General features: G+C 39.7%; 109 protein-coding genes, 7 tRNA genes and 1 pseudogene (1 of these 117 running past the window's edge). 80 read left to right on the top strand and 37 right to left on the bottom strand.

Features of this window, described 5'->3' with window-relative positions:
* The 9 genes from nuoN to CYP05_RS08205 form a co-directional block, all read left to right on the top strand.
* Window positions 1–1,204: the 3' portion of an NADH-quinone oxidoreductase subunit NuoN gene (nuoN, locus tag CYP05_RS08245; RefSeq protein ID WP_004317979.1), read on the top strand. 287 nt of this gene lie to the left of the window's left edge; only the last 1,204 of its 1,491 coding nucleotides appear in the window; its start codon lies off the left edge, out of view; it ends in the stop codon at window positions 1,202–1,204.
* A gap of 22 nt (window positions 1,205–1,226) precedes the next feature.
* On the top strand, window positions 1,227–3,596 hold the full coding sequence (locus CYP05_RS08240; protein WP_103642606.1) for a tetratricopeptide repeat protein: 2,370 nt from the start codon (window positions 1,227–1,229) through the stop codon (window positions 3,594–3,596).
* A gap of 6 nt (window positions 3,597–3,602) precedes the next feature.
* Window positions 3,603–4,331, top strand: a complete 729-nt coding sequence (locus CYP05_RS08235) for a HEAT repeat domain-containing protein (protein ID WP_103642582.1) — start codon at window positions 3,603–3,605, stop codon at window positions 4,329–4,331.
* 237 nt (window positions 4,332–4,568) lie between these two features.
* Window positions 4,569–4,644: transfer RNA gene (locus CYP05_RS08230), tRNA-Lys, on the top strand.
* 14 nt (window positions 4,645–4,658) lie between these two features.
* Window positions 4,659–4,734, top strand: a tRNA-Glu gene (locus tag CYP05_RS08225).
* 16 nt (window positions 4,735–4,750) lie between these two features.
* Window positions 4,751–4,826 (top strand) — tRNA-Val (locus CYP05_RS08220).
* A 12-nt stretch (window positions 4,827–4,838) separates the two neighbouring features.
* Window positions 4,839–4,915 (top strand) — tRNA-Asp (locus CYP05_RS08215).
* Window positions 4,916–5,036: 121 nt separating this feature from the next.
* Window positions 5,037–5,112 (top strand) — tRNA-Lys (locus CYP05_RS08210).
* 5 nt (window positions 5,113–5,117) lie between these two features.
* Window positions 5,118–5,192: transfer RNA gene (locus CYP05_RS08205), tRNA-Glu, on the top strand.
* 955 nt (window positions 5,193–6,147) lie between these two features.
* Here CYP05_RS08205 and CYP05_RS08200 read toward each other — a convergent pair.
* The gene (locus tag CYP05_RS08200; protein ID WP_103642581.1) at window positions 6,148–6,687 is read right to left on the bottom strand and encodes a hypothetical protein; all 540 of its coding nucleotides are present in this window, start codon (window positions 6,685–6,687) and stop codon (window positions 6,148–6,150) included.
* A 65-nt stretch (window positions 6,688–6,752) separates the two neighbouring features.
* Between CYP05_RS08200 and CYP05_RS08195 the strand changes: the two genes are divergently transcribed.
* Entirely contained in the window at window positions 6,753–9,122 is a 2,370-nt protein-coding gene (locus CYP05_RS08195; RefSeq protein ID WP_103642580.1) for a putative bifunctional diguanylate cyclase/phosphodiesterase, read from the top strand.
* Here CYP05_RS08195 and CYP05_RS08190 read toward each other — a convergent pair.
* Window positions 9,119–9,307: a hypothetical protein gene (locus CYP05_RS08190; protein WP_002940779.1), complete on the bottom strand. Its 189-nt coding sequence runs from the start codon at window positions 9,305–9,307 to the stop codon at window positions 9,119–9,121. The genes CYP05_RS08195 and CYP05_RS08190 overlap by 4 nt on opposite strands.
* Before the next feature lie 129 nt (window positions 9,308–9,436).
* On the opposite strand from CYP05_RS08190, the gene dut reads away from it, so the two are divergent.
* On the top strand, window positions 9,437–10,132 hold the full coding sequence (gene dut / locus CYP05_RS08185; RefSeq protein WP_002940827.1) for a dUTPase: 696 nt from the start codon (window positions 9,437–9,439) through the stop codon (window positions 10,130–10,132).
* The gene (locus tag CYP05_RS08180) at window positions 10,129–10,869 is read left to right on the top strand and encodes an EI24 domain-containing protein (protein WP_021092048.1); all 741 of its coding nucleotides are present in this window, start codon (window positions 10,129–10,131) and stop codon (window positions 10,867–10,869) included. Before dut ends, CYP05_RS08180 begins: the two co-directional genes overlap by 4 nt.
* A gap of 17 nt (window positions 10,870–10,886) precedes the next feature.
* Here CYP05_RS08180 and CYP05_RS08175 read toward each other — a convergent pair whose 3' ends face one another.
* Complete coding sequence (locus tag CYP05_RS08175; RefSeq protein WP_021092115.1) at window positions 10,887–11,408, bottom strand: hypothetical protein; 522 nt, start codon at window positions 11,406–11,408, stop codon at window positions 10,887–10,889.
* A gap of 83 nt (window positions 11,409–11,491) precedes the next feature.
* Here CYP05_RS08175 and CYP05_RS08170 point away from each other — a divergent pair, with 83 nt between their 5' ends.
* The 5 genes from CYP05_RS08170 to CYP05_RS10375 all read left to right on the top strand — a co-directional run bounded on the left by CYP05_RS08170 (window position 11,492) and on the right by CYP05_RS10375 (window position 18,336).
* A complete protein-coding gene (locus CYP05_RS08170) occupies window positions 11,492–11,860 on the top strand; it encodes an L-arabinose ABC transporter (RefSeq protein WP_258031545.1) in 369 nt (122 codons plus the stop codon).
* The gene (locus CYP05_RS08165; RefSeq protein ID WP_103642579.1) at window positions 11,861–12,268 is read left to right on the top strand and encodes a pyridoxamine 5'-phosphate oxidase family protein; all 408 of its coding nucleotides are present in this window, start codon (window positions 11,861–11,863) and stop codon (window positions 12,266–12,268) included.
* Window positions 12,269–12,416: 148 nt separating this feature from the next.
* Window positions 12,417–17,324, top strand: a complete 4,908-nt coding sequence (locus CYP05_RS08160; protein ID WP_103642578.1) for a retention module-containing protein — start codon at window positions 12,417–12,419, stop codon at window positions 17,322–17,324.
* Between the two features lie 95 nt (window positions 17,325–17,419).
* Complete coding sequence (locus CYP05_RS08155) at window positions 17,420–18,010, top strand: LemA family protein (RefSeq protein WP_103642577.1); 591 nt, start codon at window positions 17,420–17,422, stop codon at window positions 18,008–18,010.
* Between the two features lie 248 nt (window positions 18,011–18,258).
* On the top strand, window positions 18,259–18,336 hold the full coding sequence (locus CYP05_RS10375; RefSeq protein ID WP_430747665.1) for a hypothetical protein: 78 nt from the start codon (window positions 18,259–18,261) through the stop codon (window positions 18,334–18,336).
* 624 nt (window positions 18,337–18,960) lie between these two features.
* Here CYP05_RS10375 and CYP05_RS08145 read toward each other — a convergent pair.
* From CYP05_RS08145 to CYP05_RS08100, 10 genes are all read right to left on the bottom strand, one after another.
* Window positions 18,961–19,824, bottom strand: coding sequence for an AMIN domain-containing protein (locus tag CYP05_RS08145; protein WP_103642576.1), 864 nt, complete (start codon window positions 19,822–19,824; stop codon window positions 18,961–18,963).
* A 5-nt stretch (window positions 19,825–19,829) separates the two neighbouring features.
* Complete coding sequence (locus CYP05_RS10290; RefSeq protein ID WP_178140078.1) at window positions 19,830–20,012, bottom strand: hypothetical protein; 183 nt, start codon at window positions 20,010–20,012, stop codon at window positions 19,830–19,832.
* A gap of 104 nt (window positions 20,013–20,116) precedes the next feature.
* On the bottom strand, window positions 20,117–21,367 hold the full coding sequence (eno, locus tag CYP05_RS08135) for a phosphopyruvate hydratase (RefSeq protein ID WP_103588313.1): 1,251 nt from the start codon (window positions 21,365–21,367) through the stop codon (window positions 20,117–20,119).
* Window positions 21,367–22,464: a recombinase RecA gene (gene recA, locus CYP05_RS08130; protein ID WP_002940852.1), complete on the bottom strand. Its 1,098-nt coding sequence runs from the start codon at window positions 22,462–22,464 to the stop codon at window positions 21,367–21,369. Before recA ends, eno begins: the two co-directional genes overlap by 1 nt.
* Before the next feature lie 62 nt (window positions 22,465–22,526).
* Complete coding sequence (locus CYP05_RS08125) at window positions 22,527–23,015, bottom strand: addiction module antitoxin (protein ID WP_103642575.1); 489 nt, start codon at window positions 23,013–23,015, stop codon at window positions 22,527–22,529.
* 8 nt (window positions 23,016–23,023) lie between these two features.
* Window positions 23,024–23,821 (bottom strand): UDP-N-acetylmuramate dehydrogenase, encoded by a 798-nt coding sequence (locus tag CYP05_RS08120; RefSeq protein WP_103642574.1) that lies wholly within the window; start codon window positions 23,819–23,821, stop codon window positions 23,024–23,026.
* The gene (fliQ, locus tag CYP05_RS08115) at window positions 23,818–24,087 is read right to left on the bottom strand and encodes a flagellar biosynthesis protein FliQ (RefSeq protein WP_223154231.1); all 270 of its coding nucleotides are present in this window, start codon (window positions 24,085–24,087) and stop codon (window positions 23,818–23,820) included. The genes CYP05_RS08120 and fliQ overlap by 4 nt, the downstream gene beginning before the upstream one ends.
* Window positions 24,084–24,899, bottom strand: coding sequence for a menaquinone biosynthesis family protein (locus CYP05_RS08110; RefSeq protein WP_430747664.1), 816 nt, complete (start codon window positions 24,897–24,899; stop codon window positions 24,084–24,086). The genes fliQ and CYP05_RS08110 overlap by 4 nt, the downstream gene beginning before the upstream one ends.
* A 112-nt stretch (window positions 24,900–25,011) precedes the next feature.
* Entirely contained in the window at window positions 25,012–25,509 is a 498-nt protein-coding gene (locus CYP05_RS08105) for a hypothetical protein (RefSeq protein WP_021084669.1), read from the bottom strand.
* 8 nt (window positions 25,510–25,517) lie between these two features.
* Window positions 25,518–26,606, bottom strand: coding sequence for a nicotinate phosphoribosyltransferase (locus CYP05_RS08100; protein WP_103642572.1), 1,089 nt, complete (start codon window positions 26,604–26,606; stop codon window positions 25,518–25,520).
* 127 nt (window positions 26,607–26,733) lie between these two features.
* Here CYP05_RS08100 and modA (CYP05_RS08095) point away from each other — a divergent pair, with 127 nt between their 5' ends.
* The gene (gene modA / locus CYP05_RS08095) at window positions 26,734–27,432 is read left to right on the top strand and encodes a molybdate ABC transporter substrate-binding protein (protein ID WP_103642571.1); all 699 of its coding nucleotides are present in this window, start codon (window positions 26,734–26,736) and stop codon (window positions 27,430–27,432) included.
* A gap of 8 nt (window positions 27,433–27,440) precedes the next feature.
* Window positions 27,441–28,100, top strand: coding sequence for a molybdate ABC transporter permease subunit (locus CYP05_RS08090; RefSeq protein WP_103642570.1), 660 nt, complete (start codon window positions 27,441–27,443; stop codon window positions 28,098–28,100).
* Window positions 28,101–28,111: 11 nt separating this feature from the next.
* On the opposite strand, the gene CYP05_RS10005 is transcribed toward CYP05_RS08090, so the two are convergent.
* Window positions 28,112–28,209: transfer RNA gene (locus CYP05_RS10005), tRNA-Sec, on the bottom strand.
* A gap of 75 nt (window positions 28,210–28,284) precedes the next feature.
* Here CYP05_RS10005 and CYP05_RS08085 point away from each other — a divergent pair.
* Window positions 28,285–28,860 (top strand): BON domain-containing protein, encoded by a 576-nt coding sequence (locus CYP05_RS08085; RefSeq protein ID WP_103642569.1) that lies wholly within the window; start codon window positions 28,285–28,287, stop codon window positions 28,858–28,860.
* Between the two features lie 2 nt (window positions 28,861–28,862).
* On the opposite strand, the gene CYP05_RS08080 is transcribed toward CYP05_RS08085, so the two are convergent.
* Genes CYP05_RS08080 through CYP05_RS08070 form a run of 3 tightly spaced genes read right to left on the bottom strand, consistent with a single transcriptional unit; the run spans window position 28,863 to window position 32,628 of the window.
* Window positions 28,863–31,313: an efflux RND transporter permease subunit gene (locus CYP05_RS08080; protein WP_103642568.1), complete on the bottom strand. Its 2,451-nt coding sequence runs from the start codon at window positions 31,311–31,313 to the stop codon at window positions 28,863–28,865.
* Complete coding sequence (locus CYP05_RS08075) at window positions 31,313–31,915, bottom strand: ABC transporter substrate-binding protein (RefSeq protein ID WP_103642567.1); 603 nt, start codon at window positions 31,913–31,915, stop codon at window positions 31,313–31,315. Before CYP05_RS08075 ends, CYP05_RS08080 begins: the two co-directional genes overlap by 1 nt.
* A gap of 2 nt (window positions 31,916–31,917) precedes the next feature.
* A complete protein-coding gene (locus CYP05_RS08070; protein ID WP_103642566.1) occupies window positions 31,918–32,628 on the bottom strand; it encodes an MlaA family lipoprotein in 711 nt (236 codons plus the stop codon).
* Window positions 32,629–32,782: 154 nt separating this feature from the next.
* Between CYP05_RS08070 and CYP05_RS08065 the strand changes: the two genes are divergently transcribed.
* Genes CYP05_RS08065 through CYP05_RS08030 form a run of 8 tightly spaced genes read left to right on the top strand, consistent with a single transcriptional unit; the run spans window position 32,783 to window position 38,807 of the window.
* Window positions 32,783–33,565: a TOBE domain-containing protein gene (locus CYP05_RS08065; RefSeq protein ID WP_103642565.1), complete on the top strand. Its 783-nt coding sequence runs from the start codon at window positions 32,783–32,785 to the stop codon at window positions 33,563–33,565.
* On the top strand, window positions 33,566–34,321 hold the full coding sequence (modA, locus tag CYP05_RS08060; RefSeq protein WP_103642564.1) for a molybdate ABC transporter substrate-binding protein: 756 nt from the start codon (window positions 33,566–33,568) through the stop codon (window positions 34,319–34,321). It begins immediately after the preceding gene.
* Entirely contained in the window at window positions 34,318–34,707 is a 390-nt protein-coding gene (locus CYP05_RS08055) for a TOBE domain-containing protein (protein ID WP_103642563.1), read from the top strand. Before modA (CYP05_RS08060) ends, CYP05_RS08055 begins: the two co-directional genes overlap by 4 nt.
* 2 nt (window positions 34,708–34,709) lie before the next feature.
* Complete coding sequence (locus tag CYP05_RS08050; protein WP_103642562.1) at window positions 34,710–35,567, top strand: sulfate/molybdate ABC transporter ATP-binding protein; 858 nt, start codon at window positions 34,710–34,712, stop codon at window positions 35,565–35,567.
* Window positions 35,564–36,241, top strand: coding sequence for a molybdate ABC transporter permease subunit (gene modB / locus CYP05_RS08045; RefSeq protein WP_103642561.1), 678 nt, complete (start codon window positions 35,564–35,566; stop codon window positions 36,239–36,241). The genes CYP05_RS08050 and modB overlap by 4 nt, the downstream gene beginning before the upstream one ends.
* Before the next feature lie 36 nt (window positions 36,242–36,277).
* Entirely contained in the window at window positions 36,278–36,775 is a 498-nt protein-coding gene (locus tag CYP05_RS08040; RefSeq protein ID WP_103642560.1) for a redoxin family protein, read from the top strand.
* A 9-nt stretch (window positions 36,776–36,784) separates the two neighbouring features.
* Window positions 36,785–38,341, top strand: a complete 1,557-nt coding sequence (locus tag CYP05_RS08035) for a class I SAM-dependent methyltransferase (RefSeq protein WP_103642559.1) — start codon at window positions 36,785–36,787, stop codon at window positions 38,339–38,341.
* A 1-nt stretch (window position 38,342) separates the two neighbouring features.
* The gene (locus tag CYP05_RS08030; protein ID WP_103642558.1) at window positions 38,343–38,807 is read left to right on the top strand and encodes a damage-inducible protein; all 465 of its coding nucleotides are present in this window, start codon (window positions 38,343–38,345) and stop codon (window positions 38,805–38,807) included.
* A gap of 2 nt (window positions 38,808–38,809) precedes the next feature.
* Here the strand turns inward: CYP05_RS08030 and CYP05_RS08025 are convergent, their stop codons facing one another.
* The 3 genes from CYP05_RS08025 to CYP05_RS08015 are packed head-to-tail and all read right to left on the bottom strand — an operon-like array spanning window position 38,810 to window position 42,053.
* A complete protein-coding gene (locus CYP05_RS08025) occupies window positions 38,810–39,613 on the bottom strand; it encodes a 3'(2'),5'-bisphosphate nucleotidase CysQ family protein (RefSeq protein ID WP_103642557.1) in 804 nt (267 codons plus the stop codon).
* A complete protein-coding gene (locus tag CYP05_RS08020; protein WP_103575363.1) occupies window positions 39,610–40,887 on the bottom strand; it encodes a citrate synthase in 1,278 nt (425 codons plus the stop codon). The genes CYP05_RS08025 and CYP05_RS08020 overlap by 4 nt, the downstream gene beginning before the upstream one ends.
* Window positions 40,888–40,889: 2 nt before the next feature.
* Complete coding sequence (locus CYP05_RS08015; protein WP_021085423.1) at window positions 40,890–42,053, bottom strand: cation:proton antiporter; 1,164 nt, start codon at window positions 42,051–42,053, stop codon at window positions 40,890–40,892.
* A 115-nt stretch (window positions 42,054–42,168) separates the two neighbouring features.
* Between CYP05_RS08015 and CYP05_RS08010 the strand changes: the two genes are divergently transcribed.
* Window positions 42,169–42,651, top strand: a complete 483-nt coding sequence (locus tag CYP05_RS08010; RefSeq protein WP_103642556.1) for a hypothetical protein — start codon at window positions 42,169–42,171, stop codon at window positions 42,649–42,651.
* Window positions 42,652–43,154: 503 nt separating this feature from the next.
* On the opposite strand, the gene crcB is transcribed toward CYP05_RS08010, so the two are convergent.
* From crcB to topA, 4 genes are all read right to left on the bottom strand, one after another.
* Window positions 43,155–43,508 (bottom strand): fluoride efflux transporter CrcB, encoded by a 354-nt coding sequence (gene crcB, locus CYP05_RS08005; protein ID WP_103569308.1) that lies wholly within the window; start codon window positions 43,506–43,508, stop codon window positions 43,155–43,157.
* On the bottom strand, window positions 43,508–44,347 hold the full coding sequence (locus tag CYP05_RS08000) for a biotin synthase (RefSeq protein WP_103642555.1): 840 nt from the start codon (window positions 44,345–44,347) through the stop codon (window positions 43,508–43,510). Before CYP05_RS08000 ends, crcB begins: the two co-directional genes overlap by 1 nt.
* 412 nt (window positions 44,348–44,759) lie before the next feature.
* Window positions 44,760–45,479, bottom strand: coding sequence for a hypothetical protein (locus CYP05_RS07990; protein WP_103642553.1), 720 nt, complete (start codon window positions 45,477–45,479; stop codon window positions 44,760–44,762).
* A gap of 59 nt (window positions 45,480–45,538) precedes the next feature.
* Window positions 45,539–47,653, bottom strand: coding sequence for a type I DNA topoisomerase (gene topA, locus CYP05_RS07985; RefSeq protein WP_103642552.1), 2,115 nt, complete (start codon window positions 47,651–47,653; stop codon window positions 45,539–45,541).
* Window positions 47,654–47,835: 182 nt separating this feature from the next.
* Here topA and CYP05_RS07980 point away from each other — a divergent pair, with 182 nt between their 5' ends.
* Window positions 47,836–48,519: an ABC transporter substrate-binding protein gene (locus CYP05_RS07980; protein WP_103642551.1), complete on the top strand. Its 684-nt coding sequence runs from the start codon at window positions 47,836–47,838 to the stop codon at window positions 48,517–48,519.
* A gap of 76 nt (window positions 48,520–48,595) precedes the next feature.
* Here the strand turns inward: CYP05_RS07980 and CYP05_RS07975 are convergent, their stop codons facing one another.
* Together CYP05_RS07975 and CYP05_RS07970 are read right to left on the bottom strand one after the other, a co-directional pair.
* A complete protein-coding gene (locus CYP05_RS07975) occupies window positions 48,596–49,846 on the bottom strand; it encodes a pectate lyase family protein (protein WP_103642550.1) in 1,251 nt (416 codons plus the stop codon).
* Window positions 49,847–49,936: 90 nt separating this feature from the next.
* Window positions 49,937–51,034 (bottom strand): CinA family protein, encoded by a 1,098-nt coding sequence (locus CYP05_RS07970; RefSeq protein WP_103601394.1) that lies wholly within the window; start codon window positions 51,032–51,034, stop codon window positions 49,937–49,939.
* 95 nt (window positions 51,035–51,129) lie between these two features.
* Between CYP05_RS07970 and ileS the strand changes: the two genes are divergently transcribed.
* The 16 genes from ileS (at window position 51,130) to CYP05_RS10225 (ending at window position 68,031) form a co-directional block, all read left to right on the top strand.
* A complete protein-coding gene (gene ileS / locus CYP05_RS07965) occupies window positions 51,130–53,886 on the top strand; it encodes an isoleucine--tRNA ligase (protein WP_103642549.1) in 2,757 nt (918 codons plus the stop codon).
* 99 nt (window positions 53,887–53,985) lie between these two features.
* Window positions 53,986–55,344: an Asp-tRNA(Asn)/Glu-tRNA(Gln) amidotransferase subunit GatA gene (gatA, locus tag CYP05_RS07960; protein ID WP_103642548.1), complete on the top strand. Its 1,359-nt coding sequence runs from the start codon at window positions 53,986–53,988 to the stop codon at window positions 55,342–55,344.
* Window positions 55,345–55,348: 4 nt separating this feature from the next.
* On the top strand, window positions 55,349–56,797 hold the full coding sequence (gene guaB / locus CYP05_RS07955) for an IMP dehydrogenase (RefSeq protein ID WP_103642547.1): 1,449 nt from the start codon (window positions 55,349–55,351) through the stop codon (window positions 56,795–56,797).
* Window positions 56,797–57,903, top strand: coding sequence for a homoserine O-acetyltransferase MetX (gene metX, locus CYP05_RS07950; protein ID WP_103642546.1), 1,107 nt, complete (start codon window positions 56,797–56,799; stop codon window positions 57,901–57,903). Before guaB ends, metX begins: the two co-directional genes overlap by 1 nt.
* 3 nt (window positions 57,904–57,906) lie before the next feature.
* Window positions 57,907–58,098 (top strand): exodeoxyribonuclease VII small subunit, encoded by a 192-nt coding sequence (xseB, locus tag CYP05_RS07945; RefSeq protein ID WP_103642545.1) that lies wholly within the window; start codon window positions 57,907–57,909, stop codon window positions 58,096–58,098.
* Window positions 58,091–58,885: a carbon-nitrogen hydrolase family protein gene (locus tag CYP05_RS07940; protein ID WP_021092110.1), complete on the top strand. Its 795-nt coding sequence runs from the start codon at window positions 58,091–58,093 to the stop codon at window positions 58,883–58,885. Before xseB ends, CYP05_RS07940 begins: the two co-directional genes overlap by 8 nt.
* Window positions 58,882–59,442 (top strand): DNA-3-methyladenine glycosylase I, encoded by a 561-nt coding sequence (locus CYP05_RS07935; RefSeq protein WP_103642544.1) that lies wholly within the window; start codon window positions 58,882–58,884, stop codon window positions 59,440–59,442. The genes CYP05_RS07940 and CYP05_RS07935 overlap by 4 nt, the downstream gene beginning before the upstream one ends.
* 3 nt (window positions 59,443–59,445) lie before the next feature.
* Window positions 59,446–59,799, top strand: a complete 354-nt coding sequence (locus CYP05_RS07930) for an MmcQ/YjbR family DNA-binding protein (RefSeq protein WP_103642543.1) — start codon at window positions 59,446–59,448, stop codon at window positions 59,797–59,799.
* An 86-nt stretch (window positions 59,800–59,885) separates the two neighbouring features.
* Window positions 59,886–61,193, top strand: coding sequence for a UDP-N-acetylmuramate--L-alanine ligase (murC, locus tag CYP05_RS07925; RefSeq protein ID WP_103612873.1), 1,308 nt, complete (start codon window positions 59,886–59,888; stop codon window positions 61,191–61,193).
* On the top strand, window positions 61,193–61,510 hold the full coding sequence (locus tag CYP05_RS07920; RefSeq protein WP_103611667.1) for a hypothetical protein: 318 nt from the start codon (window positions 61,193–61,195) through the stop codon (window positions 61,508–61,510). Before murC ends, CYP05_RS07920 begins: the two co-directional genes overlap by 1 nt.
* Window positions 61,504–61,848: a hypothetical protein gene (locus CYP05_RS07915; protein WP_103642542.1), complete on the top strand. Its 345-nt coding sequence runs from the start codon at window positions 61,504–61,506 to the stop codon at window positions 61,846–61,848. The genes CYP05_RS07920 and CYP05_RS07915 overlap by 7 nt, the downstream gene beginning before the upstream one ends.
* Window positions 61,845–64,046 carry an endonuclease MutS2 gene (locus CYP05_RS07910; RefSeq protein WP_181001195.1) on the top strand — a complete coding sequence of 734 codons (2,202 nt, stop codon included), beginning with the start codon at window positions 61,845–61,847 and terminating at the stop codon, window positions 64,044–64,046. The genes CYP05_RS07915 and CYP05_RS07910 overlap by 4 nt, the downstream gene beginning before the upstream one ends.
* A gap of 381 nt (window positions 64,047–64,427) precedes the next feature.
* The gene (locus CYP05_RS07905; protein WP_258031544.1) at window positions 64,428–66,032 is read left to right on the top strand and encodes a GGDEF domain-containing phosphodiesterase; all 1,605 of its coding nucleotides are present in this window, start codon (window positions 64,428–64,430) and stop codon (window positions 66,030–66,032) included.
* Entirely contained in the window at window positions 66,032–67,123 is a 1,092-nt protein-coding gene (dapE, locus tag CYP05_RS07900) for a succinyl-diaminopimelate desuccinylase (RefSeq protein WP_103642539.1), read from the top strand. The genes CYP05_RS07905 and dapE overlap by 1 nt, the downstream gene beginning before the upstream one ends.
* Before the next feature lie 475 nt (window positions 67,124–67,598).
* Window positions 67,599–67,838 (top strand): hypothetical protein, encoded by a 240-nt coding sequence (locus tag CYP05_RS10230; protein WP_021084545.1) that lies wholly within the window; start codon window positions 67,599–67,601, stop codon window positions 67,836–67,838.
* Entirely contained in the window at window positions 67,816–68,031 is a 216-nt protein-coding gene (locus tag CYP05_RS10225) for a hypothetical protein (protein WP_021084557.1), read from the top strand. The genes CYP05_RS10230 and CYP05_RS10225 overlap by 23 nt, the downstream gene beginning before the upstream one ends.
* 34 nt (window positions 68,032–68,065) lie before the next feature.
* Here the strand turns inward: CYP05_RS10225 and CYP05_RS07885 are convergent, their stop codons facing one another.
* Complete coding sequence (locus CYP05_RS07885; RefSeq protein ID WP_004317652.1) at window positions 68,066–68,896, bottom strand: peptidylprolyl isomerase; 831 nt, start codon at window positions 68,894–68,896, stop codon at window positions 68,066–68,068.
* A 70-nt stretch (window positions 68,897–68,966) separates the two neighbouring features.
* Between CYP05_RS07885 and gltX the strand changes: the two genes are divergently transcribed.
* The 6 genes from gltX to CYP05_RS07855 all read left to right on the top strand — a co-directional run bounded on the left by gltX (window position 68,967) and on the right by CYP05_RS07855 (window position 73,811).
* A complete protein-coding gene (gene gltX / locus CYP05_RS07880; RefSeq protein WP_103642538.1) occupies window positions 68,967–70,346 on the top strand; it encodes a glutamate--tRNA ligase in 1,380 nt (459 codons plus the stop codon).
* Window positions 70,343–71,596, top strand: a complete 1,254-nt coding sequence (locus CYP05_RS07875; RefSeq protein WP_004317644.1) for a malic enzyme-like NAD(P)-binding protein — start codon at window positions 70,343–70,345, stop codon at window positions 71,594–71,596. Before gltX ends, CYP05_RS07875 begins: the two co-directional genes overlap by 4 nt.
* A gap of 90 nt (window positions 71,597–71,686) precedes the next feature.
* Window positions 71,687–72,313, top strand: a complete 627-nt coding sequence (upp, locus tag CYP05_RS07870; RefSeq protein ID WP_004317747.1) for a uracil phosphoribosyltransferase — start codon at window positions 71,687–71,689, stop codon at window positions 72,311–72,313.
* A gap of 9 nt (window positions 72,314–72,322) precedes the next feature.
* On the top strand, window positions 72,323–72,829 hold the full coding sequence (locus tag CYP05_RS07865; protein WP_103639120.1) for a ribonuclease domain-containing protein: 507 nt from the start codon (window positions 72,323–72,325) through the stop codon (window positions 72,827–72,829).
* The gene (locus CYP05_RS07860) at window positions 72,826–73,098 is read left to right on the top strand and encodes a barstar family protein (RefSeq protein WP_103642537.1); all 273 of its coding nucleotides are present in this window, start codon (window positions 72,826–72,828) and stop codon (window positions 73,096–73,098) included. The genes CYP05_RS07865 and CYP05_RS07860 overlap by 4 nt, the downstream gene beginning before the upstream one ends.
* The gene (locus CYP05_RS07855; RefSeq protein WP_103642536.1) at window positions 73,095–73,811 is read left to right on the top strand and encodes an MqnA/MqnD/SBP family protein; all 717 of its coding nucleotides are present in this window, start codon (window positions 73,095–73,097) and stop codon (window positions 73,809–73,811) included. The genes CYP05_RS07860 and CYP05_RS07855 overlap by 4 nt, the downstream gene beginning before the upstream one ends.
* Before the next feature lie 4 nt (window positions 73,812–73,815).
* Here CYP05_RS07855 and CYP05_RS07850 read toward each other — a convergent pair whose 3' ends face one another.
* The 3 genes from CYP05_RS07850 to CYP05_RS07840 all read right to left on the bottom strand — a co-directional run bounded on the left by CYP05_RS07850 (window position 73,816) and on the right by CYP05_RS07840 (window position 76,926).
* On the bottom strand, window positions 73,816–74,415 hold the full coding sequence (locus tag CYP05_RS07850; protein ID WP_103642535.1) for a DUF6803 family protein: 600 nt from the start codon (window positions 74,413–74,415) through the stop codon (window positions 73,816–73,818).
* 131 nt (window positions 74,416–74,546) lie between these two features.
* On the bottom strand, window positions 74,547–75,260 hold the full coding sequence (locus tag CYP05_RS07845; protein WP_103642534.1) for a TorD/DmsD family molecular chaperone: 714 nt from the start codon (window positions 75,258–75,260) through the stop codon (window positions 74,547–74,549).
* Entirely contained in the window at window positions 75,253–76,926 is a 1,674-nt protein-coding gene (locus CYP05_RS07840) for a 4Fe-4S dicluster domain-containing protein (RefSeq protein ID WP_103642533.1), read from the bottom strand. The genes CYP05_RS07845 and CYP05_RS07840 overlap by 8 nt, the downstream gene beginning before the upstream one ends.
* A 154-nt stretch (window positions 76,927–77,080) precedes the next feature.
* Between CYP05_RS07840 and selA the strand changes: the two genes are divergently transcribed.
* The 16 genes and pseudogenes from selA to CYP05_RS07760 all read left to right on the top strand — a co-directional run bounded on the left by selA (window position 77,081) and on the right by CYP05_RS07760 (window position 94,726).
* The gene (selA, locus tag CYP05_RS07835) at window positions 77,081–78,406 is read left to right on the top strand and encodes an L-seryl-tRNA(Sec) selenium transferase (RefSeq protein ID WP_103642532.1); all 1,326 of its coding nucleotides are present in this window, start codon (window positions 77,081–77,083) and stop codon (window positions 78,404–78,406) included.
* Window positions 78,403–80,223: a selenocysteine-specific translation elongation factor gene (selB, locus tag CYP05_RS07830; RefSeq protein WP_103642531.1), complete on the top strand. Its 1,821-nt coding sequence runs from the start codon at window positions 78,403–78,405 to the stop codon at window positions 80,221–80,223. Before selA ends, selB begins: the two co-directional genes overlap by 4 nt.
* Before the next feature lie 53 nt (window positions 80,224–80,276).
* Window positions 80,277–80,984, top strand: coding sequence for a thioredoxin domain-containing protein (locus tag CYP05_RS07825; RefSeq protein WP_004317675.1), 708 nt, complete (start codon window positions 80,277–80,279; stop codon window positions 80,982–80,984).
* A 279-nt stretch (window positions 80,985–81,263) separates the two neighbouring features.
* Window positions 81,264–81,470 carry a twin-arginine translocation signal domain-containing protein gene (locus CYP05_RS07820; RefSeq protein WP_004317725.1) on the top strand — a complete coding sequence of 69 codons (207 nt, stop codon included), beginning with the start codon at window positions 81,264–81,266 and terminating at the stop codon, window positions 81,468–81,470.
* A gap of 11 nt (window positions 81,471–81,481) precedes the next feature.
* Window positions 81,482–81,742 (top strand): annotated as a pseudogene (locus tag CYP05_RS10220) (hypothetical protein); the annotation flags it as partial.
* A gap of 60 nt (window positions 81,743–81,802) precedes the next feature.
* Window positions 81,803–84,457 carry a formate dehydrogenase subunit alpha gene (locus CYP05_RS07810; protein WP_430747663.1) on the top strand — a complete coding sequence of 885 codons (2,655 nt, stop codon included), beginning with the start codon at window positions 81,803–81,805 and terminating at the stop codon, window positions 84,455–84,457.
* 10 nt (window positions 84,458–84,467) lie between these two features.
* Window positions 84,468–85,028: a formate dehydrogenase FDH3 subunit beta gene (gene fdh3B / locus CYP05_RS07805; RefSeq protein ID WP_021092752.1), complete on the top strand. Its 561-nt coding sequence runs from the start codon at window positions 84,468–84,470 to the stop codon at window positions 85,026–85,028.
* A 315-nt stretch (window positions 85,029–85,343) separates the two neighbouring features.
* Window positions 85,344–87,287 (top strand): FTR1 family iron permease, encoded by a 1,944-nt coding sequence (locus tag CYP05_RS07800; RefSeq protein ID WP_103642529.1) that lies wholly within the window; start codon window positions 85,344–85,346, stop codon window positions 87,285–87,287.
* Between the two features lie 20 nt (window positions 87,288–87,307).
* Window positions 87,308–87,829, top strand: a complete 522-nt coding sequence (locus CYP05_RS07795) for an iron transporter (protein ID WP_009294901.1) — start codon at window positions 87,308–87,310, stop codon at window positions 87,827–87,829.
* A 51-nt stretch (window positions 87,830–87,880) separates the two neighbouring features.
* A complete protein-coding gene (locus CYP05_RS07790; protein ID WP_103642528.1) occupies window positions 87,881–89,260 on the top strand; it encodes a Fe-S-containing protein in 1,380 nt (459 codons plus the stop codon).
* Complete coding sequence (locus tag CYP05_RS07785; protein ID WP_009294899.1) at window positions 89,257–90,549, top strand: ABC transporter permease; 1,293 nt, start codon at window positions 89,257–89,259, stop codon at window positions 90,547–90,549. Before CYP05_RS07790 ends, CYP05_RS07785 begins: the two co-directional genes overlap by 4 nt.
* Window positions 90,536–91,678: an ABC transporter permease gene (locus CYP05_RS07780; protein ID WP_103642527.1), complete on the top strand. Its 1,143-nt coding sequence runs from the start codon at window positions 90,536–90,538 to the stop codon at window positions 91,676–91,678. The genes CYP05_RS07785 and CYP05_RS07780 overlap by 14 nt, the downstream gene beginning before the upstream one ends.
* 1 nt (window position 91,679) lies before the next feature.
* On the top strand, window positions 91,680–92,369 hold the full coding sequence (locus tag CYP05_RS07775; protein ID WP_004317741.1) for an ABC transporter ATP-binding protein: 690 nt from the start codon (window positions 91,680–91,682) through the stop codon (window positions 92,367–92,369).
* Window positions 92,359–92,853: a TlpA family protein disulfide reductase gene (locus CYP05_RS07770; protein WP_009294896.1), complete on the top strand. Its 495-nt coding sequence runs from the start codon at window positions 92,359–92,361 to the stop codon at window positions 92,851–92,853. Before CYP05_RS07775 ends, CYP05_RS07770 begins: the two co-directional genes overlap by 11 nt.
* An 8-nt stretch (window positions 92,854–92,861) precedes the next feature.
* Window positions 92,862–93,443: a hypothetical protein gene (locus tag CYP05_RS07765; RefSeq protein WP_103642526.1), complete on the top strand. Its 582-nt coding sequence runs from the start codon at window positions 92,862–92,864 to the stop codon at window positions 93,441–93,443.
* A 29-nt stretch (window positions 93,444–93,472) separates the two neighbouring features.
* Window positions 93,473–94,726: a DUF2920 family protein gene (locus CYP05_RS07760; RefSeq protein ID WP_103642525.1), complete on the top strand. Its 1,254-nt coding sequence runs from the start codon at window positions 93,473–93,475 to the stop codon at window positions 94,724–94,726.
* Between the two features lie 55 nt (window positions 94,727–94,781).
* On the opposite strand, the gene CYP05_RS07755 is transcribed toward CYP05_RS07760, so the two are convergent.
* Both CYP05_RS07755 and serS read right to left on the bottom strand, forming a co-directional pair.
* Window positions 94,782–97,148, bottom strand: coding sequence for a tetratricopeptide repeat protein (locus CYP05_RS07755; protein ID WP_103642524.1), 2,367 nt, complete (start codon window positions 97,146–97,148; stop codon window positions 94,782–94,784).
* Complete coding sequence (serS, locus tag CYP05_RS07750; RefSeq protein ID WP_103642523.1) at window positions 97,148–98,392, bottom strand: serine--tRNA ligase; 1,245 nt, start codon at window positions 98,390–98,392, stop codon at window positions 97,148–97,150. Before serS ends, CYP05_RS07755 begins: the two co-directional genes overlap by 1 nt.
* A 79-nt stretch (window positions 98,393–98,471) precedes the next feature.
* Between serS and CYP05_RS07745 the strand changes: the two genes are divergently transcribed.
* The 3 genes from CYP05_RS07745 to CYP05_RS07735 are packed head-to-tail and all read left to right on the top strand — an operon-like array spanning window position 98,472 to window position 103,105.
* Window positions 98,472–99,899 (top strand): site-specific DNA-methyltransferase, encoded by a 1,428-nt coding sequence (locus CYP05_RS07745; protein ID WP_103642522.1) that lies wholly within the window; start codon window positions 98,472–98,474, stop codon window positions 99,897–99,899.
* A gap of 25 nt (window positions 99,900–99,924) precedes the next feature.
* Window positions 99,925–100,347 carry a hypothetical protein gene (locus tag CYP05_RS10000; protein ID WP_181001196.1) on the top strand — a complete coding sequence of 141 codons (423 nt, stop codon included), beginning with the start codon at window positions 99,925–99,927 and terminating at the stop codon, window positions 100,345–100,347.
* A 1-nt stretch (window position 100,348) separates the two neighbouring features.
* On the top strand, window positions 100,349–103,105 hold the full coding sequence (locus CYP05_RS07735) for a type III restriction-modification system endonuclease (protein WP_103642521.1): 2,757 nt from the start codon (window positions 100,349–100,351) through the stop codon (window positions 103,103–103,105).
* Window positions 103,106–103,131: 26 nt separating this feature from the next.
* On the opposite strand, the gene CYP05_RS07730 is transcribed toward CYP05_RS07735, so the two are convergent.
* From CYP05_RS07730 to der, 4 genes are all read right to left on the bottom strand, one after another.
* Window positions 103,132–103,572, bottom strand: a complete 441-nt coding sequence (locus tag CYP05_RS07730; protein WP_103642520.1) for a copper resistance protein CopD — start codon at window positions 103,570–103,572, stop codon at window positions 103,132–103,134.
* Window positions 103,573–103,580: 8 nt separating this feature from the next.
* A complete protein-coding gene (trpS, locus tag CYP05_RS07725) occupies window positions 103,581–104,546 on the bottom strand; it encodes a tryptophan--tRNA ligase (protein ID WP_103642519.1) in 966 nt (321 codons plus the stop codon).
* A 544-nt stretch (window positions 104,547–105,090) separates the two neighbouring features.
* Window positions 105,091–105,612, bottom strand: a complete 522-nt coding sequence (locus CYP05_RS07720) for a shikimate kinase (protein WP_103642518.1) — start codon at window positions 105,610–105,612, stop codon at window positions 105,091–105,093.
* On the bottom strand, window positions 105,593–106,981 hold the full coding sequence (gene der / locus CYP05_RS07715; protein WP_103642517.1) for a ribosome biogenesis GTPase Der: 1,389 nt from the start codon (window positions 106,979–106,981) through the stop codon (window positions 105,593–105,595). The genes CYP05_RS07720 and der overlap by 20 nt, the downstream gene beginning before the upstream one ends.
* Before the next feature lie 152 nt (window positions 106,982–107,133).
* Here der and CYP05_RS07710 point away from each other — a divergent pair, with 152 nt between their 5' ends.
* The 9 genes from CYP05_RS07710 to CYP05_RS07670 all read left to right on the top strand — a co-directional run bounded on the left by CYP05_RS07710 (window position 107,134) and on the right by CYP05_RS07670 (window position 112,589).
* A complete protein-coding gene (locus tag CYP05_RS07710) occupies window positions 107,134–108,024 on the top strand; it encodes a DMT family transporter (protein WP_103642516.1) in 891 nt (296 codons plus the stop codon).
* A 9-nt stretch (window positions 108,025–108,033) separates the two neighbouring features.
* Window positions 108,034–109,077: a hypothetical protein gene (locus CYP05_RS07705; protein WP_103642515.1), complete on the top strand. Its 1,044-nt coding sequence runs from the start codon at window positions 108,034–108,036 to the stop codon at window positions 109,075–109,077.
* A gap of 16 nt (window positions 109,078–109,093) precedes the next feature.
* Complete coding sequence (gene kdsA / locus CYP05_RS07700; RefSeq protein WP_103642514.1) at window positions 109,094–109,900, top strand: 3-deoxy-8-phosphooctulonate synthase; 807 nt, start codon at window positions 109,094–109,096, stop codon at window positions 109,898–109,900.
* Complete coding sequence (locus tag CYP05_RS07695; RefSeq protein ID WP_103642513.1) at window positions 109,890–110,219, top strand: DMT family transporter; 330 nt, start codon at window positions 109,890–109,892, stop codon at window positions 110,217–110,219. Before kdsA ends, CYP05_RS07695 begins: the two co-directional genes overlap by 11 nt.
* Window positions 110,216–110,539 (top strand): DMT family transporter, encoded by a 324-nt coding sequence (locus CYP05_RS07690; protein WP_004317710.1) that lies wholly within the window; start codon window positions 110,216–110,218, stop codon window positions 110,537–110,539. Before CYP05_RS07695 ends, CYP05_RS07690 begins: the two co-directional genes overlap by 4 nt.
* A 60-nt stretch (window positions 110,540–110,599) precedes the next feature.
* On the top strand, window positions 110,600–111,070 hold the full coding sequence (gene ribH, locus CYP05_RS07685; RefSeq protein ID WP_021084559.1) for a 6,7-dimethyl-8-ribityllumazine synthase: 471 nt from the start codon (window positions 110,600–110,602) through the stop codon (window positions 111,068–111,070).
* A gap of 1 nt (window position 111,071) precedes the next feature.
* The gene (gene nusB / locus CYP05_RS07680; RefSeq protein WP_004317696.1) at window positions 111,072–111,467 is read left to right on the top strand and encodes a transcription antitermination factor NusB; all 396 of its coding nucleotides are present in this window, start codon (window positions 111,072–111,074) and stop codon (window positions 111,465–111,467) included.
* Complete coding sequence (gene pyrF, locus CYP05_RS07675; protein ID WP_103642512.1) at window positions 111,464–112,144, top strand: orotidine-5'-phosphate decarboxylase; 681 nt, start codon at window positions 111,464–111,466, stop codon at window positions 112,142–112,144. The genes nusB and pyrF overlap by 4 nt, the downstream gene beginning before the upstream one ends.
* 202 nt (window positions 112,145–112,346) lie before the next feature.
* Window positions 112,347–112,589, top strand: a complete 243-nt coding sequence (locus tag CYP05_RS07670) for a helix-hairpin-helix domain-containing protein (RefSeq protein WP_103642511.1) — start codon at window positions 112,347–112,349, stop codon at window positions 112,587–112,589.
* 441 nt (window positions 112,590–113,030) lie between these two features.
* Here CYP05_RS07670 and CYP05_RS10285 read toward each other — a convergent pair whose 3' ends face one another.
* Window positions 113,031–115,274 carry a molybdopterin oxidoreductase family protein gene (locus tag CYP05_RS10285; RefSeq protein ID WP_223230228.1) on the bottom strand — a complete coding sequence of 748 codons (2,244 nt, stop codon included), beginning with the start codon at window positions 115,272–115,274 and terminating at the stop codon, window positions 113,031–113,033.
* Window positions 115,275–115,343: the final 69 nt, after the last annotated feature.

The raw sequence follows: 115,343 nt of genomic DNA, 5'->3' as shown, positions 1-115,343 counted from the left end.
GCTTGCACTTAGCACAAAAGAGTATTTTGAGTATAAAATTTACGAGTATTACGCGCTATTTTTGTTTATGATCGCTGGATTTTTATTTATGGTGAGCTCAAACAACCTACTCATCATCTTTTTAGGCCTCGAGATCAGCTCGCTTTGCCTCTACACCCTAATCGCCCTTCACAACAAGGCAAAAAGCGTCGAGGCTGCTATCAAATACTTCGCGATGGGCTCACTCTCGGCTGGCTTTTTTGCGATGGCGATAGCGATGTTTTATCTAGCAACAAACTCAATAGACATCGCTCGTATAGGCGTTGTCATAAAAGATCTTAGCCTAAATCAAAATTTGATCATCTTGCTTGGCTGCGTTTTCATCGCATCAGCCATTGGCTTTAAGCTCTCGCTCATACCATTTCACACATGGATACCAGACGTTTATGAGGGCTCAAATGCCCCGCTTGCTGGCTATATGTCTATCGTGCCAAAGGTTGCGGGATTTATCGTCGCGTTAAGAATTTTTGCGATGCTTGAGGGCTCTGGAATTTCATGGATAAAAGATATGCTCTACATCATCGCCGTGCTTACGATGAGCCTTGCAAACATCATGGCGCTAGTGCAAAAAGACGTCAAAAGGATGCTCGCTTTTAGCTCGATAGCTCACGCTGGTGTCGTGCTTTGCGCGCTTGTGGCAAATTCTCACGAGGCAAATGTCGCCTTGTTTTTCTACTGGATCATGTTTTTGTTTGCAAATTTGGGCGCATTTTCTATGCTCTGGGTCGCAAGGTGCGACGACGTCGTCTGCTGGGACAAGCGTTTTAAACACCCGTATGAGAAATTTTCAGGGCTTATTAAAATTTTGCCAAGTTACGCCGTGATAATGGGAATTTTCATGATCGCCCTTGCTGGCATACCGCCTTTTAGCGTATTTTGGGGCAAGATGGTGCTTATCTCATCGCTCATAAAGTCTGATTACGTCGTGCTTAGCCTCATCATCATGATAAACTCTGCCATTGCTATTTATTACTACCTAAAGCTCATCGTCTTTATGTTTTTAAAAGAGCCTATCGTAAAAGATAAAAATATCTACATCTCAAACGTCTCGATGGCGCTAAAAGTGATCGTTGGAGTTGCCGTTGCTGGCACGGTCTTTGCCTTTTTATTTTCTGGAGCGATTTTGGAATTTATCGAGCATTTTGTCTTTGCTTCAGGATTTTAGAAAATTTAACTATAATGGCGGCATGAAAAAGCTCTTAACCATCTTATTTTTACCGCTTTATCTATCCGCCTTTAGCCTTAGCTTAAACAGCGGCGCAAACGCAAATAAGCCTTATAGCGTCCTTCAGCTAAGCGACGAGAAAGAATTTGAATGCGTGGAGCAAATTTTAGCCTATGACACGAAGCGCTACGTTTGTATGCTTGATGATGGAATTTTACCTAACATCGAGGACACGACGCTGCCGCTAATGGACATAAAATACAAAAAGCAAGACGGCAAACTCTTCATCGTCATCATGCCAAAGGCGCCTTCAAAACTTTTAAATGTTCAAACTGAGCTTTACAGCAGTCCAAGCGTGCAAGATACGCCAAAGACGACCATTTCAAAGCACTTTAGCATCATCATCGACACTTCGCTTAGCGAAAATAACAAAAGAGTATCTGGGCTAAATTTTTCGCCTGATTTTAGAGATATGCTAAGTCCAAGCATCGGAGCGCTAGATCTTAACAAAACGCCTATCGCTGGGCTTGATAGCAATGATATAGACATCTACATAAATATAAAAAGAGCTTACGAAAAGGGCGCTTATGAAAGCGTGGTAAAAGATACGCAAACAGCGATGAAAAGGCACCCAGCTAGTCTTTTCTCAAGTGAGTTTTTACTTTTTAGACTAAGAGCGCTTGATAAAATTTTTGAGACAAATAGCGAGTTTGAGGGGCTGGAGCCAAAAGATATCGTAAGCGAGGGCAGAGCCTGGATAAGAAAATTCCCTTCTGATGAGAACTACTCTGAGGTGCTATATCTCATCGCCAGAGCTTACCTCAAAGATAGCATCGCAAGTGATGCAAAATATATGCTTGACATACTAAGTGAAGAGCACGCGGAGTCTAAATTTACAAAGCTTGCCACGCTTGATTATGCTGACTACCTATATAAAATAGGCAGGCAAAAAGAGGCGCTAAGCGACTATGAAAAGGTGCTCTACTCTACAAACGACATCGACCTTGCAAGTAGAGCTGCACTAAGCCTAGCGGATGCAAATATCGATAAAGAGAAATTTGAAGAGGCAAAGAAATTTGTACTAAAGATCGCAAATGCAAATGAAAAATTTTTCATGAACGATCCGACAAAATCGATGAATTTAGCCTATACATTTGCTAGTAAAGATATGCCAGACGTGGCTGCTAAAATTTATGAAATTTTGGTAAATAATAGCGACAGGACAAAGGATTTTTACGAGGCAGCATTAAAAAATTTAGCGCTAAATTTAGCCAAAACCAAAGATGAAAAAAGGGCGTATGAGTATCTAAATAGATATGAAAAAGAGTTTAAATATGGCGATTATATCGATGAGGTCGCTAAAGCAAAGGATGGACTATTTTTTGAAGAGGACGACAAAAATGCCACCGCACTTCACGCAAGATATAAAGATCTCATCGAAAAATATGCCGGCACAAATATCAGCCAAAAGGCATTAATCAGCGAGCTTGAGCTCGATCTAAAAGAGCGTAAATTTGCCGATGCGCTAGCTTACAACAACCTCGCGAAAGATAAAAATTTAAGCCGGGCAATGGAGCTTGTAAATGAGGCTGCGCTTGAGCTAACAAAAGAATTTTTCATCAAAGATGACTGCACGGCAGTTGTAAATTTACTAGAAAACTACGATGTGAGCAAGGTCTATTTGCCACAGTTTAAGCTATTTAACTGCTACTTTAGAACGGCACGTTACAACGATGCGCTAGAGCTTGCCAAGGCGCATGTAAAGGATGAAAATTTAGAAGATAGAGTCGAGTGGCTGGTAAATTTGAGCAAAATTTTATATAAAAATAAAGACTACGAGCATGCGATCACTGCAGCAAACGACGCGCTCTCGCTTGGCTCAGCGGTCGAGTACTCGGATCCTACGCCATCGCTTTTTGATAGATTTTACTCGCTGCTTGCGCTAAAGCGCTTTACTGAGGCAGTCTCAACGATCAGCGCGATCGAGCAGCTAAGGGGGCAGGATTTTAAAATCATCGAGGCGTATGCGGCTATAAGCGACTATGCGATGAAGAGCAACGACTATGCTATCGCTGCAACCTACGCTAAAAAGGCGCTTGAGCTGCAAACTAGAGCCAAGATAAATACCTTTTCGCCAAAGCTAAATTTTGACTACTCGGAGGCTTCGCTAAAGACAGATAATCTTGACGAGGCGCTTGACGAGGCGAAATTTATACTAAATATGAAGCTTGAGCCAGAGGACCGTTTGCATGCTCTAAATTTAGCAAGTGAAATTTACATCAGACAAAAGCAGTATAAGCTGGCTAAGCCCTATCTAAACGAATGCGTTGGTTCAAATTTCACAAGTGCTTACAAAGATGCCTGCAAAGCCAAACTTGAGATGATAAAGTAAAATTTAGTGCTAAGTTTAAATGACCTTGAAAAAGAGTATCTGGGGCTTAAAAAAGAGAATTTTCCTGACAGCAAAAGGATCAAATTTATCGCAAATTTAGGCGCAAGTGACGAGATAGCATATCACTATGAGCTCATTTGCAAAGAGTGGCAAGAGGGCGGGCAGCTAAATTTAGAAAGCAGTTTTGATAGGCATGGAGGCGCTGGGCTGGAGTTTTTGTTTGAGCGCTTAGCCAAAAAGAGCGATCAAAAACTAAAAATAGAAACCATCTATCTTATAGCGCAAATCCTCACTAAGTCTAAGCATAGAGACTTTTATGCCGCATTTTGCGACCGCCTTATCCCTCAAATAACTTCTTTTTTGGAGACAAATGATGCCTTACGCCGCAAGCTTATAATAGCTCTTGGTTGGGTTGGCACGTTAGAGCAAATAGATATTTTGATAAGCGAGATGCTAGAAAACAAGGATAGCCTTTGCAGGGCATGGGCGGCAGCTAGCCTTATGCAAATGTCCTTTCACAGGGTCAGCCAAGCAATCTTGCGAGATAAAACAAAAGCTGCATTTTTGCAAGGCATCTCTAGCGAAAAAGAGCCATACACCTGCGCAGTTATGATAGAAGCGGCTCAAAATTTATTTGGTAAAAAGTGGATATCATCTAGCGCAGCTCAAAATCAAGAGGCTGAAAAGATAGAAAAAGCTAGAAAAATGGCGATAAGATTTTTAGACAAGAATTAAATTTACCACTAAGCGGATTAGGTGCTTGATTGTGTTTTGTTTGTTGGATTATAAAGTAAAAATGGTTTAAATTTATAAGAAATTTTGGCTTTAAATTGACAAGATTTAAAAATAAAATTTTATATTTTTCGCTTAGAAATAGCGGACAAAATAGCTTTAATTTGATTTAAAATTTAATTTTTTCTTGACATACAATAATGTTTTTTGTATAATCTCAATTCTTTTTTAAATAATCATGTCTTGCTAGCTCAGTCGGTAGAGCATCTCACTTTTAATGAGGGGGCCGTTGGTTCGAATCCAACGCAGGACACCATTTTTTGGGTTTATGACCCTTTCGTCTAGTGGCTCAGGACTCTACTTTCTCTGTGTAGAAACAGAGGTTCAAATCCTCTAAGGGTCGCCAGATATTTTAAAATTTAGGTCGCTTAGCTCAGTTGGTAGAGCGCCACCCTTACAAGGTGGATGTCATAAGTTCGAGTCTTATAGCGACCACCATTACTTTTAGGTGCAGCGGTAGTTCAGTTGGTTAGAATGCCGCCCTGTCACGGCGGAGGTCGCGGGTTCGAGCCCCGTCCGCTGCGCCATCTATTAAACCTTAGGTTAAGGTTGCGTCTCATAAAGCACCCATTATTGAGTGTCAAATTAAATTTTAAGATTATAAGTTCTAAGATAACACTTTACGATTTGTTATTGATACTTAATCTTGCCTCGTTAGCTCAGTTGGTAGAGCATATCACTCTTAATGATGGGGTCGTAGGTTCGAGACCTACACGGGGCACCATCTTTGGCCCATTCGTCTAGCGGTTAGGACACCAGCCTCTCACGTTGGTAACACGAGTTCGAGTCTCGTATGGGTCACCATTCTTAATACTTTGATATAATTTAAAGATTAATTCTTATTAGTAAAGATTTTATTTTCTTATATGTTTCAACTATTTGTATGTTGTTGTAAATCAGAGTTAAATACATCTATGATCAATTAATAAATAACTATTATAAATTTGAAAAGATTTTATTAAAGATTGAGTAATATCTATTTTTTATATAAATACACTATGCGATATAAAATTAAAGATGTTGTTAATTAGAGGTGCTGGTTAAGTGTTGAGTATAATGGCATAGTTGTGTATCATTGCATTTATTAGCCTCAATAGAATTAAGTATATCGTTTTTTGTGTTTTTTGCGACTATGACTAGACTCATTATTTAAAATGAAGCAAGATCTTTTTTAATATAGATAGTCTATGCTTATAATATATCTTCATCTACTTGTGGTAGTAAGATAAATCTGCAGCTAGAAAATTTTTATACTATTTTATGTGACCTTATGATTAGTAAATTTATTTTCAGAATATTTTACTTTTAAAATGGACTAAAGCTACATAATCTATTAATTTATCATAAGCGTTACATGTTTTTACACTCTTGCTTAGATTGCTAAGCTCAAGCAATATTAATGTTAATTCATTTGTATAGTGGTTTCAGCTATTTTGGGTATAAACTCATCATTATATTTTATATATAAAATACTTGGAATTTTATTTGCTACACATTTACCAGTTTTGCCTCATACTTATTTAGCCATAAAGTAACTTTTATCTGTTTTCGTATCATCTTAAAATTTAGATATTTTGGTAATCTGCATATCATGTGAAAATGTTATAAAATTTCTATAAAATTAGGAAACACATTATATGTTTATTTTGAGTTTTGCCGCGTTTATTACTCTTTTTAAGAATATAATTTTTATCGTATCTCAATACTGCTTATATTTGTATTGGCTTTTTGTTGAGTGTTGAAAGTTTATAGTAAATTACTATCTCACAATACTTTTATAGTCTAAATTTTTAAAAAGTAGTAGCTCTTTTTTGCTCTTTTTTATAAGTGCTTTTACTAGCTCTGAGGTTTCTTTGTTTTTTGGCAAGACAAGATGGATTTTTTCATTTATAAAGATGACAAAGATATTTTTAAGCTCGTAAATTTCACTTACATCTTTTATGTCAAAAATTTCATTTTCTTTTGGCTCATTTTCGTAAAATGCCAAATTTTTCTCATCTACTTCAAAGATCATCTCTTTTTTAAAGCCTGAAATTTCTAAACTTTTTAGCGCCGCTCTTCGTCTATTTTTTAAAAAAAATGGATAAAAAATGATCCAAAAAATAGCAAAAATGATGCCAATAATAGTAAAAATTTTGGTTTTTAAGAGCATATCAGCGACAAATCCAGCTATAATAGCCTCCGTAAAAATCATAAAAACATTTATAAAATACTGTTTTCTAGCCTTTTTTGAGAAAAATAGATTAAACGCTTGGTAGTCCATTAAATTTTCTCCAGATAAGACGATATTGCACTTCATATACTAACCTTAATGAAAAAATTGTAAAATTATAACTAAAAATAAGGTTTAAAATAGAATAAGCAATGAAACAAAACATTTTTTTTACGTTGGATTCATCTCTTGTCGTAAGACAAAAACAGATTTTCTATGCCGTTATAGCTCTTTTTATATTTTCTGAGTTTGCCGGCATCTTAAACTATAAAAATTTTGAAAATTTGTTGATATTTTTGGACTTTGGTCTTGTAGTTCTTGGTATCTACATATCTATGGATAAATCAAAGCTTAAAGTCATGCACTGGCTTGCTGCTTGTTTTAGTGTGTTTATTTGGGCTATTCTTGATGCCGTTAGAAACGTTAATGAGGATTTCCTTTTAAGAAATAAAGAACAAATTTCTTACCTTGATCTTTTTGCATTACTTCCTATGTTTTTATTTTTTATCGCTGTTAGTATACTTTTTATAAATAAGATTAAAAGACTTGATAAAAGTAGTAGAAATCAGGTTTTGTTTGATATTTTTAACGTTTTTTTGTTGGTTTGTGCATTTGTTTATTGCATTATTGATAATTTTGATAGTTTTAAATGTTTTATTTGTTCAAAAGATATAAATAAAACAACTTCTACTATTGCATTTTTTATAAATTTGCTAACTTTATTTGTGGCACTTAGTGAATTTTTTACTAGCAATACTCTTAAGCTTAAATATAGTGGTTTTTATTTTATCTGTGCGAGTGTTATTTTTGCATTACTAAATTTATATATTTTTTATAATAAATTTTTAAACAATAATTTTAAATTTATGTTTTACTCACTATATCTTATTATCTTTTTTATTTTAATGCTTGGGAGTTTTTATTTAAAAGGTAATAACAAATATTTAAATATACCATTTTTTAATGCACTGCCAAAATATGTACCAATTATTTCAATATGCATGTTTTTAATGAAGGATAATTCAGAACCAGTATTTGATTTGTTATTTTTATTTCTTATAGTAGCTTTTGCCATCTTGGGCTATTATTTTAGAGCTTCTAATCATATTAATGAAATTCGCCTTGCTGAAGAACGTTTACTTGAAATGAAAACAAAAGAAAAAAATAGCAAAATGGTTGAGTTGGAAATGATAAATTTAAGCTTAGAAACTATTTCTGCAAAGGACTATTTGACATCTTTAGACAACAGGGATTCTTTACTAAATAAACTAAAAGAGATGTGTGAAAAATTAGATGATCAAAAAGAAATTGCAGTCTATTATATAAACATAAGTCGTTTTAAAAATATTAATACATCTTATGGACATGAAATTGGAGATAAAATTTTAAAGTTTATTGCAAAACGTATGAGGTTAATTTGTAATAAAGAAGAAGTTGTATCAAGAGTTGGCTCTGATGAGTTTATTATATTAGCTAAAATGGATATAGGTAGCCATACAAAGAGAATGAAATTTGGTATGAGGCTAAAGGATGCAATAGAGGATTCTTTACAGATAGATAAATATCACTTTTCTCTTAGAAGCGTAATAGGAATCTATGTTGTAACTAATAAAAATATTACTGAACCTAGAGATATTATTAAAAAAGCCGATATGGCGATGTATTTTGCTAAGCAAAATCCAGCTTTAAATCCTGCAGTTTATAGTGAAAAAATGAATAGTGAAATACGCAAAAAATTAGTCATAGAAACAGCTCTTAAAAAAGCAAATTTTTATGAAGACTTTCAAGTATATTTTCAACCAATTATCGATTTTAAAAATAAAAAAATGATTTGTGCGGAAGCACTTTTGAGATGGCAATCAAAAGAATTCGGACTAAAAGAAGCTAATGAGTTTATGCCTATAGCAAGTCTAAATAGTGATATATTAGATGAAATTTGTGAATTTTCTGTTTTGAAAACGATAGAACAAATTGTTTTTTGGAAGAGTAAAAGATTAAAGATACCAAAAATAAGTATGAATATAGACTATATTCAAAGTACATCTGAAAAATTTATAAATAATTTTTTAATTACGTTAAACTCAAATCATATAAGTCCAAGTCAATTCGAGTTTGAATTTAGTGAAGATATTTGGCAAAACAAACAAGAAACTCTGGACAAAATTTTTGCCATTTTGGAAAAAAGCAATATTGATGTTTGCATAGATGACTTTGGGTCTGGATATACATCGCTAATTTATGTTAGGAAGTATAAAATAAAGCACATTAAGATTTCGAATGATTTTGTTTCTAATGCTATAAGTAATAAATTAGATATGCAAATAGTTACAGCCATCATAAGTTTAGCTAAATCAATGAAGCTAAGGGTGACAGCAAAAGGCGTTGAAAGCCACGAGATAAAAGAGCTTTTAAAAGAGCTTAATTGTGATGAAATGCAAGGATATTATCTTTGCCATCCTATGAGTGTATCGGATTTTGAGGATTTTATAAAACAAAATCCTCACATGGTGGCTGATATTTAAATTTCAGCCTTTATCTCTTCGTTTGATTTTACGACCATGCCTGAGCCATGTATCACGCTTGGGATACAGCTTGTGCAGATATCAACCTCTTCGCCGTTTTTGTGAGCGTGGATGAAAACCGCATTTTTATCATCGCTGCTTTTTAGTCCGCAAACGTTGCAAACTACTAGATCTTTCTCTCTCATCTTTTCTCCTTTGAAATTTTGGGTGATTTTACATCTTGTAAGCTTGCATTAAGATGATTTGGGTCAAGCTTGTCGCTTAAGCATTAATTGTTTTTTGTTATAATCATTTAAAATTTAAAAGGTTTAAAAATGGATGAAAGAACTATTGTTTTAGAGATGTTAAAGATGCAACAAAGCCTAAATGACGAGACAAACGGGCTTGGTTGGGAAAATGGCTATACAAATAAAAATAAACTCATAAGCTGGAGGCGCTGCATATATATGGAGTGTGCTGAGCTCATTGATAGCTTTGCTTGGAAGCACTGGAAGAGCATAGATGCTAAGACTGATGAGCAAAATTTACGCATAGAGGTTGTCGATATCTGGCACTTTATAATGAGCCTAGCGCTACAAATTTACAAGGCAAAACAGCTTGGTGATGTTGAGACTTTAGCTGATGATATCTGCCAGTCAAGTGGCTTTAGCGACTATTGCAAAGAGCCATTAAAAATCGAAGATGAGAGCATTTATGAGATCATGAACGACGTTGAGATGCTTATACATGAGTGCAGTGGCTTTGATTATGACATCTTTGATATCTTTAAAATTTATTTCTCGATGTCTTTAAAATGTGGCGTAAATTTATACTCGCTTTATGAGTGCTACATCGCTAAAAACGTGCTAAATCGCTTCCGTCAAAACAACGGCTATAAAGAGGGCAGCTATAAGAAAATTTGGAACGGACGCGAAGATAACGAAGTGATGAGTGAAATTTTATCAAACGGCGTTAGCACGATAGATGAAATTTACGCCGCACTTGAGCGTGAATACAAAAAGGTAAAATGATAAATCTTCTCCGTCTTGGCTTTAAAGACTTTTTTACAGCCAAATTTATAACGCTATCTATCTTGCCACTTTGCCTTAGCATACTTTGCCTAGCTTGGCTAAGCATCTGGGGAGGTGGCGAGATATTTGATCTTTTAAGTGACGGCGCTAAAAACGAAAATTTCGCCTTTCTAGAGTCAAACTCGACGCTATCTTTTATAGCTATTAAAATTTTAAGCTTTAGCGCTACAAAGTGGATAGTTAGCATACTTTTTTACGTTTTAAGCACCTTTTTAACGATCATCATTAGCATCGTGATCGCCCTAGTCGTAGCTGGCTTTTTAACGCCAGTCGTGGCCAAAGAGATAAACAAAAGGCACTACAACTACGTGCTTAAAAGTGAGGCTAGCACGGCTAGAGTGCTAAAGGTGATGATGGTTGAGATCATGAAATTTCTTGGGATATTGCTCGTTTGCTTGCCACTTTTGTTTGTGCCATTTGTAAATTTTTTCATCATCAACGTGCCGTTTTTTTACATCTACTATAAGCTTTTACTCATAGATGTTGGCTCAAACACGCTTGATAGCGATAAATTTGAGCTAGCACTGCTTGAAGGCGGCGGGGTTAAATTTATAGTTTTTACGCTTTTGTTTTATCTCATCTCGCTTGTGCCGCTTGTGGGATTATTTTTTCAGCTTTATTTTGTGATAGTCTTGTCGCACCTCTTTTATCAAAGAGAGGCGCTAGTTAAAATTTAGAGCCAAAAGCTCTAAATTTATGCGTAGTAAGATACTTTTTTGCTCTCATCAAGCAAGGTATCAAATAACCTTTTTGTCGCACTTAGTAGATTTTTATTTGCATCATTTTTAGCTAAAAGTTCGTCAAACATCTTTAGCATATTGTCATTTATGAAATTTTTGTGATCCAGATCTTTTGCGTCAGGCAACATCTGCTTGATCTTGTTTGAAAGCTCACTTATGCTTTGGCTGCTACCTGCGATCTTATCGCCCTCTTTGACATTTTTCATAAACTCATCAACCTGTGGGCGAATTTGCTTCATCGCCTCTTCGATCTCTTTCATGTCCTGCTCGTCTATGCCGTTTCCTTTATAGGCAAACTCGTAGCCGTATTCGTGCGTTAGAGTTAGGCTTCTTTGGCTTGAAGTGCCATTTTTCTGGCTTGAAAACTCTAAATTTTTGTTGTCATACATCGAAAAGCTTATCTCGTCGCCTGAGCTAGTCTTCATCGAAAAGCTCATGTTGTTGTAGCTTCCTTGAGAGTAAAAATTTGTTTGCATTTTAAATCCTTTTGAGGCTAAATCGGCAAAATTTTAATTTCATAAAGCAAAATTTTGTAAAATGCGTCAAAAAAGGATGGGCGATGTGTTGTTTTGGGACTAGGATCTTTTTGCTGATGCTTATCACTGTTTTAAGCTTCGTTTTTGCTAGGCTTTGGCCTGTTTTGCCAGTCGTTGGCTACTACTTGATACTTGCAAATTTGCTTGCCATTTTAATGTTTTCACTATTTTTTAAAGGGCTTTTGCCAAGCTTTGTAAAGGTAAATGCGATCCACTATTTTTCGCTAATTGGTGGCTTTTTTGGAGCATTTTTAACAATGCTTGCCTTCAAAAAGGTTGCAAAAGATAAATTTACTCTAATAGAGCTCATTATTTTTACGCTTTGGGTGCTGATAATCGCCATAGTCATCTTTAAATTTCAAACCATTCTTGACATTTTTAGGGGAATTTAGATGGATGAGAGGATAGTTAAATTTTTAAAAAAGATGCACCTTGCAAGCGTTTGCGCCATTGATGATGATGGGCAGCCTTACGCTTTTAGCGCGTTTTACGCCTTTGATGAGCTAAATTTTTGCCTTTTACTAGCTAGCTCTGATGAGAGCTCGCATGTTAAATTTTTAAAAAACTCAAAGCTCGTTGCTGGCACGGTTGCTCTTGATACAAAGATCGTTGGTAAGATAGAGGGCGTGCAGTTTCAAGGAGTGATGAGAGAAGCTAGCGCAAGTGAGCGAGAAATTTACTTTAAAAGATTTTTTTACGCAAAAGCGATGGATCCAAAAATTTGGTCTATAAGCCTTGAAAAGGTTAAATTTACGAGCAACACTCTAGGTTTTGGCAAGAAAATTTTTTGGCAAAAGTAGGGCTTTATATAAATTTTTGTCTCTAGTTGTATTATAATATTATTCTTTTATAACTAGTAAGTATTTTTTATCGTACCAAGGTACAATTTACAAAATTATTATAATCTAATATAATTCACAAAAAATTAAATTTTTAAAGGAGTAATTGATGGCAAGAGAAGCCGGAGTGGTAAAATCATTAACGGGCAAGGCAGTTGCAGTCGATCAAAATGGAAATGCGAGAGAACTAAAAGTTGGTGATATTGTCTATATAGGCGAAAGCATCAAAACTAGTGACGCAGCCGACAAAGTAACTATAGTTGCAAACAATGGCAAAGAGATTACAATACTAGGCGATGATACATTAGCGTTAAATCAAAATACAATAGGAAGTGATGGATTAGCTGATGTAAGTGCTTTGCAAAATGCTATTTTAAATGGTGGAGATCTAACAAAACTTGAAGAAACTGCTGCTGGTGGAAATGCTGCAGCTGCTGGTGGCGGAGATGGTGTTAGCTTAAGCGATGCTAGATTCGCCGAGGGTGGTCACTACTCAAATATCAATGAAAATTATAGAAATTTAACTGACGCAAATAGAGCTTTTGCTTCATACGATAGCCCAATAGGCGGATACAGTGATGGAAATGCTAATGGTGGCGACTTGATCCCTCCAAAACCAAGTGTAAGCGTTGAATTTAAAGAAGATAGAAATAACGATGGATTTTTAACATATACAGAAAACGAAAATGACAGCAAACAAAATGAGTCACCAGTAACTATAACTGCAACAAATGTTATCCCTGGCGATATTCTTCACATTAAACTAACAAAACCAGATGGCACAGTAGAATCTTTATCACCTATAACTATCAATGCTACTGATATAGTAAATAATACTTTTACTAAAATCATCTCTGATATGCCAGTTGCTGAGGGTAAAATTTCAAAAGTAGAAGCGCACATTACTGATAGTGCAAATACAATAAAAAGCAATAAAGCGTCTGATAGTGTTACTCCATATGAAAGACCAACTATAAGATTTACTGAAGATAAAGACGACAATGGCTTTCTAACAGATGCAGAAAATAAAGGAACAGATGAAAATTATGAAAATTTTAGAACTTCACCAGTAGAGATAACTCTTCCAAAAGGTGTAGTAGCTGGCGATAAGATCGTTATAACTTATACTGATCCTTTAAACCCTACAGGAACAAAAGAGTTGGCCCCAATCGAACTTACTGATAAAGATATTACAAATCACAAAGTAACTGGCATTGAGGTTCCGATATTCCCAGGTTTGGAGACTAAAGCTAGCGTTCATGTTGTTGATAAAGATGGCTCTCAAAAAACTGAAAAATCATCCCCAGATAGCGTAACACCTCAAACTATAAAGATGGATATGAGTCTACCAGAACAAAAAACTCTTCACGAAATTTCAAGGCAAGAGAGTGTTAGTAGCTATTTTAGTAACTATGAAAAACCATTTGATGGAGTAAAGATAAATCCAGGTGATCAAAGAGTAAATCACACAACCGCTAAGATCACATTGCCAAATAGAATTGATGACGGCGATAGACTGACACTCCATGTAACTAAACCTGATGGAAATACGTATGATAGAAATTTCAAGATAAACATGAATGAGAAAGGTGTCATAACAAGCGTAGATGAAATTGATAGTGCAGGTCATACTATTGGTAATCCTTATAATACTGCAAATAAGAATTTCTTTAAAGAAGACACCAATCAATGGGCTATTAAAGTAGATGGTTTTGAGCTAGAGAATGGAAAAGATACAAAGATAAAAGCTGAAGTTACGCACCCAACACATCCAACAAATCAGTATTTACCTACTGAAGAAAATAGCAAATCAGCTAGCTTAGAGTATGTAAAAAAACCAGAAGTTATCTTTGAAGAGGCTGGTGGTGCTAAAACTATGACTAGAGAGCAGGCTATCGGCGACGGTAATCTTAACAGCACGACAGTTACTATCAAGCTTCCTAAAAATGCAGTAAATGGGGATAAAATAAATGTAACTATAAAAAATCCAGACGGAACTACCGAATATAAACACTATACTGTTGAAAAAGATGCTACTGGCAAGCTAACTGGTATAACAAATAATGATAACGCTAGTGATCATGTAACTATAAAAAATGGCAATAGTTTTGAAATACCTGGCATTAAAACAGCAACTGGTGTAAAAACCGAGGTAACAGCTGAGATAGTAGATAACGATGGTAGCATCCAACACGCCGAAAATTCAAGTAGCGTTATGATAGCTGGTTTAAATGATATGGCTGTAAGATTTGTAGAAGATAGTGATCACAATGTATCTCTAACAAGAGCTGAGAGTAAAGACGGAGATAATAAGCTAGACGAAACTACAATCGCAGTAAAAGTGCCAAATAATGTTATAGCTGGCGATATGGTAAATGTAACAATAAATGGCGCTTCACCTAAAACCTATGAGGTTAAAGGTAGAGATGAACATGGTAAGATCATACTAAAAGATACTTCTGATGATACTCTTAAAACCGTAAATGATAAAAATGAGTTTGAGATTAAAGGCGTTCATATAGAAGCTGGTAAGCCTATCAACGTAACTGCAGAGACTACTGATGCAAGCGGTGGTAAAAAAGCTGAAGCTACAAATCACAACACTCTTGAAAAACTTCATGATGATATGAAAATCACTTTTGATAAAGATATCGATAATGATGGCATTTTGGGTAGCACAGAAGCAACCACCGGAACCACTACGATGACAACCATTAAGTTACCTTCAAATATTGTTGATGGCGATAAGCTTATAATAAATAGTAAAACTGGTGCCAATATTTCAGATGATGAAACTTATACAATACAAGTAAAACCTAATGGTGTCGTATATGTTAAAAAAGATGATGGTAGTAATACTTATTTGCCAGTAATAAATAACAACGAAGTTAACGAAGTTAAATATCCTTTAACAAATTTACAAAATGGTGAAAAGACTATCATTAATGCTAGAGTAACTGGTGCTGCTGGCGATGTATCAAAGACAAAGAGCGATATCATCCTTGATACAGGAAATGGCTCTGGAACAAGATTTAGACTACTTATCGATGAAGATAAAGATAGAAATGGTTGGCTAGATAGAGAAGAAGCTATGAAAGATGGACAACTAAAAACAACTTCTGCTACGCTTGAGATCCCAAATACTGTAAATAATGGTGATGTTATAACAATCACGGCAACTGGAAAAAAAGATCCTGAAATTTATACAGTTGAAAAAGATGTTAGCGGAAAAATATCTCTAAAAGGTGCAGGCGGTAATATTGTGCATCTTCCATCTGACAATAAGCTACAAATTTCTGATGTTCATCTAGTCAAAGATAATCCAGACAAAGATTATCTAGCTAAAGTAGATGTTACTATTAAGGATCATGTAACAGGTAAAGAAAAAACAGCAACTGCTGAAGCTAAGCTAGAAACATTTGACGCTACAAATTTAAAGGTTGAATTTAAAGAAGATAATGCAAGCAGAGATGGCAAGATAGATAGAGATGAAGCTGTATCTGATGGTGACGTAAAATCAACAACTATAAGCGTTCAAGTGCCATATAATGTTATAAATGATGACAAAATAACAGTTACAATCAACCAACCAGGTGATTCAACACCTAGAACTGAAATTTTCAAAGTTGTAAAAGATGCTAGTGGCAATATATCTCTAAAACATAATGGTGCTCCTTATCCATTTACAAACAATACTTTTGAAATTCACGATGTTAAAATGCTCCCAGGTCAAGAAACCACTGCAACTGCAAAAATAACAAACGCTGCTGGCGATATGTCTGAAACTTCTCCTGAAGCTAAAGCAAAACTTGCCCCACTAAGCGAAGCAGGACTAAGTGTAAGCATAGCTGCCGATAAAAATGGCGATGGCGTGATCTCAAGAGATGAGTTAGACGAATACAAAAAAGATAATCCAAGCAACAATACTTCAAAAGTAAAAGTTTCTATCCCTGGAAATGTGATAAAAGGCGATAAGATAGATGTTGAGATAACAAATCCTGATAACTCTCAAACAACTAAACATTATGAAGTTATAGGCAAAGATGTCAATGGCAACATAACATTAAAGGACGTGACAGATCCTAATAATTCTTTTATTATTGTTGATGAGAATAACGATCCAAAGAAATTTAATGCAAGCAATCCTCTCGAGCTTGATGCAGCTATCGCAGTTGGCAAAGATAAAGATACAGTGGCAAAAGTAACTCTAACTGATGCAGATGGTAATTTCCCGATAGATCAAGATGGTAATGAGATTAAATATATTAATGTTAAAGCACATGCCGAGATTGATGCTATAAGAGGTATTCGATTTGTAGAGGATACAAGTAGGGATAATACATTACAGGGTTATGAAAATTCTAAAGATCAGGACACAACGCCTATTCAAGTTTATCTTAATGAAGATGCAAGAGTAGGTGATACAGTTGAGATCAAATATACTGATCCAGACAATCACGCTCAAACAAAACCAGTAAATCATGTGCTAACAGCTGATGATATAAGTAAAGGTTCATTTGAGCAATCACTTGATATCAACGCAAGATCAGCTTATGATCTAAAAGTTGATGCAACATTTAAAACTTCAAAAGGATTAGAGACTAAACTTCCAACGCAAACACTTCATATAGAGACCGAAACCTATACGATCAAATATGATGCAAGCAAAACAATGAAAGGTGGCGATAGTGATAATGATACTTTAGTGGTTGATGGACAAACGATTGATTTTAGTAAAGTTGAAAAATTTGAAAATATCCAACTTAAAGGCAACTCTAAGATCACTATTAATGCGCAAGATGTGCTTGATATTACAGATAGTGATAAGGTGCTTAATATCCTTAATATCAAGGGTTCTATTGATAATCAAGGCAATAAAACTACATCAGTTAAACTTGATGGTAATTGGGAGGAAAATACTCCTACAGGTGTCACCGACTACAAAACTTATAAAAGTGATGACGTAATTGGACATACTATCCAAATCAAAATAGACGATACAGTTCACATTCTTTAGCTTCAAAAAAGTGAGTGCGCTCTAAGCACTCACTTCAATTTATATCCATAATTTTTAAGTTTTATTTATATTAAAAACCATTTTAAAGGAAGAGTATGAAAAATGTCATAACCATTGTAGTGGTTATAGTGGCACTATTTTTTAGTGTTTTTGAATATGCAAATTCGTTTATTGCGCTTGATGAAAATACAAATGAAAAGTTATCGCGGATGCTAAACCAATACAAAAAAAGAGCCGATATCGTGCCAAATTTAGTTGAAACTGTAAAAGGCTATGCAACTCATGAGCAAAAGGTATTTGAAGAGGTAGCAAATGCAAGAAGTAAGAGTATGCAAATAGATATAAATACAAGCAGCCTTAGTGATAATGAAGAGAAGATAGAAAAATTTATGGTGGCTCAAGGTCAGCTAAGCTCTGCACTTGGCAGACTGATGACAGTTAGTGAAAGCTATCCAGGGCTAAAAGTAAATCAAAATTTTCTCCTACTTCAAGGTCAGCTTGAGGACATAGAAAATCTCATAAGTGTAGCAAAACGCGACTATATAGAGGCCGTAAGAGAGTATAATATAGCTATAAAGGGCTTTCCTGGTAAATTTGTAGCTAGAATGTTTAATCCTGAGATGAAACTAAAACAAGACATAGAAGTCGGCAGCGAAGACGCGAAAAATCCACAGGTTTCGTTTTAGAAGTTATGAAAGAGCTTTTGCTTTTTACCTTTTGCTTTGCTATAAATTTTAACGAGTAGATCAATAATAAACTCCATATCTTTTCAAATAATCAAAGAGGTAAGCTCAAGAGCTTAGCGCAAAATTTAGAGCAAAATAGTATCACACAAATCGCCATAGTAACTTTAAATTTACTAGAAAGAGCATCCAAGAGCTATCGCTTGAGATAGCTAGAAATTAAAACTAAGTCAAAATAAGATAGTAACGGCGTGCTTTTAGTGGTCGTTCAAAATGAAAAAATCCGCATAGAGGTTGGATACGGGCTTGAAGGTGTAGATCATAAATAGTGTGATGATAGCTGAGTTTAATGGCAAGATAAGCGAAGACGTGAAAAAGGGCGTTTTTGCCTTTATATTTGCGGTATTTTTTCTCATTTTAAAAGACATTTTTATATAAAAATAGCCAGGGCGGCTCTTTGTCAATGGGCTTTAGACGAGGTGGTTAAGACTCAAATGGCGGAGGTGGTCGCTCAAGCGGCAGAGGAGGCTGTTTTAGTGGCGGCGGCGGAGCTAGCGGTGGATGGTAAAATTGACCCGATTTAGAAATAAAATTATTATTTTTTACAGATTTTAAAATTATACTCACCCATAAGAATTGACTACTAAAATTTGACTTCACTTACCTTTTTAGTTCAAATTTTAGAACTAAAATTAATCACTACAGCGTTTTTTAAAGTGGTTATTTATATGATTGTTATAGTAAGAGTTGAAGTATATTCATTTATGTATCTTAAAATTTACATAGAAGTCTTATCTTATGAATTAAATATTGGTGTGTAGAGTTGATCATTTGCCAGTTTATTATCTGATAATGAAGTTTTTATAAATGATTTAAAAATCATTAGCAATACTTTTTATTAATATAAAAGAGTTTAGAAATTAACTCTTTTATATTGTTTAAATGAAAACTAACTATAAAAGCTTAAGCACATATCCATTTTCGGCGGTTTCAAGCTTATATTTATGCATTTTATCAAGCTCTAAAACCACTCTGAAATACTTATCATGCCAGCCGATTATGACGTTTTTAAATGTCTCGTTTTCAAGCTTTAAATTTCTAGTTTTAAAGCTTCTTGGAGGTTTTGCAAAGTCAAGTACGATCTTGTTTTTTTCATAGGCAAAGTGTTTTAAATTTTTAGCTTTTGTGATGATATTTAGCTCTTTTTCATGCACTAAAAAGCTCACAAATCCTAAGAATTTAACCTCTTTTTTTTCACTACTTTTTGTCTCTTGAACAGGCTTTGTGGTTGGCTCGATCTTTACTTCGACTACCTTTTGCTCAGGTTTAGCTGGCTCTTTTGCTTTTTTTGTGCCAAGGTCGATCACTACGACGTTTGGAGTTGGTACGTCTGAGGTTTTATTTCTATCTTTATTTGAAATTTTAGTCTCATTTTTTTCTATTATCACTGGCGTGCTAACCTTTTGAGCTGGCACCTCCGCCATCGTGACTGAGACGTCTAGTTTTTTAGCTGCGACTGATTCTGGATTTTTCATCTTGCTTATGGCAAATTCATCGTTCCAGTCGATAGTTTTGTTTATATCAGTTAGTCTTTTTTCTTTTATGCTGCCGTCATTTGCTCTATATCTTATGGTGACATCAAGCAAAAGCATCGCATCGCTTGGAAATTTAAACGAGAGCGAGTTGAAGCTGTCATATTTCTCTACGACGTTTGTCGTCATAACGCTTGTGTTTAGCTCGCTAATAGGCATAAATGGGTTTTCTCTGGCGCATAAGCTCGCAGTCAAGATAGATAAAACTAACCAAATTTTCTTCATCGTTCCTACTTTTTATTAGAGTCTGGCTCAAGGCCTTGTAGTTCAAAATAGTCTTTTTGCAGACGTGCATTCATCTTTTTTAAAATTTCCACGTCTTCGCTAAGCCTCTCTTTTTTGCTTTGAAGGCTTAGCATCACGTCAAGTGAGCGTTTGCCAAACATCATGTTGCCCACGTAAAAGGCAAACATAGCCACGCAAATGGTGGCTATGACGTAGCGTAATGTCGGGCGAACAAATTTTATGATTTTATGAAATATGCCATCTTCTTTGCCATATTCATCTAAAATTTCGCTCAAATATTATCCCCTAAAAACTCACCCGCCTCAAGCTCGATCTCGAGCAAGCGGTTGTATTTCGCGTTGCGCTCGCTTCTTGAGGTAGCACCTGTCTTTATCTCGCCAGTGTTTAGTGCGACCGCAAAGTCAGCGATAAACGCATCTTCGCTCTCGCCGCTTCTGTGGCTCATTATGCAGCGGTAGCCGTTTCTTTGAGCAAGGCGGACAGTTTGCATAGTTTGCGTGACTGAGCCTATTTGATTTGGCTTGATTAAGATCGCATTTGCGATGTTTTTCTCGATGCCTTCGCGTAAAATTTTCTCATTTGTGACAAAAAGATCGTCGCCAACTAGCTGCACCTTGCTGCCAAGCCTTTTTGTAAGCTCAGCCCAGCCGCTCCAGTCATCCTCGCTAAGGCCATCTTCGATAGAGAATATCGGATATTTTTCACAAAGTTTTTCGTAGTAGCTAATAAGCTCGTCGCTGCTAAATTTCTTGCCTTCAAGCTCGTATTTGCCGTCTTTGTAAAGCTCGCTTGAAGCGACATCAAGTGCTAGCTTTATCTGGCTGCCTAGCTCATATCCAGCCTCTTTTATAGCTTGTGAGATAAGCTTTAGTGGCTCTTCGTTGTCTTTTAAATTTGGAGCAAAGCCACCCTCGTCGCCGACAGCAGTGCTGTGACCAGCTGCGTTTAGGATAGATTTTAGCTTGTGATAAATTTCAGTTGCAGCTCTTAGTGCCTCGCTAAATGTGCTAAAGCCAAATGGCATGATCATAAATTCTTGAAAATCAACGCTGTTATTTGCGTGCGCGCCGCCATTTATGATGTTAAACATCGGCACTGGCAAGATGCTAGCGTTTGCACCGCCAAGGTAGCGATAAAGCGGGATATTTAGACTCTTTGCAGCTGCGCGAGCTACCGCCATAGATACGCCAAGGACAGCGTTTGCGCCTAAATTTGAGTAGTTGTGCGTGCCATCAAGCTCAAGCATCTCCGCATCGACTGCCTTTTGGTTGTAAGCATCAAGTCCTATCACTGCTTCTGCGATCTTTTCATTTACGTTTGAAACAGCCTTTAAAACGCCTTTGCCAGCATATCTCTCGTCTTTATCACGAAGCTCGAGCGCCTCACGCTTGCCAGTGCTTGCGCCACTTGGTACGATCGCGCTTGCCTCGGTGCCGTCGCTTAGTCTAACTGTCGCACGAACTGTTGGGTTGCCTCTGCTGTCTAAAACCTCGTGAGCTTCTACATCTTCAATAAATACCATTATTCATCTCCTGCTTCGTTTGTGTCGTCGTCTTCGTCTTTTGCGCCGCTGCTTATTAGGTGGTCTATACCCATTGAGCCTTTGATCGCCGCTACTATCTCATCAGAAATTTCTGGGTGCTCTTTTAGGTAGGCTTTGGCGTTTTCTCTGCCTTGACCTAGTTTTTCGGCCTTGTAGCTAAACCACGCGCCTGATTTGTCGATGATATCGAGCTTTACGCCATAGTCGATGATCTCGCCCTCTTTGCTCACACCCTCGCCAAACATAATGTCAAATTCAGCCACTTTAAATGGAGGCGCGACCTTGTTTTTAACGACTTTTGCCTTTGTGCGGTTGCCGATAGGCTCGTCATTTTGTTTAAGTGTGGCTATCTTTCTGACATCGATCCTTACAGATGAGTAAAATTTAAGCGCATTACCGCCAGTTGTAGTCTCTGGCGTGCCATATCCCATCATACCGATCTTCATACGAATTTGGTTGATGAAGATAACAGTTGTCTTCATCTTGCTTAAAATTCCAGTTAACTTTCTAAGCGCCTGACTCATTAGTCTTGCTTGCAAGCCAACGTGCTGATCGCCCATGTCGCCGTCTATCTCGCTCTTTGGAGTAAGTGCGGCCACGCTATCAACTACGATAAGATCGATAGCACCGCTTCTTGCAAGTGTCTCAACGATCTCAAGTGCCTGCTCGCCAAAGTCTGGCTGAGAGACGTAGAGATTATCGGTATTTACGCCTAAATTTGAAGCGTATTTTACGTCTAGTGCGTGCTCTGCATCGACAAATGCACAAATTCCGCCAGCTTTTTGCGCTTCGGCGATGATGTGAAGTGTGAGAGTAGTCTTACCAGAGCTCTCTGGTCCGTAGATCTCGATGATCCTGCCTTTTGGAACGCCGCCTATGCCAAGAGCCAGATCAAGTCCTAGCGAGCCAGTCGGTATCGACTCGATCGCCTCAACCTCTTTGTCGCCAAGTCTTAAAAGCGTGCCTTTGCCAAAAGCTTTATCGATCTGCTTTAGCGCAAGCTCAAGCGCCTTTTTCTTGTCCGCTTCGCTCTCTGGGATAGCTATCTTTTTGTCACTATCTTTTTCTTTTGCCATTTTTTACCTTATAGTTGAAATTTGGCTTGATTTTATCTAAAAAGAGATGAATTTTACTTGATTTACTCGCAAATTATAATATTTTCGCCAAGCAGTGCAGCGCTATCAATGAGAGCAAAAAGGTGCTCTTTTTCAAACAAAAATCCATAAATTTGATCTTCATTTTTTAGTATCGCTAGCTTTAGTGGCTCTATAAGCGAGCTTGCGCAAAGATTTAAAAAAGCTTCATCGATATGATTTTGTAAAATTTGGGGTTTGGTTTTGAAATTTTCATCTTTTATAAAAGAGATAAATTCCTCTTTGGTAGTAGATTTATTAAATTTAAAAATTAGTTTTTCTTTTAAGGCCTGGGCTAAAATTTCATCAAATTTAATCAGGTCGATGTAGTTTTTCACACCTAAAATTTGAGCAAAATTTAGTAGATTTTTATCATAATCAGCCATATTTTTCTCGTGCTCGCTTTGTGCCTTTTTAGCCCTATAAATAGCGTAAAAGCCGATAGCTATAAACAAAAGTGAAAGGGTAAAAACTTCGCTTAAAAACTCACTCATCATCATCCTTATAAAATGCAAACTTCAGTCTTAAGCTCTATGCCAAATTTCTCTAAAACTCTAGCTCTAGCCAAATTTATAAGGCTAGTGGCGTCTTCAAAGCTTGCGTGGTTAAAATTTATCAAAAAATTTGCGTGCTCTTCGCTAAATTTCGCTCCGCCGATCGCATACCCCTTTAGTCCAACTGCTTCAATCAATGCCCCTGCAAAGTGCCCATCTGGATTTACAAAGCAGCTGCCAAAGCTAGCGCCTTTTGGTTGATTTGCTCTTTTTGCGCTTATGGCTTCAGATATGCTCGCGTCAAAGCCGCTTTGAAGCTTAAATTTAGCTCCCAAAATGGCCTCATCTATACCGCTGTGACGGTAGCTAAAGCTTATCTCATCTTTGCTCACCCAGCCACGAGCCAGACGCACATGCGTGAGGTTGTCGCTTATGCTAAATTTAAGCAGCCCAGCATTCATCTTGATAAGTCCGCCAAGCGTGCCAGGGATATTTTTTAAAAACTCAAGGCCGGCTATATTGTTTTGTTTGCAGAAGTTATAAATTTTGGCTGATTTTGTCGCAGCACCTATTTCAAGGCAAATTTTTTCATCACAAATTTCTAAATTTATGTAGCCAAAGCTCTTGCTAAGCATCGCCATTTTTGGGGGATTTGGCGAGATAAGCAAGTTGTTGCCCCCGCCTATCATCACAGAGCCTAAAAATTGAGGTGAGCTTAGATCTTCAAGGCTATCAACCTCGAAAATTTCATGCACGCCACCGATCCTAACAGAGGTAAATTTAGAAAAATCAACAAGCCTCGTCACTGGATAAATTCCGGTATAAAATCAAGCATGCGAGTGGTAAACTCAACCATCATCGAGATCATCCAAGGCATCAAAAATATGATGACAACGACGACTAGCAAAATTTTTGGCACGAAGCTTAGCGTAGTTTCGTTTATCTGCGTGGTCGCTTGAAAGATGGAGATGATAAGACCTGCTATTAGTCCGCTTAGCAGCATCGGAAGGCTGATATAAAGGGCGATCTTAAAGGTTTCAACTCCAAGCGAGACAAGCGTGCTTTGCATCAGCTAAACCTTACTTCGTTGTATTCAGTTGGGATTAGGTAGTCGTTTACGTCGATTGGCTTTTCAAAAAAGCCTTTGTCGTAACCTATTTGATAGAGCTTATTTAGCGCTTTTAGCTGAGTTTCGTTCATGCTGATTGACTCGTCATTTGCATATAAATTTAGATACGCTTTAAGCTCGTCTTTGCCAACTCTGATGAGATTTCGCTCCATTAGCATGTGAGATAAAAATGGCTTGTGTGAAGTGGCGATCCTAACGGCCTCGCTAAGCACTCTCTCACACTCGATCGCATCAGTTATCGGTAGGCTTCGTCTAAGCGCCATGCCACCAAGTGGAAGGGGTAAATTTTCGCCGTTTAGTTCGCTCCAGATGTCCCAAATTTCACGCTCGACGCAGAGCTTGTCAGAGAAATTTAATATACTTTCATGTATGAGCACGCCAGCATCGACCTCGCCGCTAAGCACGGCATTTTCGATCTCTAAGAAATTTTTATAAACGATCCTTGCCTCTGGGTAGGCTATGCGAAAAAGCAGGGCATTTGTCGTGTTTTTGCCAGATAGTGCGACCTTGAAATTTCGCTTTAGCTGTTTATCTTTTAGCTTGATAAGCTTTGGGCCATATCCGTTGCCAAAGCTCACCGCACAGCGTAAAAGTGCAAATTCATCGCAGATTTTTGGATAGAGTGCAAAGCTGATCGCTGTGGCCTCATAAGTGCCTTTTAGTGCCTCTTCGTTTAGCGTTTCGATATCAAGCGCCTTTGATGTAAAGGCTAAATTTTTACTGCTAACCCAGCCAAATTTGACCGCGGCATACATGAAAATATCGTCAGCGTCTGGCGAGTGAGCGACGTTTATAGTTTTTAGATTGTGCAAAGATGATCCTTTTTTTGATTACGCCATTTTAATGAAATTTATTTAAAATAAAGTTTTAAGGGCGGTTTTGAAACGATTTTACCAGCTTTGCCTCTTTGAAATTTAGCACGTATTTCACGTCTATGGCGTCTTTAGCCCCTTTTCTTCGAGCTTGGAGCGTTGAGTAAAATGGATGCTTAAGTTCAAGCATCTTAATCAGTTTTTGATCGCTATCTTCTTTTTTTATATTTTCAACGATTATTGTCGTTATAAATTTGCCCTCAAACTCGTAAAATGGCCAGACAATCACGCCTGCGTCGCTTGTTTTAAAGTCTGTAATTTTAGATTTTTTAGGGATATTTAGCATGGAGATGATCTTTTTGCGTGAGTTGTCCGCATTTTGCACTGAGATCACCTTTACAAGCAGGTCTTTTTTGACTCCGATGCCATTTTGGCTAAAGCGATAAACTCCGTCCTCAAGGATGCCAACTTTTTCAAAGGCGTTAGCGTAGTTTGCAGCGGTGCAAGCAGTCAGTAAAAGCGACAGAATCGTTAAAATTTTTATAAATTTCATCTTCTCTCCTAAAATTTAACTCTCTTTAGCCTATCTGAAGCGAAATTTTTTCTGCCAAATTTAGCCTCACTTTTGCCGTTTAGCTCGACTAGATCGCCTGTAAAGCCACAAATGTCATTTTTAACAAGATAGCTTCCCACGCCATAAATATCAACTGGGGTGTTAAATTTCTCAAATTCACTCATTTTTTGTGGGTTAAAGCCTGAGCTAACGACGATTTTGACGTGCTTAAAGCCAGCTTTATCAAGTGCCTCTCTTAGGGCAAATATAAGCTCCTTGCAAACGCCGTGCGGGTCAAATTTACTCGTATCTTTGCCTTCAAAATACCTATCTATCAAATTTTTACTAGTATCAACTCTAACCGCGCCAAGCCTCTCTTTTAGGGCATTTGCAGCCTTTAAAGCGTCTGTTATCACGTCGTTGTTGTAATCAACTAGTGCCGTGATCTGCTCGTTTTCAAAGGTTTTAGCATAAATTTGGCAAGCCTTCACCACGTCTCCGCCACACATTTGAATGAGCGCGTGAGGCATGGTGCCACCACCTTTTAGCCCTGTAAGCTCGCCCTGAGCGTCTGTGGCGACCTTTTTGATGCCGCCGATAAATGAGGCATAGCCGTCGCCTGTCTGCGTGCAGATGTCATCTTGTCTGTCTGCCATGCTAAAGACGTCCTTGCCATTTGCCGCTTTTATCACGTCTCTGGAGTTTGTCGCCACGCAGCTTCTTCTAGTGAGCGTCGCGTCGATGACGTTTTCTAAAAAACCAAAATTTTCATACTTACCGCTTATCTTTAAAACTGGCTCGTTTGCGTTTATGATATCGCCATCATCAAGTGCGTAAATTTCAAGCTCACTTGGGTTTTTGGCAAATTTATTAATTATTGCTAAAACCTCGTCGATACCGCAAAGAACGATATCATCACGCCTTTGGAAAAACTGCATTGTCACATGCTTATCAGGCAGGTTTTGCTTAATTATCTCATTTACTTTTAGAAAGTATTTCGCCGTAAAGTAGCCCTCGCCGATCCTTGGATCTAGCCTAAAAGTCTTATCTGTTAGCCTATCTATCTTGCCTTGCATCTTTAGCTCGAGTTCGTTCATGCCTATCCTTTTGTTTTTGCGAGATTATACCATTTTGGCAAAATAGTAAAATTGTAAAAATATATTTTAAGAATATATAAGAGTATATTTTATAAAATCGTGAAATTTTATTTTTAAAGGAAAAAGTATGAAAAAATTTTTGCTTTTAATGGCCGCAGTCTTTGCATTTAGCAATGAAAATTTGCTAGTTAGTGCGGGCGGTGGATATAAAAAGATAGTCGAAGCAGTCGCGCAAAATCTTAAAAAAGACGGAGTAAATATTGACACCTCTTTTGCAAACATCAAAGCGATCATGGCGCAGGCAAAAGAGGGCAAAACTGACGTGATCGTGGGCGATGAGGACTTTTTAAAAAAGTCTGATCTAAAGATCACTGAATATGTAAATTTAGGCTCTGGCGCCTTGGTGCTAGCTACTAAAAAGGGCGTGAAAATAGAAAAAGTTGATGAGCTAAAAAAGTTTTCAAAAATCGCTATGCCAGACGCGGCAAAGACAGTTTATGGCAAGAGAGCTAGTGAGTTTATGCAAAAAGCAAATTTAGAGGGCGAGTTAAAGGATAAAATTTTAGCAGTTGCAGGCGTGCCACAGGTCGTTACCTATATATTAAACGGCGAAGTTGATGCTGGCTTTATCAACCAAACTGAGCTAAACGCACACAAGGATGAATTTGGTAGTTTTATCTTGATAGATAAGGCGCTTTATGCACCAGCAAACATCGTGGCTGCAAAGCTTGAAGGATGCGAGAAAAAGGCTGATTGCGAGAAATTTATAAACGAGCTAAAAAGCGAGAGATCAAAAGAAATTTACGCTAAATTTGGCATAAGATAGGGCGAAATTTGCAAGAGCTCGCTTGGCTGTTTGATCCGCTATTTTTAAGCATAAAGGTCATTTTATGCCAGGGGCTTTTGCTAGCCGTTTTTGGGCTAGCTCTTGCTTATTTTCTAGCTTTTAGCAGCTCTAAATTTAAAGCAGTTGCCGAGATGATAGTCACCTTCCCGCTCATATTTCCGCCCATTGCAACTGGATTTTTACTGCTTTATCTACTTGGCAAAAATGGCATCATCGGCAAGGCCTTAAATTTAGAGATCGTCTTTAGCTTTAAAGCCCTTGTTATAGCTGCTTTCATAGCCTCATTGCCACTTTTTGTAAAGCCCGTAGCCTCAGCGCTTAGCTCACTTTCAAAAAGCCTTAGTGAGGCGGCATACAGCCTTGGTAAAAATAAATTTCAAACAGCCATTTTAGTGCTTTTCCCAAGTATAGCAAAAAGCGTGGCGGCAGCCTTTATCCTAGCGCTCTCACGAGGGCTTGGCGAGGTTGGCATAACGCTCATTTTAGGCGGCAATATCATAGGCAAAACAGATACCATCTCACTTGCTATCTACAACGCAGTCTATGACGGCAGAAGTGATCAGGCGCTCGCTTTAAGTCTTGTTTTAGTTGTGCTTAGTTTTATCTTATTTGTTATTATAAATTTGCTAGAAAAAAGTAGGACTTAAAAATATAAAAGTGGCGAGAGGATGAGAGAATCGAACTCCCCACCAGACGGTCAACCGCCCAGTCATCGGGTTTGAAGCCCGTGAGCATCACCAGATTACTTTATCCTCCGTGCGTGTTATTTTAGCAGATTTAGATAAATTTTAGCCCATTTTCTATAAACTTTTTGAAATTACAAAAGGATTTATGATTTCTAAATTTAGCGTTTTTGCATTTTTGGTCTTATTTTTTTGCTCTTGCTCCTCAGTCCTCACTCCAGCAACAGCGCCACTAAATGTATATGACGCATACTCCATTTCTCGCGATAAACGCGGCATCTACTCGATCTCTCGTGATAAATTTATCCAAAGCAAGCTACAAAGCAAAATTTTGTTTTCAAAAGGGCTTAGCAACATCGACATCGAGATAGAGGTCTTTTACGGCGACGCCTATCTCATAGGGCTTGTTGATAGCAAAGAGCTTGAAGGTAAGCTAGTTGAGCTTGCCAAAAGCACGGACGGAGTGCGAAAAATTTACACCTATCTTAGGATAAAAAAGAGCGAATATCCGTGCGATAGCCTGAGCATACTTGCAAATTTAAAGCAAAATCTCTTTAAAGATAGCGTCGTTGAGGGCACAAATGTGCGTGTTAGCATCGTTGGCTGTGACGTTGTTTTTAGCGGTGTGGTAGATAGCATCGAGCAAGAAAAGCACGCCATTTGGTACGCTAAGCACATTGATGGCGTGGCTGATGTCTATTCGTTTATCAAAGTTATCAAATAAATTTATACCTCGCGCTTTTTCACAAAGCTTGCTATCAAACTTGGCAAGATGATGAGCGCACCAAGCAGCATAAAGACCATAACAAGATCAGTTAGCAAGCCAAAATAAATTGTCGGTATAAAGTTGCTAGTTATCATCACGCTAAAGCCAAGAAAAATGGTAAATGAGGTGTAATACATCGCGTATCCGATGCTAGCGTGTGCAGCCTTAATGCTCTCAAAAACGTCCTTTGTAAGCAGCTCCTCTTTGAAGCGGTGGATGTAGTGGATGATATCATCAACGCCGATGCCTATACTAATGGCAGCAATCGTAATGCTCATCACATCAAGCGGAATGCCAAAAAATCCCATCACGCCAAAAAGGGTGCAAAGCGGGATCAAATTTGAAACAATGGCGATGGTCGCTAGCTTGATACTTCTAAAAACAAAGCAAAATATAACAAAAAGTATCGCAACCGTTAGTCCAAATGTATCAACCTGCGAGCTAAGCAAATTTTGAAGCATGTTGTTATAAAGCACCATCATACCGGCAACTTCTATGCTTACGTTATCGTTTTTGGTTAGCTCTAAAAGTCCTTCTCTAAGCTCTTTTAGAAATAAATTTCGTCTAAGCTTTGGATCGCTATCAACGATCCTTAGGCTAAATCTAAGCTCGTCATTTTCGACGCTTACATAAGGACTTAGCAATATCTTTTTATACTCAAGTGGTAGTTTTTCATACATCGCAGCTAGCAAAAAATCATCACTAACGCCGTTATTTAGCTCTTTTATCGCCTTTATAAGCGTTGCAAGCGAGCTTACGTTGCCTACAAAATTTTGCTCTTTTAGATAGTCGTGAATTTTCTCTGCAACTCTTGTGTGGTAGCTGTTAAACCAGTATTTTGCGCTCTTTGCGTCGTTTTCAAACTCACTTTCAAAGTCATCTTTCTCATCAGTTTTTTCTTGTTTTGGCTCGCTCTCTTTAAATTTCACTATCACATCAACTGGGATCGTGCCACCAAGCTTTGTGTCGATGACTTGCATGCCTTGGCGGATCTGCGTGCTCTCTTTAAAGTAGCCAATGAAGCTGTTTTCAACCTTTATCTTGCTTATGCCATAGACGCCAAAGCAGACAACAAGCACGCAAACTGCGTAGATGATCTTTCTTGAGTTTAGGGCTAAATTTGCGCAGTATTTTGTAAATTTAAAGCTGTTTTCAAATGTCCTAACAGGAGCAAGCTTCTTTAAATTTACATTTATCGCGCCAAATAGCAAAAAGGCAAGCACAAGTGAAACGCTAATGCCAGCACTCATCATAATGCCAAGCATGATAACTGGCTTTATATCGGCACTCATTAGTGAGCTAAAGCCAATGACTGTCGTAAATATCGCCCAAAAAGATGGAGAAAATTTGTCACGAAGTGTCAGATAGATGAGCTGATTTTGGCTGTATTTTGGGTGCCTTGCGTAAAATTCTCTGTAGCTAACGACTAGGTGGATGACTGTTGAGATGGTGATAATTAGCTGAAGTGCGATGTAGTTTGAGCTAATGACCGTCACTTCCCAGCCAAACATACCAAAAATCCCAGTCGTAAAAATGGCACTTACCGCGCAGATAAACATCGGTAAGACGATCCATCTAACCTGCCTAAAAAATAGCCACAAGCTAAAGCTAAGAAGCGCTAAAACGCTTAGGCCGTAAACCAAAAGATCGCTCTTTATAAAGCCTATCATATCATCAGCGATCATGTTTGCGCCGCCCAAAAACAGCTCGTCATTTGCGTTAAATTTAGCGATGGCTGCCTTTATGGCTTCAAGGTTTTTGTGATCGCTCTTTCTAAGCTCATCTCGGTAGGCTTTAAACTCCGCTAAAAGCGCTTTAAATTTCTCTTTTTCAGCCTGCGTGATAGTACCGTTTGACTCTTTTAGACTAAGCAAATTTCGCTCATTTAAAAGCTCGTTAAATTTCTCATCTTGCTTTAAATTTAGCGCGATCGCTGTGGTTTTTAGATCTTTGCTTATCAAATTCCCACTATAAATAGGACTTTTTACAAACTCAAGCTTTGCTTTTGAGATATTTATATCTTTATCACTTAGCGTTGGCGTGTGATCTAAGATGCCTGTAACGCCACCTTTTACGCTATTTAGAAGCGGCACGTTTAAGATAGAGATGACGCTGCTAACCATATCGTTTTTGGCTAGCTCGTCGCTTAAATTTTTAATAAGCTCTAAATTTTTAGGTGAAAAAAGATCATCTTTTGGGGTGAAAGCGACCACCAAAAGCCCGGGAGAGTCGTAGCGCTTTGCGATCTGCCTATAGGCTTTTAGATCTGGGTCATGCTCAAGCAGCAAGGTCTCAGCCGAAGCGTCGATGCTTAGTCTTGTGCTAAGGTAGCCAAAAACTACGCTTAGAACTAGCACAAGCGAGATAACAAGCTTGTTTTTGGCAATGATAAATTTAAAAATTTGTCGCATTAAGGATTAGTTTTGTTTTGATCAGGTAAAACCGCTTCGTTTAGTTTTTGTAAAAGCGTATTAAAATCAGCATTATTTAGCACGTCGCCAAACTGACTTCTATAAGTTTGAATGATGCTCACACCAACGATATCAAGGTCGTAAATGAGCCAGCCACGCTCTTTTGCATCGTAAAATTTATAGACAAATTCATAGCTTTTGCCGTCATTTAGAAGCTCAGATGTGAGCCAATATCTATTTTTTTGAGGCTCGCTTTCTCCAGTTATGTGGATCTGTTGGTCTTTGTAGCCTAAGAGCTTGTCGATATATGAGCTTTTTAGCTTTTGTTCAAATGCAGCGTCAAATTTAGCTTGCTCGTCAGCACTTAGGCTGTTGTAGCGTTTGCCAAGGCTGATCTTTGCCATTTGCTTGTAGTCAAATAGTGGATCAAGCAGAGCAAAAATCTCTTTTGTCTTTGCATTGTTGTCTAAATTTGTATTTTTTAAAATTTCAATCACCTTTGTTGTCTTTGCCTCTATTTCAGGCTTTATCTGCTCTTTTGAAAGAGCAAAAAGGCTAGTTGCTAAAAGTAAAATCGCCGCTATAATTTTAAAAATTTTCATACTTACTCCTTGATAAGTTTATCGCGTCTTTGCTCGTAAGCATCGCGTAAAAATGGATATAGATCGATCGCGTCTTTGCGTAGTTTTTCATAAGCAGTTGGATCTTGTGAAAAGCTGTTAAACGCCCTATATGACTTGATGCCAGCCGATAAAAGCATAGGATCAACGTAGCTGATAGGATCGGCAAAATAGTCTCCAACTAGGCCGCCAGTATCTCTTAAATTTGATGGTCCGATAAGTGGCCAAACGATGTGAAAGCCGCTTCCTAGCCCCCAGTAGCCAAGGGTTTGTCCAAAGTCCTCGTTGTGAGCCTTTAGATCATAGTATTTTGCCCCGTCTGTTAGCCCTCCAAAGCCAATTATCGTATTTGCCAAAAAGCGCAAAGTCTCTTCACCAGCGTTTTGAAATTTAAACTGAAGCAAGTTATTTACAAAACGCACTGGGAAAAGGAGGTTGTCAAAGAAATTTGCAACCATCGTCCTAGCTGTGGCTGGCACGACATAAGCGTAGCCTTTTGCCACTGGAGTTAGCATATTTATGTAGATAAAGTCATTTACATTTGTCATCACTCTGTTATAGCCACTAAGCGGGTCAAAAACATCTTTTTTTGCTTCAAATTCAACGTCAAAATCATCTTTTTCACTGTTTGTGCTCAGATCAGCGCTGGCACAGGCTAAAAGCAGGCTACAAAAGATAGCGAGCAAAAATTTCATCATAAAACCTTAAAATTTATTTATAAAATACAACTTGATTTTATCCTCTTGAAACTTTACAAGAAATTAAAGAAAATTTGTAATTTTAAGCTTGTGAATTAATATAATTAGATATATTTTGCAAATTATTATTATATATTTAGAGGTTAAAAATTTGAAAGCAGATATAAATTTAGAGCTATTTCTAGGTGAAGATACGCAGGTTTTAGCAAAGCATATAGCGCTACTTAAGGCGATAAAAGAGACAAAAAGCATCACAAAAGCAGCTGAGGTTGTTGGCATATCATATAAAAACGCTTGGGACTGCTTAGATACGATAAACAACAAAAGCAGCAAGCCTCTCATCATAAGAGCTGATGGCAACAAGAAAAATAGCGGTTCAGAGCTTAGCCCATATGCCAAAAAACTGATAAAAATTTATGACGCTATTCTCGAAACACAAAAGGACTTTTTGCAAAAAATTTGCCAAAAGGTTGATTTTGAGGATGTTGATATCATAAATTTACAAAGGATGAGTATGAATTTAAGCGCTAGAAACCAGCTCTCATGCGAGATCGTTAGTATAAATAGAGGCGCTGTAAATTCTGAAATAGTTGCAAAACTAAGCAATGGCAACACGCTTGAAGCGACAATAACAGTTGAAAGCGAGAAAAATTTAGGACTAAAGGTGGGTCAAAAGGTCGTTTTCATCTTTAAAGCACCCTCTGTCATCCTTGCAAAGGATCTTGATCTAAAAATAAGCACTAAAAATCAGCTAAAAGGTGAGGTCATCGAGGCAAAAATAGGCGCTGTAAATGCTGAAGTCACGCTAAAACTAAGTGATGAGCAGACCCTAACTGCTATAATCACAAAAGATAGCGCGATGGATATGCAAATAGGCGTTGGTGACACGCTTTTAGCAATAGTAAAATCATCTCAAATCATAATAGGAGTATAAATGAAAAAGGTTTTTAAATTTCTATGTGTGGCAGCACTGCTTGCCATAAACGCACTTGGCGCAGAGGTAAATGTCTATGCCGCAGCAAACACGACTTACGCGTTTCCAGAGCTTATAAAAGAGTTTAACAAGCTTCATCCAGACGCTAAGATCAACCTAACTCTTGGTGCAAGCGGTGGCCTTGTCACGCAGATACAAAACTCGGCTCCAGCTGATATCTTCATGGCTGCTGATATGGGCTTTGCGCAAAAAGCTTACGACACAGGCTTTGCAGTAGCTGCTCCAAAAGTTTATGCTCAAGGCGCTGTGGCTATCTTTTCTATCAGAGGCGTGGATTTTAAAAAGGGCATCGAAGTTGTTCGTGGCTTAAAAGCGATCTCAATAGCAAATCCAGAGACTGCACCTTACGGCAAAGCTAGTATCGAGGCTCTTAAAAATGCAAAACTTTATGACGCAGTAGAGAAAAACATCGTCTATGCTCAAAAAATTTCTGAGACACTTTCTCAAGCATTGAGCGCTTCAGATGTTGGCTTCATCGCTGCTAGTGCATTGTTTGACAAAAAAATGGAAAAATACAAAGAGGGCACTAACTACATCTTCGTTCCACAAGAGCTCTACACTCCGATCGATCAAGGCATCGTGCTCTTAAAACATGCTGAAAATAACGCTGATGCTAAGGCATTTTATGAGTTTGTCTTAGGCGATAAAGCAAGAGAAATTTTCAAGAAATTTGGTTATAACGTCCCAGCTAAATGATAAAAGCAAAGATCGTTCAAATTTCTTCTAAAGATGGCGTCAATTTTTTTGAGCTTGAGTGCCTAAATTTAGGGATAAATTTATATATGCTAGCCTTAAATGAGGCTAGCAAATTTGCTCTAAATGATGAGGTGAGCTTAAATTTCAAAAGCTCAGATGTCATCTTATCAAGGCTTAGACTTGAGGCTAGTTCGTTTGAAAATGAGCTAAAATGCGAGGTCGCTGGCATAACTCGCGGCGAAATTTTAAGCATAGTTAGCCTAAAGTGTGAGCAGCTTTGCTTTGAGGCTATCATCTCAGATCACGCCCTAAATGGGCTAAATTTAGCGGTAGACGAGCAGGTTTTTGCCTACGTTAAATCAACAAGTATCCACGTAAGCGCTTAAAAATGATAGAAATTTCATGCAAAAAAGAGCTAAATGGCGGTGGCGGTAAATTTATGCTTGAGGCTGAGCTTGCCTTTGAAAGTGGTGAGTTTGTCGCACTTTATGGAGCAAGTGGCGGAGGTAAAACGACGATTTTAAGGCTCATCGCTGGCTTTGAAACCCCACAAAGTGGCGTGATAAAGGTTGGCGATAAGATCTTTTTTGATGAAAAGACAAATTTAGCCCCGCAAAAGCGAAATATCGGCTTTTTGTTTCAAGACTACGCCCTTTTTGAAAATATGAATGTCTTTAAAAATTTGCTTTTTGCAAATAATGATGAAAATTTAGTAAACAAACTACTTGAAATTTGCGAGCTAAAGAGCCTAAAAAACGCGAAAATTAGCACCCTTTCAGGCGGTCAAAAGCAGCGCGTGGCACTCGCTCGTGCGGTGATGAGAAAGCCAGAAATTTTACTGCTAGATGAGCCACTAAGTGCCCTAGATAACGTTATGCGCGAAAAGCTGCAGGATTATTTGCTAGCACTTCACGATGAGTTTAAGATGAGTGTTATTTTAGTAAGTCACGACATAGCTGAAATTTACAAGCTTTGTAGCAAGGTTTTCGTCCTTGAAAATGGCAAAATTTCAAGGTCTGGCAGTGCGAGTGAGATATTTTTAAAAAGTGCAGGATCGCAGAAATTTGCGTTTAACGCTAAGGTTTTAGAGATCAAAAAGCGTGACGCCATTTTTGTAGCAAGCGTGCTAATAAACCGCCAAATTTGTGAAGTCGTGCTAAGTAGCGCAGAAGCTAGTGGGCTAAGAGCTGGCGACACGGCCATAGTTAGCACAAAAGCATTTGGCGTAAATTTGGTAAAAGCATGATTAGCGAGCTAGCAAATATTGATTACGAGCCGTTTTGGCTCTCGCTAAAACTCTCTTTTATCACGACATTTATCCTATTTTTCTTCTGCGTAGGGATTGCTTATTTTATGTCGCAAAAGAAATTCTTTGGCAAGGCATTTTTAGAGTCCATCATATCGCTGCCTTTGGTGCTGCCGCCAAGCGTTCTTGGCTTTTATCTACTCATTTTTCTCTCGCCTTACTCATTTTTTGGCAAATTTATAGAAGAGACCTTTGGCATAAGACTGGTTTTTAACTTCACTGGCCTTGTTGTGGCAAGCTGTATCTACTCGCTGCCATTTATGTTTGGGCCCATTTACGCTGGTCTAAATAGTCTAAAAAAGAGCCTTTTTGAGGCGAGCTATAGCCTTGGTAAAAGCAAGCTCACAACCATTTTTAGAGTGATCCTACCAAGCATCAGATCAAATTTACTAACCGCGATCGTCGTTAGCTTCGCTCATACAATGGGCGAGTTTGGCGTGGTTTTGATGATAGGTGGCAGCGTGGCTGGCGAGAGCAAGGTCGCTAGTATCGCGATATTTGAAGCAGTTGAGATGCTTGACTATACCAAAGCTCACATCTACGCACTTTTGATGCTAATAATTAGCTTTTTCGTCCTTTTTATCGTCTATTTTTTAAATTCAAAAAAAGCTTAAAGATATATAATAGATAAAATTTTTAAAGGACGAAACATGATAAAAGTGCCTACAAGTATCTATCTAAGGACCTTAGACGGTAAAGAATTTGACTTTTCAGCCTTTGCAAGGACCCACGATTGCGTAGTTTTTATCTATCCAAAGATAGGCGAGGACTTCGAGCTTTTAAGCGAGCAGCTGCAAAAAACTGCAGGCATGAAAGGTTGCACCAAGCAAGCGATAAACTACAAAAAACTTCTTAAAGAATTTAACGATCTTGGCTTTATGGTAGTAGCTATTGGCTCCCAAGATATCGCGGCTCAGAAGAAATTTGAAGAAGAGACCGCAACTGGCGTGATGTTTTTAAATGATAGCGAGTTTATGCTAGAGAGCGCGCTTGAGCTTCCGGTATTTGCCGCTTCAAATAGGCATAAATTTTACTTTCGTCAAACACTTATCATAAAAGGTGGCAATATAAGGCGAGCATATATCGTTGATGAGCCTGAAAACGACGCTAAAAATATGCTGGAGAAGATAAAAAACGAAGACTACTAAGGATAGAAAATGGACAAAAATAGCAAGATCGAAAAGTCTTACGACGAGCTAACATATAAATCAGCAGCATTTGCGCAGTCATCGCCCTATAAACTAGAGGCTTGCGCTACGCTTCTTGGCATCAACCCACCGCCTTGCAAAAACGCAAAAGTTTTAGAGATAGGGTGCAGTTTTGGTGGAAATTTGATCCCATTTGCCGTAAATAACGAGAACGCAAGAGTAGTTGGCATCGATCTTAGCGGCGAACAGATAAGGCGTGGCAAAGAGATCGTAAAAGAGATAGGACTGCAAAATTTAGAGCTAATTCACGGCGATATCTGCGAGTTTAAAAGTGATGAGAAATTTGACTACATCATCGCTCACGGCGTCTTTAGCTGGGTGCCTGATTTTGTAAAAGATGCTATTTTAAGGGTCGTAAGAGAAAATTTAAGCCAAAACGGCGTGGCGTTTATCTCTTATAACACATACCCAGGCTGGAAGATAAAAGATGTCGTGCGTGATCTTATGTTGCTTGCCGCAAAAGACAAAGATAGCACTGAAGAGAGGCTAAAGGCAGCTAAAGAGGCTCTTTTAGTCTATAAAGATGTCTTACTAACAAAGCTTGGAGAAAATTATGAAGATAAGATCCCTGCAAAGTTGCTGCTTCACTGGATAGATAACGTGCTTGAAAAGGATGATTTTTACGTAGCACATGAGTTTTTAGAAGAGATAAACGATCCATTTTACTTTAAAGACTTTAACGCCATGCTAGCTAAAAATGATCTTGCCTATCTTTGCGAATACGGACTTGAATATCTTTTTGTGCCAGATCTTGGTATAGAGCATGTAGATAGTTATAAAGATAAGAAATTTAAAGATAGGATCGATCTAGAGCAGTTTATAGATATAGTTAATAACAAGGTCTTTAGGCAAAGTCTCATCGTGCATGCTAAGGCTTATGAGAGCGTGGCTAATAAACAAATAGGGCCAAGTGATGTAAATAAAATTCACGTCGTGGCCGACTTTATAAAAAAAGATGATGGCTGGCACGATAAATTTGCTCTTATGCCTCAGGATATCTCTTGGCTTTGTGAGGTATTTTACGGGATGTATCCAGCAAGCATAAATCTCTCTCAAATTTTAGAGATTTTGCCAGAAGATAAGCTTATGGTTTATAGTGCTTTTGTAAGGCTTTTAACTAACTCAGCAAGCGCAATGATCGTAAAAGATGAGCTAAAAGATATAGAGTATGCTCCAAACTACTCAAGGCTAAAGGCAAATTTAACTGGCTATATAAAATACTTTCTAAATCATAAAGATAACGCCGACATTACCTTTGCAAACAAATTTGGTCTTAGAGAACGTCTTGATAGACTTGATTACTATATATTTTTACTACTTGATGGTAAAAATACTTTAGAAGAAATAACGGCTAGGAGTTTAAAATTTGTAAAAGAAAACAGCATAAAAATATCTGATAAAAATGGCAAAGAGCTTAAAAATGACAGATTAGTCACTCACTTAAAGGGCTACATCGTAGGCACAGCAAAGATAGCTAGCATGCTCTATCTGCTTGAGGAAATTTAAAATGAAAAGAACTTTAGCTCTTATATTTTGCCTTTTTCTAGCAGGTTGTGCTAGCAAGCCAAGCGTGAAAAATCTAAATCTTAAAAGCAGCCTAAACTACGGTGGCGAAGAGCTTGCAAAGATACTTGAACAAGATGATGCAGTGGCTTTTAGCAGCAACTTGCGTGAGGGGATTTTTATCTATATAAGTAACGCTAAAGTCGCAAACTATCTTGGCGTAGTAAGAGCTGAGAGACACGCTAAATTTAGCGTAAAAGAGCTAGGCAAAAACGATCTTTTGATAAAAAGCGTAAATGATCTAACGCAAAGCTTTGATGCTAGTTTAGAGCGAGCCAGAGAGCTAAAATGTGGCACTTTAGTGATCAGACTAAAAGATAAATTTCAGGATTTAGAAGCGGCAAATAAATTTTTAGAGCAAAACGAGAGCGCATTTTTAAAGATGAGTGGTGAGATAAGGTGCAAGTAGCCTTATCTGCCCTGCTCTATCAGCCTAAAAACTTCATCCTCTAAGCCCAAAGTATTTTTACCAAAAGCTACGTAAAATGGGCTTTTTAGATCCGCTAGCTTGTAGCTTGGCTCGCATCTGTCGCTAGCGTTTAAGACCTTGCCACCGCTAAATTTCACTACCGCCTCGCCTGCAGCATTGTCCCAAAGATAGCTTGGGCTAAATCTCACATATATCCCGCCAAGCTCGGCTAAACGACAAAATTTAATGGCAGATCCGATGCATTTTTGCTCTAAATTTAAACTATCTCTTATGAGCTCAACCTTTTTTGTCTCGCCTCTTCTGCTTGAAAAAATGAAGTCATTTAAGCTTTTAGCTTTTTCATTTAGATCTTGTTTTTCTACAACCTCATCATTTGCACCTAAAATTTCTTTAAAAGCGCCGTTTTCATCGGCGTAAAAAAGCTCTTTGCTAACTGGGATAAAAATGACGCCAAGCACCGGCCTAGCCTCTTTTATAAGCGCTATGCAAACGCAAAATTCGCCATTTCTAGCTAAAAATTCTTTCGTACCATCAAGGGGATCAACTAGCCAAAACTCGTCTTTGTCGCTATCTTGCAAGATGCTCTCTTCAGAGCAAATTTTTATCCCACTTTTGCTTAGCTCTTTTAGTATCACCTCGTTTGCCGCTAGATCAGCGCTAGTTAGTGGCGAGCTATCATCTTTTAGGCAGACTTTAAGTGCCTGGCTATTAGATGAGTAAAATTTCATTATCTCACCTCCAGCGCTGATGGCTGCCTTGATGGCTAAATTTAAAAGCTCGCTCATTTTGGTGTTCTGTTTGTCTCTCCGACGTAGAGCTGTCTTGGACGGACGATCTTTATACTCTCTTGCTCTTTTAGCTCGATCCACTGACTGATCCAGCCTGGCGTCCTGCCGATCACGAAAATGACGGCAAACATATTATTTGGTATGCCAAGCGCTTTTAGGATGAGCCCTGAGTGAAAATCAACGTTTGGATATAAATTTCTACTTACAAAGTAGTCGTCATTTAGCGCGATCTCTTCGATGCGGTTGGCAATCTTTATGAGCTCTGAGCTAATGCCGATCTCATCCATCAGCTGATCCCTCATCTTTTTAAGCACCTTTGCGCGAGGGTCAAAGTTTTTATAGACCCTGTGACCAAAGCCCATTAGCCTAAATGGATCGTTCTTATCCTTTGCTCTAGCGATGTATTTATCGACGTTTGCCACCGAGCCGATCTCTTCTAGCTGACGGATAACGCCCTCGTTTGCGCCACCATGAGCCCAGCCCCAAAGTGCGCCGATACCTGCGCTTATACATGCGTATGGGTGCGCGTGCGTAGAGCCAACGGTCCTAACAGTAGTCGTTGAGGCATTTTGCTCATGGTCAGCGTGCAGCATAAAGACCGTATCAAGCGCCTTTATCTCGATAGGCTTAAGATCGACGTGCTCGTATGGATAGCCCCTCATCATGTAGAGGAAATTTTCAGTAAAGCCACGATCTAAATTTGGATATATGATGGGCAGGCCACGTGAGTATCGGTAGCTAAAGGCCGCTATCGTTGGGATCTTGGCGATGATACGCATAGCCATCTCGTGGTACTCTTCAGGTTTATCCATATTTAGGTGGTCTGAGTAAAAGGCACTTAGCGCTGAGACTGCTGCCTGCAAGATCGCCATAGGGTGCGCCTTGTCTGGAAATGCGTCAAAGAGCTTCATCATGCCCTCGTGTATGAAGCTTCTTTTTTTGAGCTCATCTTTAAAGCTTGCGTATTGCTCGCTAGTTGGTAGCTCTTTGTTTAAAAGCAGATAGGCAACGTCTAAAAATGTCTTATTTTCAGCCAAATATGCGATGTCGTAGCCTCTATACATGAGCTCGCCCTTTAGGCCGTCGATGTAGGTTATGGCTGAGCGGCACATCGCAGTTGAGGTGTAGCCCCTGTCAAAGGTAAACATCCCAGTGTCACTAAAAAAGGTCGATATGTCGATGACGTCTGGTCCCATCGTGCCTTTTAGGATAGGAAATTCATAGCTCTTGCCAGTTCGGTTGTCGATTAGTGTGGCTGTATTTGATGACATTTTTACTCCTTGCTTTTTGATTGCATTAAAATTTTGATGATTATAGCTCCTATTATAGCTTGTGCGAGGCTTGCTAGGATGAAAGATGAGTAAGAATAGTCACTTATCTCGCCTGATTTGTGTGCGATAGTAGCAACTGCGATCAAAAGAGTGAGCGGCATAGACTGCGAAACTGAAAATAAAAATATCCCTCTAAAGCCAAGCTTGCCCAAAAAGAGCAAACTAGATACAACTCTCGTGCCAAGCATTGCTAAAAATATAAAAATAGCATCCTTTATCACTTCGCTAGATCCTAGGCTTGAAAGCTTGAAAGTCGAGCCTATGTGGATGAAAAATATCGGTACCAAAAAGCCAAATCCAAAACTTGAAAGCTTGTGCGGCAAGTCCTTTTTGTGATCAAAAAATGTCGTGATAAACATACCTGCGATAAACGCGCCAAAGGCGACTTCTAAATTTAGATAGAGCATCAAGGCTATCATCGTGAAAAATACCGCGATGCAAAGCCTGATGTCCTTCTCGTCCTTGTCGTAGTGCGGCATGAGCACCACTTTAAGCCCCGGATACCACCAAAAAAGCACATCCAAAATTTTAAAACTAAGCACGCTAATAGCCAAAAATAGGATCAAATAGCCTATCGTTAGCCATAAATTTATGCTCGCTCCAAACTGCAAGTAAGCAGCGGTAAAGGTTAGAAGCGTGATGCTTAAAAGCTCGCCGATAGTTGCTATTAGCATGCTTAAATTTAGCCACTCTTGCTGCTTGCCATACTCCTTAAATAGCGTAAATACCATACCAACGGCCATTATCGGGATGATGATGATGTAAAGCAGGCTAAGCTCAAGTCCTAGCGTCAAAGCCGTGGCTAGAGCGTAGATGAGCGCAAGGTAGATGAGCCCAAGGCGCAAAATTTTACGGTCGATGTTTATGAGCATCCTAAGATCGATCTCCATGCCAGCTAGAAACATCAAAAAGAAAAAGCCAACTTCGCTGATGAGTTTAAACATCTCGTTGTCGCCAACAACTCCGATGTAGCCTGCAACCGCTCCAAGTAGTATCTCAGCAGGTGCGACTGGTATGCGTAAAATTTTAGAAATATAAGGCGAAGCAAAGACGATAAATGCCAAAACGACAAGGATGCTAAGCTCGCTTGCTTGGTGTAACTGCAAAAAGATCCTTAAAATAAAAATGCCTGATTGTATAAAAAGCTTTGTTATTTTTTGATTAAGCTAAGCAAAATTTGGGCAAAATGGCGGCTATTTTAGAAATTTGGAGTGAAATTTTATGCGTAAATTTAGCCTTTTTGTTTTGCTGTTTTTTGGTCTCTTTTCTTTGGCAGGCGAGCTAAGCTTGGTTGAGAGTTTTAGGTTTTATGGGAGCACATTTTATAAAAAGCAAGTGGTTAAAAATGAGAGCTTTTACTTTTTAAAAAATGAAAACATGGACGAGCACTTTGCCTCGTTTAAGGTAAAGTTTAACAAAGATGTCATGACAAAAAGCGAGCTAGAGGAGTTAAAAAAGGCTCTTAAGCAAGATAAAAATGTGCTTTATAGCGAAGAAAATGATCAAATTTTAGCTCTTATAAAAGATGAAACTAAGAGCAAAAATATAGAAATAATCCACTTTTTGTTTAAAAAAGATGGAGTTTTGATGCTTTCGTATGAGAGAATTTACGACCCACAAACATCAGCAGATGCACTCAAACCAGTGCTTTTAAGCGAAGCTAGAAATTTTATGCTGCAGATGCCAAAGGTAGAAGCTAGGTAGAGAGATGTATGTGGCGAAGCTTCGCACTGCATGCGTTTGTATATCGGTGAGCGTCAAGCAAATTTAAAAATTTCATGAACGAGTAATTTCGGCTCTAAAATTTGAGCTAAACTATAAGCGAAGCCAAATTTTAGTAGCCAATTCTTGCGAGTGAGTGGAATTTTAAAATTTGCAAAATAGTTTTTTAGAAATTTAAAGTTTTTTCTTCTTTGTTAAGGGGGAAGAGGCTTGAATTACGAAGTCGCTCCCTTCCCCCTTAACAATCCCCTAACCCCGACGACGTTAGAAGTGGCATGCGATAAGCACTATCGTGCCGCATGTGTTTTTACGCAAGATAAACTCGCACAAATTTAAAAATTTCATGAACGAGTAATTTCGGCTCTGATTTTAGTGGCAAGCTTTGCGAGACCTAAAATCAGTAGCCAATTCTTGCGAGTGAGTGGAATTTTAAAATTTGCAAAATGGCATAAATAAAGCTATTTTTATTACACACCTTAAAAACCTCACAAATTTTTACCAAGCAAAATGCCAAGATAGCTTGCGAGCAGGCAAAGGCTAAGGTTTAAAAATATATTTAAAAAGCCTTTTACGAGTTCGCCTTCTAGTAAAAATTTCACACTATCAAGGCTAAAGCTTGAAAACGTGGTAAAGCCGCCAAGTATGCCAACGATTAAGAAAACCCTCACGCTTTGGCTTAAATTTAAGCAAAATAAAACGCCGATAATGAAGCTGCCAAGCACATTTACGCTAAGCGTGGTTAGCGGAAAGTGGCTAAATTTTAGCAGCTCTCCAGCTAAAAACCTACATCCGGCTCCGATAAAGCCCCCAAGCCCTGCAAAAAGCAAATTTACTAGCATTAGTGGCAGATGCTTGCGAAGCTAAAACCGCGCTTTGTAAGCTCCTCGATGTCCTTGCTCGCCTTCTCGCCCTTTGCGGTGAGGTAGTCGCCTATCACGATAGCGTCTGCGCCATTTTCAAAGATCTCGTACTGCCTCTCGCCCAATATCTTCTCCCTGCCGCCAGCTATCATGACCCTAGTTTCTGGCAGCGCGCTTTTGGTTTCGCGCACGATTTTTAGGGCTTCATCCGCGCTAAGAGGTGGCTGATTAAGCCTTAGAGCGTCACTTTTTATGAAAAAATTTATAGGCGATGAAAACGGCTCAAGCTCTTTTAGGCTAGCTCTAAAGCTCACTCTGTCAGCCTCGCTCTCACCAACGCCGTAAATGCCGCCAGTGCAAAGCATGAGCCCAGCCCTTTTTGCGTCTAAATTTGTCTGATATCTCTCGTCCCAAGAGTGCGTTGTGCAGATTTTTGAAAAAAACTCACGGCTAGTTTCTAGGTTGTGGTTGTAGCTAAAAACGCCAGCTTTTTTGAGCTCACAAAGCTGCTCGTAAGTCGCCATTCCGTTACATGCGATGAGCATCAAATTTGGCACTTCTTTGCTCACGGCTCTTGCTAAAGATGCGATATAGTCGGTCTTTTTGTCATTTAGCCTGGCGCCACTTGTGACTAAACAAAAGCCAAGAGCGTGGTTTTTATATGCCATTTTGGCCTCATCCACCACCTGCTGCACGCTTTTTTCTTTAAATTTCGTGATATCAGCGCCAGCTTTGGCACTTTGCGTGCAATAAGCGCAGTCCTCAGCGCAGTTTCCCTGCGTGACAGAGCATATCGCACAAAGCATAATTGTTTTCATTTTTTATCCTTTTTTGGGGAGCATTATAGCTTTGGTAGGTTTAAAATTTAAGTAGAGTGGCTTGAATTTATGAGAAATAGGTAAATTTAAATGTTTATTCCTTTGTTAAGGAGGAAGAGGCTTGAATTACGGTCTGCTTGCAGTTGCGAGCTCACGAAGCAAAAGAGCTCCCTTCCCCCTTAACAATCCCCTAACCCCGACGACGTTCGAAGTGGCATGCAACGGTGCTAGCGCACTGCATGCTATTTTTAAAAAAACTCGCGCAAATTTACAAGAACGAGTAATTTCGGCTCTAAAATTTGAGCTAAGCGATAATCGAAGCCAAATTTTAGTAGTCAATTCTTGCGAGTGAGTGAAAGTTTAAAATTTGCCTTTAGAAATAAAACTATGCAAAAATTTAAATTTTACAGCATTACTTTTTCTTGTAAATTTCTGCTCTCTCTTTTAAAAGACCTGTTGTTAAATTTGGCAAAGCGCTAAGCTCGTCAAAAAGTCCAAAAAGTGCGTGCTGTGGTGGCAGACTAAGGTGGGTGAGGGATTTTAGAGATAAGATAGGCGAGTAGTCCTTGCTTTTTAGCCTAGCCACCAAGATCACAAGGCTGGTTAGTCCAGGCATCTGGCGTAAAAACTCTAGGCTTTCGATGTGGATAAATTTAGGCGAAAGTCCGTCGCCGCTGATCTCAAGGCTCTTTAAATTTTGCAAATTTGAAAATGCAGAATAGTCACTTATCTTTTGAAAATTCTCCACCGCAAGGCTTTCAAGCCCATTAAGTGTCGCGATCGGCGCGATGCTTTTTACGCTGGCACCAGAACCTACAAAAAGGCTCTTTAGGTTAGAAAGATTTGCCAGCGCGTCAAGGCTCTCATACGAGCCCCATTTGATGTGAAGGCTCTTTAAATTTCTTTGGCAGCACGCTGCGTCAAAGAGTTCTTGAGGCATTTTGGTGCAAAAGCTAAGCTCATCAAATGCGTCTTGCTCGCTTCTTAAAAAGTCGCACCACTCATCAAGCACCGCTCTTTTTTGCTTGGCGGTTTTATACTGCGGCGTGAAGCTATCCCCTAGCTGCGTGCAGTTTATCACAAGGCTCTTTTGCCCTTTATACTGGCTAACTTTTATGATGGTGTCAGGCATTTAAGGTCCAAATTTATAAGCCAAATTTAGGCTAGTGGGCTCAAATTTGGCTAGAAATTTTAATTTTCAGAGATAAGTGTCTTTTTCTTACACTTTGTGCACTCTATAAAAGTGCCTTTTTTTAGCTCTTTTTTGATCATATCGCCGCCGCACTCATCGCATTTTTGCGCGATTGGCTCGTAGTTTGAGATGAAGTCACATTTTGGATAGTTGGCACATCCATAAAATTTACCACGCCTACTAAATCTCTCGACGATCTCACCGCCACATTTTGGACATGGTACGTCAAGCTTTTTAAGCTCGCGTTTTGGCTTAGCTGCCACAGTAGTGCCAGTTTCTGCACTCTTTTCATTATCTTTTGCGACGTTTCTTGAGTATTTGCATTTTGGGAAATTTGAGCAAGCGATAAACTCACCGTATCTGCCCTTTCTAAGCACTAGCTCGCTTCCGCACTCTGGGCACTTCTCGCCGATCGGAGTGGCTGTTTTTAGGCTTTTTATGCCAGTTTTGCCAGCGCTTATTTTTTCCATAAATGGATAGTAAAAGTCACTTAGCACCTTTTGCCAGTCAGCCTTGTCAAGCGCGATCTCATCGAGCTTTTCTTCAAGATGTGAGGTAAATTCGCTATCGACGATGTTGCTAAAGTGCTCCTCCAAAACGCCTATCATGCTAAATGCGATCTCGTTTGGTATGAGCTGCTTTTTCTCGATCCTTACGTAGTCTCTTGAGGTTAGCAGCGAGATGGTCGGTGCGTAGGTGCTTGGGCGGCCGATGCCTAGGCTTTCTAGCTTTTTAACAAGGCCAGCTTCAGAGTACCTGGCTGGTGGCTCGGTGAAGTTTTGCGTGCTTTTTATGCTTTGCAAACTCATCTCGTCGCCCTTTTTTAAATTTGGCAAAATTTTATCCTTATCAAGCTCGCCATAAACCTTATAAAAGCCGTCAAATAGCACCTTTCTGCCGCTTATCTTAAACTCGCCTTTTTCGCTTGCGACATAGACGTTTTGCGTTTGGCTCACACATGCGCTCATTTGGCAGGCTAAAAATCTATTGTAGATGAGCGTGTAGAGTTTGAGCGCATCTTTTTCTAAAAATTTAGCCGCGATTTGCGGTGTGAAGTTTAAATTTGTAGGGCGGATCGCTTCGTGGGCTTCTTGCGCACCTTTTGAGCTTGTCGTGTAGCTTATCGCTTTGGCTGGCAGATACTCTTTGCCGTAGTTTTGCAGGATGTGCTCTCTAGCGGCTGCGACGGCCTCTTTGGCTAAATTTAAGCTATCTGTTCTCATGTAAGTGATCGCACCCATGAAGCCCTCGTTTGTTTGCACGCCCTCATAGAGGCTTTGCGCGATCATCATCGTCTTTTTAGGACTAAAGCCAAGACGGTTGCTCGCACTTTGCTGAAGGGTTGAAGTCATAAATGGCGGGCTTGGCTGGATCTTTCTATCCTTGCTCTCGATCTCACGGACGCTAAATTTCTCATTTTGTAAATTTTCAATGATGTATTTTGCGCGGTCAGGATTTTGAATGGTTAGCTTTTCTATCTTTTGGTTTTCAAATTTAACTAGCTCGGCGTCTAGATCTTTTTTAAAAACTGTGTCGATAGTGTAGTATTCAACTGGTTTAAATGCCTGAATTTCACGCTCGCGATCGACTATTATCTTTAGGGCTGCACTTTGCACACGGCCAGCGCTTAAGCCTTTTTGTATCTTTAAATTTAAAAGCGGACTTAGCTTATAGCCAACGATGCGGTCAAGTAAGCGCCTTGTTTGCTGGGCATTGACGCTGTTCATATCGACGTGTCTTGGGCTTTTTAGAGCATTTTGTATGGCACTTTTGGTGATCTCGTGAAAGACGATGCGAGGCAGGCTTGTTGGCTCTTTGCCGATGGCATTTGCGATGTGAAACGCGATTGCCTCACCCTCCCTATCCTCATCGGTCGCGAGGTAAATTTCATCTGCACCCTTAGCAAGCTCTTTTATCTCTTTTACGATGGCGGAGTGATCGCTGCTGATGCGATACTCTGGGGTAAATTTATTATCCTCTATCTTTATGCCAAAGCTCGTTTTTGGCAAGTCTCTGATGTGGCCTTTTGAGGCGATGACGTTGTAGCTTTTGTCTAAGAAATTTTTGATAGTCTTTGCTTTTGCGGGAGATTCCACGATGATTAAGCTTTTCATTTATATATAGCCTTTGATTTTTTTGGCGTAATTGTAGCAGAAATAAAATCGATTAAGTTCATAAACTTTTTTGAATATTTTTAAATGTAATTAAATGTTTATAAAATGTATAATTTATGTGAGATTTACTTTTTATCTATAAGCTAAATTCCTTAAAATATGCCAAAAAATTAGGAGTAAAAATGCTATCAGGCGAGCTACTTAAAAGCCATTTTGCTAAATTTGATCTAGTGGCGATGCTTAGTGAGTTTTTAAAGCAAAGTTGTTTTTATAAAGAAAAATTTCAAGCACTTAGGCGGGTTGGTTTTAAAAGCTTAGATAAGAGCCAAAGAGAGGAGCTTATTAAAATAGCAGGCTTTAAAGCGTATCTTGACACGAAATTTCAGAAATTTTTGCGTGAGCTGATGCAAAGCAAGATCCTCGTTGTAAGCGGCGCGGAGTATAAATTTAGCGAGCTTGAAATTTACACCTGCTTTGATGCAAACACCTACAAAAGATCGTGCGAGGCGGGCGAAATTTACTTTCACAACTTTGGTTTTGACATCTCTTTTAAGAGCGAGCCAGCGCTTTATGGTGGCATTTTAGTAAGGAGTTTAAAGCCATTAAAAGAGCGAAATTTCATCTTTGGACCAAGAAAATGTGCCTTGCATATCTTAAATAGCAAAATAAGTAATTTAAATTTTGATCTAAAAGAGGCTGATTTTAGAAAGGATGAGGTCGCTTTTACGCCAAGGATTAGGTCGTTTAAAGATGAGAGTGAGCTTCAAAATGACGCTTTAAGGGCGGTTAGTGGCGAGTTTAGAGGGGCACTTGAAAGTGCAAAAGAGTATAAAAAAAGAGTTGAAAATGCCTATAAAAAGGGGTGAAATTTATCTTTTTATAGGCTTTGATGCTGAGAAATTTAGCCCCAAGCATTTTGGCTATCTCGGGGCTTTGGTGATATTATTTTATGACGGCTAGTTTGCCTGTGCCAGCGTTTTGATTTACCTCTTTTTGGACGTTTGAAGCTTCGAGGAGCTCAAATTTATATGGAGGCTCAAATGGCGGCTTGGTTAGCTTTTCGCAAACGCTGCCTTTTTTAGAAAGGTCTATGTTGCCGCTTTCAAAAATGGTGCCTTTGTTACATTTATAGCTTATCTTGACGCCATTTGTAAAGTAGTTGTTTTGAGCGTATACTAGCGAGCCAAAGCGCACTCCAATGGCGTATTTTTGGTCATAAAAGCCATCTTTTGAGTCATAAAAGTTGTTATAGACGTGCACCTTTGCATTGCGTGCCATAGGTAGGCGTTGCGCGCAGTTGTCAAAAATGTTATGAGCGACCGTTATAGTCCTTGTTTCGCTACTGCCATCTGAGTCTCTTGAGCCTATTAGCATCGTTTTGTCGTGGTTTTCAAAGATGTTGTGCGAGATCGTGATGGCCGCACTATCCCCCTTGATGTCGCATAGTCCGTCATAAGTTTGCCATTTAGTAAGCTCTCCGCCTGCTAAATGCACATGGCTAAGATCCACAGTGTCCTTAAAATGGCAGTGATCTACCCAGATGTTTTTGCTTGATTCTATGCTAACGCCGTCATATTGCGCGTTAAAGCCGTCATTTTTTTGTATATCTGGAAATGGATCAAAAGCATCTTCGATCAGCATGTTGCGGATCGCGATATTTTGGACATTTTTTAGTAAAAATGAGCCACCTTTTATGCCTGAGTTTTCGCCTAAGCCGATTATCGTGGTATTGCTAGCTACCGGCACTACGATGAGCTTTTTGTACTCATTAGCTAAATTTTTGCGAAGCTCTGCTAGCTTTGGATCTTGCGATCCATCTAAAAATGCACGGCATGAAGCGCCGTAAGCCTGCATAAACTGGGTATAAGAGCTAAACTCACCACCACTAATCTCACTTATAAATTTATCAAGCCCCTCGCTCTTGCCATTTTGCGGGATCTTGCCTTCGCTAAGGTCTATGAGCCCATCCACATAGATGACGTAGCCACCCATTTGAGCGTATTTTACGAGTTCTTGTCTATCTTGAATGGTGACTTCTTTACTCTCTTTGCCGGCGTATCCGCCAAAATTTTGCTCCGCACCAATGCTAGCGTAACCAAAGGGCGAGTCACTTGCTTTTATCTCGCCCGCTTGTGCCTCAGCGCCAAATGCAAATAACGCACTAATGGCGAGTAACAATATCTTTTTAAACATCTTTAGCCTCCTAAATTTGGCTTTTTATTTTTGATATTTTATTGCGAATGTCGCCGTTAAATTTAGTGCAATTTTTAAAAAAGATAAAATTTACGCGAAAAATATCTCGCTTTTTAGACGAAGCAAACATAGATAGGCACTTAGCACGCTTTGCTCTCTAACGTAGTTGCGCTCCCCTTTTAAAAGTAGCCTCTCAACCTCGATGTTGCCGTTTCTATCGCCAGCTGCGACATATACTGTGCCAACTGGCTTACTAGCTGTGCCCCCACCTGGTCCTGCTATGCCACTAATCGCAAGTGCAAAGTCCGCATTTGTAGTGCTTAGCGTGCCTTTTACCATCGCTTTTACGCAAGGCTCGCTCACGGCTCCGTAAGTATCTAAAATTTCATCCTCAACGCCCAACCACTCGTGTTTTATGTGGTTCGCATAAGTCACCAATGAGCCATCAAAGCTAGCTGAGATGCCGCCATATCTTGCAAATTTAGCCGCTGCAAGCCCAGCCGTGCAAGACTCAGCAAATGAAATTTTAAGCCCCTTTTGCATGAGCTTTTTTGCTACAAATTTGATCACATCTTTTTGTGGGATAAATTTTTGCGAAAATAGCGTTTTTACCCCTTGTAAAAAGCTCTCGATCTGGCCAAATTTATTGCTTTTTGCCCTTACTAGTATCAAATTTGGCAGGATCTGCGCAAGAGTGATATCGACCTCATAAGTTTTAGCAAGTGGCAGCATAAGGATCTTCGCGCTATCTGCGTCGATGTCTATTAGATGAAAGTAGCTAAAATCAGGCTCGTACTCGACTAAAAACTCGCCTAGTTCTTCATTTGGATTAGCTTTTATGAGATTTATCTGAGCATTATTTAGGCTGGCTAAAAAGCTATTTTTAGAGTAGTCTAAGCTATCTTTAAGCGCAAGTGTCGTGCTATCTTTTAGCTCGAGCGAGCCCCCAGTTAGCGTCGCTACGATCTTTGCGGCGATAGCAAAATTTTCATCTGAGCCAAAAATGCTTACAAAGTCGTAATCTTTTGATAAATTTTCGATGATAAAAGGTAGCTCTTTGCTATTTTTGGGAGCAAAACTGACCACTCCAAGCTCGCCAAAATGATCCTCGTAACTTTGAAAAATGTAGTTTAGAAATTCTCTATTTATCTCAAGATCTTCGCCTATTATCAAGATACTTTGTCTCATTTTTAAGCTCCTTTTTTTGCCTCATTATACTATTTTTCAGTGTGATTTAACCAGCACAGGTGTAAAATTAGCAAATTTTAAAATCAAGGTAAAAAATGGACTACAAAGAGACACTTTTACTCCCAGAGACAAATTTCCCGATGCGCGGAAATCTCCCACAAAATGAACCACAAAGACTAAAATCATGGTACGAAGAGCGCAAGGTTTATGAAAAAATGAAGAAAAATCGCCAAAATGCGGTTAAAAACTTCAACATCCACGACGGCCCTCCGTATGCAAACGGACACCTACACATCGGCCACGCGTTAAATAAAATTTTAAAAGATATCATCACAAAAACGCACTATTTTTACGGCGAAAACGTCCGCTACGTGCCAGGCTGGGACTGCCACGGCTTGCCGATCGAGCAGCAAGTCGAAGTAAAGCTTGGCGATAAGAAAAAAGAGCTTAGCAAGGTCGAGATCAGGGAGCTTTGCAGGCAGCACGCGAGAGAATTTATAGACATTCAAAGAAATGAATTTAAAAGCCTTGGCATCATCGGCGACTTTGAAAATCCATACATGACGATGAAATTTGAGTTTGAGGCTGACATCTACAAAGCACTTTGCGAGATCGCTAAAAAAGGCCTTTTGGTTGAAAGAAGCAAGCCAGTTTATTGGAGCTGGGCGGCTAGATCAGCGCTAGCTGAAGCTGAGGTTGAGTACGAGGAGAAAGAGGACTACTCTATTTACGTAGCATTTGAGCTTGATGGCGATGCGCTAGAAAAGCTTGGCGTAAAAGAGGCAAGCGCTGTCATCTGGACAACCACGCCTTGGACGCTTCCAGCAAATCAAGCCATAAGCCTAAAACCAGATGAAATTTATGTGCTAACGGCTGAAAATTTGATATTTGCAAAGCCACTACTTGAAAGCGTTGTAGAGAGTGGCCTAAGCAAGGGCGAGATCAAAAAAGAGTTTAAATCAAGCCTGCTTGAAAATACCCACGCGATAAATCCACTAAACGGCAGAAAGTCTAAATTTTTACTAGGTGATCACGTCATGATGGACGGGGGTACTGGACTTGTTCATACATCTCCAGGTCACGGCGAGGACGACTACTACGTCTGTTTGAAATATGGCTTTAGCGAAATTTTGATGCCAGTTGATGATGGAGGCTGCTACGATGAGAGCATAAAACATCACGGACTATTTAGAAGTGACGTGGTAGACGAGTTTGTCGGCATGCACATCTTTAAAGCAAATGAGAAAATTTTAGAGCTACTTGGCAAAAGCTTGCTTAGCGTCTCTAAATTTAGACACTCTTATCCGTTCTGCTGGAGAACGCACAAGCCAGTTATTTATAGAGCCACAAAGCAGTGGTTTATAGCTATGGACGAGGCTAAACTAGGCGGCAAAACGCTTAGACAAACAGCGCTAAAAGAGCTTGAAAAGGTTAAATTTTACCCAAGCGTTGGCATAAAAAGAATAGGCTCTATGATAGAAAATCGCCCAGACTGGTGTATCTCTCGTCAGCGTGACTGGGGCGTGCCGATCGCGTTTTTCAGAGATAAAGCGACAAAAGAAGTTATATTTGATAGTGAAATTTTAGACCACATCGCAGGCATCTTTAAAGAAAAAGGCGCTGACGCGTGGTGGGCACTAAGCATAGACGAGCTTTTACCAAAAGGCTCAAAATACAAGGCTGAAAATTTAGAAAAAGTGATGGACATCCTTGATGTTTGGTTTGATAGTGGCTCGACGTGGCACGCGGTCTTGCAAAGCGACAACTACGACGCTGGCAAATACCCTGCAAGCATGTATCTTGAGGGCTCAGATCAGCACCGCGGCTGGTTTCAAAGCTCGCTTCTAGTAAGCACAGCTATAAATTCTCACGCACCTTACGAGAGTATCCTAACTCACGGCTTTACAGTCGATGCTAAGGGCGAGAAGATGAGTAAGAGCAAGGGCAACGTCATCGCTCCACAAGACGTGGCTAAGACTCACGGCGTGGAAATTTTACGCCTTTGGGTTGGCATGAGTGATTACTCAAGCGACCTAAAAATAAGCGAAGATATATTAAAGCAAATAAGCGAGCAATACCGCAAAATCCGCAACACTATCCGCTTTTTACTAGCAAACGTAAATGATCTTGAGAGCTTAAATACAGAGTTTAACATCCTTGATAAGTGGATATTGGCGCGCGCTAAAAAGGTCTTTGACGAGGCGAGCGCTTGCTTTAGAAATTACGACTTTTCAAAGGGCTTTAACATCCTTTTAAATTTCCTATCAGCCGATCTTAGCGGCGTATATCTTGACGTTTGTAAAGATAGACTTTACTGCGACGCAAAAGACGCACCAAGAAGAAGATCAGCTCAAAGTGCAATGGCGATTATCACAAAGGCACTTTTGCCACTCATCGCTCCAACGCTTACTTACACCGTTGATGAGGTGATGGACTACGCTCCAAAGATCGTCAAAGGCGAGGCAAAAGACGCGTTTGATCTAGTCTATGAGCCAATCAAATTTGACCTTAGTTTTGAAGATGAGCTTCTTTTTGCCAGCAGGGAGAAATTTAACGAGATCGTGGATGTTCTTAAGAAGGACAAAAAGATAAAATCAACTCTAGAGCTAAGTCTAGAGACCACAAACCATAACATCACAGGCTACGACGAGCGCGAAGTGGCCGATCTTTACATGGTAAGCTCGGTTAGAGCTTATGATGATAGCGAGCCACTAGCTGAGTTTGAGCTTGAGGGTGATAAATTTAAGATTATAGCAAGCAACCTTTACAAATGCCCAAGATGCTGGAAATTTAACGCTAGCAAAGAAGATGCGCTATGCCCAAGATGTGAAGAGGTCATAAGTGCTAAGTGAGCCAGTAAGCGCAACTATCATAATAGCAACGATCGCTGCGGTGGTCGTTGTTAGCTTGTTTGGCATATTTTTGGTTAATAAATTTAAAGGATAAAAATAGTGGTAACTTTAAAAGAAGCTTTGAAATTTTCAGCTGAAGAGATAAAAAATTTAAGAGCCGAGCTTGAGGCGAAGATCATAAAAGAAAAAGAGCTTGGCGCTTATGTCGAGCAGCTAGCAAATTTAGAGATCGCAAAACTAGGCGAGGGCGTGCCTATCGCTATAAAAGACAACATCCAAGTAAAAGGCTGGAACGTCACGTGCGCTTCTAAAATTTTACAAGGCTACGTAGCACCATATAATGCAACTGTCATAGAGAAGCTACTTAGTAAAAATTTAGCTCCATTTGGCCGCACGAATATGGACGAATTTGCGATGGGAAGCACAACTGAGAGCTCATTTTATGGCAAAACACTAAACCCACTAAATCACGCTCACGTCCCAGGTGGCAGTAGCGGTGGCTCAGCAGCAGCAGTCGCAGCCGGCCTTGCAGTAGCCGCACTTGGTAGCGACACTGGTGGCTCGATCCGTCAGCCAGCGGCATTTTGCGGATGCGTAGGGCTTAAGCCAACTTATGGCAGAGTGAGCAGATATGGCCTTGGTGCCTACTCAAGCAGCCTTGATCAAATAGGTCCGATCGCGCAAAACGTAGAAGACGCAGCCATTTTATATGACGCGATCGCTGGACACGATCCAAAAGATAGCACGAGCGCAGATGTGCCGTTTGTGAGCGTTAGCGACAAGATAGATGGCAACAAAAAATTAAAAATTTGTATCATCAAAAACTACGTAGAAAACGCAAGCGAGCAGACAAAAGCTGCTTTAAATTTAGCTATAGAAAAGCTAAAATCACACGGTCACAGCGTAACTTACACAAATTTTGAAGACTCAAAATATGACGTCGCTGCCTACTACATCATCGCAACCGCAGAGGCAAGCGCAAATTTAAGCCGCTACGATGGCGTGAGATACGGCAGACGCGCGGATGCTAAAAATTTAAAAGAGCTATATGTAAATTCGCGTTCTGAAGGCTTTGGTGAAGAGGTAAAAAGAAGAATTTTGCTTGGTACATTTGTGCTAAGTAGCGGATACTACGATGCTTACTACATCAAAGCGCAAAAAGCAAGAGCGCATATAAAAGCTCAGTACGAGAAAATTTTAGAAGAAAATGATCTCATCTTCATGCCAGTTGCTCCAAGCACAGCTTATAAATTTGGAGCACACAGTGATCCGCTTCAAGCCTATCTAAGCGACATTTACACGATCAGCGTAAATTTAGCAGGCCTACCAGCTATCTCTGTGCCAGTTGGTAAAGATGATCAAAATTTAAACGTGAGCGCCCAGCTCATCGCAAAAGCGTGGGACGAACAGACCTTGATAAATGGTGCTAAGAGCCTAGAAAATTTAATAAAAGGATAAAAATATGAAGATAGTAAAGAGAGCTTTAACATTTGAGGATGTGCTTCTTGTGCCGCAATACTCTGAAATTTTGCCAAAGCAAGTTGATGTAAAAACCAGGATTAGCAAAAACGTCACGCTAAATATCCCGATCGTCTCTGCTGCGATGGATACGGTGACCGAGCATAGAACTGCTATCATGATGGCAAGGCTCGGCGGTATCGGCGTCATCCACAAAAATATGGACATCGAAAGCCAAGCAAAAGAGGTCAAACGCGTCAAAAAAAGCGAAAGTGGCGTCATCATCGATCCTATCTTTATAAATCCAGAAGCGACCGTGGCTGAAGCTCTAAGCCTTATGTCAGATCTTCATATTTCAGGCGTTCCAGTCATCGACAAAGACCGCAAACTAATAGGAATTTTAACAAACCGCGATTTGAGATTTGAGACAAATATGAGCACTTTGGTAAAAGACCGCATGACAAAGGCACCGCTTATCACTGCACCAAAGGGCTGCACGCTTGATGATGCGGAGAAAATTTTCTCTCAAAACAGAGTTGAGAAGCTTCCTATCGTCGATAAAGACGGCAGACTTGACGGACTTATCACTATAAAAGATCTAAAAAAACGCAAAGAGTATCCAAACGCAAACAAAGATAGCTACGGCAGACTTCGCGTGGCTGCGGCTATTGGCGTGGGTCAGATAGAGCGCGCTAAAGCGCTAGTTGATGCTGGCGTAGATGTCATCGTCATCGACTCAGCTCACGGCCACTCAAAGGGCATTATCGATACTTTAAAAGAGGTAAAAGCAAATTTCAAAGTCGATGTAGTAGCTGGCAATATCGCAAATCCAGCAGCCGTAAAAGACCTAGCAGAAGCAGGAGCTGACGGCATAAAAGTAGGCATTGGACCAGGATCTATTTGTACCACAAGGATCGTTGCTGGTGTCGGCGTGCCTCAAATTTCAGCTATCGATGACTGCGCAAGCGAAGCAGCGAAATATGGCATCCCAGTTATCGCAGACGGCGGTCTAAAATACTCAGGCGACGTGGCAAAAGCCCTTGCAGCAGGTGCAGCTTGCGTTATGGCGGGAAGCTTACTTGCAGGTTGCGAAGAGAGCCCGGGCGAGCTTATAACATTCCAAGGTCGCCAGTATAAAGTATATCGTGGCATGGGCTCAATAGGCGCTATGACAAAGGGCAGCTCTGACCGCTACTTCCAAGAGGGCACCGCTCAAGACAAGCTTGTGCCTGAAGGCATCGAAGGCCGTGTGCCATTTGCTGGAAGCATAAAAGATGTGATACATCAGCTAATAGGCGGCCTAAGAAGCGCTATGGGCTATGTTGGCGCAAAAGATATCCCAACTCTTCAAGAAAGAGCTGAATTTGTCGAGATAACAAGCGCTGGACTAAAAGAGAGCCACGTCCACGACGTAGTTATCACTCACGAGGCACCAAACTACAAAGTTAATTAGTGTTAGAGCTGCAAACTAGAACTATTAAATTTAACGAGCCACTCTATCTTGAGAGTGGCCGTATGCTATCAAATTTCAAGCTTATTTATGAGACTTACGGCACGCTAAATGCTGATAAAAGCAACGTTATCGTGATCTGCCACGCCCTAACTGGCTCGCACCACGCTGCTGGTACATACGCAGGCGATGAGAAAGCTGGCTGGTGGGACGGGCTAATAGGCAGCAAAAAGGCGGTCGATACCGATAAATTTTACGTCATCTGCGTAAATATCTTAGGCTCGTGCTTTGGCTCGACCTCACCGCTAAGCGTTGATCGAAGTAGCGGCAAAGAGTATAGGCTAAATTTCCCAGTCCTTGCCATAAGTGACGTGGTAAAGGCGCAGATGAGGCTATTTAGCGAGCTTGGCATCACAAGGGCAAGAGCCGTGATAGGCGGCAGTCTTGGCGGTATGCAGGCACTTTGCTACGCTATCGAGTTTCCAGAGTTTGCGCAAGATATCATAATGCTTGCAAGCACCTATCAGACGAAGCCTTGGGCAATAGCGTTTAACAAGATCGCTATCGAAGCCATTTTAAACGATGAAAATTTTAAAAACGGCGAATACGACGCAGAATTTATAAGAAAAAACGGGCTAAAAGGTATGGCTTATGGCAGGATGGCAGGGCATATCAGCTTTTTAAGCCCTGATAGCATGGATAAAAAATTTGGACGCAACTACGTCGAAACCGACGGCCTTTACGATCTTTTTGGACATTTTCAGGTCGATCGCTACATGGAGTATAACGGCTACAACTTCCCAAAGAGGTTTGACCCGCTAAGCTACCTATACATCGTAAAGATGATGAATATCTTTGACTGCACAAGGCACTACGATAGCCTAAAAGACGCCCTTGCGCCGATCAAAGCAAATCTGCATCTAGTCGCTTTCAAAGGCGATCTACTCTTTCCGCCAAGCTGCATGAGAGAAATTTATGACGCACTTTGCGAGATGGGCAGAGGCGCAAAGACAAATTTTGTTGAGATAGATAGCAACTACGGCCACGACGCCTTTTTGGTCGAGATAGAAAAATTTGATGGATATATAAAAAATATATTAAAAGGATAGAAAATGGAGCAAAAAGAGCAAAGTTTTGAAGAGAAATTATCCCTAGCTGATAAAATTTTAAACGATCTAAACAAAGATGATGTGAGCTTAGAAAAGAGCATAAAGCTGCACGAGCAGGGCAAAAAGCTCTTAAATGAAGCAAGAGAAATTTTAGAAAACGCAAAACTTAGCATAAAGCAGGTGGATGATGAGTAAAATTTGCGCCCTTCAGCTACCAACGCAGCCCTTAAGCGAGGCTAGGCTTGATTATTACCTTAAAATTTGCGCGGATGAAAACGCAAGGCTGGTTGTGCTTGGTGAATACGTGCTAAATAGCTTCTTTAAAGAGCTTGCTACTATGCCAAAAAGCCTCATAAAAGAGCAGAGCGAGCGCAAAAAAGAGGCGCTCTTTGCGATGGCAAAAAAGTACGATCTAAACATCATCGCGCCTATCATAAATTTAAAAGGCAAAGAAATTTTTAAAAGCCTAGCTAAATTTAGCCAAACACAAGTAAAGCTATATGACCAGCAGATCCTCATGCCTTACGCACACTGGAACGAGGCGAAGTTTTTTAGCAACGCAAGCGAGGAGCTAAATTTACCTATCTTTACATACGATAAATTTAAGGTTGGCGTCATGTTTGGCTTCGAGGCGCACTTTGATGTGTGCTGGGCGTATATGAGTGCTAAAAAGGTCGATATCGTGCTTGTGCCAACGGCTTGCACATTTTTTTCGCAGGCGCGCTGGGAGGAGCTTTTAAAGGTTAGAGCCTTTACAAACAACGTCTATGTGCTTCGCGTAAATCGCGTGGGAAGCCACAAGAGTGAGGACGAGCAGTGGAGTTTTTACGGCGACTCGATGCTTATTAGCCCATTTGGCGAGGTTAAAAACAGGCTTGGCAAAAATGAAGAGATGATGATCGATGAGCTTAGTAAAAAGGAGCTTAGCGAGGCTAGAAGCACCTGGGGCTTTATGCAGATAGAGGCGAAATTTAAAAGATGAAGCGCTGCGCCTGGGCTGAAAAGAGCGAATTTAGCAAGATCTATCACGACTGCGAGTGGGGCAGGGCAGTCAAAGATGATGAGAAATTCTTTGAAATGCTCATTTTAGAGGGCTTTCAAGCAGGCCTTAGCTGGGACTACGTGCTACGAAAAAGAGCTGGGCTTGCTCAAATTTTAGATGGCTTTGATGCAAAAAAGATCGCTAGCTATGACGAGGCAAAGCTTCAAAGCCTTTTAAGCGATGATAGAGCGATCAAAAACCGCCTTAAAATTTACTCTCTGCCAAAAAATGCCAAGGCTTTTTTAGGGCTTTGTGCCGAGTTTGGCTCGTTTTATAACTACATCTATAAATTTACAAATGGCAAGCGCGTGATAAATGACATAAAAAGCGCTAAGGACATGCCAGCAAGTAGTGAGCTCTCAGAGTGCATCTCAAAAGATATGAAAAAGCGTGGCTTTAAATTTGTAGGCGCTGTGATCATCTACTCGTTTTTACAAGGCGTTGGCATCATCGATGATCACGAAAATGAGTGCTTTTTTAAAGGAATTTCGGAGTGAAATTTGAAACGAAGTGAAGTTGAAAAATATATAAAAGAGAAATTTGACATTTTAGGGGAGCAAATTTTCCCAAAATATCCAAAATTTAGTGTATTTCGTCACAAGAAAAACAAGAAGTGGTTTGCGCTGCTTATGCAGCTAAGCGCTAGTAAGCTTGGCCTTGAAAGTGACGAGGTGATAGAGGTTTTAAATTTAAAATGTAGCCCAGATCTAGCCATGGTGCTAGTTGATGAGCGGCAAATTTTTAAAGCATATCACATGAATAAAAAGCACTGGATAAGCGTAAATTTAAACTCCAAAATCTCGCAAAAAACCGTTTTTGACCTGATAGATGAAAGCTTTAGCTTAAGCAAATAAAAGCCATTTTTCAGCCTTAAATTTAGTAGTTTTTGTTAAAATCACGAAAAACTTAAGGATAAAATTTGCAAGAGCTAAACAACGAGATCAAAAAAGTCCATTTCATAGGCATCGGCGGCATCGGCATCTCAGCCATCGCTAGATTTTTACACGAAAAAGGCCATAAGATAAGCGGCAGCGACATCAAAGAGAGCAAGACGACGCTTGAGCTTCAAAATGAAGGCATCGAGGTCATCACGCCGCACTGCAAAGAGGCGATAAAAGACCAAGACTTCGTGGTCTATTCAGCTGCGATAAAAGAGGATAACATCGAGCTAGTGGAGGCTAGAAGAAAGGGCATAAAGTGCTTTTCAAGAAAAGAAATTTTGCCCTATGTGCTTGAAGATAAGTGCGTCTTTGCAGTTGCTGGCGCGCACGGTAAGAGTACTACTTCAGCGATGCTAGCAAGCCTTATTGAGGGCTCAGTCATTATCGGCGCCATCTCAAAGCAGTTTGGCTCAAATATGCGCTACGCAAAGAGCGATAACGTCGTATTTGAGGCCGATGAGAGCGATTCTAGCTTTCTAAACTCAAACCCATATCTAGCCATCGTCACAAACGCAGAGCCAGAGCACATGGAGCACTACGACTACGATCTAGCTAAATTTTACGCAGCATACAAGGGCTTTTTGGAGCGCGCAAAGGTTAGAGTGATAAACGCTGAGGATGAGTTTTTAAGCACGCTTAAGCTTGATGCGATCAGGCTTTATCCAAGCAGTGATATCACTGAGCTTACGATGGTGGTAAGAGACTATCAGCCATACACTAGCTTTAACCTTAAAAATTTAGGCAAATTTGAAGCCTTTGGCATGGGCGAGCACATCGCTATAGACGCATCTTTGGCTATCCTTGCTGCGATGCACGAGACGCCGCTTAAAGATATCAGAGAAAATTTACTAAATTTTAAAGGCATCAAAAAGCGTTTTGACATACTTAGCGCAAACAAAAATTTCGTCCTAATAGACGACTACGCGCACCATCCAACCGAGATAAAAGCGACGCTAAAATCAGTCTTTGAATACGCCAAAATTTTAGGCATAAAGAGCGTCACAGCGATATTTCAGCCACACCGCTACACAAGACTTAGCACAAATTTACCTGGCTTTAAAGAGTGCTTTAAGGGCGTTGATGAGCTTGTTATCTTGCCAGTTTATGCAGCCGGAGAAAATCCGATCGAAGTTGATATGAAGAGCGAATTTAGCGAGTATAATCCGATCTTTACCGACAAGGTCGAGAGGGTTGAAGAAGGGATAGAATTTACAGATGAATTTGGCGTGAAAAACCGCCTAAGTGACGGCATCGTAGTTGGCTTTGGAGCGGGCGATATCAGCGTGCAGCTAAGAGGCGGATATTAATGGATCTAAGTAGTTTCAAGCCTCAAGATGAAAATGAAATTTTAAAAGAGATAAAAGAAAAAGAGCTTAGCGAAGAAGAAATTTCAAGCCTTATAAATTTAGGCAAAAAAGATATCTTGATAGCCCTTGCAAGGTCACAAAAGCTAAATAGCACCCAGATAAAAGATATGCTGCCAAATGCCCCGTATCTAGCCGTTTGCTTGCTGGTTGAAAAGCAAGATATCAGCGAGGTTAGGGCTGAAATTTTAGAAAAGATCAAGCCTCATGCTGAGCTTTACAAGGAGCTCATCGCAAAGTATAAAGGCGTAAAATGGTAAGAAATTTGATAATAATCGCTGGCGTGATGCTGCTTTTTGGAGCGATCTGGGCGATAAAAGATGAAAAGATCAGCAAAAGTATAAAAGCGCTCGTTAGCGCGGTGCTTGTAGCGATCCTTGTTTGTGTATATTTTTATGAAGAGAATTTATCAAAAAACGAGGACGCCATCTCAAAGCTAGTGACTGACTTTAAGCAGGGTAAAACACTAAAATGTGGCGAATACAACGTGAGCGCTGAGAAATTTAACTACGAATTTGGCACGGCGTCATTTTTGCCAAAACGAGAATTTAGCGAACTTTCAGGCGTCATCGTGCCTATAACGAGCTGCGAGCAATGAACGATATATTTGCAAAGCTCGATCTGAACGAGTATTTAGAGAAATTTAACTCATTTTTAGCAAGGCAAAAACCGCTATTTTTACAAGGCGACAGCAAAATCCACTTTGAAAATATAAACGAGCTTTCAAAGTATGACTTCAAAGCGCCTGATGAGATAAAAGAGCTTGATGACGCGCTTATGAGACTTAGTAAGCAAGCAGTGCTTCACATCAGTGAAATTTACGAGTTTGCAAAGATCATTAAGTATTTTTCATATCTAAAAAAGCAAAAATTTGAAGGTAGGCTTGGCGAGTGGATCGCAAAGGTTGAAATCCCTGAAGCGATGAGTCAGATGGCAAACAGCTTTGATGAAAACGGCGAGTTTAGCGACAGCGTGGATGAGAGATTTTACGCGATAAAGCAGGCGTTTAGCGAGAAAAAACGCCAGATCGACGCTGAACTTAAAAAGCTCATCTACTCAAAGCACATCACGCCCTATCTAGTCGATACCCAGACGCACTATATCAACTCACAAGAGGCACTTTTGGTGCGTGGCGGCTTTAACCACGCCCTAAAAGGCACTGTGATCGCTAGAAGCTCAGGCGGCTACTTCTACGTCGCACCTGCAAGCACCGAGCGCCTAAAAAAGGAGCAAAGCGAGCTGCTTGATAGAAAAGAGGAGATCATTTACGAGCACTGCAAGAAATTTAGCCTGCAGATGAACAAGAGCCTACTCTTTTTGAAATTTATAAATAACGCTTTTGATCAGTTTGACGCCTATCAAGCGCGCGTAAATTTGGCTAGGTCACGTGACTATGAGTTTGTTTTACCAAATAGCTCGCATGTCATAAAGCTTGAGAAATTTGCCCATCCAGCGCTAAAAAACCCAAAGAGTGTGAGTGTGGATTTTAGCAAAAAAGTGCTTTTAATAACCGGCGTAAATGCTGGCGGTAAGTCGATGCTTTTAAAATCTATCATCTCAGCCACGCTGCTTGCAAAGTATCTGCTGCCTATGCGTATCGACGCAAACCGCTCAACGATCGGCTCTTTTAAAGAATTTGACGCGATCATAGAAGATCCGCAAAGTGTGAAAAACGACATCTCGACCTTTGCTGGCAGGATGGTGCATTTTGCAAGGCTTTTTACTAAAAAATCGATCATCATAGGTATCGACGAGATCGAGCTTGGCACCGACTTTGAAGAGGCTGCGAGCTTGTATGGCGTCATGATAGAGCGCCTCATCACTCAAGATATCAAAATGATCATCACGACCCACCACAAGCGCCTTGCGATGTTGCTAGCTAAAAATCCAGAGGTTGAGCTGGTGGCGGCACTTTACGATGAGGCGGCTCAAAGGCCTAAATTTGAGTTTTTAAAGGGCACGATCGGCAAGTCTTACGCCTTTGAAACGGCGGCAAGATACGGCATATCTCAAAATTTAGTGGCGCAGGCAAAGAAAATTTACGGCGAGGATAAAGAGAATTTAAATGAGATCATCACAAAGACTCTAAATTTACAAACTAAGCTTGATGAGGGGATAAAAGAGGTCACGGCAAAAGAGGAGCGGCTGGAGCGCTTGCTTGAGGAGCAAAAAGAGCTAAAAGAGAGAAATGAGATCAAGCTAAATGCGACTATTTCACGCCTTGAAAAAGAGTATTATGAAGCGATAAATGCGGCAAAAGCTGTTATAAATTTCAAAGAGATAAAAGACAAGCAAAGGGCGCTAAATGTGGCAAATGAGAAAAAAGCTGCCATCGTTAAGCCTAAAAAAACTGAGCGAGAGAGCCTAAAAGTAGGCGATAGAGTGAAGTATGAAAATATAAAAGGCACGGTTTTAAGCATCTCTAAAAATGACGCGATGATCGAGTCAAATGGCATAAATTTGCGTGTACCACTCGAGCTTTTAAGAAAAAATGGCAACGAAGTGGCGGTGCCTAAAAAAAGTGGAGTAAGTTTAAGTGTCGATAAGCCAAAAACAGCCTCGCTCTCGCTTGATCTGCACGGCATGAGAGCTGACGAGGCGATAGCTAAGCTTGATAAATTTATCTCAGATAGTCTTGTTATGGGGTTTGATGAGGTTAGCGTATTTCACGGTATCGGCACTGGTAAGCTCGCCTTTGCGGTTAAAAATTTCTTAAAAGAGCATCCAAGCGTGAAAGAATTTCACGATGCACCGGCAAATCAAGGCGGATACGGTGCTAAGATCGTTAAGCTTTAATTTAAAGCAAAAGTTAAATTTTATTTAATGATAGTTATAATTTGAAAGCCTTAGCCATAGGAAAGGGAGTTTAATTTTATGTCTGAAGATTTACAAAAAAAAAGTATAAACAATGTCAAAATTATTGTTATTGTTATGTTTGTATTTTTTTCATTCTTTACGATTGAAAATTTGGTTGTTTTTTATTTTAAATATAATAGTGCTATTGCCTCTAATGACTATGATATTAGAAAAAAGACAGAATATTTAACATATCAGTTTGTAAATTACTTTAAAAATGCTAGTAATTTAAATGTTGCAAATTTTCAAAATTATATAAATAATAGTGCCATTGGAAATGTAACCTTACTAAAAGACAATGATAAAAATGGTTTTAAAATCGTGGCAGCTTCGGATGCAAGTTTAGTCGGAAAAGACTATGATGATAAGGAATGTGGAGATATATATTCGCATGATTTTCAAAAAGATTATTTCTTAGCTGAAATCTTGCCTGGAAATAGTGCAAAAGTTTGTATGTTTGTGCCTATAAAAGACTATATTTTAGGCTTTAAGGCAAATATCGACCAAAGAATTGTTGGTTTTAGTGATAGGTACTTTTATCAGTGGTTTTTTCAAAATATGTATATAACATTTTTTATAAGTTTTGCTGGGTTAATTGTCGGCCTTATCATAAGTTCTTTATTTATTATCAAGTATAAAAGAATTGTATCCGACTATGATGAATTAAAAAAAGATAGTGTTGAAAAGATAGCTGATTTAAGTGAGAAACTATATATTGATCCGATGACAGGACTTTTAAATAAAGCTGCACTCACGAGAGATGTAAATGAGTATAAATATCCAAAAGTGATACTTATGGATATCGATGATTTTGGCAAGATGAACGACTACTACGGCAAATACGTGTGCGATCAGATCTTAAAACAGATGGCAAATCTCATCAAAGAATTTGCAAAAAATGAGAATATGAAGGCTTATTGTATCGAGGCGGACAGATTTGCTTTGGTCGAAGATAATAACGACTTTATCGACAGATATGAGGAGTTAGCTGAAAATTTACTAGATATCTTTAAAGGCAGGATGCTTAGCATAAAAGATGAAAACGGCGTAGAGGTCGATGATATAGAAATTCACAACACCATTGGCTTTGCGCTTGATAGCGACCAAACGCTAAGAAAGGCAACCATCGCGTTAAAATCAGCTAAGACGCTTGATAAAGACTATGTTTGCTACTTTAAAGGGCTAAGTCAAAAAGATGAATACGCAAATCAGATCGAGCGCTCAAAGCTTATCCAAAATGCTACGATAAACGACAACATCGTGCCGTATTTTCAGCCGATATTTGACGAGAAAAAGATCCCTATAAAATATGAATGCTTGATAAGAATTTTAGACCGCGACGACGTCATCTCACCAAGCGTATTTTTGGATATCTCAAAGCGTATCAAGCGTTACGCAGACCTTGAAAAGCAGCTCATTAAAAAGTGCTTTGAGCACCTCACTGAAGATCCAAATTTGGTTCTTTCTATAAATTTAAGCAGCCGAGATATGATAGATGGCGACGTCTCTGCGCTAGTTTTAAATTTACTAAACAAGCACAATGTCGCTGGCAGGATAGTTTTTGAGATAGTCGAAGATGAGGAGCTAAAGAGCGCTGAGCGCGTCTCAGTCTTTATCGAGCGAGCAAAGAGCATGGGCGCTATGATAGCGATCGACGACTTTGGCTCTGGCTACTCAAATTTCTCTTACATTATAAAGATCAAGCCAGACTACGTGAAGATCGATGGCTCTATCATCAAAGATATCGATATCAATAAAGACTCATACGCCATCGCAAGCGCGATCGTGGCATTTGCAAAGGATCTTGGCATAAAAACGATCGCAGAGTATGTTCATTCTAAAGAAATCTTTAACGTCTGTAAGGAGATAGGCATCGACGAATTCCAGGGATTTTACTTGGGAATTCCTTCTAAAAAGGCATTTTAGTGGTAGTTAGCTTTTTAAAAGAGCTTTTAAAATTTCGTTCTATCACGCCAGATGATGCAGGCAGCTTGGAGTTTATCGCTAAATTTTTGCCTGATTTTGAGGCTAAATTTATAGAAAAAAATGGCACAAAAAATCTCATACTTTCTAAAATTTATGGAGAGGGCGAACATCTAGCTTTTGCAGGACACGTTGATGTCGTGCCTCCAGGAGATGGCTGGGAGAGCGAGCCATTTACCCCGCTAGAAAAAGATGGCTACATCTACGCAAGGGGTGCGCAGGATATGAAAAGCGGCGTGGCTGCCTTTGTTTGTGCGTGCAAAGAGGCTAAATTTAATGGCAAGCTAAGCCTTATCTTAACAAGTGACGAAGAGGGCGATGGCACTTTTGGCACACCTTTGGCACTTGAATATCTGCGTGAAATAGGTGATCTGCCAAAAATTTGCGTCGTGGCTGAGCCAACTTGTGATAAGAAATTTGGCGATAGTATAAAGGTCGGCAGACGTGGCTCGATAAATGGCAAGATCGTGATAAAGGGCATTCAAGGCCACGTGGCATACCCAGAAAAATGTGTAAATCCAGTAAATTTGATAGCTCCACTTTTAAGCAAGATAGCTGACCACGATATGGACGTCGGGAGCGAGTTTTTTAGCCCAAGCAAGATCGTGGTGACGGACATTCGTGGTGGCATGCAGGTTTGCAACGTCACGCCAAGCGAGCTTAGCATAATGTTTAACGTTAGAAACTCAAATTTAACTGACGCAAATGACGTTGAGAGCTATCTTAGAAGCGTTTTAGATGGTCTTGATTGCGAGCTTAGTATAAAGCAAAGCTCGAAGAGATTTTTAACCAACAAAGATAGCAAGATCGTAAGAAATTTAATGGCATCTGTCACAAAGATCACTGGCGTTACGCCACTTTTAAATACAAAGGGCGGCACGAGCGATGCAAGGCACTTTGCAGAATTTGGCGTAGATGCGATAGAATTTGGCGTCATAAACGACCGCATACACGCCAAAAACGAACGTGTCAGCATCGGCGAAGTAAATAAACTTTATGAAGTTTTTAAAGACCTGATAGAAAATTTTCACTAATCTCTTTTTGATTAAATAGTTAAATTTAGTCGCCACTTCTAGCGTCTTTAGGATAAATTTTAATAAAAATGGCTACATTTTACCTGAAACCGAAACTGCTCAATTATATAGACTGCGCTTATTACCGCAACCACCGCTAAAATGGTGATCGTTATTATTAGAAGCGCCTATTTGTCAGGATTTGAGCCTAGAAAGTAGCCAACTCCAAACAAAACAGCACATAAAACCCCAGCACTAAGCGTGGCAAGTAGGTAAAATCTAAAAATATTCATCTTGGCAAGCCCAGCTGGCAGGCTGATATACTACGAATTTTAGAGATAAGGCGCGAGTTGAGGGTTGAAATTTCGCCGTGTTTATTAAAAAATGTCTCAAATGTATCTATCTTTTCGTGAGTTATACCTACAAATTTGCCGTATTTTAAGAATATCTCACACCCAAAAAAAGTAGCAAAGACACTGCAAAGGTGATAGGGCTTTTGCCAACTATCATTGCTATTTTATTTTTGATAGCACTTGTCTTTGGTCTAAAACTTGGAGAAAATGGCGCATTTATGCAAAGAAGTAAATTTTGCTCAGTGGGAGCTATCAGTAAAATTTTCGAGTGTGACTTCTCTATGTTTTATGGCATAGTCTCTATCATCGTCTGCACAAGCATCACAAATTTAGTGCTAAATCAATACAAATTTGGCTTTGATGCTCAGCTCTTTTTGTTTTAGGCTGGAAGCTGGAGCTGCTATAAGTCATAACTTTATCTTAGCAAGCCCAGGAGCTGGCATCACACCTTATGCCCCGTATGCCGTAGTGATAGGCTTTATCTACGCTATTTACGTTGGATTTTTCACTAAAATTGTAATTAAATTTGGCTGCTTTTGCAGGTTTTTGCTTATAAATTTTAAATTTAAATTTTAGAGAAATTTAGCCACCAAAGTGGCTAAATTTGAAGTTATCTTAGGATTTGAATTTTTGCTTTTGCGCGGAGTTTTTCGAAGTAATCACTCATTAATTTTTCTTGCTCGCCTTGGTAAAGCTCGTTTATAACGTTATCTTTTACATCAGCAAAGCTTGGTGTGTATGAGCCGATCTTCTCTTTTACCAAAAACATATCAAAGCTATCAGGTCCTTGCAAAGGCTGTGTGTAGTCGCCGTTATTCGTGCTTGAGATGATCGCAGCAAGCCTTGGATCTATGCTTTGATAGTCCAAACTCACCTCTTGTGTTTGCACGCCGTCTAGTAGCTTTGGACTTGTCTTTTGAGCTTCAAGCAGATCAGGGTCTTTTGCTCTATAAACTACGACTCTAGCGGTGCTAAAGACCTTAAATTTATCAGGATTAGCGTCAAAATACGCCTTTGCTTTTTGCTCATTTATGTTTTTACCAGCCTCAGCAGCTATGCTTTTATAGAGCTTTTCTTGAAGCATCTTGTGCTCTAGGTTGTTTTTAAAGTCCAAAAAGTCCATGCCTTGAGCTTGGATAGAGTTTCTAAACTGCGAATTTGTCATGCCATTTTGCTTTGCGATCGCCTCGATCCTGTCGTTTAGCTCAAAAGGTGTAACGCTTAAATTTAAGTTTTTTATCTGCGCATCTTCAAGTCTATCTCTGATAAGCAAATTTAAAGCGTCCTGCTCTGTTGTCTTTAGCTGTTCCTTCAAGCTATAAACCTCGTAAAGCGTGATAGGCTCGTTCTCCACGATAGCTGCGATGCCGTTTATCATCTGAGCTGAATATAAATTTAAGGCACTTAACACGCCAGCAGCCAAAAAGAGCAATTTTTTCATAATGAAACCTTTATTTAAGTATTTAGTAAATATAATTTTGGGCAATTATAACATAAAAATAAGGCACAAAATGATAGTTACTAGATTTGCTCCGTCGCCTACTGGATACCTACATATAGGCGGACTTAGGACAGCTCTTTATAATTATTTATACGCAAGAGCTAACAATGGAAAATTTCTGCTCCGCATCGAAGATACTGACTTAAAACGAAACTCAGAAGAAGCCACGCAAGCCATAAAAGAGGCATTTGCTTGGTGCAAGCTAGATCACGACGGCGAAGTGACCTATCAGTCAAAGAGATTTAATCTTTACAAAGAGTACGTTAAAAAGCTGCTTGATGAGGGCAAAGCCTACAAATGCTACATGAGCAAAGAGGAGCTTGAGGAGCTTAGAGCTAGTCAAGAGGCTAGAAAAGAGCGCCCAAAATATGATAATAGATATAGAGATTTTACTGGCACGCCTCCAGCTGGTATCGAGCCAGTCATCCGTATAAAAGCCCCACTTAGCGGCGAGATCGTCATACATGATGGCATAAAGGGTGAGGTTAAATTTAAGGTTGAAGATATCTTAGACGACTTCATCATCGCAAGAAGCGACGGCACGCCAACATATAACTTCACAGTTGTGATAGACGATGCACTAATGGGCGTCACAGACGTCATTCGCGGTGATGATCACCTCTCAAATACCCCAAAACAGATCGTTCTTTACGAGGCGCTTGGCTTTAAGGTGCCAAAATTTTATCACGTCGCTATGATAAACGGCGAGGATGGCAAAAAGCTTAGTAAAAGGCATGGCGCAACTGACGTTATGGAGTATAAAAAGATGGGCTACTTGCCTGAAGCGCTCTTAAATTTTCTCGTTCGTCTTGGCTGGAGCCACGGTGATGATGAGATTTTTACTATCGAGGATATGCTTAAATACTTCAATCCAAACGATATCAACAAAAGCTCAAGCACCTATAACGCTCAAAAGCTTGACTGGCTAAATTCTCACTATATAAAAACTTTGCCTTACGAGAGGTTAGCACATGATATGCTTGAATTTGGCGTGGATTTTAAGGCTTTGGTAAAGGGCGAGCTACTGCTAAATTCGCTCCGTGAGAGATCAAAGACACTAATTGAGATGGCAAACAGCGCAAATGCTATCATCAACGCTCCAAAAAGCTACGACGAGAAAGCTTGGGCTAAATTTATAAATGAAAATAGCAAAGAAATTTTGGCGAAATTTGCTCAAATTTTAGACCGCGACCTTGACGCAAAGGGCTACGAGGAGCTAACTAATAAATTTTTAGAGCAAAATGGCTTAAAACTAAAAGACCTAGCTCAGGCCCTAAGGATAGCGCTAACTGGCTCAAGCGTGAGCCCAAGTATCTTTGAAGTGCTTGAAGTAGTAGGCAGTAATGAGATCAAAAATAGAATACAAAATTTATTAAAGGAAGAGAAATGACACATGTAACTAAAGAAGAGGCGCTAAACTACCACATCGGCGGTAAGATCGAGATCAGGGTAAAGACACCTTGCGAGACTTCAAGAGACCTTTCAATGGCCTATACACCAGGCGTTGCTGAGCCATGCCGTGAGATAAATGCAGACACTGAACTAGCTTATAAATACACAAATAAAGCAAATTTAGTAGCTGTCATCACCGATGGCACGGCTGTTCTTGGTCTTGGCGACATCGGCGCTATCGCTGGTAAGCCAGTTATGGAGGGCAAGGCGGTGCTATTTAAGAAATTTGCAAACGTTGATGCCTTTGACATCGAGCTAGATGAGCATGATCCTGATAAGATCGTTGAGATTTGCAAGGCTCTAGCTCCTACATTTGGCGGTATAAATTTAGAAGATATCCGTGCTCCAAAGTGCTTTGAGATCGAAAGAAAGCTTCAAGAAGCAGTCGATATCCCTGTAATGCACGACGATCAGCACGGCACAGCGATGATAACAAGCGCTGGCATTATAAACGCGATGGAAATTTCTGGCAAAGATATATCTAAGATAAAGATCGTAGTTAGCGGCGCTGGTGCAGCTGGCATCGCTTGCGCAAAGATGTATAAAGCACTTGGCGCAAAACACATCGTGATGATAGATAGCAAAGGCGTCATCCACTCAAAAAGAACAGACCTAACTCCAGAGAAGGTTGAATTTGCGCTTGAGACCGAGGATAGGACACTAGCAGATGCGATGAAAGGCGCTGATATGTTTTTAGGTCTTTCTAAGCCTGGCGTTGTGACAAAAGAGATGGTTGCGTCGATGAACAAAGAGCCTATCATCTTTGCTTTGGCAAACCCAGTGCCTGAAATCTTCCCAGAGGACGTCGTAGCTGTAAGAGATGACGTTATGATGGGCACAGGCAGAAGCGACTATCCTAACCAAGTAAATAACGTTTTGGGCTTTCCATTTATCTTTAGAGGGGCGCTTGATGTTAGGGCTAAAAAGATCACTGAAAATATGAAAATGGCTGCAGCAAAAGCGCTTGCGCAGCTTGCAAAAGAGCCAGTGCCAGCTGAAGTTTTAAAAGCAAGTGGCGTTAGCGAGCTAAAATTTGGCAAAGAGTACATCATCCCAAAACCATTTGACAAGCGCGTGCTAACGGCGGTCGCTCCAGCAGTTGCAAAAGCTGCAGTTGAAGATGGCGTAGCGAGAGTAAAAGATTTTGATGTTGAGGCTTACAAAGCCAAACTTGCAAAAGGTTTTTAATCAAATTTAGCCCAAATTTTGGGCTAAATTCTCCTCTTGGCATTTTGTAAAAGACAAACCTTGTAAAAACAGTAAATTTAAGGACAAAAAATGCAAAACGTGAAGCTCATCTCACATCCATTGATCGAGCATAAATTAACAATCTTACGTGATAAAAACACCCAGCCTTTTCAGTTTCGCATGCTAGTTGATGAGATCAGCTACCTTATGATCTTTGAAGCGACTAGAAATTTAAAGGTAAAAGATGTCAAAGTCCAAACACCAGTTGCGGTGGCAGACGCAAAAAGGCTCACTACAAAGGTGATGATATGCCCTATTTTAAGGGCTGCTCTTGGTATGCTTGATAGCGTCTTTACCATCATCCCAGATGCGAGCGTTGGCTTTTTGGGCTTTCAGCGAAACGAAGAGACAGCGCAGGCTGAGTTTTTCTACGCAAAGCTTCCAAAAGACGCAAAAGAGCGCATGGCGATCATCATCGACCCTATGTTTGCTACTGGTGGCACGGCGATAGATGCGGTTAAATTCTTGCGTGAAAAGGGCGTTAAAGAGATCAAATTTATCTCTATCATCGCCGCACCTGAGGGGCTAAAGAGATTTAGCGAAATTTACCCAGACGTCGAGGTCTATACGGCTTCGATCGATGAGAAACTAAACGAGAAAAACTACATCGTACCAGGTCTTGGTGACGCTGGCGATAGAGTTTTTAACACTCTTTAAGGGCTAAATTTGAACAAAAGACTTTTGCCAGCTCTAGTCGCCTTTGTCATTGCTATCATCGTTGGCACCTTCTTTTTTTCAAAAGAGGGTGGCGAGGCAAACAAAAACGCTCAAATTTTACTTGAGCAGCTAAACAAAGAGGGGCAAAAGAGCCAGAGTCTCGCAGAAAATGGCTCATACACCTCAAAAGATGAGGTCGCACTTTATATCTATAAATTTAACAAGCTGCCAAAGAATTTTATAACCAAAAAAGAGGCAATGGCTCTTGGCTGGGACGCAAAAAGTGGAAATTTATGGCAGATAAGCGGCGGCAAAAGCATTGGCGGGGATAGGTTTTCAAACCGAGAAAAGAGGCTACCTGAGGCTGATGGTAGAAAGTGGTTTGAGTGCGATGTGAATTATAATGGCGGCAGGCGCGGCGCTGAGAGAATTTTATACTCAAACGACGGGCTTATCTACTACACGCCCGATCACTACGAGCATTTTTACCTGCTTTATGAGAAGAGGATGCAATGAAAAGCGTGATCTTAGATGCCAAAAAGATGCTCGAAAAAGAGAAGATGCATGAGTATTTTGCTAAGAAATTTGACCTGCCAGAGTACTACGGCAAAAATTTAGACGCGCTCTTTGACTGCCTTTGCGAGATAAATGAGCCAACGCTTATAAAGCTAAAAAATGAAAGTGCTTTGGATGGTGCCACAAAAGAGAGCCTAGCTCAGCTATTTCGCGACGTTTGCAGTGAAAACGCGCTAGTTAAATTTGAGCTTGTAAAAGATGAAAAATGATATTTGGAAAGATTGATTATCTAAATTTACTCCCATTTCACGTATTTTTAAAATCAGCCCCACTAAGCTCTCAGATAAAAAAGGCGATTGAGTTTAAAAAGGGTGTGCCAAGCAAGCTAAATAGAGCCCTAAACGCCAGAAAGATCGACGCTGCGGTGATCTCAAGCATAGCTAGCAAAAAGGCAAATTTAAAGAAGCTAAATTTTGGAATAGTCGCCAAAAAAGATGTCAAAAGCGTGCTTGTGCGCAAAAACTCAGCTCCAAAGCCAGATCCTGCCTCAGCTAGCTCAAACGCCCTAGCCAAGGTGCTTAAACTAAATGGCGAGGTGATCATAGGCGACAGGGCGCTAAAGGCATACTTAAGCGAGGGCAAAGAGTGCTTTTACGACCTTGGTCAAATTTGGCACGAAAAGACAAATTTGCCCTTTGTTTTTGGTAGGTTTTCTTACGTAAAAAATGGTTCGTTTTACAAAAGGCTGGTCGCAAATTTTTTGCAAAAAAATGTAAAAATTCCAAATTATATATTAGCCCAGTATGCCAAAAGTCGCGACATAAGCGAGCAAGATATCAAGTGGTATCTTAAATTTATAAGCTACAAAATAGGTCCAAAAGAGCAAAAATCACTCCGAAAATTTTTTAAAGAAGATAGATTGTTAAAAGCAGAAAAAAGAATTAAATTTTATAGCTTCTTAGCAGCTGCCAAGAAGCTATAAAAATTTAGTGATTCATGTGCATATTAGTTGAGTTATCTTCACTCATATTTTGCATCATCATATTGTGGTGATCATGCATTGGCATATCTGCTGGCATGTTCATTGGCATATTCATCTGCATATCCATCGCGCCATCATTAGCCTTGTAACCTGTTATAGTAGGATCAACCATGCCAAATATCATAGCGACGTGTCCGACGATCAAGAAGAAGATTAGCAGGCAAAAGTGAAGCTTTAGCTTTGCTCTTTCGCTTGCGTTTTTATAGATCAAATTTAGCTCCAAAAGTGCGATGCCAAGAAGTGGGATAACGCCGATGAGATATGAGTAGATAGCGATGACATCGGCATATCCACGCCATTTTATACTTGGATAAATTTTTGCTAAAAAGTAGATCACAAGAGCTGTAAAATAGACCCCAAGCACTATGCCAACAAATTTGCTAACAGCTTTAAAGCCAGTATTTTTGCCGCTATCCATGTGATACATCGTGAAAAACTCCATCGCCACTAAAAGCTCCGCAAGCCCCATAGGTATCACCATGTAGAGGATTAGATTGTAAGGTTGATTGAGCGATAAAAGCTCCATGTAGTGTGTCATTACCATTGTAAATCCTTTGTAAAAATTTAAAGAAATTTACTACTAAAGGGCTAAGATAGTTAAAAAATATCAAGAATAGTTGCGGGATTTAAGCAGATGTTAAATTTACTCCCAGCTAGGCTAAGAGTAAATTTAAGCTAGTCTTTAAACTCGTGTGAGATGACTGGAGAGAATTCCTCCCAGTGAAGTTTGGTTTTAATAGTTGGCATCTTGCTTTGAAATGGCTCTTTTTTAAGCGCTGCCATAGCGACGCTATCGCCTTGTGGCTTAGCAGGTGCTTCTACGCTTAAAACAGCTCTTTCAAGCTCGATGAAGTCTTTTAAGATGAGCGCATAGGAGCGGAAGAAATTTGCATTTTTATGAGCTAAAAGTAGCGAGCCAAACTCATCTACAAATAAATTTAAAGTCTCGCTAAAAAGCTTGTCGCTGATATTTTTTGCGCCGTTAAATTCATCATTTAAAAACGTAGCCATCGCCAGAAATATAAAGCCAACGTAGTCTTCGCTATCTTTGCAAAGCTCCTTATCACGCCTATATGGGCTAAGGTTTAGGCAGTGTATCACCCTAAGTCTAGCAGCTCCATTGTCTCTGCCCTCTTCATAAAATGAGGCGCTTAAAGGGATATTTGTAAAGCCAAAAAGAACCTCATTTTGCTCATTTACAAGCTCATCAAAGCTAAATTTATCTAAATTTGCAAATGCCTCTGCGCTTTGCTCGCTCAAAGGATTTTGCGCTAGGTAGCTTAGCTGCTCTCTCCACCTTGCAAATTTCTCGTCACTCGTGTGAAAAAATAGCGGATAAGCTAAAAATTCGTAAAAATATGCCCTTGCCTTTGTGATGTTCTTATCCATTTAATAAATCCTCTCTCATCGCGTTTAGTTGGGCTTGCACCATGATCTTTGCCTTGCAGTCAGCACAGCAGTAAAGGGCTTTTATCTTGGCTCTGTCGTTGCCAAAACGTGGCTGCATGATCGCTGCGATCTTCTCGACTGCTTTTTTAGTCGCAAACTCTTTTCCGCACTCCACGCAAGCAAATAGCTCATCATGCGCAAGCTCGCTATAAACGAAGCTCTCAGGCTTAAGTGTAAGCTTGCCAACCTCAAGTGAGATGGTGTTTTTCTCAGCGCAGCTTAGCTCGCAGTAGCCACAGGCGGTGCAAACGCTTGGGTTAAATAAAATCGAATTTGTCTTCTTATCAGCCACCAAAGCGCTTACGTTACAAGCTCCAATGCAGCTAAGGCAGAGCGTGCAAGTTTCAGCGTTTATCTTAACCTCGCCATATCTTATCATCTCGCCGCTTTTTACCACGCCAAGATCGCTCTCGCCTACGATAAACTCAAGCCTTTTGGCAAAAATTTCTCTCTTTGGCAGCGCATATTCGTTGATCGAGTGCTGAGAGCCGTCTATTAGTTTTGCTTTTTTAAGCGCGATTTCAAGCTCAGCCTTATCTTTTGCGTGATAAACCGCAGTCTCTTTAAATTTAAGCTCATAAATTTGATTTACTATACTAATGGCGTCCTTTTCGCCCTTGCCAAGGCTCTTGCTATATAAAATCACACTCGCGCCACTTTCTTGAAGAAGTGTCAAAAAGTGCGTTTGGCTTAGCAGATGTGGGGCTAGGATGACAAAAGGTAGGACATTTTGCGGTAGGCTCACGTTAAGCTCTTCTAAATTTATCTCTTCAGATACGATGAGTGCTATCTTGTCCTTGTAAAGCTTAGCGATAGTAGCAAATGAGCTTTGAGGCATGAGCGTTGAGTCTAGCGAGCCGCTAGGGCAGACGCTGATGCAGTTTCCGCAGTTTGTGCAATCTATCGCTGAAAAGACCAGGTGCTTTGTCTCGTCCTCTTTTAAGATGGCAACAGTTGGACAAACCTCGGCGCAACGACCGCAAATTTCACTCCTGCGCTCGTGATACTGGCAGATTGATGAGTCGTATTGCGTAAAGCTTTTGTATCTAAATTTTGGGCTTTTTGCATTCAAAATTTCAAGCACTTTTTCATCTTTTAGCCCTGAAATTTCGTAGCAGCCGCTTTGTTTTAGCATATAATCCCTTGCGTTTTCAACCAAGAAAAAGTCGCAATCAACCTCAAATTCATCATTTGCTCTAAGCACCAAAACGCTTAGCTCGCCAGCTGCGCCGTATATAAATTTAACCTCAAAGTGCGTAAGCTCTATCACTTTGTAGCCATTTTCTTTTAGTAAATTTGCTAGCTCTTCGCGGCCTGAGTTGCTTACTATGACAACATTTTTGCCGACCTCTTTTTCGTAATCCACATCCTTTGCCATGTCAAAGGCGCTCGCTCTTGCCTCGTATAGCAAAAGTGTGTTTTTGGCTTTTTCTAAGACGCTTGCGGTGGTATTTTTAAGGTAGAAATTTATCTCAGGTGCGATGATGTTTGCCTTTAGCTTTGGTGAGTTTGAGACGAGATAGTCGCCATTTTCATTGTTGATCTCTATCTGCTCATTTAGCATCAAAGCATCGTCAAAATCGTTATAAAAGCCAAATTCTTTCATTGTTTCTCCTATTATCAAAAACGAGCTTATTTTAATATTAATGGGATTAATAGACTCTGAAATTTATATGCTCTTTTTTTGCTCTAAGTTTTAATTTATAATATTTTTATGTTAAAATCACGCCTTGGTAAAACTAACTTACTAGGAGCGCAAATTGAACGATTTAAGAAATATCCCACAAGTTGATAAGATCATAAAAAACGAAGCATTTTTGGGGCTTGATACGAGTTTAGTCACTATGCTTGCAAGGCAAATTTTAGATGAAATAAGAGCTAAAATTTTAAATGAAAATGCAAGTTTTAGCGGCGAAGAGATAATAAATTTGATCCTAGACGAGTACTATAAATTTAATGAAGCCAGCCTTCAAAGAGTGCTAAATTTAACTGGCGTTGCCATACATACAAACCTCGCTAGAAGCGTTATCGATAAAGAAATTTTAAAGCGGGCAACGCCTGTTATCACAGGATACTCAAACCTCGAATACAACCTAAAAACAGGCAGCCGTGGCAACAGATATGACTACGTTGGCTCGCTAATAGCAAGGGCTTTTGGTTTTGAAGACGCCATCGTTGTAAATAACAACGCAAGCGCTGTATTTTTGGTGCTAAACACCTTTGCAAAGAGCAGAGAAGTGGTCGTTAGCAGAGGCGAGCTAGTCGAGATCGGCGGCAGTTTTAGAGTGCCAGAGGTGATGGCAAACGCAGGATGCATCTTAAAAGAGGTTGGCACTACAAACAAAACTAGGCTAAGAGACTACGAAGAGGCGATCAGCGATGAGACAGCGATGCTTGTGAAGGTCCATAGATCAAATTTTGACATCGTTGGTTTTAGCGAAGAGACCACGGCAAATGAGCTAAGCGAGCTAGCAAGCAGACAAAATTTGATAGATTATTTTGATCTTGGCAGTGGATTTTACGGAAATTTACCATTTAACTTAGACAAAAACGAGCCAGATCTAAAAAATTTAAAAGATGTTTCGCTAGTTAGCTTTAGCGGCGATAAGCTGCTTGGTGCGGTGCAGTGTGGCATAATTGTCGGCAAAAAAGAGCTCATCGCAAAGCTTAGAAAAAACCAGCTTTTAAGGATGCTTCGTGTCGATAAAGTGATCATCTCGCTTTTGGCTGAGAGCATGAAAGCCTATTTAAACAAAGAATTTGAGCTAATCACAACGCAAAAACTGCTTCACAAAAGTGTAAAAGAGCTTGAAGGCTTAGCAAATTTTATAAATAAAAATTTAAAAAATCCGCTTGAGATAGTGCGTACACAAACCTTTGTGGGAGGTGGAGCGATGCCAAATAAAAAGATCCCAAGCGTGGCTTTGGCATTTGGTGGCGACGCAAATTTAAACGAGCTAAAATTTAGACAAAAAAAGGTGATCGGACGCATAGAAAAAGATAAATTTATGCTAGATCTTAGGTCGCTTCTTGATGAGGACGTAGAGACGCTAATAAAAATAATAAATGAAACGGAAGAAAAATGAGTTTAATAATAGGAACAGCAGGGCATATCGACCACGGAAAAACCGCGCTTATAAAGGAGCTAAACGGCTTTGAGGGGGATAATCTTGAAGAGGAGAAAAAGCGTGGCATAACGATCGATCTAAGCTTTTCAAATTTAAGCAAAAATGATGAAAATATAGCGTTTATCGACGTGCCAGGCCATGAAAATCTCATAAAAACGATGATAAGTGGCGCGTATGGCTTTGATGCGTGCTTGTTTGTGGTGGCGGCAAATGACGGGCTTATGCCTCAAAGCTTGGAGCACCTTGAAATTTTAAATCTCCTTGGCGTGAAATCTGTGATCGTAGCGCTTACAAAGTGTGATCTAGTAGATGAAGCCACCATAAATTTAAGAAAAAAAGAGATAAGGGATGAAATTTCTAAATTTAAAAACCTGCAAATTTTAGAAATTTTCGCCGTTAGCATAAAGGATAAGGCGAGCATCGATGAGCTTAGAAACTACCTCTTTACGCTAAGAGCCAAAAAGCGCGATGAGGAGGGCGTTTTTAGATACTACATCGATAGAGTTTTTAGCCTAAAAGGTATCGGAAATGTCGTAACTGGCACCGTGATAGAGGGAAGCGTTAGTAAAAACGATAAGCTTTTTAACTACGACGCTGGCAAAGAGGTGCTAGTAAGAAGCGTGCAAAGCCACGATAAATTCGTTGATAGCGCTGGAGTTAGCAGCCGCGTGGCGCTTAATCTAACTGGCATAGAGCTTAGCGAGCTAAAAAAGGGTCAGCTACTTAGCAAAAAGGGCTTTTTTAGGGGATTTAGAGAGGTTGATGCGGTCGTAACTGCTAAGAATTTGATACATTCACAAAGCGTGACATTTTGCGTGGGCGCTAAAAACGTCCCTGCAAAGGTGCTAATACTAAGCCAAAAAGATGATAGCTACTTTGTGAGCTTTAAATTTCAAAGCGATATGTTTTTGAAATTTGACGAGGCCTTTGTGCTTATCTCAGATGCGCGCGTGATAGGTGGCGGCAGGGTGCTAAACCCAGTGCTTGAGCCACTAAAAAAGGCTGGCAAAATTCTCTTTTTAGCCTCGCTTTTAAAGCATGATTTTGTTGAAGCTTTTTCTATCCTAAAAGAGGCTCACAAAAATGGCTTTGGCATCATCTCTTCTTACCAAAGATTTGGTCTAAATCACGAAGAAGCCGTAGCTGTGGCCAAAAAAGTCTCAAACGTCTTTGTCGATGAAAAGGCTTTAAATATCTACGATCTAAGCGCGGTTGAGCGGATAAAATCAGTCATTAAATTTATGATAGAAAAGAACGAATTTGCTGTCTTTTCAGCTCAAAGTATCAGCCTAAAACTTGCTTGGGCTAGCCAAAATTTGGCTCAAAAAGCACTTGATGAGCTTGAAAGTATAAACTTAATCTCTAAAAATGATGGCGTCTATACAAAAAAAGGTGTTGATCTTAGCAAGCTAAAAGTTAGGCTTGAAGAGAAAATTTATGAAATTTTAGAAAGTGGTAAGCTTGCTCCTACGGCGCCATATAATATATATGATGATCTTGAGATCGATAGGGTTAGTGGTGACAATGCCCTTAAAAAACTTACTGCAATGGGTAGGGTCATAAGGCTGGAGCATAACCTTTTCATCACTAGAAATTCACTAAAAATGGCACTTGATAAGCTAAGAGAGATCATAAAAAATCAAGGCTTTGTAAATGTCACAAATGCCAAGGATGCGCTAAATTTAAGTAGAAAATATATCATCGCCTACCTCGAGCAGCTCGATCTTGAGAGTGACATAATGAAGCAAGGAAATGATAGGGTTTTTCGCAGTTAGTATTCATTTACAAAAAGCAAATATAATCCGCCAAATTTTTAAAAAGGATAAAAATGAAAAAAGTGATCTTAGCCTCAATCATCGCGGCAACTAGCCTAATGGCAGCAAGCGATAAGCAAATAGAGGACTTCTACTCTCAAATGGTTGATAGTAGCGTAAAAGTAAAGGTAGCTGACCGTCACAAAGTGGCAGGCGACATCGAAGCTGTCGTTGTAAAACTAAGCAAAGATGGCAACTCACAAGATGAGATTGTTTTTACAAAAGGTGACTTCATCTTCCCAGACGTGATCGATCTAAAAGAGCAAAAATCATACCTCGCTGAAGTGAAAAAAGAGGTCATCGCAAAGGGAATTTCTAAAATTTATAAAGATGAGGACAAGGCAAACATCATCGTTCTTGGTAGCGACCCTAAAAAGCCAACTATCATAATGTTTTCAGACCCAGAGTGCCCATACTGCAGAGCTGAGCTAGCAAAGATCGAGACAACACTAAAAGATAGCAATGTTGAGATCGTCCTAACTCCAGTGCATGACATCTCGTCACTTCAAAAAAGCTCGCTAATCTACAAAGATGCAAAAGCTGCTAAGAGTGACAGCGATAAGGTTAAAATTTTAAGAAAATACTACGCTGAAGACTACAATGTAGATGATAAGAGCGTTAGTAAAGAAGATGTCGCAAAGATCGATAATCTACGCAAAAAATACTTTGCAGCTGGCGTTAGATCAGTGCCATTTATCGTAAATAAAAGTGATCTAAAATAACATTTTCTAGGGAGCTCTCCCTAGAATTTCTACTACAAATAAATTTTATAATTTTAAAGTATATTTAACTATATTTTTAATAAATACTTAACATTCTTAATTAAACTTTTATATTTACTTTGCTTAACTTATAAATATGCTAAATTTACATAGTTTAACTTTAGGGTCACGAAAGCCCTAAACTAGGCCATTTTGCATATTCATAGAATTTAAAATATGCAAATTTAAAAGATCAATGAACCAAATTTCTCAAAAAATTTTGAGGCATAAGGAGGAAAAATGCAAGGATCAAGAAGAGATTTTCTCAAAAAATCTCTAAAAGTCGGTGCTGCCAGCGGAGTACTCGCAGTCTCAGCCGTAGCAAAAGTGACTAGTGATGACTTGGCTCCTGATGACAATGGCGTTGTCGTAGGCAAGTCAAACAAAAAAGAGGTGCTTTATAAAAAAAGCAAAAATTGGGAAACCTACTATAAAATCGCATACTAAGGGAGATAACCATGAGTGATGCACGTATAGGAAGACGTTCATTTTTGAAGCTAGCCGCACTAGGTGCTGGCACCACAATGGCTTTTGGACAAAATGATACGATAAGACACGCTAGCGCAGAGGAGATAAAGGATCCTTTCCCTGGCTCAAAAAAGGTTAGAACTATTTGTTCTATATGCTCAGCAGGCTGTGGTATCGAGGCTGAGGTACAAGATGGTGTTTGGGTTCGTCAAGATATGGCGATGTTTCACCCGATATCTCAAGGCTCACACTGCTCAAAAGGTATCGATCAGATCGACCTTACACACAGTAAACAACGCATCAAATATCCTATGAAAAAGGTTGATGGCAAATGGCAAAGAATTTCATGGGATCAAGCTGTAAATGAGATCGGCGATAAGATGCTTCAGATCCGCAAAGAAGATGGTCCTGATAGTGTTGTTTTCTTAGGATCTGCGAAATTTAACAACGAACAAGCATATTACTTTAGAAAATTTGCTGCGTTTTGGGGCACAAACAGCAACGACCACGTAGCAAGAATTTGACATAGCGCAACAGTCGCCGGTGTGGCGAATACTTGGGGTTATGGCGCGATGACAAACCACTTTGGAGATATGGCTGCAAATTCAAAATGTATATTTATAATAGGTGCAAATCCAGCTGTGGCAAACCCAGTTGGCGGCATGAAGCACACTTTGCAAGCAAAAGATAGAAACAACGCAAAGGTGATCGTAGCTGATCCAAACTTTACAAAATCAGCCGCACACGCTGATCTATACCTAAGACAAAGATCAGGCACAGATATAGCGCTTGTTTATGGCCTTATCCACATCATCTTAAAAAATGGCTGGGAAGATAAAGAATTTATAAAAAATAGAACTTATGGTATCGACGAGATAGCAAAAGAGGCTGAGCACTGGACACCAGAGGTTACATCTGACGTTACAGGCGTACCAGTTGATAAGCTAATGGAGGCTGCAAATATCCTAGCTCACACAAAACCAGGTACTGTTGTTTGGGCACTTGGTATCACTCAGCACTCAGTTGGTAGCTCAAATACTAGAATTTTACCTATCCTTCAACTAATCCTAGGCAACATGGGCAAACCAGGTGGCGGCTGTAACATCATCCGTGGTCACGACAACGTTCAAGGTTCAACAGATATGTGTAACCTCTCAGATAGCTTACCGATGTATTACGGACTAACTGACGCGGCTTGGAAGTACTACTGCCAAGGCTGGGGTGTTGATTATGATGAGTTTATCAAACGCTTTGCAGTCTCAACCAAAGAGCCAAAACAAGGCGGCACACCAGTTAAAAACACTGTTTTTGAAGAGTATTACTACCACGATCCTAAAAATCCAGAGGATAGAAACTGGAGAAATGAAAAGGGTTGGTCACTTTCAAAATGGTGGCAAGGCGTCTTGAAAGAGGAAAATACCTTTAGCAGTGGCGCATTAAGAGTTCTTTGGGTTCAAGGAACTGGTCTAACATCTATGGCGCACCTAGCTAAAATCCAAGAAGCAGCTTCAAAACTAGATATGATCGTAGTTGCTGAGCCATTTGTAAATGAAATTTCTATCCTTTCAGATAGAAAAGATGGCGTTTATATCTTGCCAGTGGCAACTGCCTTTGAAAACGAAGGTCACCTAAACGCTACAAACCGCTCAGGTCAGTGGAGAACAAAAGTCGTTGATCCACTTTATGAGAGCAAGGGCGATCACGAAGTTATGTTTGCATTTGCTAAGAAATTTGGCTTTTATGATGAATACGTAAAAGGCATGAAGATGGCTGTCGTAGATAGAGAGCTAAAACAAGTAAAAGATGACTTTGTATGGCCAGATGATGCGACAAATGAGATAGCAAGGGTTGGAAATTCTATCGGTTATGGCGGCAGAACTGCTGAGATGTTTAGACGTCACCAAGCAAACTGGGATAAATTTGACCCAGATACACTAATAGGTCTTGGCGGCGAAGTAAAAGGCGAGTACTACGGCAAGCCATGGCCAGCATGGGATGAAAAACACCCTGGCACACCGATACTTTACGATATGAGTAAGCCTTATGCAGAGGGCGGCTCTGGCTTTAGAAACCGCTTTGGCTTAGAGCATAACGGCGTTAGTCAGCTAGCTAGCGAAGAGAGCACGCTTGTTGGCTCAGCTATAAAAGGTGGCTACCCACAAATCACAAAAGATAATATAGAAAAAGTCCTAGGCATCACTCTAACTGAAGAAGAGAAAGCTAAGATAGGACCAAGCTGGAGCATGGACTACAGCGGCATCATCTTAGAAAAATGCCGTGAAAAAGGCGTCGTGCCGTATGGCAACGCAAGGGCTAGAGCTATCGTTTGGGAATTTCTTGATCCTATCCCAAAACATAGAGAGCCTATCCACTCACCACGCTGGGATCTTGTCCAAAAGTATCCGACATTTGATGATCAAGCTAGAAATTTCCGTGTTTCTACTAGATTTAAGTCAGAGCAACAAGCAAAAGACTGGTCAAAAGAGTTCCCTATCGTATTTAGTACGCAACGCGTCGTAAATTTAAGTGGTGCGGGAATGATCGAAAGAACTAGTAAATACCTCTCAGCTATCACGCCTGAGATGTTTGCTAACGTTCACCCTGAGCTTGCTTTAAAATACGGCATAAAAGATCGCGATATGATGTGGATCCACAGCCCACAAGGCACGAAGATCAAAGTAAGATGCTACCACAGCTATATGGTCACTCCAGATAGAATTTGTATGCCTTACAACTTCGCTGGTGTTATGCAAGGTGTCGATCTCTCAGCTCGCTACCCAGAGGGCACTAAACCTTATGTTATCGGCGAGAGCTTTAACACAGTTACTAACTACGGATTTGACCCTGTTACTCAAATTTCAGAATTTAACGCAGGTCTTTGCCGCATAGAAAAAGCTGAGGAGAACACCTTTAAAACATCGTTTTATCACGAGTATGGCGAGAGAGACGCCTTAGGTAAAGAGTAAGGAGAGAAAAATGGCAAGAATGAAATTTTTTGTAGATACTAATAGATGTATCAGCTGCTATGGATGTCAAGTCGCTTGCTCTTCTGCTCACGAGCTTCCAGTAGGAATTTATAGAAGAAAGGTTATCACGCTTCACGATGGCATCGAGGGTAAAGAGGTATCAACTACTATCGCATGCCAGCACTGCACCGACGCACCTTGCGAGCAAGTTTGTCCGGTTGATTGCTTCTATATTAGAGCTGATGGCATTGTGCTTCACGATAAAAACAAGTGCATAGGCTGTGGATACTGCCTATATGCTTGTCCATTTGGTGCGCCACAGTTTCCTAAAGATGGGGCATTTGGCGTAAAAGGCGTAATGGATAAATGTACTATGTGTGCAGGCGGTCCAGAGCCAACTAACTCACACGAGGAGAGAGAGCTTTATGGTCAAAACAGAATGGCTGAGGGCAAAGTGCCTATGTGTGCGGCTATCTGCTCTACAAACGCGCTTTTAGTTGGCGACGCTGCTGAGGTTTCAAATGTATATCGCAAACGCGTCATGCTAAGAAATACAGGACTAAACGTATAACACTAAGGAGGGCGCTTGCTCTCCTTTTAAATTTATAAAATTTAAATTATCTTTATGATTTTTATAATCTAAAATTTTATCAATAATTTTCTCTACCTTTTGAAAATAGCAAAAATATATAACTTTTTTATCTCGATATGAAATTTAATCCTAACCCTCTAAATCCCTAAATTTACGTAAAGTTGATTATTAGATTGTAAAAAATATTATTTGTGCTTTCAATTTACATTCTTTTATGATAATCGTTTTTATTTTAATTAAAGTAAAGTCTTGGTAATATCTCGCTTTAAAATAATCTCACAGGTGGTTTAATTAATGAATAAATTTTTTAAATTTATGCTTATCATGCTACTGCCTATCTGGCTTGTGGCAAAAAATGACGACTACACACAAGTCGCAGCTCAGATAAAAGAGTCATTACAAAAAGTAATAACAGAGTATAGAGCTGGCAATGTCGAGCAAGCAGTTAGCGATACTCAAAATGCTTATTTTGGTCTATTTGAAGATGTCGAAGCTGGCATCAGAATAAATTTAGGTCAGAAAAAAGCTTACTCTATGGAGAAGCAGTTTGGCGAGATCAGAAAGGCGATAAAAGCTGGCGAAGCACCAGATGACGTGCAAAAAAGAATAGATCAGATAAATAGCGAAATAGCTGAAGTTCTGCCAGTTATTTTAAATGGACATAAGCTTGTTGGTGAGTATTCAGACACTCCAGCACAAGCTGCTGCAAGTGGCTATGACACTTCTAAATTTATCCCTGAGTGGAAGGTGGCATTTGAAAATTTATCAGCTACTCTAGATAAAGCTATAGCAAGCTACGAGGGCGATAAACAAGATGATGCTAAAAATTCTATCCAAGATGCTAAATTTAATGATTATAGAAACACTCAACTTGAAATCGCCGTTCGCCAATATATAGAAAATGGCAAAAGCATAGATGCTGACATCCAAAGAAAGATGGGTGAAGCAATAAGCGGCATCGAAAATGGCATAACAAAAGATGATTTTAAAACAAAGCTAGAAGAGATCAAAAAGCTAGCGTATGACGCTATCGCTAAACTCCCAGCTGAGACAGTAAAACTAGCAAAAGTTGATATGAGTAGTGCAGCATCTAGCGATAGCAGCGAAGATAGTGGCACAGACTACACTCAAACTGTTAAAAACATAAATGACAAAATTCAAGCAGCCATCGCGCTTTACAAAGGTGGCAATAGCGCTAAAGCTATGGGCGATATCCAAGATATCTACTTTGATGAGTTTGAAGGTAGCGGCATGGAGAACAAAGTAGGTGCGATAGATGTAAATTTAAAAACAGCTATCGAAGCTACATTTGGTAACCTTGTAGCCCTTATGAAATCAGGCGCAGACGAAAAAACACTTGAAGAGAGTGCAAGCAAGATGTCATCTCAGCTAGCAGCCGCACTTGAGAAAACTAGCGGTTCAAGCTCACCTTGGACGCTATTTATCTGGGCGCTAACTATCATCTTAAGAGAGGGCTTTGAAGCTCTTATTATCGTTGCAGCCGTTGTTGCATACCTTGTAAAAACTGGCAATGCAAAAGCTATGGGCAAGGTCGTATATAGCTCAGTTGGCGTGGCTGTCATCTTAAGCTTTGTTATGGCTTGGATAATGAATATCATCTTTGGCGAGGCAGCAGGTCAAAAAAGAGAGCTTATGGAAGGCATCACGATGCTTGTTGCAGTGGGACTTCTATTTTACGTTGGCTTCTGGCTTCTTTCAAATGCTGGCGCTAAAAAATGGAACGACTACATCAAATCACATGTATCTGAGTCTATCTCAAGTGGCTCAAGCACAGCGCTTTGGTGGACTGTATTTTTAGCGGTATTTAGAGAGGGCGCTGAGACAGTGCTATTTTATCAAGCACTTATCTTTGACGCAAAAGACTCAGCTGGCTACTCAATGATCGCAGCTGGCTTTGTCGTAGGTCTTATAGTTCTTTTAATAGTCTATTTCTTATTTAAAATTTTCGCTGTTAAAATTCCTATTAAACCATTTTTTATATTTACATCAGCGATCATCTTTTATATGTCGATCGTCTTTGTTGGCAAGGGCGTTGGCGAGCTAGTTGAGGGCAAAATTTTCATCCCAACTATCATAAAAGGACTTAGCTTCCCTGACTGGATGAGAGACTGGCTAGGACTTATGCCATATTACGAGAGCTTAGTACCTCAGATCATTATGGTGCTTGCCCTAATTATAGGCATCGTTATCATGAAATCAAAACAAAATAAAAATTAATTTTATTTAAAGGAGAGAATATGAATAAAATTCTTAGTTCAGCTCTAGCATTAAGCTTAGCAGCTGGTTTTGCACTTGCTGGAGAGCACCCAATCGGCGAGCCTGTAGAGGCTAATGGCATGGAGATAGCTGCTGTTTATCTTGAGCCAATCGACATGGAGCCAAAAGGCGTTGATCTAGCTCCAAGCTTAGCTGATCTTCACCTAGAAGCTGACATCCACGCTGTAAAAGGCAACAAAAACGGCTTTGGCGAAGGTGAGTGGATCCCATATCTAAAGATCAACTATGAGCTAAAAAACCTTGATAATGGTAAAACTAAAAAAGGTACATTTATGCCTATGGTTGCAAGCGATGGCCCACACTACGGTGCTAACGTAAAAATGGATACAGGTGTTGGTAACTATGAGCTTAAATTCCACATCGACAATCCAGAAAAACAAGGTTTTGGTCGCCACGCTGACAAAGAGACTGGTGTTGGTAAATGGTTTGAGCCTTTCACAACAACTTATAAATTTCAATGGACAGGTGGTCCTGTTAAATAATCATTTTGGGGCGTTTTCGCCCCTTTTTAAAAATTCTCATAGGGTTTAGTTATGTCAATTTACTTCTATCAGGTCTTTTTAGCCCTCCTTGGATTTACGCTTTTTGCTGCCTTAAATAACAATGGCAAAAGTTTAAAAACGATCTTTCTACCATCATTTCTTGGCGTTGTTGCTGGTGTGCTTATCTTTAAAGCTGCTCGTCATGCGCTTGTTGATGACCAGTTTAAAATGTTCATAGATTCAGTGACGCTGGTTTTTCTACTAATTAGCATTTTATGGATATTTTTCGAGCTTAAGATAGCAAAAGTCGTAACATTTTTTATTTTAGGCATTGGCTTTGGCTTTGGTTATAGCTCAAGTAGCGCATTGTTCCCACTATTTGGCGGCGAGCTGCTTGACACGCTTTCAGTCATTAGCTTCTTTTTGATGATCTTTGCGATGATCTTGATACTATTTTTATTTTTCTTCATTTCAAATTTAAAAGCTAGTATCCCATCATTAGTAGCTAAAATTTTAGCTCTTATCACATTAGTATTTTTACTAGTTGATAGAAGCTCACAAACTGCACTCGAGCTTTTACGTGCAGGCGCTTTAAAGATAAGTAGCGAGCTAAATTCTCAAATTTTATCTATCAGCGCAAAAGGCATCTATGTCACAGAATTTAGTGCCTATTTTTACATAGTAGTGATCCTACTTTTATGCATCATCGCGCTTTGCTTCATGCCAAAAAGTATCGATAAAAACGCATTTGGCTCTATCAAATACCGCTTTACAAAAGCCATTAGAGAAAATGTCTTTGACAATGCAAAATTTGCATTTTGCAGCGTTTTAATAGCGCTTGGCTTTTCACTTTATTTTGATCTTTGCGCATCTCGCCCACCTCAAATTTCAGAGCCAATATTGGTTGAGCCAGTGGGAGATAAATTTATATTTGATGTTGATATGTTAAAAGATAATGAACTTCACAGATTTGCCTACATCACAGACGAGGGCAAGCAGATAAGATTTTTCTTGCTAAACCGCTTTAGCGACCGCCCATCTCCTGTCATCGTCTTTGACTCGTGCATGATTTGTGGCGATATGGGCTACATAAAAAAAGGTAATGACCTTATTTGTATCTCTTGTAATGTTAGAATTTTCTTGCCGTCAGTTGGTAAAGAGGGTGGTTGTAACCCGATACCTATGGCATTTACCTTTGATGGTAAAAATATCATAGTTGATTATAAAACGATCGTCGCAGGGGCAAACTACTTTAGCAAGGTCGTTGAAAAGATGGTGCTTGATCCTGTGAGCCACAAAAAGGTGAGTAATCTTGATTCAAGATCATATTTATACTACGGACGCACATATTTCTTTGAGAGTAACGAAACTCAGGCGAAATTTGAAGCAAATCCAGAAAAATATGTAGAAACAAATGGAACGTTAAAATGAAAAATATGCAACTAAGAATGATAAAAAGCTCGATCACTGGCTCAAAGGTGCAAAAGACGATGGCGTTTATCACCATCTTGCTAGCTGCTCTTTTGATAGCTTGCATGCTAAATATCACGCTTAAAATCGGCGATCAAGTGGCAAGCGAGCTTAGAGGATATGGCTCAAATATCGTCGTTTTACCACGCGGTGAGAGCCTAAGTATCGAGATCGAGGGTAAAAATTTCACCCCACTAAAATCACAAAATTTACTCCCAGAGGCTGATATCTACAAGATAAAAGAGATCTTTTGGAGAAATAACATCGTTGCTTTTGCTCCGTTTTTAGAGACAAAGGTAAAAGACGCTAAAGGCGATGAGTTTAGCTTTGAGGGGACATATTTTGATAAAAATATCGGACTAAAAGATGAGCCAGAATTTAGCACAGGCGTTAAGAGCTTGTATGGATTTTGGGGTGTTGAGGGCGCTTGGCCAAAAGATGAGAGCATGGATGAAATTTTAGTAGGTGATGAGCTTGCAAAGGCTAAAAATTTAAAAGTCGGCGACAAGCTTAGCCTTGTAGGCAAAAACGGCACAAAAGAGGTTAGCGTGGTTGGCATCTTAAAAGGGGCAAGCGATGAGGCACATAAGCTAATAGGCTCGCTCAAACTTGCTGGCGATCTCTCAGGACACGCTGGCTCATACACAAAAGCTGAGGTCTCAGCCATGACGATCCCAGAAAACGACCTATCGCTAAAAGCAAGAAGAAATTTAGACAACCTTGATAGCGCAGAGTACGACAAATGGTACTGCTCAGCCTACGCTGGCTCGATAGCATTTCAGATAGAAGAAAATTTACCAAACGTTAGCGCAAAAGCTAGCCTTCAAGTAAGTGATGCTGAGAGTAATATCGTAAAGAAAATTCAAAGCCTAATGGGTATCGTTAGTATCATCGCTCTTGTGGTCTCAGCCATCGGCATAACGTCGCTAATGACAAGTGAAATTTACCGCCGCAAAAAGGAGATCGGCCTTTTAAAAGCCATAGGCGCAAGTAACTTTGAAATTTACGCCCTTTTTGCTAGCGAAAGCCTTGTGGTTGCCTTTTTTGCAGGCATCACGGGAGCATTTTTAGGATACGCGCTAAGCTACGTGATGTCTTACATCATCTTCTCTCACGGCATAGGCATAGCATGGATCGTGCTGCCAATTAGCGTGGCATTTGCCTTGCTCATCTCAGTTGTTGGCTCGCTAATGCCAATGAGAAATGTCATAAATTTACTACCTGCGGAGGTGCTATATGACCGCAAATAGCAAATTCTTTTACAACCTTATCTACAAAAGCCTAAAAAATGGCTCATCAAGGGTTATGGTCATCGTGATCTCGATCTTGCTTGGAGCGTGCGTGTGTGCGGCATTTGTCAATGTATATCTAGACATCGACTCAAAGGTCTCACGCGAGCTAAAAACTTATGGTGCAAATATGATCTTTGCTCCAAAAGATATGGCGACAAGTGATGATATGAGCGAGAGTAAATATAATGAAATGATCGCAAAGATCCCGTCAGATAAGCTTCTTGGCGAGAGTGGATATCTCTTTGCTCAGGCAAATATCGGTCCGACAAATGCCATCGTCATGGGGACAAAATTTAGCAATCTAAAAAAAGTTAAGCCGTTTTTGGATGTTAGAGATGGAACTATGATAAATGTCGATTTTGACGATAAAAACGTGCTAATAGGCGTCGATCTTGCTCGTCAAGCTGGCTTTAAAGCAGGCGATGATATAGAAATTCGTGCCATTGGTTCAAATGAGAGCATAAATGTTAAGATAAAAGGCGTAGTGGCAAGTGGCGATAAAGAGGACGCTCTTTTGATCACGTCACTATCTTTGGCTCAGAAAATTTCAAACAAAGTTGGCAAGATAAACTACGCTGAAGCTGTTGTGCTTGGAAATTTTGACGAGATAACATCGCTTGCAAAAACTATAAGCAACGATGAAATAGTCGCAAAACCAGTGGCAAAGGTCTCAAAGTCTGAGGGCTATATCTTAGAAAAGATCAAACTTCTAATGGCGCTTGTCAGCCTTGTCATCTTGCTCATTACTTCAATGTGCGTAAATACAACGCTTAGTGCTATCTTGCTTTCTCGCTCAAAGGAGATCGCACTTCTTAGAGCCATAGGCGCAAGCAAAAAAGATGTATTGAGGCTATTTGGCTTTGAAACATTTGTGACAGCGCTTATTTCAGCGTTAGTTGGAGCGTTTTTAGGTTATCTACTAGCTCAAATTTTAGGTTATGCGATATTTGATTCTAGTATTGATTTTAGAATTCTAAGCATCCCAGTAGCTGTGGTCATATCACTTCTTTTTGCAGCGATCGCAGCATTTTACCCGATTAAACGGGCACTTAATAACAAAATGGCAGATACACTAAGAGGAGAATGAAATGCAAAATGCACTAGAGCTTAAAAATATTTGTAAAATTTTTGGCGATGTAAAAGCACTTGATGATATAAGTTTTGAGGTTAAAAAGGGCGAGTGGGTCAGCGTCATGGGACCAAGTGGTAGCGGTAAGAGTACGCTTGTAAATATCCTTTCTCTAATGGATACTCCAAGTAGCGGCGTATATATGCTTGGCGGCGATGATGCGAGCAACCTAAATGCCGATGATACGCTTAAATTTAGACGTGAAAAGATCGGACTTGTCTTTCAGCAGTTTCACTTAGTGCCATATCTTAGCGCGCTCGAAAACGTGATGATAGCGCAGTATTATCACAGCTCGGTTGATGAAGAGGATGCTAAAAAGGCGCTTGAGGCAGTTGGACTATCTCACAGGCTAACGCACAGACCAAGTCAGCTAAGTGGTGGCGAGCAGCAACGCCTTTGTATCGCGCGCTCGCTCATAAACGACCCTGAAATTTTAATAGCAGATGAGCCAACTGGTAACCTTGACGAGGCAAATGAGAGGATCATACTTGATCTTTTTTGCAAGCTAAGAAAAGAGGGCAAGACGATACTTCTAGTCACTCACAACCCAGATCTAGGTGAGTATGGCGATAAGATCGTATATCTAAGGCACGGCAAGCTAGAGAAAATTCGCACTATCGAAAATCCAAAGGTGCCAAATGCGATATAAAATTTTACTTTTATGTCTAGTCTCAGCCCTAGTTTTGGGCTGCGTCAAGCAGTATGAGAAGCACCACATCACGCTAAATGACTCAAGTGGCATCGATACGCAGTTTTTCCCTACCGAAAAGCGCCTAAAGATCGGCGATAAGCCATATATGCTCTTTTTCTTTGGCACGGACTGCGGAGTGTGCAAGGCTGCGATCCCTGATCTAAATGCACTTGAAAAAGAGTATGGCAAAGAGGTTCAGTTTATTGGCATTTTAGGACCTAGCAAGGGCTTTGATAAGGATATCGAAATCTTAAAAGAGCACAACATCACCTTTAAAACTACAAGCGACAAGGTCTCGGTGGATTACTTCAGCAAGGCAGTTGGTGGCGTTATGGGCGTGCCAGTTATCTATTTTTTTGATAAAGATGGTAAGATGCGATCAAAATTTATCGGTCTTACACCAAAAAGTGTGCTTGAAGGTGCTATAAGATCGCTCTTATAGGAGTGAAGATGAGAAATTTCTTTTTATTTATTCTAGCGGTGTTTTTTGTCGGATGTGCTAGCAGCACGCCAAATATCTCGGTAAAAACGAGCGATCCGATCTTTTTTACGCTTGGTGAAGCAAACAAAAGCGTATATGTAAATTTTAAAAATAGCGCGACTGGACAAGATGTAAATGCTGAAATTTTAAGCGAATTTACAAAGGCTGGCTTTAGAAATGAGCCAAATATCAAAAATGCCGACTTCATCATCCTTGGCGACGTGCAAAGCTTTTCTAGGACAACCAAAAGAGATCCTAGATTTTCAATGGGCATGGGATATGGCTTTGGCAGACCAAGTTTTGGCTTTGGCTACTCGATGTTTCCCCCGTTTGGTTATGATGATTATGATGACGACTTTAGCACAAACAGCTATGCTTACTACATGCAAGTAAGCGTGCTAGTGCGTCCAAAAGATGGCGGTGAGAAAGCGACAAATATCTCGCTCATGCAAGCTGGCAATGTCTACTCACCAAGCTATATCTGGCCATTTTTCAAAGAGCGCCTAGCAAAACAGATCGTTAGCTTTTTTTATAATGTCTCGCAAAAATAGGAGAAATTAGTAAATTTAAAAGGATTTAAATGCTAGTTAATGGAAGCTATGAAATTTCATCTTGTGATGATATTGAACTTGGTATAAAAAGAAGCTCTCCTCTCTCCTTTTATTCCTGTTATGACGATGCCAAGGATGCAAAAGCCCTTTTGGTGATTATCCCTGGGCTTGGAGAAGACTCTAACCTTGGATATAGAGCTAATCTTATGCAGACTATGGCAGAGACTTATGATGTTGCATGCATTAGTGTGGATTATCACTGCATAGGCAACCGCCCACAGCTTGGGGCGAAATTTGGACTTGATGATATAGATCGCGAAATCTTAACAAGAGAACTATCAAGTATAGGTATAAATTTACCAATTGATCTAAAAAGTATCGACTGCCACGAGAAGGTTGATTTGCTACTTAAATTTCTCAGCAAAGAGATTACTATTCGAAAAGAGAGAGGTATTTTGCCGGCTGATTTTAGACTAAATGCTAGCATTACGATAGTGCCAACAAAAAATGAATATCAAAATTTTGGCGTTATGCAAGCAATGGATGTGCTAAATGCTGTGCTTTATACAAAAAAATATATAAATAATGCCAAATTTGAATATCTGCCAGTGATAATGGTAGGCAGCTCACATGGTGGATACTTGGCACATATGTGCGCTAAGATCGCTCCATGGCTAGTTGATGCGGTGATAGATAATAGCTCTTACGCTATATTTTTATGGCGTCTTATTGGCTTTGGCAAGGAGATCGATTTTACTAACTATTTTTGTTTTGGCACTGACACTTTGTATCAAAATTTATATCTTTACTTTTTTGATAAGACCTACTGGACACTTAATGAAAAATCACCATATTATTTTATTGACGCAAGAGAAGAGATAAGAAACATCCTAAATTTAGATCATTTAAATGTTCAAAGTAGCTACAAAAAGCCAATTTACGTGAGCTATCACTGCACTTATGATAATGAGACTGCCCCCGCAAAGGATAAAACCGAGCTTTATGAGGCTCTTAAGAAGCTAAATTTTGATGCGACGCTTCATATGGTAAAGGATGAGAGCGAGGTTGATGGTAAATTTATAAAGTCTCTAACTCACGGCATGGGCATGTCTTATAAACTACTTTTGCAAAGAGAGCTTCCTGGCGTTATGAAGAAAATCTTGTCTAAAAAAGATAAAAAAGATGAGATCAATGAAAAATGCATTGAGTATAAGTGTGGTGATTTGCTTTATAAATTTAGTGAAGTATCAGATCAGATAAGGCTTGAAGTTACCAATATTTAAATTTAGAACCGTTTTTATCTAAAGCTAGGCTTTTAAATACCTAGCTTTAAATTTTCTAGTTATCTATCATAAAATCATAAAATTCGTTGTTATATCCTACGTTTCCTACTTTGCTGTATTGTATAAGAGCTGCTTTTATGTTATCGATTTGCTGGTACATAAAGCCAAGAGCGGCTCTGTTTTCAACAGCGCTTGGATCATTTAGCTTTGTAAGCTCCAAAAGTGCGATCGCGTTTGTTATTTTGTTTGCTCCAGTGGCCGCCACAGAGGCTAAAAAGAGCGTTCCAGCGTCATTTATCTTAAACTCATCTATAATCTCATTATAAAGCTTATAGCTCTCGTCAAAGTCGTTTGTAAAGATATCCACGTAGGCTAGAGTTTGGATCAAATTTATATTTTTTGGAGCCTCTTTTAGCTGGGCTCTTAGCTTATCGCGCTCCCTTGTTAGCAGGCCTGAGATCTGAAGCAGTTTGATGTATTGCTTTTTGATGATGTCAGCGCCGTGGTAGAAGGCGTTTGAATCGAGATTTTTATCGATGAAGTAAATTTGTATCGCTTTTGCATACTCTTTGACATTTTGATCTTTGTTTTTAGAGATGAAATTTAAGATATTTGCGATGATGTCGTTTGGCAAGATTTTCATAAGCTCATCAGCCTTTTTTGACATTAGTTCATCGTTGTTTGAGATTTTAGCGATGATGATATCAAAGGCTAAATTTAGCGTCGTAGGCTCTTTTGGCTCTTCAAGCCATCTTATCATCGCACTTTGGTTGCCGCTAACTAGGCTTAAAAGTGAGGCGTATAAATTTACAGGCTTTAGGCTCTTGTCTTTTTCTAAATTTTCTCCGATCTCTTCAACTAGTTTTGGATTTAAATTTCTATTTATATCCATGCAGATCGCGCCAAAAATGCCAGAGAGGTGGTTATTTACATCTTGATGGTAGCTTGCTATAAAGTGCTTTGCTGCAAGGCTAAAATTTCCAAGCTGAGCGTAGCTTAGAGCTAGGTTATACTGCAAGATCGAGTGGTTTGGATAGGCTTTGGCAAGCTCTTCAAAGTCCTTGTTTGCCTCTTTTAAGCGGTAGTTAAGTGCCTTTGCGATGGCTTCGCTAAGTTTGGCATTGACCTTTGAGGCGGCGGCACTTTGGCTAAGGTAGTCATTTGCCGCTGAGGTGTCATCTAGAAAGACGCTAACACCACCTTTTCTTATCTGCTCGATGCTCTGTTTTGCGTCAAAGACCTTGTAAGGTGCGAAGTAAAATAGCGTCTCATAGCGCCTTGTTCTATCAAAAAACATATCGTCGCTAAAGTGCGCCTGAGCTAGACTGACGTCAAAAAGGTCTGGCTTTAGTATAGTTTTTATCTTGTAAATTTTACTTGGCATCGAGGCGTTGTAGTCATAAACATCTTTAATAAATGCTGCCGCATCGCCATAATCAGCAGTCTTTAGATCGATTAGCGCCTCAGTCATCTTGATAAGATCGATATTTGGCGTATTTTTAGAAGCCTTTGTTAGATAGTCCCTTGCCTTGTCGTATTTGCCAAGCCTTGCGTAGAGCTGTGCTAGCGTAAAGTCAGCCTTAAACGCCTTTTGCCCTTCAAGCTTAGCTATGGCTCTCTCATCATCGCCAAGAAGCGATAAAATTTTCGCACTCAAGTAGGCATACTCGCCCTTATAGTCCTCTGTGCTAGGGTGCGAGAGAGCTTGTAGTGCCTCATAGTAATTACCCTTGTAATAATTAACCAGCGCATAGTAGTAGCTGTAAAGTGGCGAGCTGTTTTCATACTGCAAAAAGGAGTCCGCAAGCCCTATGTAGTAGTTGAAATTTTTGGTGTTATTTAGCTCAAGTGAGCAAACAGCGGCGTTTATGGCGCTAACTGCTGTGTTTTCGCGGTCAGTTATCGCTTTGTTAAACGAGATGATCGCCTCGTCGCATTTTTCTTGTTTCATCTGCGAAACGCCGAGGTTGTAGTTTGAAAGTGACTGGTTATAAACAGCTATGTTTTCATAAATTTTTAACGCTTCAAATTTATTGCCACGCTCATAGAGCTGGTTGGCCTTGTTTATCATCTCATCGATCTTTGAAGCGCCAAAATTTTGCGTTTGGTAGTTGTTTTCTATATTTTTTACGATAGCTGTAGTATCTATCTCCTCTTTTTTATCTTTTTTTAGCAAGACGATTAGCAAAACAGCGATCAAGATGATAAGCACCAAAGCAGCCGCGCCGATGATGATAAAGAGCTTTTTCTTGCTCTTTTTTACAGGTATTGGCTCTGGGATACTCTCATCTTGCAGCACGCCATCATTTGCGATACTCTCAAGCGAGACGATCTCTTCAGGAGCCTCTGTCTTTGCCTCTTCAGGCGCTTGCTCTGCTTGCTCGCCAGGTGGTTTTAGAACTACAACCTCGTCATCAGCCACTACATATACCTTTTAAGAACTTCTGGAATTTCGATAGTGCCATCAGCTTTTTGGTAGTTCTCCATTATCGCTATTAGCGTCCTGCCAACTGCCAGACTTGAGCCATTTAGGGTATTTACAAGCATATTTTTCTTGCCATCTTTAAAGCGAATTTTCGCGCGTCTTGCTTGAAAGTCACGAGTGTTAGAGATAGAGCTTATCTCGCGGTATTTGCCTTGACCTGGCAGCCAGACCTCAAGATCCACCGTCTTTGCCGCGCTAAAGCCTAGATCGCCGCTGCAAAGAAGCATGTGGCGGTGAGGCAAACCAAGGCTAGTTAGCAAGTCACTCGCGCAAGATATCATCTCAGCAAGCACGCCCTCGCTTTGATCAGGTTTTGTGATGCTTACAAGCTCGACCTTTTCAAACTGGTGCTGGCGGATCATACCCCTTGTGTCACGTCCTGCTGAGCCTGCTTCTTGGCGGAAGCATGCTGAGTAGCAAGTCATCTTTATAGGTAACTGCTCGGCTTCAATGATGGTGTCATTGTATAAATTTGTCACAGGTACTTCGCTAGTTGGGATGAGGTAGAGATCCTCGTCGCGCACCTTGTAAAGATCCTCTTCAAATTTAGGCAGCTGACCGGTGCCAAAAAGTGTGTTTGAGCTTACTAGATAAGGGACATTTACAAGCTCAAAGCCACGCGCGCTGTTAAAGTCGATCATATAATTAACAAGCGTTCTACTAAGCCTTGCTCCCATGCCGCGAAGCACGGTAAAGCGCGATCCTGAGAGCTTTGCGCCTCTTTCAAAGTCAAGCCAGCCAAGGCTCTCACCTAGCTCCCAGTGCTCCTTTGGCGTAAAGTCAAATTTAGTTGGCTCAAGCACCGTTTTTATACAGACATTATCGTCCTCGTCCTTGCCAAATGGCACGTCATCGTCGGTGATATTTGGCACGCTAAATGAAATTTGCTCAAGCTTTTCTTCATATTGTTTAACGATCTCATCAGCCTCGGCAAGGGCAGCTTTGTTTAAATTTAACTCGCCCTTAAGCTCGCTCACATCTTCGCCAGCCCTTGCCTTTACGCCAAGCTCCTTGCTCTTTGCGTTTTGGATCGCTTGGAAATTTTCAAGCGCTTTGCGCTTTTGCTTTAGCTCGTTAAAAGTGTGTAAAAGCTCGTCTAGCAAGCTAGCTTTAACGTTTTTACCCTCTAGTTTTTTTACGAATTCATCGTAGTTTGTCTCAAGTAGTTTTAAATTTATCATTGCTTCTTATCCTTATTGAATTTAGGGCACATTTTAGCGAATATTAGTATAATTTTGACTAAAACTTAAAGGAGGCATGATGCAGGCACAAGATATTTTTGATAATAAAAATATTACAGCAAATAGCAAGCAGTTGGCTATTTTAAAACAAAATTTTCCACAATGCTTTGATAAAAGTGGTAAATTTGATATTGAAACGTTAAGTCAAATTTTAGGTGTAGAAAATATCAAAAAAGAGGGCTTTGAGTTAAAATTTTTAGGCAAATCTTATGCGAGATTAATGGCGAATTTAAATCCCAAAACGCTTTTAATGCCAGATATCGATCATAATTCTAAAAACGAAAATGCACAAAATTTACTCATAAAGGGTGATAACCTCGAAGTATTAAAACATTTTAAAAATGCTTATTTTGAAAGTATTAAGATGATCTACATCGATCCACCTTACAATACAGGCAGTGATGGATTTGTGTATAAAGATGATAGAAAATTTAGTATTGATGAACTCTCTAGTCTAGCTGGTATCTCACAAGAAGAAGCCAAACGTGTGCTTGAATTTACTGCAAAAGGTTCAAATTCACACTCTGCGTGGTTAAGTTTTATCTATCCGCGTCTTTATATCGCTAGGGAGCTACTTCGCGATGATGGCGTGATATTTATAAGCATTGACGACAATGAACAAGCACAGCTTAAAATTTTATGCGATGAAATTTTTGGGGAAGAGAATTTTGTGGCTAATTTGACTTGGAATTCCGTTTCTAGTGTTTTGAAACAATCAAAACTTATAAGAAAGGAACATGAATTTATATTAATCTATTCAAAAAATAAAGAAAAGTTGGCTTTTAATAGACTTGAAAACAATATGGAATTTAGCAATCCAGACAATGACCCAAATGGTCCTTGGTTTAGTTCTAATGCAGCTAGTCCTGATCAAAAATCAAAAATAAATTTCTTTGATATTGAATTACCAACTGGCAAAAAATGTAAAAGAAATTGGAAATTTACTTATGAAGATTGGACTAGTGGGTGTGTTCCTTTATATTTTAAAGGCGACAATGTTCCTAGATTAAAAATATATGAAAGGGATTACGATAAAAATACAAGTGTTCAATCTAGTATTCTAACCGACTTTGGCTCAATTACAACAGCTAAATCAGAAATAAAAAATCTTTTCAACCGAGATGTCTTTGATACTCCAAAACCAATAAAGCTTTTACAAAGATTTATTCACATTGCCACCAATCAAAATGATGTAATTCTAGACTTCTTTGCCGGTTCCGGCACGACCGCTCATGCTGTAATGGCTCAAAATTTAGAAGACGGCGGTAACCGAAAATTTATATTAGTTCAGCTTGATGAAAAGATAGATGAAAGAAATAGTAAAGTAGCTTATGATTTTTGTAAAAATGAGCTAAAAAGTAAAAATCCAACTATCTTTGACATAACAAAAGAGCGTATCTTGCGCGCAGCGCAATCTCTCTCTCTCTCTCTCTCTCTCTCTCTCTGAAGACGATGCGCGGCTTAAATTTAAAATCTTTTCGACCGTTCCACTTTTAAAATCATACTTAGATAGGTATTTAGACGGTGACCCTGATACAAAAGAGCTGAATTTATTTCCAAAAAATGAGCTTTCAAAAGATGATTTAATAGCACTTTTAACTACATTTGCAGCTTATGATGGCATAAAACTAACAGATGAGCTAAAAAGAGTAGATTTGGGAGGATATGAGGCGTATTATGCACAGAAAAAGCTATATCTTATAAATGAAAATTTTAATGGTAAAAATTTAAAAGCTTTGGTTGAGAAAATAGATAGCGATAAAGAATTTGCACCTGAGAAAATAGTAATTTACGAGCCTAGTTTTGAAAGTACGAGATGGCGTGAGTTAGACGAAGCTATTAAAAATTATGCAAATAAAAAGAATTTGCAAATAAGCTTAATTGTAAGGCATTAAAATGGCTGGATTTAATTACGAAAAAGACTTGCCTCATCAAAATGAAGCAATAAATGCGGTTATGGATGCTTTGGTTGGATGTGATATAAAAAAGGCAATAAACGCGGAGCAAAATCCTCTAATAGAAAGTAAAAATAAGGTTTTTGACATCTGTATGCAAACTGGTACTGGCAAAACATATACATTTACAAAAATGATGTTTGAGCTAAATAAAATTGCAGGCGTTTTTAAATTTATAATCGCAGTGCCGACACTTTCTATAAAAGCTGGAACGATGAGCTTTTTAAACTCGGAGGCGACTAGAGAGCATTTTAGAGATATTTATTCTAAAAATATCAAAATTTATCTAGTCGAGAGTGCAAAGCAAAACGATAAAAAAGAGCGTATGCCAAGTGCGATAAGCGAGTATGCAAGAGCTAGTGAAAATGGTGCAATACACGTGCTTGTGATAAATCAAGGCATGATAAACTCTCAAACGCTGCAAAAAGAATTTGACGTAACTCTTTTTGATGAGATATCAAATCCTTTTAAAGCTATCTCATATACAAGGCCTATTTTGATAATAGACGAACCGCATAAATTTGATAAAGAAAATAAAACGTGGGGAAATTTGAAGAAATTTAACGCTCAACTTACATTTAGATACGGCGCTACTTTTAAAGAGTTTGAAAATAAAATTTATGAGTTAAATGCACTTGATGCTTTTAATGCGGATCTAGTAAAAGGCGTAGAGGTTTATGTAGCTAAATTTGACGAGGCAGCTGATGTAAGTGTAAGGCTGGTATCTACTAGCTCGGCGATCGCTAGACTTGAGCGTAAAGCTGATAGAAAAAGTAAGTTTTATAATCTTGGTAAGGGTGATGATCTGGAGTTAATAGATAAAAATTTAAGTGGCATCAAGATAGAAAAGCTAAATACAAAAATCGTGTTATTAAATAACGGCTTAGAGATGAAAAGAGGGGATGAAATAAACCCTTTTAGCTACTCGCAAACACTTCAACAAAAGATGTTAGGAGTCGCTGTAGATGCGCACTTTAAAAATGAGCGTGAGCTGATGAAGAGATCTCCTCGTATAAAACCACTTGCACTATTTTTTATAAATGATATAGATAGCTACCGCGAGAAAAAAGGAGAATTTAGAGCTGAATTTGAAGACCTTATAAAATCAAAAATGGAGCAAATTTATAAAGAAGAAGAGCCTGGATTTTATAAAGATTATTTAAAAAAATCGCTTGATGATCTCTCTTTAACTCATAGTGGATACTTTTCAAAAGATAATGATGATAAAGACGAGAAGATACAAAAAGAGATAGATGAAATTTTGCACGATAAAGAGAGTTTGCTTAGTTTAGACAACACAAGACGTTTTATATTTTCAAAATGGACTTTACGTGAAGGCTGGGATAATCCAAATGTTTTTACGATCTGCAAACTAAGAAGTAGTGGCTCAAATACAAGTAAGCTACAAGAAGTAGGGCGTGGGCTAAGACTGCCTGTAAATGAGTATATGGCTCGTGTAAAAGATGATAAATTTATGCTTAACTACATTGTTGATTTTAAAGAAAAGGACTTTGCAAATAGCTTGATAAACGAGATAAATGAAAGTGTTGAAACTGAGATAAATAAAAAAGAACTTACTGAAGATATGATAAGGCTTGTAGCTTTGAAATTTAGCATAAGTAAAGATGAAATTTTAAAAAGGCTTGATGAAGAATGTGCTATTAACAGAAGTAATAAATTTTTAGAAGGTGGATATGAAAAATTTAAAGAGATTTATCCGCTACGAAACGGAAATTTATCGCAAAAGATAAGAAACGTCGAAGACAAGAAAAAAGGTATAAAGATAAGACCTGCTAAGTTTAATGAGCTAAAAGAGCTTTGGGAGAGGCTAAACGAGCGAGCGATCTTAGAATATATGATAAAAGATGAAAGCGAATTTGGCACAATTTTTAGTGATTTTTTATCTGATAGAAAAGATATATTTAAGCCAAGTGGGCTTGAGGTGCAGAGGTTTGGCGTAAATGCTACAAAAGGCGGTATGAGCGTCGTAAATATAAGTAGCGTAGAAGATAAAATAGAGCCTATAAATACACTGACTTATAAAGAATTTTTAGTGAAATTAAGCGATGTGATATGTGTGAGATTAGATACATTGCATATTGCATTTGAAAAATGTAAAGATGTAGATATAAAAAATTATTTAAATTTATCTACGATATATATCTTAAAAAATGAATTTAATCGCTATTTGCTAGAGAATGCGATAAGCAAATTTAGCATCTCTTATAAAAAAGTAGAAAGTAGCGTGCATCCAACAAAATTTACTGATGAAAAAGGAGATGTAAAAGACGTAAGTCCTAAAGATCTTGGGGTGCAAAGCATTAAAGGCGAGTCAGCAAAAGAGTATTTGTTTGATGAGATATTTTATGACTCAGAACTTGAGAAAGAAAATATTATTGAGGAGATCTCAGAAGTAGTTGTCTTTACAAAACTCCCAAAGAATTCGATAAAAATCCCAGTAGCAGGTGGTGGTACGTATTCGCCAGATTTTGCTTACATAATAAATAAAAAAGATGGTAAAAGCAGACTAAATTTCATCATAGAAACAAAAAATAAACCTAAAAGTGAACTTGCGCTAAGCGAAAAGCAAAAGATTAAGCATGCGCAAGAGCTTTTTAGTTGTAGCGGATTTGACGTGAAATTTGAAACGCAATTTGAAAATGAAAAAATCTTAGAAGTTATAAAAAAGTCTTTATGATTTAGAGGCAAAAATAGCCTCTAAATTTAAACCATAAACATAACTTTTGCAAGCAGGACGATTATCGCCGCAAGCGTAAGTGCGATAGGGTGGATGTTGCCAAGTGGGCTAGGGCGCTTAAATATAAATTTGCAGCTTAAATTTACTATCACCGCAGCTACGATCACCATCGCTAAGCAAAATTTGATCATAAAAGCGATCTGTAAATTTGTCTCAAAGTAGCCTCCAGCCTTGCTGCCAACCCAGTTACTCATCATCATGCCACCAGTTAAAACTAAAAGTAGCAGACAAATAGGCATGATCCTAACAGCTACCGAGCCGATGGCTTGCTTTGTCTTTTGCGCAAGCTCTGGCGGCATCTTTTTGCTCGCTGCTCTTAAGATAATCACATCAAAAAATAGATAACCAACAAAAATGATCGCACAAAAAAGGTGAATTATCTGCGCGTAGGGGTATAAATTTTGCATATTTTTCCTTATCTGTAAATTCCAACCGCTTCACGCACTTTTTTTATCGTTTCGTGAGCCACATTTTGAGCTTTTTTAGCGCCTAGATCTAAAATTTTAGCCACCTCGCCATGGTTATTTTGATAGTATTCAAATTTCTCTCTTGCATCTTTAAAATAGTCCCAAACAAGCTCGTTTAGATAGGCTTTAAAGTGTCCGTGACCTTCTCCTCCACGCTCATATCTAGCCTGCAAGTCGCGCTGTCCGCTCTCATCTAAAAAAAGCTTTGCGATGTTATAGACGTTGCAGTTTTGCCACTGCTTTGGCTCTTCAAGCGGCGTGCCATCAGTCACGATGCTTGAAATTTGCTTTTTAAGCGTCTTGGCGTCTGCGAAGATATCGATCGTATTGCCGTAGCTTTTGCTCATCTTTTCGCCATTTGTGCCAGGCACGGTAGCGACGTTTTCATTGATCTTTGCCTCAGGCAGAGTGAAAATCTCGCCGTGTTCGTTGTTAAATTTGATCGCGATATCGCGCGCGATCTCTACGTGCTGGATCTGGTCTTTGCCCACAGGTACGACCTGCGCGTTATAAAGCAAGATATCAGCCGCCATCAAAACCGGATAGCTAAAGAGTCCGTGGTGTGAGCTAAGCCCCTTTGCGACCTTGTCTTTGTAGCTGTGCGCGCGCTCAAGTAGCCCTATAGGCGTATGCTGGCTTAGCACCCAGTAAAGCTCAAGCACGTCTTTGACGTCACTTTGCACCCAGAAAATGCTCTTGTTTGGGTCGATCCCAAGCGCCAAAAAGGCACACGCAGCATCAAATGTGTTTTGCTTTAGTGCCTTGCCGTCGCTAAGGCTGGTCATCGCGTGGTAGTTTGCTATAAACATAAACATCTCGTTTTTTTCTTGCATATCAACCATCTGTTTTATCGAGGCAAAATAGTTGCCAAGGTGTAGTTTGCCGGAGGGTTGGAGGCCGGTTAATACTCTCATCTTATCCTTTCAAATTTTGGCTTCGTTTTTTTGAGCGCCTTTAAATGAGTTTGTAAATTTTAATCATCGACAGGCTAAATGCCTAGTCTTGATTAAAATTTGACTGCACAACATTTAAATTCATCTCAAAACACTTTGCCAAAACGTTTAAATTTTAACATCAGGGTAGATATTTTTATCTAGTCTAATCTTAAAATTTAGCTTGCTAGCCTCACTTAAAAACAAAATTTCGCCTCGCCTAAACAAAAAATTCTTCGCCAAAACGTTTAAATTTTAACATCACGTTAGACTTTATGCGTCTAGCTTGATCTTAAAATTTAGCTTGCAGGCTAAATGCCTAGTCTTGATTAAAATTTAACTACACAACATTTGTCGCTTTAGCGCTCTATCAAAGTAAAGCAAATTTATCTCAAAATTTTGCCAAAATTTCTCACTACAAAACATTAAATTTGGCTCAAACATCACAAATTACAACATCACGCCAGACAGCCATCTAGCCTGATCTTGAAATTTATCGTTGCAAGCAGCCCACGCCACTTTGCAACTAAACTTTTAAAAGTATCCTTATCTCTTTTACGATCTGCTTTGGAGTTTTGCCCTCCACTTCAATGATATAATCAGCCTTTTTTTCATAGAGTTTCTCTCGCTCCAGATGAAGCGCCTCGGCCTTTTTTAGGTCGCTTAAAAGTGGGCGTTTGGCGAGTTTTTTCTCGCTATTTTTGCTATTTTTTAGCCTTTGCATGATCGCATCAAAGCTTGCTTTTAGATAGATCACGGTACCTATTTTGTTTAAATTTTTAACCTTTGCAAAGCCCCCACCTGTCGAGATGATCGCATTTTTGACATTTGTGGCTAAAAATTTAGCCAGATCTTTTTCAAGCTGCCTAAAATGCTCTTCGCCAAATTCATCAAAGATAGCCTTTATCTTCATATTTTGTGAGCTCTCTAGCAAGTCGTCGCAGTCAAGGTTCATCGTCTTTAGCGCCTTGCTTAGCGCTCTTGCGGTTGTGCCCTTACCAACGCCCATAAACCCTATCAAAACGATATTATTGTTCTTTGTCTTCATCACTCTCTCCACGTTTTTTAGGGATTAGCACGATAGGCACGCCAGCTAGACTAAAGCTCTCTCTAAGCTTGTTTGTCAGGTAGCGCTTGTAGCTAAAGTGCAGGCATTTTGGGCGGTTCATTATGAGCGCTATCATGATAGGTGCGGTTTTAAACTGCACTGCGTAGTAAATTTTCACGACCCTGCCTTTATCTCGTGGCAGTGGGTGCGCCTTGGTCGCTTCGCCGATCACTTCATTTAGCTTTGAAGTTTGGATTTTTTGGGTGTAGTTTTTGTAAATTTCAACTATGAGCGGGTAAATTTTATGCACTCTCTTGCCGCCAAGTGCCGAAACACTGATGATCGGCGCGTATGAGAGAAATTTAAACCTATCTTTTATCTCCTTGCAAAGCTCGTCAAATTCTTCGCTGCTTTTGTCCCATTTGTTTAGCACGATGATGACGCCAAGCTCAAATTTCGAGGCGATGCCAGCTATGCGCTCATCAAGCTCAGTTAGTGGCTCAGAGCTATCAAGTACAAGTAGCGCTACGTCTGTCTCTTCTAAAATTTTCTCAGTTCTATTTAGTGCGTATCTCTCGATGCCCTCGATCTTGCCACGCTTTCTGATGCCAGCAGTATCGACAAACTCAAAAATTCTGCCATCATGCTCGTAAATTTCATTGACTGGGTCGATCGTAGTGCCTGCCACATCGCTAACAACGGCGCGACTCTCTTTTACAAGGGCGTTTAGAAGTGAGCTTTTGCCGACATTTACGCGGCCTATGATGCCAACTCTTATGTTTTTGCTCTCATAGTCTATCTCGTCGCTTAGCTCGCCCTCGTCGTTATAGTTTTCTAAAAAATCATCAAAATCATCGCTCGTATCGGCCTTTATCTGCACTTTTGCTTCTAAGTGCTTTGCTAGCCACATGCTAAGCTCATCGACGCCGGTGTTGTGGCTTACTGAAATGCCAAACGAGTTTTTTGCGCCAAAACTTACAAATTCCCACTCTCTTTGCTCGTCTTTTTTGCTGTCGATTTTGTTGATGACTAGAGCGATTGGTAAATTTAGCTTGCTAAGCTCGTAAAAAATGGCTCTATCTTCGTCATCTGGCATCATTTTGCCATCGACCATGTAGAGGATAACGTCTGAGTTTTTAGCCTCTGCTAAGGTCTTTGCTTTTACATTTTTAAAAAGCTCGCTGCTATCATCAAGCCCGCCGCTGTCGATTAGTATACACTCTTTGCCCTCAACTTCGATCTTAGCTTTATTTGTATCTCTTGTAGTGCCGCTAACGTCGCTTGTTATGGCGATGCGTCTTCTTGCTAAGCGGTTAAAAAGTGAGCTTTTGCCGACATTTGGCTTGCCTACTAATATTACTTTTTGCAAATTTTGTCCTTTTTATGATGGCTGATTATACAAATTTTTCTCTTATATAAAGTATAAAATTACGCTTAAAAGCGCCGAAATAAAAGAAAAAATCAACCAAAATTTAAGCCACTTTTTATTAAAATGAGTGCTTTAAATTTAGAGGTTTTGCGATGTTCAAAAGGTTTTATATTTCACATCTTGGCATTTTTTACATGCTCTTTGCTTGCTTTATGTTTGCCGTGACTGGCGCATTTGCGAAGTATCTGAGCAAAGATATGCCTTCTATCGAAGTTGTTTTTTTTAGAAATTTGATCGGACTTTTCATCGTCATCTACGCCATCTATAAATTTCCATTTAAACAAACTGGCGGGCACTTTTTCTTGCTAATGTTTCGCGGTTTTGTGGGCACGGTGGCACTTTTTGCCTTTTTTTATAACGTCGCGCACGTAAATTTAGCCACAGCCTTTACATTTCAAAAGACAAACCCAATCTTTACAGCCATTCTTGCAGCTATCGTGTTTAAAGAGCGGCTAAGTTCGCTTGGCTGGTTTGCTGTCTTTTTGGGATTTGGCGGAATTTTGCTTGTTATCCAGCCAAATTTAGGTATCAATAAAACCGATATCATCGGCATTTGGAGCGGTCTTGGAGCGGCTATTGCCTACACGAGTGTCAAGGAGCTAAACAAGAGCTACGGCACAAATATTATTGTGCTAAGCTTCATGCTTTGGGGTTCGTTTTTGCCGCTTATTTGTATGGGGCTGGCGGAGTTTTTTACCTACGAGCCACTTGATTTTTTGTTTTCAAAATTTAGCATGCCAAACTGGAATAACGTTGTTTTTATCTTGCTAATGGGACTTAGCGGTTACTATTTTCAGGCGTTTATGACAAAGGCATTTGCGGTTGGCAAAAAAGCTGGCGTGATCGCTGCGGTTAGCTACGCTGACGTCATCTTTACGCTGATAATTGGCTATTTTATGGGCGATGCGTTGCCAAATCACCTAGCGCTTATGGGCATTGTGCTTATTGTGGTGAGTGGAATTTTAGTTGTGAGAGAAAAATAGGACAATGCTATGAAAATAGAAATCGGAGAATCTTTATTTTATTCTTGGCTTCGCCATGTTAAAGAGTGCCAAATAGTGCAAACCAACTGGAAAATTTCTCCAAAATGGGAGATAAAATTTTCAGACGAGTTAGAAAATATAATGTCAAAAACAGATGAGCTTTTTTCTAGTAAATACGGATATAAAATTTATAAACAAAATACCTCATTAAAACAACTTTTGCAACAAGCAGAGTGTGATGCGCTTGGCGTTTGCGTGAGAGATGGAGTTAGTGAAATTTACGCAGTTGATGTTGCTTTTCATGAGTCTGGGCTAAATTATGGTGGGCTTGATGAAACAGTGGCTAGAGTTGTAAAAAAATGCACAAGAGCAGCTATGTGTATTTATGGATATTTTGGTGTTAAAAAAGCCAATATTATTTTTGCGTCTCCAAAAATAAACAAACAAATTTTATATGCTCTGCAACCTTGCTTTATTGATCTAAATGAGATGATGCTTGAAATGGGATTGGAATTTGATTTTAGAATGATTGCTAATGATGACTTTTTAAATTCCGTATTAAAACCAATTTTAGAAGTAAGTGGTAATGTGGCCGATACGTCAGAGCTTTTTATGCGTTCCTATCAGATGCTAACTTTATTTGACAAAAAAGAGTTAAAAGGCACAGAAAAACAAGAAATAGAAAAACGCAAAATAGTTGCACACGATTATCAATTTTCTAAAGAATATATTGATAATAAAAACAATCAAGATGAATACGCAGAGCTACAAGTTGGACAAATAGCAAGATTTGTCATGAGAAAAATTTTAGCCAGCGGCGAAGTGGACGCAGACGAGATAAGCAGGCTGCAAAATGAAAGATATAGCAAATATAATCTCGGATTAAATTATCCTGCGCTTGTAATGGCGAACGCAGAGTATGATAAAGCTCGTTATTATGCCGATCCGATACTTATAAACGGCATATATTATAAACTTTGTAAAGAATGGTATGAAAATCCGTCGAACAATGACAGACCGTATTTGATAGAGTGGATCAATAAATTTAAATAAAATTTTAGGAGAAAAAATGATATTAATAGCAGGGCCTTGTGCCATCGAGAGCAAGGAGCTAGTTTTTGAAGTGGCAAAAAGGCTAGTTAAATTTAACGAAGATAAGCGGATAGATTTTTATTTCAAATCAAGCTTTGACAAGGCAAATCGCACGAGCATTAGCTCGTTTCGCGGGCCTGGACTCGAAAAAGGCTGCGAAATTTTAGCTGATGTAAAAAAAGAATTTGGCTTTAAAATTTTAACCGATATCCACGAGAGCTATCAGGCAGCACCTGTAGGCGAGGTTGCGGACGTGCTGCAAATTCCAGCATTTTTGTGCCGCCAGACTGATCTGCTCGTGGCAGCTGCAAAGACAAAAGCGGTCGTAAATATCAAAAAAGGGCAGTTTTTAGCGGCGTCTGCGATGAAGCACTCTGTTAAAAAGGTGCTTGAGACAAGGGGTGTGAGTGGCGATGGATACGAGGTCGCAAAGAAAAACGGCGTGTGGCTAACGGAGCGTGGAAGCACCTTTGGCTATGGAAATTTAGTCGTAGATATGAGAAATTTGGTGCTGATGAGAGAGTTTGCGCCAGTCATTTTCGACGCTACTCACAGCGTGCAAATGCCTAGCGCACTTGGTGAAAAGAGCGGTGGCGACGCTAGATTTGTGCCGTATCTTGCAAGAGCGGCAGCTAGCGTTGGGGTGGATGGATTTTTCTATGAGACGCATATAAATCCTTGCGAAGCACTATGTGACGGGCCAAATATGCTAAATTTAGACGAGCTTGATGCAAATATCGCTCAAATTTTTAAGATAAAAGACGCTCTAGGCGATGCAAACTAAGGGCTTTTTGTGGATATTTCTTGGCGCGGTGGCCGAGTGTGGCTGGGCGTATGGGCTAAAGCACGCATCAAATTTAAGTGAATTTTTGCTTACGACACTGCTTGTAAGTATAAGTTTTGTCTCGTTTATGAAAGCTTTAAAGTATCTGCCAGTAAGCATCTCTTATGCTGTATTTGTGGGCTTTGGAACAGCTTTTATCGTCATAGCTGAGATCGTTAGCGACTACGTAGCAAGTGGGGCTTTGCCAAATTTCATTAGGCTATTTTTTATAGCGACGCTCATTTTAGGCGTGTTTGGACTAAAAGGCATAAAAGAATGATCCACTTTTTAGCGCTTTTACTAGCTGGATGTTGCGAGGTTTCTGGCGTCTTTTTTATCACGAAATTTTCAAAAAGCACAGGTGTAAAAAAATGGGCAAATTTCATCCTTTTGCTTGGAAATTTCGCCCTTTCTCTAACGCTACTTAGCTATGCTATGCAAACTATCGCTATGTCGGTGGCGTATGCGATCTGGACAGGCATCGGAGCGATCGGAGCAGTCGTGGTAGGCGTAGTTTTTGAAGGTGAGAAGATAAATTTTAAAAAAGCCTTGTTTTTAGCGCTCATCATCTTTAGCGTCATCATGCTAAAGATAGTTTGACGAAGGGTCTATTTTTAAACAAGCTTTTGCTAAACTTGCATAAAAAATAAAGGAGAAAAGATGAAAATAATCGAGGGAAATTTAGCCCTAAAAGGCAACGAAAAGATAGCGATCATAAACGCAAGGTTTAACCACATTATCACAGACCGCTTGGTAGAGGGCGCAAAAGATGCATTTTTACGTCACGGCGGCGACGAGAAAAATTTAACTTTAGTACTAGTTCCTGGCGCATTTGAGATACCTATGGCGCTTGAAAAGGTGCTTGCAAGCGGTAAATTTGACGCGGTTTGCTGCGTGGGAGCGGTGATAAGAGGCGCAACGCCACACTTTGACTATGTAAGCGCTGAGACCACCAAAGGCATCGCAAACGTGACGCTAAAATACGCAAAACCAGTCACATTTGGCGTGCTAACGGTAGATAACATCGAGCAAGCGATAGAGCGAGCTGGCAGCAAGGCTGGAAACAAAGGCTTTGAAGCGATGACGGGCGTTATAGAGATGCTAAATTTATACAAAAAGCTAGGAGAGTAAAATGGCCACACGTCATCAAGTGAGACAAGCCATCGTTTCGCTACTTTACTCAAACGAGATAAACCCCGTAACTGCGGAGTTTGAAGAGGAATTTTTAGAAGAGAAAAAGATAAGAAATGAGCGCAAAAACGAGGCGCAACAGACCTTTAAAGAGGTGCTTGCAAATAAAGAAAAACTAGATGAAATTTTAAAACCACACCTAAAAGATGGCGACTTTAGCAAGGTTGGCGCAACTGAGCTTGCTATCCTTAGACTTGGGCTTTATGAGATGAAATTTAGCCAGACCGATAAAGCCGTCATCATAAACGAGGCGATCGAGCTTGCAAAGGAGCTTGGAAGCGATCAGGCGCCAAAATTTATAAACGGTGTGCTAGATAAGATAAAGGGCGATCTATGAGGCTCTGTGTCGCTCTTGACATGGCTAGCAAGGATGAAAATTTAGCCCTCGTGCGTGAGTTAAAAGGGCTTGATCTTTGGCTAAAAGTGGGGCTTAGAAGCTACCTTAGAGACGGAGCTAAATTTATAGAGGAGCTAAAAGGGGCAGGGAAGTTTAAAATCTTCCTTGATCTAAAGCTTTACGATATCCCAAACACCATGGCAGACGCCGCTGAGGTCGTCTCAAAGATAGGCGTGGATATGATAAATTTGCATGCAAGCGCTGGCGAGCGAGCGATGAAGACCGTTATGGAGCGTCTTAATGCGCTGCAAAATCGCCCTTTAGTGCTTGCTGTATCAGCACTTACTAGCTTTAGCGAGAGCGAATTTGAAGCGGTTTATAACGATACTATTTCTCGCTCGGTTAGGAAATTTAGCCAGATGAGCTTTGAAGCAGGGCTTGACGGTATGGTCTGCTCGGTCTTCGAAAGCAAGCTCATAAAAGACGTGACAAATCAAAATTTCATCACGCTTTGCCCTGGAGTTAGGCCTTTTGGCGAGAGTGCGGGCGATCAAAAGAGGGTTGCAAATTTAGTTAGCGCAAAGCAAGAGGGCAGCGACTTTATCGTCGTTGGCAGGCCGATCTACGAAAACGCAAACCCAAGAGAAATTTGCGAACGCATTTTGGAGCAAATTTAGCGCACTAGCTTGCATAAAATTTGATCTAAAATCATTTTAAGCATGGCTTTTCGCGTAAGAAAATTTAATTAAACCACCTCGCCAGAAGCTTGGATAGCGACTTAGCGTAGTAGCAAGATGAAACTTAGCGAGCTTTACAACGCGCGAATAAAATTTAATTACGGTGAGCTTGGCGGAATTTAAAAGAAATTTGAGGTAAATTTTGAGCGATTTTAAGAAAATCCCCTATGTCGGCGAGGCGACGCAGGCTGATTTGCTGGCGCTGGGCTACAAGGATATCGCTTCGCTAAAGGGCGCGGACCCTGAGGAGATGTTTGAACGCACAAAGGCGCTTGGGCGAGGCAACGATAGGTGCATCCTCTACGTTTACCGCATGGTTTGTTATTACGCAAACACTCCGCACCCAGATAAAGCCAAGCTAAAATGGTGGCTTTGGAAGGATTAAATTTTAAATTTTTAGCGCTAGTTTTTAAATTTGATCTATTAAATTTAAATAGTGCAGGTCTTTGCAGAAAACAAGCACACTTTTTGCCGCGAAAAAACGGAGCCAAAAATTTGCTTTTTAAAATTTAAAATATAGGTTTAGATATGCTTTTTTTACTTAAATTTTTCTAGTCGTTTTTATGCTTTAGTTTTGAAAAATTTATTTGTTCTTGATCTTATAAACAAATTTATAGTTGTTTTAAAATTTTTTGATTTTTTAATTCATTTTTTTTGTAAAAGCGGATATTCGTCATATTTATTAGTGTTAGAAATACAAAATATATACACATTATAAGTAATTTTTTGATCAAAGAAGAACTTTTATAGTTGAAGCTTAAATGCAGACGATAAGAGAAAATATTTCTATGAAATTGTATGATTCAAGGGCATTGCGCCCTTGAGATTATGATCTAACAGGTGAAAGATAAGGTTTTTCAGAGTGCATAGACATCTCGTTTTGTTGTCTAAATGCTATATACTCCTCTTCGCTTAACCTTTTTATGTTAGCTATAGTGATCTTAAGAGGTGTGATACCTGAGAGTGGGTCGTGGTCTTGTGCGTTTGCAAGCTCGTTACCGTCAGCCTCACTATAGTGGAAAGTCGTAAATATCGTACTTTCTCTAAGGTCAGGATTTACGCGAAGTTTAGCTGCGATCCTGCCACGTTTATTCTCTACCATTGCATAGCAGCCATCTTCTAGCTCTCTTTCTCTTGCGATATCAGGGCTTACTTCGATTAGCGGACCTTCGATACCAGCACCATACTCTAGCGGTGGACACTCTCTAGTCATCGTACCTGTGTGGTAGTGATAGACTTTTCTACCTGTTGTAAATAAGCAAGGATAGACCTCATCTGGCACTTCGCTCATCGCACCTGAGCCTACTGGATAGCCATCAGGTATATGCATTTTGGCTTTAAATTCAGCCTCCATGCTCGCACGCTTATCTTTATCATCAGCATAAAGCACTGGAGCTAGGCGGAATTTACCATCAGGTAGCATTGATTTGTGATCAGTATAAAGATCAGGTGTGCCTGGGTGATCTTCATCAGGGCATGGCCAGCTGATGCCACCTAGTTTTTCAAGTCTATAGTAGCTGATACCGCCAAAGAATTTAGGCATTAGTTTTCTAAGCTCGTCCCAAACCTCTTCTGCACTTAAGAAGTCAAATCCTTCAAGTCCCATAGCTTTTGCGATGTTACAAACTACTTTCCAGTCAGGCTCTACGCCACCTACTGGTTCGCTTGCTTTTCTAGTTCTTTGAACGCGGCGAGATGTGTTGATAAATGTTCCATCTTTCTCGCCCCAACCAGCTGCAGGTAAGACGACATCGGCCTTTTGAGCACTTTCAGTGAAGAATAGATCTTGCACGATAAAGCAGTCTAGGTGGTGCGTAGCATGCACAAAGTGCTCTGTCCAAGGGTCACTCATAACAGGGTTTTCGCCGTAAACATAAAGCACTTTTAGCTCGCCGCTATCCATCTTATCAGGTGCATATGTTAGTTTAAAGCCAGGCACTGGATTAAGCTCGAAGTGCCAAACTTTGCGAGCTTGCTCTTGTGCGTAAGCGCTATTTACTGCACCTGCTGGGATGACGTTAGGTAGTGCGCCCATATCGCATGAGCCTTGAACGTTGTTTTGTCCACGAAGTGGATTTACTCCAGCGCCTTTTTTACCTAAATTTCCTGTTAGGATCGCTAAATTTGAAAGCGAGAATACATTTGATGTGCCGTCGCTAAACTGAGTGATACCCATAGTGTAGCAAATAGCAGCACTGCCAGCTTTTGCATACATCCTAGCAGCCTCAGTGATAAGCTCTTTTTTGACACCAGTCTCACGCTCAAATCTCTCAGGAGTGAAGTCTTTTACGGCTTCTTTTAGATACTCAAAACCCTCTGCATATTTTTCGATAAATTCTGTATCTTGTAAATTTTCAGAGATGATGACGTTCATCATTGTGTTTAGTGTTTTGATGTTTGAGCCAACTGGAATTTGCAAGAATATATCGGCTTTTTTAGCCATATCGGTGCGTTTTGGATCCACAACGATCATTTTTGCACCACGCTCTAAACCTCTTTGCATCTGCATAGCGATGATAGGGTGGCATTCGCTTGTGTTTGTGCCTATTAGTAAAAATACATCTGTATCAGTCGCAAATTCAACAAGATCATTTGTCATCGTTCCGTTTCCAAGGGTGCTGGCAAGACCTGCCACTGTTGGAGCGTGTCAAAGACGAGCGCAGTGATCTACGTTGTTACTTCCTAAAGCACGAAAGAATTTTTGAAATACATAGTTGTCTTCGTTGTTTGAACGAGCTGAACTAAAGCCCATGATAGAGCTTGGACCATATTTTTCAACGCTATTTTTAAAAGTCTTTCCTAAAAATTCATAAACCTCTTCAAAGCTAACCTCTTCAAGTTTGCCCTCTTTGTTAAACTCTCCGTTTAGTTTTCTCATCATTGGTTTAGTTAAACGTTTTGGAGAATTTACAAATTCCCAACCAAACATACCTTTTAAGCACAACTCGCCATCATTTACATGGTGGTTCTCAGTCGGCTTTGCATCGACTATCCTACCGTTTTCTACGATAAGGTCTATGCCGCAACCAGTTCCGCAATACGGACAGGTTGTTTGAACAATCTTTTGCATAGATTTCCTTTCAAGTAATATTTCTAATAACTCGGTTATTATATACCTGTTTCTTTAAACCATCTCCTA

This window comes from Campylobacter concisus (assembly GCF_002913545.1).
Lineage (GTDB): Bacteria > Campylobacterota > Campylobacteria > Campylobacterales > Campylobacteraceae > Campylobacter_A > Campylobacter_A concisus_AV.
The sequence above is the reverse complement of the archived record's forward strand: the minus strand, read 5'-3'. Positions and strand labels throughout refer to the sequence as shown.

Coding starts and splice junctions, on each gene's coding strand:
- CYP05_RS07695 (WP_103642513.1), top strand. CDS start 109,890: ATGCAAACTAAGGGCTTTTTGTGGATATTTCTTGGCGCGGTGGCCGAG.
- CYP05_RS07845 (WP_103642534.1), bottom strand. CDS start 75,260: ATGGATAAGAACATCACAAAGGCAAGGGCATATTTTTACGAATTTTTA.
- modA (WP_103642564.1), top strand. CDS start 33,566: ATGAAAAAGGTTTTTAAATTTCTATGTGTGGCAGCACTGCTTGCCATA.
- CYP05_RS08190 (WP_002940779.1), bottom strand. CDS start 9,307: ATGAGAGAGAAAGATCTAGTAGTTTGCAACGTTTGCGGACTAAAAAGC.
- CYP05_RS08170 (WP_258031545.1), top strand. CDS start 11,492: ATGTGTTGTTTTGGGACTAGGATCTTTTTGCTGATGCTTATCACTGTT.
- modB (WP_103642561.1), top strand. CDS start 35,564: ATGATTAGCGAGCTAGCAAATATTGATTACGAGCCGTTTTGGCTCTCG.
- ileS (WP_103642549.1), top strand. CDS start 51,130: ATGGACTACAAAGAGACACTTTTACTCCCAGAGACAAATTTCCCGATG.
- CYP05_RS07765 (WP_103642526.1), top strand. CDS start 92,862: ATGAGAAATTTCTTTTTATTTATTCTAGCGGTGTTTTTTGTCGGATGT.
- CYP05_RS07690 (WP_004317710.1), top strand. CDS start 110,216: ATGATCCACTTTTTAGCGCTTTTACTAGCTGGATGTTGCGAGGTTTCT.
- CYP05_RS07775 (WP_004317741.1), top strand. CDS start 91,680: ATGCAAAATGCACTAGAGCTTAAAAATATTTGTAAAATTTTTGGCGAT.
- CYP05_RS08075 (WP_103642567.1), bottom strand. CDS start 31,915: ATGAAAATTTTTAAAATTATAGCGGCGATTTTACTTTTAGCAACTAGC.
- CYP05_RS07710 (WP_103642516.1), top strand. CDS start 107,134: ATGTTCAAAAGGTTTTATATTTCACATCTTGGCATTTTTTACATGCTC.
- CYP05_RS07720 (WP_103642518.1), bottom strand. CDS start 105,612: ATGAAGACAAAGAACAATAATATCGTTTTGATAGGGTTTATGGGCGTT.
- CYP05_RS08160 (WP_103642578.1), top strand. CDS start 12,417: ATGGCAAGAGAAGCCGGAGTGGTAAAATCATTAACGGGCAAGGCAGTT.
- CYP05_RS08000 (WP_103642555.1), bottom strand. CDS start 44,347: ATGAAAACAATTATGCTTTGTGCGATATGCTCTGTCACGCAGGGAAAC.
- CYP05_RS07850 (WP_103642535.1), bottom strand. CDS start 74,415: ATGGTAATGACACACTACATGGAGCTTTTATCGCTCAATCAACCTTAC.
- CYP05_RS08080 (WP_103642568.1), bottom strand. CDS start 31,313: ATGCGACAAATTTTTAAATTTATCATTGCCAAAAACAAGCTTGTTATC.
- upp (WP_004317747.1), top strand. CDS start 71,687: ATGCAAAACGTGAAGCTCATCTCACATCCATTGATCGAGCATAAATTA.
- CYP05_RS08240 (WP_103642606.1), top strand. CDS start 1,227: ATGAAAAAGCTCTTAACCATCTTATTTTTACCGCTTTATCTATCCGCC.
- pyrF (WP_103642512.1), top strand. CDS start 111,464: ATGAGGCTCTGTGTCGCTCTTGACATGGCTAGCAAGGATGAAAATTTA.
- CYP05_RS07855 (WP_103642536.1), top strand. CDS start 73,095: ATGATATTTGGAAAGATTGATTATCTAAATTTACTCCCATTTCACGTA.
- dut (WP_002940827.1), top strand. CDS start 9,437: ATGGATGAAAGAACTATTGTTTTAGAGATGTTAAAGATGCAACAAAGC.
- ribH (WP_021084559.1), top strand. CDS start 110,600: ATGAAAATAATCGAGGGAAATTTAGCCCTAAAAGGCAACGAAAAGATA.
- CYP05_RS07780 (WP_103642527.1), top strand. CDS start 90,536: ATGACCGCAAATAGCAAATTCTTTTACAACCTTATCTACAAAAGCCTA.
- kdsA (WP_103642514.1), top strand. CDS start 109,094: ATGATATTAATAGCAGGGCCTTGTGCCATCGAGAGCAAGGAGCTAGTT.
- CYP05_RS07795 (WP_009294901.1), top strand. CDS start 87,308: ATGAATAAAATTCTTAGTTCAGCTCTAGCATTAAGCTTAGCAGCTGGT.
- CYP05_RS07935 (WP_103642544.1), top strand. CDS start 58,882: ATGAAGCGCTGCGCCTGGGCTGAAAAGAGCGAATTTAGCAAGATCTAT.
- guaB (WP_103642547.1), top strand. CDS start 55,349: ATGAAGATAGTAAAGAGAGCTTTAACATTTGAGGATGTGCTTCTTGTG.
- CYP05_RS07820 (WP_004317725.1), top strand. CDS start 81,264: ATGCAAGGATCAAGAAGAGATTTTCTCAAAAAATCTCTAAAAGTCGGT.
- CYP05_RS07860 (WP_103642537.1), top strand. CDS start 72,826: ATGAAAAGCGTGATCTTAGATGCCAAAAAGATGCTCGAAAAAGAGAAG.
- CYP05_RS08105 (WP_021084669.1), bottom strand. CDS start 25,509: ATGAAATTTATAAAAATTTTAACGATTCTGTCGCTTTTACTGACTGCT.
- CYP05_RS07800 (WP_103642529.1), top strand. CDS start 85,344: ATGAATAAATTTTTTAAATTTATGCTTATCATGCTACTGCCTATCTGG.
- CYP05_RS07760 (WP_103642525.1), top strand. CDS start 93,473: ATGCTAGTTAATGGAAGCTATGAAATTTCATCTTGTGATGATATTGAA.
- CYP05_RS07975 (WP_103642550.1), bottom strand. CDS start 49,846: ATGTTTAAAAAGATATTGTTACTCGCCATTAGTGCGTTATTTGCATTT.
- CYP05_RS07705 (WP_103642515.1), top strand. CDS start 108,034: ATGAAAATAGAAATCGGAGAATCTTTATTTTATTCTTGGCTTCGCCAT.
- CYP05_RS08085 (WP_103642569.1), top strand. CDS start 28,285: ATGATTTCTAAATTTAGCGTTTTTGCATTTTTGGTCTTATTTTTTTGC.
- CYP05_RS08040 (WP_103642560.1), top strand. CDS start 36,278: ATGATAAAAGTGCCTACAAGTATCTATCTAAGGACCTTAGACGGTAAA.
- CYP05_RS08180 (WP_021092048.1), top strand. CDS start 10,129: ATGATAAATCTTCTCCGTCTTGGCTTTAAAGACTTTTTTACAGCCAAA.
- trpS (WP_103642519.1), bottom strand. CDS start 104,546: ATGAGAGTATTAACCGGCCTCCAACCCTCCGGCAAACTACACCTTGGC.
- selB (WP_103642531.1), top strand. CDS start 78,403: ATGAGTTTAATAATAGGAACAGCAGGGCATATCGACCACGGAAAAACC.
- CYP05_RS07915 (WP_103642542.1), top strand. CDS start 61,504: ATGGTAAGAAATTTGATAATAATCGCTGGCGTGATGCTGCTTTTTGGA.
- CYP05_RS07770 (WP_009294896.1), top strand. CDS start 92,359: ATGCGATATAAAATTTTACTTTTATGTCTAGTCTCAGCCCTAGTTTTG.
- serS (WP_103642523.1), bottom strand. CDS start 98,392: ATGATAAATTTAAAACTACTTGAGACAAACTACGATGAATTCGTAAAA.
- CYP05_RS08125 (WP_103642575.1), bottom strand. CDS start 23,015: ATGAGTGAGTTTTTAAGCGAAGTTTTTACCCTTTCACTTTTGTTTATA.
- CYP05_RS08030 (WP_103642558.1), top strand. CDS start 38,343: ATGAAAAGAACTTTAGCTCTTATATTTTGCCTTTTTCTAGCAGGTTGT.
- CYP05_RS10290 (WP_178140078.1), bottom strand. CDS start 20,012: ATGTTTGCCTTTTACGTGGGCAACATGATGTTTGGCAAACGCTCACTT.
- CYP05_RS07730 (WP_103642520.1), bottom strand. CDS start 103,572: ATGCAAAATTTATACCCCTACGCGCAGATAATTCACCTTTTTTGTGCG.
- CYP05_RS07735 (WP_103642521.1), top strand. CDS start 100,349: ATGGCTGGATTTAATTACGAAAAAGACTTGCCTCATCAAAATGAAGCA.
- CYP05_RS08165 (WP_103642579.1), top strand. CDS start 11,861: ATGGATGAGAGGATAGTTAAATTTTTAAAAAAGATGCACCTTGCAAGC.
- CYP05_RS07745 (WP_103642522.1), top strand. CDS start 98,472: ATGCAGGCACAAGATATTTTTGATAATAAAAATATTACAGCAAATAGC.
- topA (WP_103642552.1), bottom strand. CDS start 47,653: ATGAAAAGCTTAATCATCGTGGAATCTCCCGCAAAAGCAAAGACTATC.
- CYP05_RS08195 (WP_103642580.1), top strand. CDS start 6,753: ATGAAACAAAACATTTTTTTTACGTTGGATTCATCTCTTGTCGTAAGA.
- CYP05_RS07875 (WP_004317644.1), top strand. CDS start 70,343: ATGACACATGTAACTAAAGAAGAGGCGCTAAACTACCACATCGGCGGT.
- eno (WP_103588313.1), bottom strand. CDS start 21,367: ATGGTATTTATTGAAGATGTAGAAGCTCACGAGGTTTTAGACAGCAGA.
- CYP05_RS08070 (WP_103642566.1), bottom strand. CDS start 32,628: ATGAAATTTTTGCTCGCTATCTTTTGTAGCCTGCTTTTAGCCTGTGCC.
- CYP05_RS08100 (WP_103642572.1), bottom strand. CDS start 26,606: ATGAACGAACTCGAGCTAAAGATGCAAGGCAAGATAGATAGGCTAACA.
- CYP05_RS07990 (WP_103642553.1), bottom strand. CDS start 45,479: ATGCCTGACACCATCATAAAAGTTAGCCAGTATAAAGGGCAAAAGAGC.
- CYP05_RS07785 (WP_009294899.1), top strand. CDS start 89,257: ATGAAAAATATGCAACTAAGAATGATAAAAAGCTCGATCACTGGCTCA.
- CYP05_RS08200 (WP_103642581.1), bottom strand. CDS start 6,687: ATGAAGTGCAATATCGTCTTATCTGGAGAAAATTTAATGGACTACCAA.
- CYP05_RS07825 (WP_004317675.1), top strand. CDS start 80,277: ATGAAAAAAGTGATCTTAGCCTCAATCATCGCGGCAACTAGCCTAATG.
- CYP05_RS07790 (WP_103642528.1), top strand. CDS start 87,881: ATGTCAATTTACTTCTATCAGGTCTTTTTAGCCCTCCTTGGATTTACG.
- fdh3B (WP_021092752.1), top strand. CDS start 84,468: ATGGCAAGAATGAAATTTTTTGTAGATACTAATAGATGTATCAGCTGC.
- modA (WP_103642571.1), top strand. CDS start 26,734: ATGAAAAAATTTTTGCTTTTAATGGCCGCAGTCTTTGCATTTAGCAAT.
- CYP05_RS08145 (WP_103642576.1), bottom strand. CDS start 19,824: ATGAAGAAAATTTGGTTAGTTTTATCTATCTTGACTGCGAGCTTATGC.
- CYP05_RS07910 (WP_181001195.1), top strand. CDS start 61,845: ATGAACGATATATTTGCAAAGCTCGATCTGAACGAGTATTTAGAGAAA.
- CYP05_RS08020 (WP_103575363.1), bottom strand. CDS start 40,887: ATGTCATCAAATACAGCCACACTAATCGACAACCGAACTGGCAAGAGC.
- CYP05_RS08175 (WP_021092115.1), bottom strand. CDS start 11,408: ATGCAAACAAATTTTTACTCTCAAGGAAGCTACAACAACATGAGCTTT.
- CYP05_RS08035 (WP_103642559.1), top strand. CDS start 36,785: ATGGACAAAAATAGCAAGATCGAAAAGTCTTACGACGAGCTAACATAT.
- CYP05_RS08050 (WP_103642562.1), top strand. CDS start 34,710: ATGATAGAAATTTCATGCAAAAAAGAGCTAAATGGCGGTGGCGGTAAA.
- CYP05_RS07940 (WP_021092110.1), top strand. CDS start 58,091: ATGAGTAAAATTTGCGCCCTTCAGCTACCAACGCAGCCCTTAAGCGAG.
- CYP05_RS08055 (WP_103642563.1), top strand. CDS start 34,318: ATGATAAAAGCAAAGATCGTTCAAATTTCTTCTAAAGATGGCGTCAAT.
- CYP05_RS07920 (WP_103611667.1), top strand. CDS start 61,193: ATGGATCTAAGTAGTTTCAAGCCTCAAGATGAAAATGAAATTTTAAAA.
- CYP05_RS07970 (WP_103601394.1), bottom strand. CDS start 51,034: ATGAGACAAAGTATCTTGATAATAGGCGAAGATCTTGAGATAAATAGA.
- recA (WP_002940852.1), bottom strand. CDS start 22,464: ATGGCAAAAGAAAAAGATAGTGACAAAAAGATAGCTATCCCAGAGAGC.
- gltX (WP_103642538.1), top strand. CDS start 68,967: ATGATAGTTACTAGATTTGCTCCGTCGCCTACTGGATACCTACATATA.
- CYP05_RS07885 (WP_004317652.1), bottom strand. CDS start 68,896: ATGAAAAAATTGCTCTTTTTGGCTGCTGGCGTGTTAAGTGCCTTAAAT.
- CYP05_RS08155 (WP_103642577.1), top strand. CDS start 17,420: ATGAAAAATGTCATAACCATTGTAGTGGTTATAGTGGCACTATTTTTT.
- CYP05_RS08010 (WP_103642556.1), top strand. CDS start 42,169: ATGCGTAAATTTAGCCTTTTTGTTTTGCTGTTTTTTGGTCTCTTTTCT.
- CYP05_RS08110 (WP_430747664.1), bottom strand. CDS start 24,899: ATGTATGCCGCGGTCAAATTTGGCTGGGTTAGCAGTAAAAATTTAGCC.
- CYP05_RS10225 (WP_021084557.1), top strand. CDS start 67,816: ATGCTCAGCTCTTTTTGTTTTAGGCTGGAAGCTGGAGCTGCTATAAGT.
- CYP05_RS07840 (WP_103642533.1), bottom strand. CDS start 76,926: ATGAAAGAATTTGGCTTTTATAACGATTTTGACGATGCTTTGATGCTA.
- CYP05_RS07980 (WP_103642551.1), top strand. CDS start 47,836: ATGCTATCAGGCGAGCTACTTAAAAGCCATTTTGCTAAATTTGATCTA.
- xseB (WP_103642545.1), top strand. CDS start 57,907: ATGGAGCAAAAAGAGCAAAGTTTTGAAGAGAAATTATCCCTAGCTGAT.
- CYP05_RS08025 (WP_103642557.1), bottom strand. CDS start 39,613: ATGAGCGAGCTTTTAAATTTAGCCATCAAGGCAGCCATCAGCGCTGGA.
- nusB (WP_004317696.1), top strand. CDS start 111,072: ATGGCCACACGTCATCAAGTGAGACAAGCCATCGTTTCGCTACTTTAC.
- crcB (WP_103569308.1), bottom strand. CDS start 43,508: ATGCTAGTAAATTTGCTTTTTGCAGGGCTTGGGGGCTTTATCGGAGCC.